Source organism: Pedobacter chinensis, from assembly GCF_003339865.1.
Lineage (GTDB): Bacteria > Bacteroidota > Bacteroidia > Sphingobacteriales > Sphingobacteriaceae > Pedobacter > Pedobacter chinensis.
The window spans coordinates 1-115,343 of sequence record NZ_QPKV01000007.1 but is presented as its reverse complement, the minus strand read 5'-3'; the positions used below and the strand labels follow the sequence as shown (position 1 = coordinate 115,343).

122 protein-coding genes (1 of these 122 running past the window's edge) are annotated in these 115,343 nt (G+C 39.6%); 63 read left to right on the top strand and 59 right to left on the bottom strand.

Annotated features, from left to right (window positions below; genetic code table 11):
* From DU508_RS17180 to DU508_RS17150, 6 genes are all read right to left on the bottom strand, one after another.
* Window positions 1-583, bottom strand: the 5' portion of a protein-coding gene (locus tag DU508_RS17180; protein WP_115404001.1) for an ORF6N domain-containing protein. It extends 299 nt beyond the left edge of the window; 583 of the gene's 882 nt are visible here — the first part of the coding sequence; the start codon lies at window positions 581-583; the stop codon falls past the left edge of the window.
* Window positions 573-2,666 carry a type IA DNA topoisomerase gene (locus tag DU508_RS17175; protein ID WP_115404000.1) on the bottom strand — a complete coding sequence of 698 codons (2,094 nt, stop codon included), beginning with the start codon at window positions 2,664-2,666 and terminating at the stop codon, window positions 573-575. Before DU508_RS17175 ends, DU508_RS17180 begins: the two co-directional genes overlap by 11 nt.
* A 6-nt stretch (window positions 2,667-2,672) precedes the next feature.
* The gene (locus DU508_RS17170) at window positions 2,673-4,133 is read right to left on the bottom strand and encodes a DUF3945 domain-containing protein (RefSeq protein WP_115403999.1); all 1,461 of its coding nucleotides are present in this window, start codon (window positions 4,131-4,133) and stop codon (window positions 2,673-2,675) included.
* 85 nt (window positions 4,134-4,218) lie between these two features.
* Window positions 4,219-4,527: a helix-turn-helix domain-containing protein gene (locus DU508_RS17165; RefSeq protein ID WP_002978404.1), complete on the bottom strand. Its 309-nt coding sequence runs from the start codon at window positions 4,525-4,527 to the stop codon at window positions 4,219-4,221.
* A gap of 11 nt (window positions 4,528-4,538) precedes the next feature.
* The gene (locus DU508_RS17160) at window positions 4,539-4,892 is read right to left on the bottom strand and encodes a helix-turn-helix domain-containing protein (protein ID WP_024566644.1); all 354 of its coding nucleotides are present in this window, start codon (window positions 4,890-4,892) and stop codon (window positions 4,539-4,541) included.
* Window positions 4,893-5,142: 250 nt separating this feature from the next.
* The gene (locus tag DU508_RS17150) at window positions 5,143-5,988 is read right to left on the bottom strand and encodes an RteC domain-containing protein (protein WP_115403997.1); all 846 of its coding nucleotides are present in this window, start codon (window positions 5,986-5,988) and stop codon (window positions 5,143-5,145) included.
* Window positions 5,989-6,210: 222 nt separating this feature from the next.
* On the opposite strand from DU508_RS17150, the gene DU508_RS24210 reads away from it, so the two are divergent.
* Both DU508_RS24210 and DU508_RS17140 read left to right on the top strand, forming a co-directional pair.
* The gene (locus DU508_RS24210; protein WP_262511029.1) at window positions 6,211-6,336 is read left to right on the top strand and encodes a hypothetical protein; all 126 of its coding nucleotides are present in this window, start codon (window positions 6,211-6,213) and stop codon (window positions 6,334-6,336) included.
* An 876-nt stretch (window positions 6,337-7,212) separates the two neighbouring features.
* Entirely contained in the window at window positions 7,213-9,300 is a 2,088-nt protein-coding gene (locus DU508_RS17140; protein WP_115403995.1) for a tetratricopeptide repeat-containing sensor histidine kinase, read from the top strand.
* Between the two features lies 1 nt (window position 9,301).
* Here the strand turns inward: DU508_RS17140 and DU508_RS17135 are convergent, their stop codons facing one another.
* The 5 genes from DU508_RS17135 to DU508_RS17115 all read right to left on the bottom strand — a co-directional run bounded on the left by DU508_RS17135 (window position 9,302) and on the right by DU508_RS17115 (window position 15,581).
* Window positions 9,302-10,771 (bottom strand): hypothetical protein, encoded by a 1,470-nt coding sequence (locus DU508_RS17135; protein ID WP_147273655.1) that lies wholly within the window; start codon window positions 10,769-10,771, stop codon window positions 9,302-9,304.
* Window positions 10,772-10,896: 125 nt separating this feature from the next.
* Window positions 10,897-12,336 (bottom strand): hypothetical protein, encoded by a 1,440-nt coding sequence (locus tag DU508_RS17130; RefSeq protein WP_115403993.1) that lies wholly within the window; start codon window positions 12,334-12,336, stop codon window positions 10,897-10,899.
* A gap of 29 nt (window positions 12,337-12,365) precedes the next feature.
* A complete protein-coding gene (locus DU508_RS17125; RefSeq protein ID WP_147273654.1) occupies window positions 12,366-13,604 on the bottom strand; it encodes a hypothetical protein in 1,239 nt (412 codons plus the stop codon).
* Window positions 13,605-13,642: 38 nt separating this feature from the next.
* The gene (locus tag DU508_RS17120; protein WP_147273653.1) at window positions 13,643-14,842 is read right to left on the bottom strand and encodes a hypothetical protein; all 1,200 of its coding nucleotides are present in this window, start codon (window positions 14,840-14,842) and stop codon (window positions 13,643-13,645) included.
* Window positions 14,843-14,852: 10 nt separating this feature from the next.
* Window positions 14,853-15,581 (bottom strand): hypothetical protein, encoded by a 729-nt coding sequence (locus DU508_RS17115; RefSeq protein ID WP_115403990.1) that lies wholly within the window; start codon window positions 15,579-15,581, stop codon window positions 14,853-14,855.
* Window positions 15,582-15,726: 145 nt separating this feature from the next.
* Between DU508_RS17115 and DU508_RS17110 the strand changes: the two genes are divergently transcribed.
* Window positions 15,727-17,664, top strand: a complete 1,938-nt coding sequence (locus tag DU508_RS17110; RefSeq protein ID WP_115403989.1) for a tetratricopeptide repeat-containing sensor histidine kinase — start codon at window positions 15,727-15,729, stop codon at window positions 17,662-17,664.
* Window positions 17,657-18,280 carry a response regulator gene (locus tag DU508_RS17105; protein ID WP_115403988.1) on the top strand — a complete coding sequence of 208 codons (624 nt, stop codon included), beginning with the start codon at window positions 17,657-17,659 and terminating at the stop codon, window positions 18,278-18,280. Before DU508_RS17110 ends, DU508_RS17105 begins: the two co-directional genes overlap by 8 nt.
* A gap of 157 nt (window positions 18,281-18,437) precedes the next feature.
* Here DU508_RS17105 and DU508_RS17100 read toward each other — a convergent pair whose 3' ends face one another.
* Window positions 18,438-18,824, bottom strand: a complete 387-nt coding sequence (locus tag DU508_RS17100; protein ID WP_115404123.1) for a DoxX family protein — start codon at window positions 18,822-18,824, stop codon at window positions 18,438-18,440.
* A gap of 23 nt (window positions 18,825-18,847) precedes the next feature.
* Complete coding sequence (locus DU508_RS17095) at window positions 18,848-19,591, bottom strand: SDR family oxidoreductase (RefSeq protein WP_115403987.1); 744 nt, start codon at window positions 19,589-19,591, stop codon at window positions 18,848-18,850.
* A 95-nt stretch (window positions 19,592-19,686) separates the two neighbouring features.
* Between DU508_RS17095 and DU508_RS17090 the strand changes: the two genes are divergently transcribed.
* The gene (locus tag DU508_RS17090) at window positions 19,687-20,034 is read left to right on the top strand and encodes a winged helix-turn-helix transcriptional regulator (RefSeq protein ID WP_115403986.1); all 348 of its coding nucleotides are present in this window, start codon (window positions 19,687-19,689) and stop codon (window positions 20,032-20,034) included.
* A 250-nt stretch (window positions 20,035-20,284) separates the two neighbouring features.
* Here the strand turns inward: DU508_RS17090 and DU508_RS17085 are convergent, their stop codons facing one another.
* The 3 genes from DU508_RS17085 to DU508_RS17075 form a co-directional block, all read right to left on the bottom strand.
* Window positions 20,285-21,280 carry an SDR family NAD(P)-dependent oxidoreductase gene (locus tag DU508_RS17085; RefSeq protein WP_115403985.1) on the bottom strand — a complete coding sequence of 332 codons (996 nt, stop codon included), beginning with the start codon at window positions 21,278-21,280 and terminating at the stop codon, window positions 20,285-20,287.
* Between the two features lie 144 nt (window positions 21,281-21,424).
* Window positions 21,425-22,195, bottom strand: coding sequence for a glucose 1-dehydrogenase (locus DU508_RS17080; protein ID WP_115404122.1), 771 nt, complete (start codon window positions 22,193-22,195; stop codon window positions 21,425-21,427).
* 19 nt (window positions 22,196-22,214) lie between these two features.
* Entirely contained in the window at window positions 22,215-22,970 is a 756-nt protein-coding gene (locus DU508_RS17075; RefSeq protein WP_115403984.1) for an SDR family NAD(P)-dependent oxidoreductase, read from the bottom strand.
* 106 nt (window positions 22,971-23,076) lie between these two features.
* Between DU508_RS17075 and DU508_RS17070 the strand changes: the two genes are divergently transcribed.
* The 7 genes from DU508_RS17070 to DU508_RS17040 all read left to right on the top strand — a co-directional run bounded on the left by DU508_RS17070 (window position 23,077) and on the right by DU508_RS17040 (window position 29,992).
* The gene (locus DU508_RS17070; protein ID WP_115403983.1) at window positions 23,077-23,433 is read left to right on the top strand and encodes a winged helix-turn-helix transcriptional regulator; all 357 of its coding nucleotides are present in this window, start codon (window positions 23,077-23,079) and stop codon (window positions 23,431-23,433) included.
* A gap of 189 nt (window positions 23,434-23,622) precedes the next feature.
* A complete protein-coding gene (locus tag DU508_RS17065; protein ID WP_115403982.1) occupies window positions 23,623-26,064 on the top strand; it encodes a hypothetical protein in 2,442 nt (813 codons plus the stop codon).
* A 277-nt stretch (window positions 26,065-26,341) separates the two neighbouring features.
* Window positions 26,342-26,761, top strand: a complete 420-nt coding sequence (locus DU508_RS17060) for a hypothetical protein (protein WP_147273652.1) — start codon at window positions 26,342-26,344, stop codon at window positions 26,759-26,761.
* A gap of 146 nt (window positions 26,762-26,907) precedes the next feature.
* A complete protein-coding gene (locus tag DU508_RS23890; RefSeq protein ID WP_158542197.1) occupies window positions 26,908-27,048 on the top strand; it encodes a hypothetical protein in 141 nt (46 codons plus the stop codon).
* Window positions 27,049-27,069: 21 nt separating this feature from the next.
* Complete coding sequence (locus tag DU508_RS17055; RefSeq protein ID WP_147273651.1) at window positions 27,070-27,504, top strand: hypothetical protein; 435 nt, start codon at window positions 27,070-27,072, stop codon at window positions 27,502-27,504.
* A gap of 547 nt (window positions 27,505-28,051) precedes the next feature.
* Window positions 28,052-29,056, top strand: a complete 1,005-nt coding sequence (locus DU508_RS17045) for an aldo/keto reductase (RefSeq protein ID WP_115403978.1) — start codon at window positions 28,052-28,054, stop codon at window positions 29,054-29,056.
* Between the two features lie 39 nt (window positions 29,057-29,095).
* Window positions 29,096-29,992: a helix-turn-helix domain-containing protein gene (locus DU508_RS17040; RefSeq protein WP_115403977.1), complete on the top strand. Its 897-nt coding sequence runs from the start codon at window positions 29,096-29,098 to the stop codon at window positions 29,990-29,992.
* A 226-nt stretch (window positions 29,993-30,218) separates the two neighbouring features.
* Here the strand turns inward: DU508_RS17040 and DU508_RS17035 are convergent, their stop codons facing one another.
* The 4 genes from DU508_RS17035 to DU508_RS17020 all read right to left on the bottom strand — a co-directional run bounded on the left by DU508_RS17035 (window position 30,219) and on the right by DU508_RS17020 (window position 33,922).
* A complete protein-coding gene (locus DU508_RS17035; protein ID WP_115403976.1) occupies window positions 30,219-31,202 on the bottom strand; it encodes an alpha/beta hydrolase in 984 nt (327 codons plus the stop codon).
* 126 nt (window positions 31,203-31,328) lie between these two features.
* On the bottom strand, window positions 31,329-32,264 hold the full coding sequence (locus DU508_RS17030) for a helix-turn-helix domain-containing protein (RefSeq protein WP_115403975.1): 936 nt from the start codon (window positions 32,262-32,264) through the stop codon (window positions 31,329-31,331).
* A 15-nt stretch (window positions 32,265-32,279) separates the two neighbouring features.
* Window positions 32,280-33,221 carry an NAD-dependent epimerase/dehydratase family protein gene (locus tag DU508_RS17025; RefSeq protein WP_233509661.1) on the bottom strand — a complete coding sequence of 314 codons (942 nt, stop codon included), beginning with the start codon at window positions 33,219-33,221 and terminating at the stop codon, window positions 32,280-32,282.
* Window positions 33,221-33,922 (bottom strand): type 1 glutamine amidotransferase domain-containing protein, encoded by a 702-nt coding sequence (locus DU508_RS17020; RefSeq protein WP_233509660.1) that lies wholly within the window; start codon window positions 33,920-33,922, stop codon window positions 33,221-33,223. The genes DU508_RS17025 and DU508_RS17020 overlap by 1 nt, the downstream gene beginning before the upstream one ends.
* A 137-nt stretch (window positions 33,923-34,059) precedes the next feature.
* Between DU508_RS17020 and DU508_RS24135 the strand changes: the two genes are divergently transcribed.
* From DU508_RS24135 to DU508_RS17000, 4 genes are all read left to right on the top strand, one after another.
* Window positions 34,060-34,200 carry an alcohol dehydrogenase catalytic domain-containing protein gene (locus DU508_RS24135; protein ID WP_317047853.1) on the top strand — a complete coding sequence of 47 codons (141 nt, stop codon included), beginning with the start codon at window positions 34,060-34,062 and terminating at the stop codon, window positions 34,198-34,200.
* Window positions 34,201-34,292: 92 nt separating this feature from the next.
* The gene (locus tag DU508_RS17010; protein WP_115403972.1) at window positions 34,293-34,868 is read left to right on the top strand and encodes a TetR/AcrR family transcriptional regulator; all 576 of its coding nucleotides are present in this window, start codon (window positions 34,293-34,295) and stop codon (window positions 34,866-34,868) included.
* A 49-nt stretch (window positions 34,869-34,917) separates the two neighbouring features.
* Window positions 34,918-35,715 (top strand): putative quinol monooxygenase, encoded by a 798-nt coding sequence (locus DU508_RS17005; protein ID WP_115403971.1) that lies wholly within the window; start codon window positions 34,918-34,920, stop codon window positions 35,713-35,715.
* A 94-nt stretch (window positions 35,716-35,809) separates the two neighbouring features.
* The gene (locus tag DU508_RS17000; protein ID WP_115403970.1) at window positions 35,810-36,679 is read left to right on the top strand and encodes an aldo/keto reductase; all 870 of its coding nucleotides are present in this window, start codon (window positions 35,810-35,812) and stop codon (window positions 36,677-36,679) included.
* Window positions 36,680-36,833: 154 nt separating this feature from the next.
* Here the strand turns inward: DU508_RS17000 and DU508_RS24350 are convergent, their stop codons facing one another.
* On the bottom strand, window positions 36,834-36,947 hold the full coding sequence (locus DU508_RS24350; protein WP_115403969.1) for an IS3 family transposase: 114 nt from the start codon (window positions 36,945-36,947) through the stop codon (window positions 36,834-36,836).
* A 116-nt stretch (window positions 36,948-37,063) separates the two neighbouring features.
* Here DU508_RS24350 and DU508_RS16990 point away from each other — a divergent pair, with 116 nt between their 5' ends.
* Complete coding sequence (locus tag DU508_RS16990) at window positions 37,064-37,951, top strand: universal stress protein (RefSeq protein WP_115403968.1); 888 nt, start codon at window positions 37,064-37,066, stop codon at window positions 37,949-37,951.
* 71 nt (window positions 37,952-38,022) lie between these two features.
* Window positions 38,023-38,895 carry a universal stress protein gene (locus DU508_RS16985; protein WP_115403967.1) on the top strand — a complete coding sequence of 291 codons (873 nt, stop codon included), beginning with the start codon at window positions 38,023-38,025 and terminating at the stop codon, window positions 38,893-38,895.
* A 109-nt stretch (window positions 38,896-39,004) separates the two neighbouring features.
* On the opposite strand, the gene DU508_RS16980 is transcribed toward DU508_RS16985, so the two are convergent.
* Entirely contained in the window at window positions 39,005-39,409 is a 405-nt protein-coding gene (locus DU508_RS16980; RefSeq protein WP_115403966.1) for an Arm DNA-binding domain-containing protein, read from the bottom strand.
* A 737-nt stretch (window positions 39,410-40,146) separates the two neighbouring features.
* On the opposite strand from DU508_RS16980, the gene DU508_RS16965 reads away from it, so the two are divergent.
* The 18 genes from DU508_RS16965 (at window position 40,147) to DU508_RS16875 (ending at window position 62,219) form a co-directional block, all read left to right on the top strand.
* Window positions 40,147-40,701, top strand: a complete 555-nt coding sequence (locus DU508_RS16965) for an RNA polymerase sigma factor (RefSeq protein ID WP_115403963.1) — start codon at window positions 40,147-40,149, stop codon at window positions 40,699-40,701.
* A 126-nt stretch (window positions 40,702-40,827) separates the two neighbouring features.
* The gene (locus tag DU508_RS16960) at window positions 40,828-41,940 is read left to right on the top strand and encodes a FecR family protein (RefSeq protein WP_115403962.1); all 1,113 of its coding nucleotides are present in this window, start codon (window positions 40,828-40,830) and stop codon (window positions 41,938-41,940) included.
* A 194-nt stretch (window positions 41,941-42,134) separates the two neighbouring features.
* A complete protein-coding gene (locus tag DU508_RS16955) occupies window positions 42,135-45,530 on the top strand; it encodes a SusC/RagA family TonB-linked outer membrane protein (RefSeq protein WP_115403961.1) in 3,396 nt (1,131 codons plus the stop codon).
* Between the two features lie 19 nt (window positions 45,531-45,549).
* Complete coding sequence (locus DU508_RS16950; RefSeq protein WP_115403960.1) at window positions 45,550-47,022, top strand: RagB/SusD family nutrient uptake outer membrane protein; 1,473 nt, start codon at window positions 45,550-45,552, stop codon at window positions 47,020-47,022.
* 75 nt (window positions 47,023-47,097) lie between these two features.
* Complete coding sequence (locus tag DU508_RS16945) at window positions 47,098-48,285, top strand: TlpA disulfide reductase family protein (protein WP_115403959.1); 1,188 nt, start codon at window positions 47,098-47,100, stop codon at window positions 48,283-48,285.
* A 284-nt stretch (window positions 48,286-48,569) separates the two neighbouring features.
* A complete protein-coding gene (locus DU508_RS24265) occupies window positions 48,570-48,833 on the top strand; it encodes a hypothetical protein (protein WP_317047852.1) in 264 nt (87 codons plus the stop codon).
* A gap of 91 nt (window positions 48,834-48,924) precedes the next feature.
* Entirely contained in the window at window positions 48,925-49,416 is a 492-nt protein-coding gene (locus tag DU508_RS16935; RefSeq protein WP_199562734.1) for a cupin domain-containing protein, read from the top strand.
* A gap of 288 nt (window positions 49,417-49,704) precedes the next feature.
* A complete protein-coding gene (locus tag DU508_RS16930) occupies window positions 49,705-50,298 on the top strand; it encodes an RNA polymerase sigma factor (protein ID WP_115403957.1) in 594 nt (197 codons plus the stop codon).
* 109 nt (window positions 50,299-50,407) lie between these two features.
* Window positions 50,408-51,427: a FecR family protein gene (locus DU508_RS16925; protein WP_115403956.1), complete on the top strand. Its 1,020-nt coding sequence runs from the start codon at window positions 50,408-50,410 to the stop codon at window positions 51,425-51,427.
* Window positions 51,428-51,465: 38 nt separating this feature from the next.
* Window positions 51,466-55,053, top strand: coding sequence for a SusC/RagA family TonB-linked outer membrane protein (locus tag DU508_RS16920; protein WP_115403955.1), 3,588 nt, complete (start codon window positions 51,466-51,468; stop codon window positions 55,051-55,053).
* A 10-nt stretch (window positions 55,054-55,063) separates the two neighbouring features.
* Complete coding sequence (locus DU508_RS16915; protein WP_115404120.1) at window positions 55,064-56,461, top strand: RagB/SusD family nutrient uptake outer membrane protein; 1,398 nt, start codon at window positions 55,064-55,066, stop codon at window positions 56,459-56,461.
* Between the two features lie 65 nt (window positions 56,462-56,526).
* Window positions 56,527-58,527 (top strand): TlpA family protein disulfide reductase, encoded by a 2,001-nt coding sequence (locus tag DU508_RS16910; protein ID WP_158542196.1) that lies wholly within the window; start codon window positions 56,527-56,529, stop codon window positions 58,525-58,527.
* Window positions 58,527-59,630 (top strand): alpha/beta hydrolase family protein, encoded by a 1,104-nt coding sequence (locus tag DU508_RS16905; RefSeq protein ID WP_115403953.1) that lies wholly within the window; start codon window positions 58,527-58,529, stop codon window positions 59,628-59,630. Before DU508_RS16910 ends, DU508_RS16905 begins: the two co-directional genes overlap by 1 nt.
* Before the next feature lie 114 nt (window positions 59,631-59,744).
* On the top strand, window positions 59,745-59,900 hold the full coding sequence (locus tag DU508_RS23885; RefSeq protein WP_158542195.1) for a hypothetical protein: 156 nt from the start codon (window positions 59,745-59,747) through the stop codon (window positions 59,898-59,900).
* 412 nt (window positions 59,901-60,312) lie between these two features.
* Window positions 60,313-60,780: a VOC family protein gene (locus DU508_RS16895; protein WP_115403951.1), complete on the top strand. Its 468-nt coding sequence runs from the start codon at window positions 60,313-60,315 to the stop codon at window positions 60,778-60,780.
* Window positions 60,781-60,792: 12 nt separating this feature from the next.
* Window positions 60,793-61,245 carry a VOC family protein gene (locus DU508_RS16890; protein ID WP_115403950.1) on the top strand — a complete coding sequence of 151 codons (453 nt, stop codon included), beginning with the start codon at window positions 60,793-60,795 and terminating at the stop codon, window positions 61,243-61,245.
* Between the two features lie 47 nt (window positions 61,246-61,292).
* Window positions 61,293-61,847, top strand: coding sequence for a dihydrofolate reductase family protein (locus tag DU508_RS16885; protein ID WP_115403949.1), 555 nt, complete (start codon window positions 61,293-61,295; stop codon window positions 61,845-61,847).
* Window positions 61,848-61,877: 30 nt separating this feature from the next.
* Window positions 61,878-62,219, top strand: coding sequence for a sigma-70 family RNA polymerase sigma factor (locus DU508_RS16875; protein ID WP_147273650.1), 342 nt, complete (start codon window positions 61,878-61,880; stop codon window positions 62,217-62,219).
* Window positions 62,220-62,276: 57 nt separating this feature from the next.
* Here the strand turns inward: DU508_RS16875 and DU508_RS16870 are convergent, their stop codons facing one another.
* The 5 genes from DU508_RS16870 to DU508_RS16850 form a co-directional block, all read right to left on the bottom strand.
* Window positions 62,277-63,473, bottom strand: coding sequence for a dioxygenase family protein (locus DU508_RS16870; protein ID WP_115403947.1), 1,197 nt, complete (start codon window positions 63,471-63,473; stop codon window positions 62,277-62,279).
* 71 nt (window positions 63,474-63,544) lie between these two features.
* A complete protein-coding gene (locus tag DU508_RS16865) occupies window positions 63,545-64,396 on the bottom strand; it encodes a LytR/AlgR family response regulator transcription factor (RefSeq protein ID WP_115403946.1) in 852 nt (283 codons plus the stop codon).
* Between the two features lie 384 nt (window positions 64,397-64,780).
* Window positions 64,781-65,194, bottom strand: a complete 414-nt coding sequence (locus DU508_RS16860; protein ID WP_115403945.1) for a hypothetical protein — start codon at window positions 65,192-65,194, stop codon at window positions 64,781-64,783.
* Between the two features lie 22 nt (window positions 65,195-65,216).
* On the bottom strand, window positions 65,217-65,474 hold the full coding sequence (locus DU508_RS16855; RefSeq protein WP_147273649.1) for a hypothetical protein: 258 nt from the start codon (window positions 65,472-65,474) through the stop codon (window positions 65,217-65,219).
* Window positions 65,475-65,588: 114 nt separating this feature from the next.
* A complete protein-coding gene (locus tag DU508_RS16850; RefSeq protein WP_115403943.1) occupies window positions 65,589-67,127 on the bottom strand; it encodes an IPT/TIG domain-containing protein in 1,539 nt (512 codons plus the stop codon).
* Window positions 67,128-67,244: 117 nt separating this feature from the next.
* On the opposite strand from DU508_RS16850, the gene DU508_RS16845 reads away from it, so the two are divergent.
* Window positions 67,245-68,498, top strand: coding sequence for a sensor histidine kinase (locus tag DU508_RS16845; protein ID WP_115403942.1), 1,254 nt, complete (start codon window positions 67,245-67,247; stop codon window positions 68,496-68,498).
* On the top strand, window positions 68,499-69,122 hold the full coding sequence (locus tag DU508_RS16840; RefSeq protein WP_115403941.1) for a response regulator transcription factor: 624 nt from the start codon (window positions 68,499-68,501) through the stop codon (window positions 69,120-69,122).
* Window positions 69,123-69,740: 618 nt separating this feature from the next.
* Here the strand turns inward: DU508_RS16840 and DU508_RS16835 are convergent.
* The 5 genes from DU508_RS16835 to DU508_RS16815 all read right to left on the bottom strand — a co-directional run bounded on the left by DU508_RS16835 (window position 69,741) and on the right by DU508_RS16815 (window position 73,276).
* Window positions 69,741-69,926, bottom strand: coding sequence for a hypothetical protein (locus DU508_RS16835; RefSeq protein ID WP_158542194.1), 186 nt, complete (start codon window positions 69,924-69,926; stop codon window positions 69,741-69,743).
* 135 nt (window positions 69,927-70,061) lie between these two features.
* Window positions 70,062-70,823, bottom strand: coding sequence for an SDR family oxidoreductase (locus DU508_RS16830; protein ID WP_115403939.1), 762 nt, complete (start codon window positions 70,821-70,823; stop codon window positions 70,062-70,064).
* A gap of 75 nt (window positions 70,824-70,898) precedes the next feature.
* Entirely contained in the window at window positions 70,899-71,459 is a 561-nt protein-coding gene (locus DU508_RS16825; RefSeq protein WP_115403938.1) for a Crp/Fnr family transcriptional regulator, read from the bottom strand.
* 56 nt (window positions 71,460-71,515) lie between these two features.
* A complete protein-coding gene (locus DU508_RS24260) occupies window positions 71,516-71,623 on the bottom strand; it encodes a hypothetical protein (RefSeq protein ID WP_317047851.1) in 108 nt (35 codons plus the stop codon).
* Window positions 71,624-72,181: 558 nt separating this feature from the next.
* Window positions 72,182-73,276, bottom strand: a complete 1,095-nt coding sequence (locus DU508_RS16815) for a helix-turn-helix domain-containing protein (protein WP_115403937.1) — start codon at window positions 73,274-73,276, stop codon at window positions 72,182-72,184.
* Window positions 73,277-73,636: 360 nt separating this feature from the next.
* Here DU508_RS16815 and DU508_RS16810 point away from each other — a divergent pair, with 360 nt between their 5' ends.
* The 19 genes from DU508_RS16810 to arsB all read left to right on the top strand — a co-directional run bounded on the left by DU508_RS16810 (window position 73,637) and on the right by arsB (window position 88,542).
* Complete coding sequence (locus tag DU508_RS16810) at window positions 73,637-74,881, top strand: site-specific integrase (RefSeq protein ID WP_055133657.1); 1,245 nt, start codon at window positions 73,637-73,639, stop codon at window positions 74,879-74,881.
* 100 nt (window positions 74,882-74,981) lie between these two features.
* Window positions 74,982-75,302 (top strand): hypothetical protein, encoded by a 321-nt coding sequence (locus tag DU508_RS16805; RefSeq protein WP_055133656.1) that lies wholly within the window; start codon window positions 74,982-74,984, stop codon window positions 75,300-75,302.
* 663 nt (window positions 75,303-75,965) lie between these two features.
* On the top strand, window positions 75,966-76,343 hold the full coding sequence (locus DU508_RS16800; protein WP_055133655.1) for a single-stranded DNA-binding protein: 378 nt from the start codon (window positions 75,966-75,968) through the stop codon (window positions 76,341-76,343).
* 43 nt (window positions 76,344-76,386) lie between these two features.
* Window positions 76,387-77,460 (top strand): DUF932 domain-containing protein, encoded by a 1,074-nt coding sequence (locus DU508_RS16795; protein ID WP_055133654.1) that lies wholly within the window; start codon window positions 76,387-76,389, stop codon window positions 77,458-77,460.
* Window positions 77,461-77,512: 52 nt separating this feature from the next.
* Window positions 77,513-77,989: a DUF1281 family ferredoxin-like fold protein gene (locus DU508_RS16790; RefSeq protein WP_055133653.1), complete on the top strand. Its 477-nt coding sequence runs from the start codon at window positions 77,513-77,515 to the stop codon at window positions 77,987-77,989.
* Window positions 77,986-78,180, top strand: a complete 195-nt coding sequence (locus DU508_RS16785; RefSeq protein WP_055133652.1) for a hypothetical protein — start codon at window positions 77,986-77,988, stop codon at window positions 78,178-78,180. The genes DU508_RS16790 and DU508_RS16785 overlap by 4 nt, the downstream gene beginning before the upstream one ends.
* A 12-nt stretch (window positions 78,181-78,192) precedes the next feature.
* Window positions 78,193-78,792 (top strand): PRTRC system protein E, encoded by a 600-nt coding sequence (locus DU508_RS16780; RefSeq protein ID WP_055133651.1) that lies wholly within the window; start codon window positions 78,193-78,195, stop codon window positions 78,790-78,792.
* A 27-nt stretch (window positions 78,793-78,819) separates the two neighbouring features.
* On the top strand, window positions 78,820-79,038 hold the full coding sequence (locus DU508_RS16775) for a PRTRC system protein C (RefSeq protein ID WP_037438461.1): 219 nt from the start codon (window positions 78,820-78,822) through the stop codon (window positions 79,036-79,038).
* 17 nt (window positions 79,039-79,055) lie between these two features.
* Window positions 79,056-80,219, top strand: coding sequence for a hypothetical protein (locus DU508_RS16770; protein ID WP_055133650.1), 1,164 nt, complete (start codon window positions 79,056-79,058; stop codon window positions 80,217-80,219).
* Window positions 80,216-80,935 carry a PRTRC system protein B gene (locus DU508_RS16765; protein ID WP_055133649.1) on the top strand — a complete coding sequence of 240 codons (720 nt, stop codon included), beginning with the start codon at window positions 80,216-80,218 and terminating at the stop codon, window positions 80,933-80,935. The genes DU508_RS16770 and DU508_RS16765 overlap by 4 nt, the downstream gene beginning before the upstream one ends.
* Window positions 80,935-81,741, top strand: a complete 807-nt coding sequence (locus DU508_RS16760; protein ID WP_115403936.1) for a PRTRC system ThiF family protein — start codon at window positions 80,935-80,937, stop codon at window positions 81,739-81,741. The genes DU508_RS16765 and DU508_RS16760 overlap by 1 nt, the downstream gene beginning before the upstream one ends.
* A gap of 470 nt (window positions 81,742-82,211) precedes the next feature.
* Window positions 82,212-83,747: a SulP family inorganic anion transporter gene (locus DU508_RS16755; protein WP_034727262.1), complete on the top strand. Its 1,536-nt coding sequence runs from the start codon at window positions 82,212-82,214 to the stop codon at window positions 83,745-83,747.
* A 111-nt stretch (window positions 83,748-83,858) separates the two neighbouring features.
* Entirely contained in the window at window positions 83,859-84,188 is a 330-nt protein-coding gene (locus tag DU508_RS16750) for an ArsR/SmtB family transcription factor (protein WP_002978307.1), read from the top strand.
* Window positions 84,189-84,253: 65 nt separating this feature from the next.
* Entirely contained in the window at window positions 84,254-84,727 is a 474-nt protein-coding gene (locus DU508_RS16745) for a DUF6428 family protein (protein WP_034727258.1), read from the top strand.
* A 12-nt stretch (window positions 84,728-84,739) separates the two neighbouring features.
* Window positions 84,740-85,171, top strand: coding sequence for a DoxX family protein (locus DU508_RS16740; RefSeq protein ID WP_034727255.1), 432 nt, complete (start codon window positions 84,740-84,742; stop codon window positions 85,169-85,171).
* Window positions 85,161-86,288: a chromate efflux transporter gene (gene chrA / locus DU508_RS16735; protein WP_034727253.1), complete on the top strand. Its 1,128-nt coding sequence runs from the start codon at window positions 85,161-85,163 to the stop codon at window positions 86,286-86,288. The genes DU508_RS16740 and chrA overlap by 11 nt, the downstream gene beginning before the upstream one ends.
* A gap of 43 nt (window positions 86,289-86,331) precedes the next feature.
* On the top strand, window positions 86,332-87,105 hold the full coding sequence (locus DU508_RS16730) for a metallophosphoesterase family protein (RefSeq protein ID WP_034727251.1): 774 nt from the start codon (window positions 86,332-86,334) through the stop codon (window positions 87,103-87,105).
* A gap of 16 nt (window positions 87,106-87,121) precedes the next feature.
* Complete coding sequence (gcvH, locus tag DU508_RS16725; protein WP_034727246.1) at window positions 87,122-87,499, top strand: glycine cleavage system protein GcvH; 378 nt, start codon at window positions 87,122-87,124, stop codon at window positions 87,497-87,499.
* Window positions 87,500-87,501: 2 nt separating this feature from the next.
* Window positions 87,502-88,542 carry an ACR3 family arsenite efflux transporter gene (gene arsB / locus DU508_RS16720; protein ID WP_034727244.1) on the top strand — a complete coding sequence of 347 codons (1,041 nt, stop codon included), beginning with the start codon at window positions 87,502-87,504 and terminating at the stop codon, window positions 88,540-88,542.
* Window positions 88,543-88,544: 2 nt separating this feature from the next.
* On the opposite strand, the gene nhaA is transcribed toward arsB, so the two are convergent.
* The gene (nhaA, locus tag DU508_RS16715) at window positions 88,545-89,732 is read right to left on the bottom strand and encodes a Na+/H+ antiporter NhaA (RefSeq protein ID WP_034727241.1); all 1,188 of its coding nucleotides are present in this window, start codon (window positions 89,730-89,732) and stop codon (window positions 88,545-88,547) included.
* Between the two features lie 158 nt (window positions 89,733-89,890).
* Complete coding sequence (locus tag DU508_RS16710) at window positions 89,891-90,352, bottom strand: response regulator (RefSeq protein ID WP_115403935.1); 462 nt, start codon at window positions 90,350-90,352, stop codon at window positions 89,891-89,893.
* Between the two features lie 308 nt (window positions 90,353-90,660).
* Here DU508_RS16710 and DU508_RS16705 point away from each other — a divergent pair, with 308 nt between their 5' ends.
* Window positions 90,661-91,398: a YoaK family protein gene (locus DU508_RS16705; protein ID WP_034727234.1), complete on the top strand. Its 738-nt coding sequence runs from the start codon at window positions 90,661-90,663 to the stop codon at window positions 91,396-91,398.
* Here the strand turns inward: DU508_RS16705 and DU508_RS16700 are convergent.
* The gene (locus tag DU508_RS16700; protein WP_034727231.1) at window positions 91,382-91,687 is read right to left on the bottom strand and encodes a helix-turn-helix domain-containing protein; all 306 of its coding nucleotides are present in this window, start codon (window positions 91,685-91,687) and stop codon (window positions 91,382-91,384) included. The genes DU508_RS16705 and DU508_RS16700 overlap by 17 nt on opposite strands.
* Window positions 91,668-91,979 carry a helix-turn-helix domain-containing protein gene (locus DU508_RS16695; protein ID WP_034727230.1) on the bottom strand — a complete coding sequence of 104 codons (312 nt, stop codon included), beginning with the start codon at window positions 91,977-91,979 and terminating at the stop codon, window positions 91,668-91,670. Before DU508_RS16695 ends, DU508_RS16700 begins: the two co-directional genes overlap by 20 nt.
* A gap of 160 nt (window positions 91,980-92,139) precedes the next feature.
* On the opposite strand from DU508_RS16695, the gene DU508_RS16690 reads away from it, so the two are divergent.
* The 4 genes from DU508_RS16690 to DU508_RS16675 all read left to right on the top strand — a co-directional run bounded on the left by DU508_RS16690 (window position 92,140) and on the right by DU508_RS16675 (window position 94,329).
* The gene (locus tag DU508_RS16690) at window positions 92,140-92,583 is read left to right on the top strand and encodes a GNAT family N-acetyltransferase (RefSeq protein ID WP_055133647.1); all 444 of its coding nucleotides are present in this window, start codon (window positions 92,140-92,142) and stop codon (window positions 92,581-92,583) included.
* 18 nt (window positions 92,584-92,601) lie between these two features.
* A complete protein-coding gene (locus DU508_RS16685) occupies window positions 92,602-93,429 on the top strand; it encodes a helix-turn-helix transcriptional regulator (protein ID WP_233509659.1) in 828 nt (275 codons plus the stop codon).
* A 64-nt stretch (window positions 93,430-93,493) separates the two neighbouring features.
* Complete coding sequence (locus tag DU508_RS16680) at window positions 93,494-93,952, top strand: GyrI-like domain-containing protein (RefSeq protein ID WP_055133646.1); 459 nt, start codon at window positions 93,494-93,496, stop codon at window positions 93,950-93,952.
* Window positions 93,953-93,957: 5 nt separating this feature from the next.
* Window positions 93,958-94,329, top strand: a complete 372-nt coding sequence (locus tag DU508_RS16675; protein WP_055133645.1) for a DUF1801 domain-containing protein — start codon at window positions 93,958-93,960, stop codon at window positions 94,327-94,329.
* A 105-nt stretch (window positions 94,330-94,434) separates the two neighbouring features.
* On the opposite strand, the gene DU508_RS16670 is transcribed toward DU508_RS16675, so the two are convergent.
* Genes DU508_RS16670 through DU508_RS16615 form a run of 12 tightly spaced genes read right to left on the bottom strand, consistent with a single transcriptional unit; the run spans window position 94,435 to window position 103,922 of the window.
* Window positions 94,435-94,884, bottom strand: coding sequence for a DUF3872 domain-containing protein (locus DU508_RS16670; RefSeq protein ID WP_076553435.1), 450 nt, complete (start codon window positions 94,882-94,884; stop codon window positions 94,435-94,437).
* A gap of 12 nt (window positions 94,885-94,896) precedes the next feature.
* Window positions 94,897-95,457 carry a conjugal transfer protein TraO gene (locus DU508_RS16665; protein WP_076553436.1) on the bottom strand — a complete coding sequence of 187 codons (561 nt, stop codon included), beginning with the start codon at window positions 95,455-95,457 and terminating at the stop codon, window positions 94,897-94,899.
* Between the two features lie 20 nt (window positions 95,458-95,477).
* Window positions 95,478-96,371, bottom strand: coding sequence for a conjugative transposon protein TraN (gene traN / locus DU508_RS16660; protein WP_076553437.1), 894 nt, complete (start codon window positions 96,369-96,371; stop codon window positions 95,478-95,480).
* A 24-nt stretch (window positions 96,372-96,395) separates the two neighbouring features.
* Complete coding sequence (traM, locus tag DU508_RS16655) at window positions 96,396-97,742, bottom strand: conjugative transposon protein TraM (RefSeq protein ID WP_076553438.1); 1,347 nt, start codon at window positions 97,740-97,742, stop codon at window positions 96,396-96,398.
* Window positions 97,729-98,016 (bottom strand): nitrogen regulatory IIA protein, encoded by a 288-nt coding sequence (locus DU508_RS16650; protein ID WP_076553495.1) that lies wholly within the window; start codon window positions 98,014-98,016, stop codon window positions 97,729-97,731. Before DU508_RS16650 ends, traM begins: the two co-directional genes overlap by 14 nt.
* Before the next feature lie 13 nt (window positions 98,017-98,029).
* Window positions 98,030-98,458, bottom strand: a complete 429-nt coding sequence (locus DU508_RS16645) for a hypothetical protein (protein WP_076553439.1) — start codon at window positions 98,456-98,458, stop codon at window positions 98,030-98,032.
* 11 nt (window positions 98,459-98,469) lie between these two features.
* Entirely contained in the window at window positions 98,470-99,093 is a 624-nt protein-coding gene (gene traK, locus DU508_RS16640; protein ID WP_076553440.1) for a conjugative transposon protein TraK, read from the bottom strand.
* A 20-nt stretch (window positions 99,094-99,113) separates the two neighbouring features.
* Window positions 99,114-100,109: a conjugative transposon protein TraJ gene (gene traJ, locus DU508_RS16635; protein ID WP_076553441.1), complete on the bottom strand. Its 996-nt coding sequence runs from the start codon at window positions 100,107-100,109 to the stop codon at window positions 99,114-99,116.
* Window positions 100,110-100,111: 2 nt separating this feature from the next.
* Entirely contained in the window at window positions 100,112-100,744 is a 633-nt protein-coding gene (locus DU508_RS16630) for a DUF4141 domain-containing protein (protein WP_076553442.1), read from the bottom strand.
* A 27-nt stretch (window positions 100,745-100,771) separates the two neighbouring features.
* Window positions 100,772-103,276, bottom strand: a complete 2,505-nt coding sequence (locus DU508_RS16625; protein ID WP_076553443.1) for a TraG family conjugative transposon ATPase — start codon at window positions 103,274-103,276, stop codon at window positions 100,772-100,774.
* Window positions 103,273-103,605, bottom strand: a complete 333-nt coding sequence (locus DU508_RS16620) for a DUF4133 domain-containing protein (protein ID WP_055134009.1) — start codon at window positions 103,603-103,605, stop codon at window positions 103,273-103,275. The genes DU508_RS16625 and DU508_RS16620 overlap by 4 nt, the downstream gene beginning before the upstream one ends.
* A gap of 11 nt (window positions 103,606-103,616) precedes the next feature.
* The gene (locus tag DU508_RS16615) at window positions 103,617-103,922 is read right to left on the bottom strand and encodes a DUF4134 domain-containing protein (protein WP_026706465.1); all 306 of its coding nucleotides are present in this window, start codon (window positions 103,920-103,922) and stop codon (window positions 103,617-103,619) included.
* 182 nt (window positions 103,923-104,104) lie between these two features.
* On the opposite strand from DU508_RS16615, the gene DU508_RS16610 reads away from it, so the two are divergent.
* Window positions 104,105-105,241 carry a DUF3800 domain-containing protein gene (locus DU508_RS16610; protein ID WP_055134008.1) on the top strand — a complete coding sequence of 379 codons (1,137 nt, stop codon included), beginning with the start codon at window positions 104,105-104,107 and terminating at the stop codon, window positions 105,239-105,241.
* Window positions 105,242-105,327: 86 nt separating this feature from the next.
* Here DU508_RS16610 and DU508_RS16605 read toward each other — a convergent pair whose 3' ends face one another.
* The 11 genes from DU508_RS16605 to DU508_RS16555 form a co-directional block, all read right to left on the bottom strand.
* A complete protein-coding gene (locus DU508_RS16605) occupies window positions 105,328-105,744 on the bottom strand; it encodes a DUF6527 family protein (RefSeq protein ID WP_228409039.1) in 417 nt (138 codons plus the stop codon).
* On the bottom strand, window positions 105,731-106,909 hold the full coding sequence (locus DU508_RS16600; protein ID WP_055134006.1) for a ThiF family adenylyltransferase: 1,179 nt from the start codon (window positions 106,907-106,909) through the stop codon (window positions 105,731-105,733). Before DU508_RS16600 ends, DU508_RS16605 begins: the two co-directional genes overlap by 14 nt.
* Window positions 106,884-107,585: a multiubiquitin domain-containing protein gene (locus DU508_RS16595; RefSeq protein ID WP_055134005.1), complete on the bottom strand. Its 702-nt coding sequence runs from the start codon at window positions 107,583-107,585 to the stop codon at window positions 106,884-106,886. The genes DU508_RS16600 and DU508_RS16595 overlap by 26 nt, the downstream gene beginning before the upstream one ends.
* Before the next feature lie 315 nt (window positions 107,586-107,900).
* Window positions 107,901-108,146 carry a DUF2188 domain-containing protein gene (locus DU508_RS16590; RefSeq protein ID WP_076553445.1) on the bottom strand — a complete coding sequence of 82 codons (246 nt, stop codon included), beginning with the start codon at window positions 108,144-108,146 and terminating at the stop codon, window positions 107,901-107,903.
* A gap of 27 nt (window positions 108,147-108,173) precedes the next feature.
* Window positions 108,174-110,654 carry a S8 family peptidase gene (locus DU508_RS16585; protein WP_076553446.1) on the bottom strand — a complete coding sequence of 827 codons (2,481 nt, stop codon included), beginning with the start codon at window positions 110,652-110,654 and terminating at the stop codon, window positions 108,174-108,176.
* 3 nt (window positions 110,655-110,657) lie between these two features.
* The gene (locus tag DU508_RS16580; RefSeq protein ID WP_228409040.1) at window positions 110,658-111,800 is read right to left on the bottom strand and encodes an AAA family ATPase; all 1,143 of its coding nucleotides are present in this window, start codon (window positions 111,798-111,800) and stop codon (window positions 110,658-110,660) included.
* A 370-nt stretch (window positions 111,801-112,170) separates the two neighbouring features.
* The gene (locus tag DU508_RS16575) at window positions 112,171-113,523 is read right to left on the bottom strand and encodes a hypothetical protein (protein WP_115403934.1); all 1,353 of its coding nucleotides are present in this window, start codon (window positions 113,521-113,523) and stop codon (window positions 112,171-112,173) included.
* A gap of 30 nt (window positions 113,524-113,553) precedes the next feature.
* Window positions 113,554-114,189 carry a hypothetical protein gene (locus DU508_RS16570; RefSeq protein WP_055134000.1) on the bottom strand — a complete coding sequence of 212 codons (636 nt, stop codon included), beginning with the start codon at window positions 114,187-114,189 and terminating at the stop codon, window positions 113,554-113,556.
* A 12-nt stretch (window positions 114,190-114,201) separates the two neighbouring features.
* The gene (locus DU508_RS16565; protein ID WP_055133999.1) at window positions 114,202-114,507 is read right to left on the bottom strand and encodes a DUF3408 domain-containing protein; all 306 of its coding nucleotides are present in this window, start codon (window positions 114,505-114,507) and stop codon (window positions 114,202-114,204) included.
* Window positions 114,507-114,911, bottom strand: coding sequence for a DUF3408 domain-containing protein (locus DU508_RS16560; RefSeq protein WP_055133998.1), 405 nt, complete (start codon window positions 114,909-114,911; stop codon window positions 114,507-114,509). The genes DU508_RS16565 and DU508_RS16560 overlap by 1 nt, the downstream gene beginning before the upstream one ends.
* Before the next feature lie 13 nt (window positions 114,912-114,924).
* A complete protein-coding gene (locus DU508_RS16555; protein WP_233509658.1) occupies window positions 114,925-115,245 on the bottom strand; it encodes a hypothetical protein in 321 nt (106 codons plus the stop codon).
* Window positions 115,246-115,343: the final 98 nt, after the last annotated feature.

Sequence of the window (115,343 nt, the reverse complement as noted above, 5' to 3'; positions counted from 1 at the left end):
TATCGAGCAGGATAATGGAGCTTTTGGCATTTCGGATAATATCGGAAACAAAGGTATAGGCATCAAAGATTTGTCCGTTGTAAAAGATACCTTTGTCGCTGTGGAGCTTGTCACTTTCCAAAGCCTTAAAAATCTCTTCAAATTTTTGGTCGGCTTCCAATTGCTTTAACTCAATATTATCCAAGCGATGAAATAAAGAAGCATTGCTGATAAGCAAACGCCGCATCTCTACAAACGCATCCATTATTTCTATACTGACTTTTACAGCCACATCGGAGCGAAGCACTGCCGATAGCATCGCTACACCTTGTTCGGCAAAAACATAGGGCAGGTAACGTCGTCCGCCTCGCCCTACGTTTGAGGTTCCAATTTGGAACCTCAAAAATTCAGTTTCATCCTCGGTCAGTTGAAAGCAGAAATTTTCAGGGAAACGGTCTAAATTCCGTTTTACCGCTTTGTTCAGTATTTTGGTTTCTACCTGATATAAGGCAGCGAGGTCGCTATCCAACATCACTTGTTTACCCCTGATGGAATAAATCAGGTTTCTGATTTCTTTGGGTACGATTGACGGTTTATTTTCCATTGCGTTTACTGCTTTTGTTTTTCTCAAACTCAAAAGAACTTTCCGCATTCTCTTTCAGTACGATGTAAGCATCGAATTTTTTTCCGGCTTTGCTTGTCATTCCTTTGATTAAAGCCGTTTTGCCTTTATTGACAAGGCTTGTTATATTTTCGATACTGATTTGTACACCGCAGACGTTACGGAACTGTACCCAGTTACAAGCCTCATCAGGGCATTTCACAATCTTATCACGTATAATGAGCTGCTGACTTTTGCACTTTGGACAGGTCAGTTTCGGCTGATTGGTGCTTGCAATAGAAGTTTGCAGCAATTCATCTGTAATGGATTTGGCATAGGTTTCCATTTCATTTTGGAATGCTCCGGCATCCGCTTCGTTATTTTCGATTTTCTGCAATGCCAATTCCCATTCGGCGGTCATTGCCACATCCGCAATTTTACGGTCTTTGACAAGCCCGTACACCTGCAATCCTTTTTCGGTAGGGATTAAAGAACGTTTATCCCGTTGGATATAATTACGGGTAAACAGGGTTTCGATAATGGCGGCTCTTGTTGCAGGCGTACCGATACCGATATTTTTGAGGGCTTTGCGCTCTTCCTCGTTCTCGATTTCTTTCCCTGCGGTTTCCATAGCGGACAAAAGCCCGGCTTCGGTGTAAAGCACTGGCGGTTTGGTCTGCTTTTCCAAAACGGCGGCTTCCTTTATGGCAAGTTCGTCGCCTTTACGCAGTTCGGGTAATTCCTGCACTGGTTCTTCGCCATCGTCTGTAAAACTGCCTTTAATGGAACGCCAACCAGCTTCCTGAATTTTACAGCCTTTAGCAGTAAAATCGTAATGCAATACCTGTAATGAAACATCGGTTATTTCTTTGACACAAGCTTGTGATATGGCTTCGAGCAAACGAAGCGCAATCATATTGTAAATCTTGTTTTCGTCTGCGTTGAGGACCGACGGCACTTTATCGGTAATCAACAACCCGTGATGGTCCGTTACTCGTAGGTCATTCACGATACGTTTGTTGAACCGTCCCCACTTGATTTTAGCAAGGGCTTGCTTGCAATCTTCCCGGTTCTGCAAAGCCCGCACAAGGTTGGGAATTTCTGCCCACATATCTTCAGGAATGTATTTGCTTCCGGTACGTGGGTACGTGATAAACTTCTTTTCATACAGGCTTTGTGCGATATTAAGGGTTGCTTCAGCAGATAATTTCAGCCTCTTGTTGGCTTCCTTTTGTAAGCCTGTCAGGTCGAAAAGCAGGGGCGGTTGTTCTGTAACGTTTTTGGTTTCTACCGATGTAACGGTTGCCGTTGCGCCACTTTGAATGGCTTTAAGCGTATCATCAGCAAGTTGCTTCTGTTCCCATTTGGTAGCGGAAATACTTTTGAAATCAACCTGCGCTTTATTGTGCATTAATTGTATCTGCCAGTATTTCTTTACTGCAAAATTCTTATTATCGAGGAAGCGTTTGCATATCAAAGCCAGGGTAGGCGTTTGTACTCTTCCGAGCGAATAAATGCCGTTGCCTGCGGCAATGCTCAATGCCTGCGTAGCATTGATGCCCACAAGCCAGTCGGCACGACTTCTGCCTTGCGCTGCCCTATACAGCCCGTCAAATGCTGCTCCGTCTTTCAGGTTGTCAAAGCCTTGCTTTATTGCCTTTTCGGTAAGCGAACTTATCCAAAGGCGTTCAAAAGGTTTGTTGCATTTCAGGTATTCATAAATGTACCTGAAAATGAGTTCGCCCTCACGTCCTGCGTCGGTAGCAACGATGATACTGTTGCTTTGCTTGAAAAGTTGCTCAATGATTTTCAGTTGCTTTAATGCACCAGTATCGGCGGTGTACCCTTTGTCTTTTTTGACCTTGCGAACGGTCAATAAAAACGGGTTGGGCAATATCGGCAGGGATGCTTTGTCAAATCCCGAAATGCCATAATCTTCGGGCATTCCCAGTCCTATTAAATGACCGAATGCCCACGTAACAAAATAGCCGTTACCTGTCAGGTAGCCGTCCTTTTTATCGGATGCTCCCAACAAGCCGGCTATCTCTCTTGCTACGCTTGGTTTTTCTGCAATGATTGTTTTCATACTGTATTACATTTTTCTGCCTTTGGATTTTGCAGGCTTATTGTCCTGTTGTTCCTGCTGCTTTTCGTTTTTAGGTCTTTGCTGCCCGGACTTCAAAGGCTCTTGGACATTCTTGGTAGCTTCGTTGGTTTTCCCTTCCGAATTGACGGCAGTCTGTGTTTTATGGCTTTCGGCAGGTTCTACTCGTGCTTTATATTGACCCGGAAACTCGAATTTGGTCTTTCCGGTATCTTTGTCAAAAGTGATATACCCCTTATACGGTTGGTCTTTTTTGTCTTTCAGTTCAACGTATATGGTTTGTCCGGCTTTGAACTTGTTGTACTGCTCATCATCGAGTTCTTTGCCCCTGAAAGTTCTTGGAGCATCCTGCGTTTGGCTTTGCTGGTTGCTTTGCCCAGTGTTTTGTTGGTTCTTTTGCGCTTGCTGATTATTGTTGCTCCTGTCAAACAGGAACTCAACGTATCGTTTGTCCGCATTGAATTGTACCGTTGCCGAAAACTCATTTCCTTTCGTGGAAATCATACCCTCTAAATAAAGCGGCTTGCCCTCCATTAAAGTTTGCTTTTGTTCCTCATTCAGCTTTACACCTTTAATTTCATCGGGAATTTTGATAAATTCCGTTCGTAATGCAATCACATCATTGGTCAGCCTGTCAATGCTGATAATGGATGGCATCAGTTCGCCTGTTTTGGAATGTACCAAATTGACCACACGCCCCATATTGCCCGTTTCGAGCAGGTTTTTCTTGTCTTCATCCGTAAACTTGTGACCGAAAAACTCAAAGTGCAGGTTAGGTTCTTTTTTGATACCGTGTATTGCCACGATAACATTGCCGTCTTCCGCCTGCTGTAAAGACAGGCGGGCATCCGTACGGAGGATAGAACCACCGAGGTTAATGCCTATCGGTAAAAGTTCATTGGTTTTGTAACCTCGCAGCAAAGGGTCGAGCAGGTTTCTTTTTTCAAGATATTCCTTGCTTAATCCGAGGTTTTTCATTGTGTCCCAATCAATCTGCTCCGGCTTGTAGCGGTATTCGCTGGTGTCCGTTGTTGTTTGTGCTGTTGCCATATTTTTTTGATTTTCTTGTTTTTTATCAGGTTGGGGTTCTGCTTTCACTTCGTGTTCTTTCAGCACTTTTTCGCCCTCCGGTGTGGGCTTATCTAAGTGCTTTTGCAGTTCCTGCGCTTTTTCAGCAGCAACCGGGGCAGGCACTTTGAAGAAAGTAAAGTTTGTAGGGTTCTTTAACTGGCTGAAAAAGTTGGAAAAGAAGTTGGAAAAGAAATCACCGCTTTTATCCACACGCATAAACTGGTTTTGATTTTTCTTCGTGGGGTCAACGGTTTCCATTTTCCCGTTTTCGTCAATACTCTTTACCGCCTGGATTTTCATTTTCTCTTTATCCAGTACGAGTAATATGTCCGAAAGCTGTTCGGGCATTTCCTGTTTATTTGTTGTTTCTTCGCTCATATTCTGAAAATTTTAAAATTTTACGGTCGAATGTAAAGGAAGCCTTCACTGATTTGCACTATGTGGCACTCAAAGGCAGTGTTTGTCACTTATTGGCATCCAGTTTAGGTAAAGGCGGGTTAAAACTTTCCCTGATGAACTGATGCACATCGGACAGCTTGTAATATAATTTTCCGCTGATGGTATAATAAGGGAGCTTGCCTATGGAGCGATACCGTTGCAGGGAACGGTTGCTTATTTTCAGCATTTGCAATAAATCCTGATTGTCCAGCAATTCTTCGCCGTCTATACTGTTGCGTTTCTTTTGTAAATCGTCTATGTGGTTACCGAGAATGTCAAGCCTATCCATTATGCGTTCCATCCACGCCACAAATTCCATTTTGTCAATATTCATAGGGGTACGCTTTAATTATTACCTGATTTCAGCTTCCTGCCTTTTTCGATATAGCTTTTGCCTTTCGCCATAAGCTGCTCTACATATTCATCGGTCGTCTGCACAGCGTTAGCGTTGAGCATTTCCTTAATCGCACCAATCGTATAGTAATACTGTCCGTACATTTTTGAAAAAGCTATTTGCCCGTTGGTGCGCATACGCCATAGTGTCTTTTCGCTGATGTGGAGATACTGACAGACTTCGTGATTGTTGAGCCACAAGCTATCGTAGCTTGTATCTTCCAGTTTGAGGATGTATTCGCTAATGGCTTTCAGCCGTTCATTGAGGTGCTTCCACACTTCTTCATCAACCGTTATAATATTCATAGCACTGTTGTTTAATGTTCACAGGGCAAAATTCAGAAGTATGGCAGTGTTTGTCTGCCAATGCTTGCCCATTGGTTTGGCACTTTTTTGAAAATTTTTGCAATAATGAAAACCCCTGTTTAATAAGGTTTTTAGCATGTTTAGGTTATTCGGGAATAGCCTTTGCCAACATTTGCCAATTGGCAGATATGGGCAAAGAAAAAGCAGTACATTTCGTGTACTGCTTTGCTTTTACTTTCTAATCTTTTAGCTAAAGGTCTTTGTCCATATATTCTTCGAGGGAATTTTTAAGCTGGTCTAAAAATGCCGTTCGGGAACCGCTTCGGGTTTTCATGCGATGGAAAGAGTGATGTATGTCATTTAAGGGAGTTCGGAATAGCACCTGAAAAATCAATGCTAATTTTCGGATGCCTATTTTCCCGTATGCAATAGAATTTGAAGCATATAAAGCGTATATAAGTTCTATGAGCGCATTTTGAGAATTTGTCCATGATATATCTTTGTTCGCATCGCCATTCAGTAGAATAGTATCGGGATTTTTTTCGGGATTAATTTTGGTAAGCATATAAGTATAGAGTAATTCATTGGCTATGATATGGGCTATCTTGTTGTCATAATACGTTGAAAAACTAAGGTCAATTTCAAAAACACCGCTTTTTAATCCGTCGTGGTAATTGATTTGTCCGAGCCTAAAATAGCTACGGTCACGGTCTGTTCTGTCCGCACGGTAATATCGGTAAAAATCCTCATTGCAAATACTTTCTTTGTATTCTGATTTGAGAGTTTTCAATAAGTTCTCATAATAACTTTGATGTATTTGACCATTGGTCACAGGGCAGGTTGTTTCAATGCGGAATACCTTGTTGTAATAAATGAGTTTCCCTAAGATTTGAGGTTTGATACTCTTAAAAAAATCTATTTCTTGTTCTTCATTTGCAAATCCAGTCTGTAAGACTTTAGCTTTTATAGAACACAACATTTCATTAAGGAATAAGGTCATTTTGAAAGCCTCTTCCGAAGTTCGCATCATTTGAGAAGACAATTTACCTTCCTGATGCCGAATTTGCGATAGTATTTTACTCAACACGATTTCCATAGTATAGTTCTTTAGAAGTTAGCACTACTTATTTCGGAGTTGCAACTATTGTTGATATACCAAAATTTGGAAATAATATTGAACCCAATCCCACAGATTAACCCATATTGGGAAAGATTTATTTTTTAACTACGGTATTTTGAAAGCAGAAAAAGGGTTAAGTATGCTCCGACTTAACCCTTTTTTTATTAGATTTGCAGTAATGATTTACAAGGTAATCAAATGAAAGCGAGTGCAGTAAGCACCATTACTAAATCGTTACCGATAGCACTTCCGGTTCTTGTAAACTACTCTTTATTAGCCACTTTGGGCTATATTAATCTTTTTAGTAAAAAAACTGAATTTTAAAATCTAATTGGGCATCTTAACACGTCTTTCCCGTAAAGGCGGGATCCAATGTCATTAAGTTAGTGAAAAACAAAAAATAATTGTCATTCTAAACACAATGATGAATCTCTGACCTAAGGGCATTGTATCTGGTTTACTGCTGAATTGTTTTTGTAAGGGAGTTGTGCTGTTTATTAATTTTTGTGTTCCATTGCTTGGAAATTCTTCATTAATAACGTTATTTTCAATTGTACTCATGCTCGCTTCGCAGGTCTCCATTGCGTTCAGAATAACGGCGATTGTCTTAGGAATAAGAGACTTCATAAAAACAGCATAAATGACGTGGAGATTCCTCAGGTAATTTCCCGCAGATGCCGTTGATTAAGCAGATAAAAAATAAAGTCTGCGTAATTTTCTTAAATCTGTGAGATATTATTTCTTTAAGAATTAAGTTAAAATTTTGATTAACAGTAAAATATAAAAACACGTCAATGGTAGCCTAAAGAACTTTCTATAATCGAAAAAACAATTTGTCCTTCGATTACGCCAAGGATGACATTATTTTTTGTTTTCTCCTTAAGTTAACCTGAGTTCGGGATAAGTTCAACATCAGGATAATGTTACCCTTTAGCGTTCGTAATTTATTTATCAATTTTGTAGCATAATCCCACCACATCATGGTTGTTTTAACTCCGAAGACTGATATGATGATTGGCATTTATGCGTATAATGGGTCGCAAAAATTTGGGCGCTAGCATATTTATTCTTTTTGTTCATTAATAGAATAAAAGCTGGTTTATGCTGAAACTTAACAAGATTTTAAAAGATTTTTATTTATTCTTTACTATATTATACTAATTTTTATATGCTAGCTAAGAGTATGTAAATTGAAAGCTTATGATTCCCGCCAATAATATTTATTTTCTAAAATCAATTGATCAGTTAAAACAACCCATTAAACCGATTATTTTTATTTTTATTGGTATGGTTATAATGTCCTGTAAGGGAAATGTTACAGATAATGCAGATCATAAAAAATATACTGACTCGATATTGGATAGTACCAATACCTTATTGCGCGCTAATAAATATAAGCAGGCTGAGGCTTTTATAGATAATGCTTACCTGAAAATTTCGAAACCTGGCCCTTCTGATCTTTGGCAAAAATATGACTACAAAGTTAACCAATATCTTAATTTTGAACACAATACTGCAAAGGCCAGAATATTCGCAGACAGTATGCTTTTTGTTTTAAAGGACAAATCTCAAATTTATAAAAAAGAGTATGCTCATGCCCTTTTCTCGCAAGGAGAAGTACTTATGGCCGAAAAAAGGTTCTATGAAGCGTTTAAGCGTTATTATGACGGCCGGGCATTTGCATATCAGTATCTTGAACCTTGTGATTATTATCACTTTAGTAACAAACTGGGTTACGTAAAGTATTTGCAACAAGAATACATTAATGCGATTAAATATTATAAGCAAGGATTAACTGAAAACTTTCATTGTGGACCAAACAGAGATTTTAATGATTCTTTTCTATATCCACAAAGTAACCTTAACAGTATAGCCTTATGCTATGAACATTTAAAAATGCCTGATAGTGCAGTTTATTATTATCAGCAGGCTTTAAAAATTATTAAGGAACGTGCAAAAGTTTTCCCTGATAGAGAACATTTCACTACTTTGGCTAGAGGTGTTGTTTTAGGGAATCTTGGCGGTGTTAATTTGCAATTAAATAATTATATAGAAGCAGAAAAAAATTTAAAAGAAAGTATAAAAATTAACGACCATGTTAGATATGAACAGCAAGATGCGCAAACAGCAAAACTTAAGCTTGCTAACCTTTATATCAAGCTTTCGCGTTTTGGAGAAGCAGATCAATTATTAAATGAAGTTCAACAGTTTTTAAGCATAAGAGGAGTTAACAACTTCGGATTGGAATCGATTAGATTAAAATGGCTTGAATTAAAATCACTTAACTTCCAGAGTTTAAAAAAATATGATCGGGCTTTTGAATACCAGCGGAGGTATTATCAAACTAAGGATTCAACGAGTTCTGCAAATCTAGGTTTGAAGAACACCGATATGGAGGAGGTTTTTAAGAATACAGAAAGACAGCATAAACTTGTTTTACTCAATAAGGATAATGAGTTGAAAACCATTTTCCTTGTTGCGTTAGGTATTATCCTGTTCCTGGCGATATGTCTGTTGTTGCTCGTGATGTATTACCTGAAAAATTCAAAAAAGAGGAATTTATTGCTTGCTGAAAGAAATATACAAACCCAAAGAAGTCTTAAATCATTGGAAGAAAGCCAGGAGCAGAATTCCAATTTACTTAAAGTGGTTGCTCATGATCTACGAAATCCAATCGGAGGGATTACGGTTGGCGCAGCTATGATCCTGGAAGATCCAGGATTATCTTCCGAAAGCAGGGCACTTATGCAATTAATGCTGGCATCAGGGCAAAAGTCTATTGAACTTGTTAATGATCTTCTTAAAGTAAATACAATTGTAAGGGAGCTTGAAAAAGAACCAGTTGATTTGTATGCAATGTTGGGCTATTGTATTGAGCTTTTAAGGTTCAAGGCTGAACAAAAGAAACAAGTACTCAAACTTCAGGCTGTCCAGGCTACACTTGCCTTAAACCGGGAAAAAATATGGCGTGTTATCAGTAATCTGATCTCGAATGCAATTAAGTTTAGTCCTGAAAAATCGATAATAAATGTAAGCATGGAAAATTCTAATGATGGTATCGTTATTAAAGTTCAGGATTATGGAATAGGAATACCGGATCATTTGAAAGAGGGCCTTTTTGATATGTTTACCGAGTCTAAAAGAACAGGCACCAGTGGAGAGGAAACTTTTGGATTAGGACTTGCAATCAGTAAACAAATTGTAGGGGCACATGGTGGAAAGATATGGTTCAAAAGCAAACCAAACGAGGGCACAACATTTTATGTTAAACTTCCAATCGCCAATTAAATCACTTTATTAGTCTTAACCATGCATTCCCATCAAATTTATCGGTAAAGTTATTGATTAACCGAAGGTGGGCAGGCTTTGATACATAACGGAATGCGATGCTCATAAACTTCGGAGTGGCTGTATTTTGTATATCTGAAAAATAGGCTGGGTTGTATTTGTACAAAGAACGGGCATCTTTTTCATTATCATAAAACTTATGGAAAGTAAGATCTGAGCTATACTCCGGTAGGTTTTGTTTTTGATTTAGGTAAGTGTCTTCCTGCACGTTTACCACCGCCTGCTTAGTGAGCCATTCAGTTGAATTTTCTTTCAAAACCTTGTTTACGATTGCTTTTTTGTTGGCCAAAATAGCTGGTAAATCGCCAAAATACCTGAGCCGCTGCGCTGCCGACTGTAGTGTATAATTAGTGCTTTTGGGCAGATAAAGCGCTTCTCTGTCATAATATTCCAACAGGCTTTCCAGATATTCTTTACGGCTTACGGGTAGTAAAAGCGGCACGTCGGCTTTTTTAACAAACCAATAGCGGTAAACATGTTCGTAGGTGTTTTTCCTGATTTCGTTCTCTGGCACATCCTGCCAGAAGCCCTTATCAGAATTAATGATCTCTATCAGCTCCTGATTTTTTGCAGATAAATAATTCAATAATTCAATTTTTGGTGATGCTATACCAGCTTTGAAGTTTTTCCAATCCTTATAAGCATAATTACCCAAGTTATCGCTAAATGCGTTAGACAGGTATCTATCCAAAGTATTTAGCGGCAGGCTGTTTACGTAAACTCTTAGCACCGTGTTATATTCACTATTACGTTCCACTTTATTTCTGATGCAGAGATATTCGTGAAAGGCTGTTTGGAAGCGATAATCTGCCAATCTTACATTGCCTGCGTATTGGTAGCCTTCTGTAGAGTAATAGGTTTCCCAATTGCCACCGGCAAGTGTGAAGTTAGTACGGCTTTGCTGTTCGAGATTTTCGATCTGGTTAAGCACTTGCTTGCCCGTTGCCTTTTCGGATGTTGTGGATAGCTTTTTAAAATATTCGGCCCTTGCTAATGGCCATGGATATTGATCGGAAGTAAAGTATTTACCAGGTTTGGCCTGCAATTCTTCTTTTGCTGCGCACGGATCTCCGATCTGGGGAGCAATGCCGCTAATCAAAAAATGTTCGGTTCTGTAATCTTCAAAGGCTTCATTATCTACAATTGGTTTTGTAGCGGTATTTTGGGTCGGGCTGTTTTTTGCATCTGGGTTTGGCGCTTTACTGGTGGTGACTTTGTCCACTGTTTTGTTAACAGCTTTTTCTACACCATCTGCAGTTTTATTTACAGCTTTTTCCACGGTTTTATCCATCGTTTGGTTTACTTTTTTTTCTACGGCCTGTTCGGCTTTTTCTTTCAGTTTTTTTAAAACTTGTGCCTGGCTGTTGCTACCTATCACTAACAGTAGTAACGTAAAAAGTAATTTTATCATTTTCATTTCTATTTTAATTAAAGGATTAAAACATTATTTATTTTTTATCATGGGTAGTGGCCTATGTTTATGCTGCTGCTTTTAAAAAATGGATGAATTTGTTTAAGTCTTTACCATATTGATTTTCATTGTTTGTTCACGGGCATAACAAACTCTCCTGATATATTTACCGATTTGTTTTTGCAGGCCATTACATCGCCCATATTCCAAATAGTACCGCTGAAACTTCCGGATACGATGGCTCCGTTTTCGTTTTTATATTCCGTTAATGTGAGCGATCCAGTGGAGGATCTCCCGTTTTTGCAGCCATTGCCATCTTTTACCAGCTCATCTGTAGCATTGCTGTAACCATCAGTGCTTTCTGTTTTAAGATAAATTATACTAACGGTACCTGCGGGATTGCTGCTCGTTGCAAAAGCCATATTGCCGGTTTTCGGATGCTCGGATGCTATCGATACCGTTTTTTGATCGACTGCATGCGTAAACGTCACACCGAATTCGCCGCTATTGCTCACATACAATGCTGCCATGTTTCCGGTTGGCTGATAAGCTCCTCCAGTGTAAATATCCCTATCCGTAAATACGGATTCCACGCCGTTGATGGTAAATTTGGCATAATACTTATCTATAATTGTGATCTGGCTTAGCAGGATAAGTTTTATGGTTTTGTTTTCACGGGTAGCCTCTATGTCTACAGATACGTTTACCGTATTGGGGTTGGGGGCTTTGTCTGGTGCAGTATAAGTGGCTTTAGAACCATGAGCCTTCAGTTTCCCAGTGGTAGGTGAGAGTCGCCATTCTTTAAAATCCAGTCTGTAACCCTTCAGCTGCTCCATCCTCGTGCTCAGGTCGGTTAGCTTTGGCAGGGGCGCCAGGTCTTCATCATCTACTTCTTTTGGATACATGGGGATAAGCGGTGCCAGTTCGTCCAGCTCTTCCTGTGGTGTGCCTTTGGTTTTAGAAAAGCCGTTTACATACAGCTGTACTTGTCCTTTTACTTTTACAGTAGCTTTTTGGGGCGAAAGCCGGAAATCTATTAACTTGCCCGTAACCCAGTCGCTGAAATGGGTGGTTTGCACAGACAATGTTTTGGCAGTTTCATCTGTTATTGTATTGCGGTAGCCCAGCCAGGTGCCGTCACTTTTTTGTGTTGCGATCCAGCAAAGTCCAGGCTGCAGGTCGGCCCCGTATTTCATGGTAATGGTAATGGGCTTAGCAAAATTTACGTCTTCGGGGCTAAGCCTGAATCCGTTGCCAGCACCAAGCGGCGCTTCATTGGTAATGGCCTGTATGCCGATAGTCGTGTTGACACTGAGTGCACCTGCAGGAATATCCAAGGTGAGTTGTCCGTCGGGCGACTGCACGCGACCACCATCAGTTCCTATCTGTTGTGTATAAATAGTACCCATGGTTGTTCCTTTTGGGGTAACAGCAGGTTTGAGTGTTGAGAAATCAATTTCTTTTTCTTTTCCGCCAGCATCCGGATTGTTTTTACACGACAGCAGCAGGCAGGCAAGGATTACAACCAATGGTGTACAGGGTAAAAGTAATTTTATCGTTTTCATTTCTATTTTAACTAAGGGGAAAACATCATTTATTTTTTATAAGCATTGAAATTTATTGGCTGATAAGACTGCGTAGGCCTGTTTCCAAAGAAATAATTATAGACGTAGTCATAATTAAACTGGTTGAGGATAGTTTCCATATAGTGCCGGTCGCCATCGAGTGTTCGTGTCAGCGGCGGCATCCACCGGATAACAAGCCATAGCGGTTCGCTGGTTGCACTCGCTTCTTTCACACCTTTTTTTAGTTTCAGCAACGGAAAAAAGGTCGAACAGCCATCACAGTTTTGATAGGTGCCAGATGCCGTCTTAAAATTTGAAAACGTTGAGTTTTCGTCTGCATTGGCGAAATCAAAAAGATTGAGTTGTGTGCTTTCTGGCAGATACACTTTTTCGTTCGCCTTTGCGCTGAATTTATTTTTAAAGATCTGAAATCCTCTGTTTGCCCGTGCTTTCAGGTCAATATCTTTGCTGCCCCCATTAATGGCTATCTGGTACATCATTGGAAGCTGCTTTTCCACTTGCCTGATAAATTCGCCTACGGTAACCTGCTCAAAGGGCAGTGGCTGGCTGTTTTTCGTCATAATGACCGTATAAAAATCATCTTTCCCAGCGGTAACCTGACCATTGGGGATGTAATAGTGGTCGTAATTTTTCAGATTTGGATGATTGTTGAAATTCTGGAATTTCGCCGCCTCTGCATACCAGGTTTTGTCGAGCGAACCTTTTAATCCGATATCATAACGCGGCATCAAAAAATAATATTCCTCGGGTGTAGACAGCGAAACTATTTGCTGCGAAATGGTTTCCAAGCCGTTGGCCTCTATCAGCCACCTGATATGATGGTCGGTTTCTGGTACAAATTTTCCGTTGGCATCTTTTTTCAGGAAGAGCGATAACTTGGCGTAAGCTCCGTAATTATAGGGCAAGGCACGGCGGTTGTTTTTTTCGGCTTCGTTATAGTCATAGTATTTGCTCGTTACCGGTTCGGATTTGGGAGGTACAAAGACGAACAATCTTGCATCGCCGAGCATTCCTTTCGGCGCATAGGTCTGCTGTATCCAGGTAAGCATGTGCTGGGCGTACCCGATCTGTTTTGCCGTATAGCTGCGGTCTTGATTGGTTAGCGGTTGCGGCGGCGTTTTAAATTCGATCTTCTTCATCCAGCCGATGTCAAGAGTGGCGTAAGCCTCCCGCTTCGATTGTGCCTGGCTGCTGTTGCCGCACATCACGAACAGCAGTACCGCAAAAAGCGATTGTATCTTTTTCATTTTTGTATTTTTATGTATCGAATAATGGAATGATTTTTCTAACGTCCGCCGTAAGGCAGGTTATTATTTTTTTTATAATAAGCGGTATGTCCTATATAATATGCTTCATTATAGGTAGCCGGGTTTCTGGTGGGCGGCGCCGTAAATAGCCTGTAAACAACCCTACCGTCATTGTACCTGAATGTGATCGTAAAATCCTCAATGCTGTATGTTCCCTTTCCACCGATACAATTGTTTTTATTGGTTGAAAAAATTCCCTTGTCATCAAATGTTCCATCCTTTTTAAAATGGATTACAAACTGGCATCCTGGATCGCTGAGGTAATTGAGCTTAGGGTCTTTGCCCCAATCGGACGACACATGGGTGTATGCTCCTTCAATCCGCAGACCATCCACAGGCAGGAACTTGTAAAAGCCATAACTATACCCATCCTTTTCCATTTGGATATCCGATTTTTTTGTAACCGCTATCTCGTCATATTTATTTTTAAATTTTCCTTTGTTGCCCTGCATGGTAAATTTGCCCCATGATTCTGGTTGAAACGATCTGTTAACGTTTATCAATCCCTCATAAGGCACATTCGGAAAATAATCGCCGTTAGGATAGATAAGATATAAGTCATCCAGCGTTTTTGGGTTCGCATAAATTGAAGTAGCGATCCGTCTGTTCATCCATAACTCAGGTTTACCTGTTGATTTGTCAGCAGCGGCTGTGTTTTTTCGCTGTATATTGTCTGGGCCTAAATCGTTTGCTTTCGTAGCTTCGCCTTTTAAAACGAGGCTACCGAAAAAGGTTTCCATTTCTTTCTGAAAGGCATCGGTATTGGTCATACTGGAAATATTGATCAGCTTACCGTTTTTACTGCTGCTTATTAAAATTGCAGCCCCTTTTATACCGTTTTTTTCAAATGGGGCAGAGCCTATCCTGCTTTCCCAGCCATTATCTGTGCTGCCTGGCTGCATGGTGGCTTTGCCTGTGCCCAGCGTTTCCTGCATCAGCGATTGCCAGCTGATATCAAAATTGGTTTGCGCATCAATACCAGCTTCTACGCCTTTGTAAAGCGTAATGATACAAAAGCCTTTTGGCGTTTCTTTGGTAAAGCTGAGGGTTCCTGGCTTTACAGATTTTTGCCATCCTTTGGGAGCGGTATATGCTACCATATCAAATAGCTCCTTTTGCTGGCACGATGCCTGTATACCTGCCAACAGCATAATTGGGATAAAAAACCATTGTTTCATTGCTTGTTCATTATTGATTATAAAATGGGTTTCCGCCAACAAAAACGAGCTCGCTGGTAGCAGTAATCTTATTGTTAAATACACCGCTAAATGACTTGGTGATTTTCCTGCCGTCAGCATAATTGAGGATTAGTGTGAAGCTTTTTATTTCATAGGTGCCATTTCCGGGCGCTCTTTCCGGATATTGATTTGGCATTGAAAAGTTGGAAACGAATGCGCCCAGATCCTTGAAAGTACCAGCAGCCGTAAATTCAATCATAGGCTGCGGTTCGGTGGCGTTGTAAGGATAGTTTGGAATGGTTGACCAATTGGGTATAGTATTGTATTTTCCAGAAAGTTTTACACCATCCACAGAGGCCAGCTTATACACATGGTTGGTATAGCCAACCTTTTCCAGTTCCGTATCACTTATCTTTTTTACCTGAATGGTTTCATACTGATTGGTAAAGGTTCCTGTACTGCCATTCATTGCAAAAGTTCCCCAGGTACCTCCAGTCTGGTTTCTGGAAAAATTTAAAAAACCGTCTATTGGTAGCTGGTTAAAATAATCTCCATTGGACAGTACGATCTTCCAATCTAAATTAGCCCAGTTACCGGTTGAACCAGTTTTCAGTCCCATCCATATTTCGAAAGGTGGTTTACTGTCATTATTATTTTCATCTGGTTTATTTTTGTCTTTTGAGCAAGATAGCATTACTAAAAATGATACAATTGTTAAGTATAAAATGCACTTTTTCATAGGAATAAAAATTTAAATTGTTTGCAGTGTAAAATTGGTGTACTTTACTGTTTGGTACAATCCCGAAAAAAGTGGAATTTTAAGAAAGAAAAAATCCCCTGAAAAAGGGATTGATGATATGGGCTAACCAATCGTAATTTGCATCATGAGAAAGTGGCTCCTGATTTTTGTTTGTTGTTTATATACGGTCTCTGCTCAAAGCCAACGTGCACAAGACAGTTTGCTGAATGTTTTAAAGTCAGCAAAGGAAGACGAAAACAAAGTGTTATTGCTGATCAAAATCGGACAGGAATTTGAAAACTCGGATTTGGAAAAAGCGAAGTCCTATTATATACAAGCACGAACTTTAGGAAACAAAATCAACTACCCTTTAACAGAAGTGAAGTTCATTAGCAATTACACTTACGCACTTAATATGCAGGGAAAAATTGACTCTTCCTTGTTTTGGAATATCAAAGGCATTGAAGAAGCCAAAAAACTAAACGACGATGAACATTTAGCTAAGGCCTATTTCAACACGGGGACTTCGTATCAACATTTGTCCGATTATCAATCGGCAGTTGAAAATTATCAAAAGGGCTTAAAATTGTTTGACAAGATTGACAATAAAGCCTATATGGCTCAAGCCAATGATATTTTGCAGGTGCTGTACACCTCGATGAGACAATACGATATGGCAAAAAAACACGGAAAAAAGGCGGTTGCAGAATTCCGGCACCTCGGCCAGCCCAAAATGTTGACGTATTCACTTAACAATTTAGGAGTGGTTTACGGAAGCATCAACCAAAAAGATTCGGCGTATATCTATTTCAATGAAGCAGCGCAAATCGCAAGTAAAATCAATGATGAGGTTTTATTGGCTGCCATCGAACTAAATCTTGCCGATGTATATCTTTGGAAAAAGCAATTGGATGAAAGCAAAAAACACTATGAATTAGCGCTGAAAAACGCCCAAAAACATGATTTACGCGATAGTGAAAGTACAGCATTACGTGGGTTTTCATATTATTATATGTACACCAGAGATTATGAAAAATCCCTGCAGTTCGCCGAAAATGCTTTAACTATTTCCCAAAAACATCAACTGCTAGATGAAAAGATTCTGATTTTAGCACAACTGGCTTCTTTGGCATACATCTCAAAAGACATTTGGAAGGCAAAAGCGTATGAAAACGAATCGAAACAACTGCAAGATAGTTTATTGAATGAGCAAATACTGAATAATACCATCAATATCGAAAAGAAATTCGAATTGGATAAAAAGAATACACAACTCACTCTTCAAGATGAAAAAATTAATCGCCAGAACTTGGTAAATTGGTTTTTAATCGCTGGTTTAATCTCTCTTATTGTAATTTCTACTTTAGGTTACCGAAATTATAACCATCGCAAAAAAATACAGGAACAACGTATCAGGGAGCTTGAAACAGAAAAGCAGTTATTGGCCACTCAATCATTATTGAAAGGACAACAGGATGAGCGTAGCCGCTTGGCCAAAGACCTGCATGACGGGCTGGGCGGAATGCTGAGCGGTGTAAAACTACAATTAGGAGCTATGAAAGGAAATCTTATCTTAACAGAAGAAAATGGAATGTTGTTCAATAGTGCGCTGAACAAACTGGATGCATCTATCTCTGAAATGCGCCGTGTGGCACATAATATGATGCCCGAAGCCCTGATCCGATTTGGTTTGGAACAAGCACTGCATGACTATTGCAACAGCATCAGCACTTCGGGTATATTTGTTATCGATACTGAATTTTATGGTCTTGAAAAAAGACTGGATGCTGCCACTGAAGTAACCATTTACCGTATCGTTCAGGAACTGGTCAATAATGCGATAAAACACTCTGGCGCTCAACATGTACTTGTTCAAGTGGTTAGACGTGAGCAGTTGCTTACCATTACAGTTGAAGATAACGGCAAAGGTTTCGATACAACTGGATGGGAACAAAAAAACACTGCAGGCCTGCAGAACATACGTTCAAGGGTCGATTATTTGCGAGGCCGCATGGATGTTAAATCACAGCAGGGCAAAGGCACTTCGGTATATATCGAATGTACAATAGAAGACAATGGATAAAATAAAAGTGTTGGTGGTAGATGACCACCCGATGGTATTGGAAGGTATGCAAGCCATGCTTTCGCAGATTGATTTTGTATTTATTGCTGGTCTTGCACGTAATGCATATCAGGCGATGGAACTGATCAAGGCAGATATGCCAGATATTTTGATTACCGACATCAGCATGCCCGAAATTGGTGGGGTAGAGCTTGCTGCAAAACTCAGAAAAGAATATCCAGTTATTAAAATCATTGCCATGAGCACTTTTAACGAACGAAGCCTGATCTCGCAGATGGTGCAGCAAGGTGCATCGGGCTATCTGCTTAAAAGTGCTTCAAGAGAACAAATTGAAGAAGCCATTATTACTGTAAACGGAAACAAGCTATACATGAGTTTAGAACTCGAACTGAGTAAAAAGGAACAAGATGAAATGGGCAAGGTACCAATGCTCACCAGCCGGGAGAAGGAAGTGCTGTCTCTTATAGCCGAAGGTTTTACAAATTCGCAAATTGCAGAAAAATTATTTGTAAGCCCATATACTGTTGACAGCCATCGTAAAAACCTACTTACAAAATTTGATGTAAATAATACCGCTGGTTTGATAAAACTGGCAGCAAAACACGGGTTGGTATAAAAACTTGTAGATAACAATTTGATGAATGACGGTTTTCAATATTGGTTCAGGTAGGAGGGTAAAAGAATTCCTTTAGCCTAGCCCTTTAAAGGGCTTAGGCATAAGTGATCAAAAATGGGTTACTGCGAAGTGGTTATGGCATTTTCTTTATGTTTTGTTATACCTGACCTATAGATTTGTCGTTCCATATTCTCAACCTTAATTCAGGGAAACGGATTACGGCAGCAATCCATGCAACGGCTTCAAAAGCCATCGGAAATAAAATGCTTTGATGATGCTGCAAATGGGTAGCAATTGCACCACCTAAATAGGACGATAATAATAGTGTTCCGAGGATTCCTGTTCTGGGATAAAGGAATAAAATAACTGAAAAAATCTCAATCATCCCTAAAACAGAATATGTGCCTGCCGATAGGCCAAACGATGCTCCCGTTTGTAAAGCATGCTCACTTCCTATAATTTTGTCAATTGCCGATGCGCCAAGCATCAGGCCAATCAACCCGCTTAATACCCAACCCGTAATATTTTTTGTTTTTGCTTTCATCTTTTTAAAATTTATCATTCATACTATAAGGCCATACCGCCATCAATGAAAAACTCCCCACCAGTAATAAAAGAAGATACCGTATGATCAGAAAGATAGGCAACCATTTTAGCCACATCTTCGGGTTTTCCCATTTTTGCAAGCGGTACCTGGCTGATGATCATATCTTTCATGCCCTGTAATGTTTCCTCATCCATACCAAATTTATTCTGCATATCTGTTTCAGTTGGTCCGGGATTCACTGTGTTTACCCTTATTTTTCTTGGTGCAAGTTCCTTCGCTGCAATTTTTGCCAAATGACCAACCGCAGACTTGCTCGCTGAATAGACAGCACTATTTTCCATGACCAGAGCGGTATTGCCTGAAGCTAAAAAGATAACAGAAGCTCCATCATTAAGAATGGGAACGAATTTCTGAAGTGTAAAAAAGCTGCCTTTGAAGTTAACATCAACCATGGTGTCAAATTGTTCTTCTGAAGTATATTCAATTGGCGCAAAGAAGGCTACGCCTGCATTGATAAACAAAACATCCACTTTGCCTAAAGAATTCTTTACTTCAGCCACCAGATCATCAATATGCTGCAAATTTGCCTGATCAGTAAGTTTTGCTTTTACACCGAGTTCTTTAGAAGCCTTATCTAATGCAGTTTCCCTTTTTCCTGTTATTATTACGGTTGCACCCTGTGATTTGAATTCTTTTGCGGTAGCATAACCAATACCACTATTTCCGCCTGTAATTACAACTACTTTGTTTTTAAATTTTTCCATTTTAAAATTATTTTAATTGAAGCACAAAGTTGAAAGATTAATACGGTATGTTTGTAACCAATTACTAAAAGGTAAGTAGTTACAAACAAGATAGTATGAAAAATAAATCATCTGATATTGCCTGCGATAACGTACATTCTGCCATTCAGGATACGCTTTATGTGGTTAATGGAAAATGGAAACTCGTTATTCTTTCCATATTGGTAAACAATGGAACCAAGCGCTTTGGGGAACTGTCAAGAGCATCAGGAATCTCCCCACGGATATTATCTAAGGAATTGCATGAACTTGAAATAAATCAGCTCGTTAGCAGAAAAGTTTGTGATACAAAGCCCATTACTGTTGAATATTCATCAACGGAGTACGCCGAAACGCTTAAAGAAGTAATAGATGCCATGATTCGCTGGGGTCAAAACCACAGAAGAAAGATTATTGGGCAATAGTTGGATTTTGGAGGTTTTATATCGGCCTCCAGCATAAAAAAAGTAACCGAAGTTATCTTATTGATTTTAGAAGAAGAAACTCAAAACGAAAACGATTTAACTATATAATTTATGCCCATAATAGTGAACTTGGAATTCAACGGTTGTACCACGATTAAACCTTAGTCTAAATTTGAGCTGACGGTTTTAAATGCTGGCACAAACCGTTGAATTGAAATGCGATATTGCTCGCATGATGCAATATGAAAAATTAACCGATGTTAAATATAACACCTGTCAATTCCTCGGTCAGTTTCCACAATTGTTTGGCGCCGGCTTCGTCTAAAGAATACGGTTTTACACCATTGGGTATTGATGAATCAACAGCTAATTCAGCAATGTCAACATCTTCGAGGTATACACCACCCGTTTCATTTAGTAGTGGGCTCGTAGCGGCCCAAACCGTTGTAGCCGCACCTTGCGGAATGATTTTTAGCGATGCAATCACTTCCTGCACCGGATTTCCTTTGTCATCGTAAAAGCCAAATTGCTGCAACAGTTCCAATGGTGCTTCTCTGGTTAACTCCGTTCCCCAAACATTACCGGGGTGCACTGAATATGCGCTTACCCCGAATGATTGAGCACGATTGTTCAGTTCAAGTGAAAACAGGTTGATAGCGGTTTTTGACTGTCCATAAGCTTGCAATGTTTCATATTCACGATGTTCAAAATTCGGATCTTCAAAATTAAAAGATGCAAAATGGTGTCCCAGGGAGGAAACATTGATCACTCTTGCGCCATTTGCTTTTTTTAATGCTTTCCACAATCTGGCAGTAAGCTGAAACACTGCCAGATAATTGGTTGCCAATTGCGATTCGATGCCTCTTGAATCGCGACGCAAGGGCACAAACATAATTCCTGCATTGTTAATGAGCAAGTGCGCTGGTCTGCCAGAAGCCAAAAACTTTCCGGCAAAGCGGTCGATTGAACCGGGATTGATCAAATCCATTTCCTCTATTTCAACATTGGCAATTCCTAGCAGGTTTTCCCTTGCTTTTTCGACATTTCTTGCAGGAACAATAACTGTTGCCCCTGCTTTGGAAAGGGTTTTTACCGTTTCTAAACCAATGCCTGTGTTACCGCCTGTAACGATGGCAATTTTACCTTTAAGGTCTATTCCTTTAATTACATCATTTGTAGTTGATGTTGCGTTAAATCCTGAACCAATGGGTTTCTGTAACGCTCCTTTATAATTGTTCTGTACCATTTTATCATTATTTTGTTAATAGCAAAGGTTGATTATACAAACCCCTGGCTATCTTGTTCAAAAGTTCATTGCCAGGGAGATAAATATCAAACAAACAGTAGTGTTCGTGGAACCAGAATGCCTTTAAGCTATCGTTTAACATAATTATTGCATCAGACTGATATTTGTCATGCCTCCATCTGAAAGGATTTCAGTTCCGACAATAAAGGAAGAATCATCAGCGGCAAGGAAAACCGCTGCTTTTCCAATATCAGAAGGTAATCCCATTCTGCCTACTGGAATCAGGTCTTTCCAAACCTGTTTAACCTGTTCTACTTTTTCCTGCGGTACTATTTTACCAAATACCGGTGTATCAATAGAACCGGGCGACAATGTGTTTACTCTGATTTTTCTTTCTAACAAATCAAGTGATAAACCTTTAGCCAGCGATATAACCGCTGCTTTAGCCGCTCCATATATCGTCATTCCCGGTGCTGCACGGTGTGCTGCGCTGGAACCAATGAGAATGATAGATGCTCCATCATTTAAGTACGGAAGTGCTTTTTGTACAGTAAAGTAAGCACTCTTCAAATTTAAATTCATATACTGGTCATAGTTGTCTTCCGTAACATCAGTAATGGCCGCCATCGGACTGCCATCTACTATACCACCGGCATTAACCACCACCGTATCAATCTTGCCGAACCTGTTAAAGGTATCTTTGAAAATCTGTTCCAGCTCTTCCATCTTTGTCACATCGCCTTTGATGCCTATAAAATCTGTTCCAAGTTCCTTAACAGATTGGTCAAGTGTATCCTGATTTCTTCCTGTGATCGTGCCGATTGCACCTTCATTTTTGAACGCTTCTGCGATGCCGAACCCGATGCCACTATTGCCTCCTGTTATTACTGCTACTTTGTTTTTTAATTTGCTCATTTTGTCTTTTTTAAAATCATTAAATTCCATAAATACCACCCGAAACGGATATTTTTTCGCCCGTAATCCATGCTGCATCATCTGAAGCAAGAAATACGGCTACTCTTGCAATATCTTCTGGCTGACCGGTACGGCCAAGTGGTGTATTGGCAATTAGTTTGGCTTCAAAATCGCTGCCGATAAAGCCTGCACTATGCGAACCTTCAGTTTCCACAACGCCTGGTAAAATAGAATTGATACGGATATTTTTTCCACTAAACTCCTTCGACAAAGCAATTGTAATGGCATCTAACGCAGCCTTCGTAGCAGAATATACCGACCCGGTTGGTAATGGTGTATTGCTTGCACCTGAACTGATGTTGATGATATTGCCACCTTTATCACCAAAAAGTTTTATAGCTGCCTGGATAGCAAGTATGGATCCCAAAACATTGATATTGAATTGTTGATGAAAAGTTTCTGATGATATCTGTTCAATCGGCTCGTATAGATATATACCTGCATTGTTTACCAAAATATCCAGCGTGCCGAAAGCATTTTTTGTTTCTTCAAACAATCTGACCACATCAGTTTCTTTTGATACATCACCCTGCACGGAAACTGCTGTGCCTCCGTTATTGGTTATGGTTTTTACTACTTTCTCTGCACCTTCTTTGCTCGAAACATAATTCACAACAACCTTTGCACCCTCTGCCGCAAAATATTTAGCAATAGATGCGCCTATTCCTTTTGATGCTCCCGTAACTACGGCTACTTTGTTCTTTAATTTATTCATTTCCTATATTTATTGAATTCTTAAGCTGCAAAGTTAGATCAGAGAAATATATTTTAGTAACTTTGTAACGAAAAGTAACAGTAACCTTCAAGTAACAAAGCAACTTATGGAGTGCAAAAAAGAATTTCAAGAGGACCGCAAAAAAGAAATGATGGCGATCCACGATGCAATGGATGTGTTGAGCGGGAAATGGAAAATCTATATCATCTCATCTATCTGCCATTACAACAAAAGAAGATTTTCTGACATTTTGAATGATGTAGTGGGTATTTCGAACAAAATGTTGAGCAAGGAATTAAAGGAACTGGAAACAAACAAATTGGTTGAACGAACCGTTTTAAGCACGCACCCTGTAACTGTTCAGTATGAACTTACCAAACACGGCAAAACGTTACAGACCATCATTAACAACCTAACGGATTGGGGAATAGAACACCGAAAGGAAATCATCGGGAAAAATTAAAATGTTTCGCTTACTTATTTTATTGCCGTTGTTGAGATTAACAAGGACATTCTCCATTCAATAATGACAGACTGGTACCCGAACTGCCTGGATTCAAGTTTCCCAACCTTCTTTTTGAAAGGTAATAGATTTCCAGATGATTATGAAATTGAAGAGTTTTAATATTTTGTCTGATAATTAAATAAAAACATGGCTTTCGGATTTCAAAAATATATGTTTCTTTCTCTGTTGTTGTTCTCACTACAATCGAGATCGCAAGAAAGTTCTCCAAAAATGGATGTTTTAGCGGATGTAAAAGAGCGCGGAACAGGAAGCTTTCAGGAAAAGGTACATATTCATTTTGATAGACAGTTCTATGCAGTGGGTGATACTGCGTGGTTCAAAGGATATATAGTTTATGGGGAAGAAAATATACCTAGCGATAAAAGCAGCGTACTGCATATTGACCTTATCGATGCGACTGCTAAAGTCAGGAAAAATATTTCAGTTCCTATACATGTTGGATTTGCAAGAGGTTATTTTTCATTTCCAGACAGCCTGGAAGGTGGCAGTTACCTCATTAGAGGGTACACAGAAAATATTATTGATTCTAAGAGATCAGGTTTTTTTAAAAAGATCCTTATGCTTATTGATAAATCCCCGGAGAAAGATCAGCTCACTATAAAAAAAATTTCGGGGGAAGAGGGGAGACAATTTTTTTTGCCAGCGAAAGACACAAAATACAATATAGAGACTTTTCCGAAAGGGCAAGGGTTGGTTGATGGTTTGGCAAACACGGTCGGAATAAAGGTAATCGATGATAAAGGTTTTGGAATAAGAGCGAAAGGACGTTTGGTCGATCAGTCAGATCGACTGATTGATACTTTCAGTATAATGCATTCCGGGATAGGATCAATTACGTTCACACCAAAATTCAGTTCTACTTATTCAGCGGAAATTACTTTTAGTGATAGCACAAAAAAAAAGATTGATTTACAAGATGTAAGAAAAAATGGTTATTCTATTTGGGTAAGGGATGGTCATGCCGATACACTTTCGATAGTACTGGAAGCAAGCAACGCATATATCAATGGCAATGAAATCATATTTCTTCCTTTGTCAGAAGAGGGGCCTTTGTTTGAATTCAAGACCAGATTCCCTGATAGGCAGATCAATTTAGATATTCCGAGATATAAGCTTCCAAACGGAATATTGAATCTTATGATCATCAATGAAAAAAAAGAATTAGAAGCAGAAAGGTTGGTATTCAACTGGGTGCCAGGTGTATCAGGCATTGAAATCTTAAACCGAAAAAAATCGTATAAAAAGAAAAGTTTGATTGAATTGGAAGTACAGGTAAGGGATAAATTCGGTAAACCGGTTCCGGGGAGTTTTTCAGTATCAGTAAACCATTCTGACAACCTTCCTTTCGATGAAGTTCAAGAAACATCGATTTTGAGTGATCTCTTGCTCACTGCAAATCTCGACTTCCCGGTTCAAAAACCAAACTATTACTTCACAGCCCCATTACTCGGAAAGGATAAAGAACTTAATGAACTGTTGTTGACTCATAGAAACGATAGATCGTTTTTTGGAAAAAAACTCGTAAATGGCCCCGAGCATCCAAAAGGCTTTGAGTTTAACGGGCGGATCGTTTCAAAAAGCAAAACCAATCTGGGAGGTATCAAGATTACTTTATTAATAGGCTCCCTTACCCATGGTTTGTTAATTGATACATTGACGGATGATAAGGGAAGATTTGTTTTTATGCTTCCGGATAGTTTAATCTATGAACCAATGAGGATAGATGTTAATGGCAGATCTAATATTGAATACCAGATAATACCTGATAATAATTTCGTGGCAACAATAGATGAGAGATATGTTAAATCTTTGCTAAGTCCTACTTCTGATCCATCAGATGTGGCGTTACTCCAAAAATATATGGCCATTTCAGCAGATAACCGTAGCAAAAAGCTCATTCAAAATCGGTCTATAGGTTTAGCCGAAGTCAAAATTTCTGGTAATCGTTCTTTGAATAAATTGCCGAAGAATTCTCATTCTGTCAATTTAAATGGCCCTGGAGGAGCCGATCAGATTTTTACAGGCGAAATACTTTCCAAGTTAACCAGCATGGGACAGATTTACTCTCTTTTAACAGGGGTTGATCCTTATGGAAACCTTTGGTCGAATGTAGGAACAAATAACCCTAAAGTTTTATTATTGGTAGATGGCACAGAAGGCTTTTCTTTAGGGGATATTAATCCGGGCGATGTAGAGAGCGTAGAGTTTATGAAATCTGCAGGATATATAGGGACTTATGGCATAAAGGGATCGGGTGGGGTTCTGCTGATCACTACAAAAAGAGGTAGTAATTCCGGCGATGCTGCTTTAAAGAATAGTGTTTCTCTGCCCCCGTTGTTTCAAAAACAAGTTGTATTCACTGCACCAAAATTTAATGATGCGCCAAGTGCACAGCAGGAACTTGGTAAAACATTATACTGGAACCCTGATTTAATTACTGATGTTAATGGAAGGGTAACATTAAAATTTTTAAATAGCACTCAGCCCGGTGCATATTCAATAATTTTTGAAGGAATAACATCAACCGGGGAAGTATTCAGAAAAACATTTACTTATCAGGTAGAATGATCGTAGTAAAATATTGTTTTGCGAGTAATAAGAAAGAGAAATGATGGCTTATGATTTAACATGGATAATCTGTGTTTCATAAAAACAACAAAGAAGATCTTAATGCAAGCGCTGAAATGTAAGTTTGTTTTTAATATTATCATTACTAACTTTATGAAAATGAATCATATACTCTCTAATCAATTATCTGCACATAACTGCCTTCAGAGGTTTATTTTAAAGCTCAACCGAAATCCATGTTCTAAACACAAAATATAATTAATAAATCTAAAGCGATATGAGAAATCAACGATCTCTAAAAAATTTAAAATGTTTGTTTTGGGTTTTTATGACCCTAAGTTTATTGAGTTGTAGAAAAGATAAAGATGATGATAAGCTGAACTTATATGAAGGTACATGGGAAATGAAATCGTCAGTAAATGGGTTGAATGGAGTTCGAACAGATTATTCTTCGGGCAATGGAAATATAATAATCTTAAGCGGTTCATCTTATGAAATATTTTCCAATCATCAACCTGTTACAAAAGGTACTTTTCAGATCGTTCAGGAAACGAGTATTTTAACGAATGCCATGAAAAACAGAATCATTTACGATAATAGCAGTGATGTACGAACTTTTATAGAAAAAAAAGATAATAACCTTACTCTTTTTATTGATGCCTATGATGGTCCAAGCACAATATATGTAAAGAAATAAACACAGAATAGCAAATATGCATTTAAATTCCTCTCTCAAAGGCTAGAAGAAATCCTTCAATTGGATTGATTACCCTTAAAAGGAGGGACAAAAGGAAGCAGTGATACAATAGCAGGAATTAGAAGAAGTAGTAATTACTCCTGACGATGATGAAGACAATAGGTGTCACTTTTGATGGAAAGCTTTCATACTATAATCTCCAACCAGATTCTTATGTGGTAACTGATCACTTTAGTAAGTTTATGGGTGCAAAGGTGATCGACATGAAACAAGAAATCAAATTTTAAGTACTCCCAATAATGAAATAAGTGAAATTTGTAAAAAAGAATATCTTTACGGTTGTCGGTATTGTCGTACTTCTTTTCTTGGTTTCGCCATTGAAAGCGCAAATGGTTGATTATCAGCGGCAGTTAGATAGTGTCTTTTCCGTGGTGGGCAAACAATATGATTCCATATCAAAAAAAGTTATCATTTGGAACAAATCGTGGGAAGATCCAAATAATAACAGGTTAAAGTTGCTGCCAGTTTTAAAATGGAAATACACTGAAAAGGCAGAGCCATCGTTAGTCATCTCCGATGCAATCTCACAAATTGTGGCAATTGATAGTATAGAAAGCTCTGTGTATGTATATGATATTAAAAGTTCAGATTTATCGTTAAAAGCTCGCTCCACACCTTTCATTTTAGAATTGTCTAAAAAAAACGAGAAATTCAGACAGATCATTTTTCATGTATTTTTTTGATAAAGACAAGGTTTTTTTATTTAATTATAAGCACGATTACGAAATACTGCAAAAACAAAAAACACCTTTAAATTAAATAAAGATGGTTTTTGAATTTTCGTAATCTCTATGGTACGTTTGTCGAACCAATTTCTGGAAGATTCGGAGAAGTTAGCTAATATTTACAAAAGATATAATACTCAACTAACTGCCGGGTTCGACGTTAACCATAACAAAGTTAAAGCAAACGCTACCATGAAAATGCCAGAACAATTCATTTCTGTTGATAGGAGAGAGGGTTTGCTTCGAAAAACACCTTAATTATTTCTTCCACAGCAAACCAAAAAGCACTGAAATAAAACCCAATGCTGATTGACTTTATTCCTGGAAACCGACTAATAGCATTGCTAATGATTATCATCAGCGCTTATCGCAGGCAGGAGTATTCAGGACCCGATAGCGAAACCCGATCCCCATTGTCGTCCTTGTTTTGCTTACAACATTCAGGGGTTTGCAAACTTACGTGCCGTTCTTCCTGCAGACCTTTGTAAAAACAAAGATCGACACTATGAGCATAAAACAAATCGCATTGGGCGGCCAGGGGCTGACCGTCCCTGTTATCGGGTTAGGCTGTATGGGCATGACCGGGTTCGAAGAGGGCCATATGTACGGGCCGGCCGATGAGCAGGAAGCTATCGCAACCATCCACCGTTCATTAGCATTAGGCGGCAACTTTTTAGACACGGCTGATCTGTACGGCCCGCTAAAGAACGAGCAGCTTATTGCAAAAGCTATTGCAGGTAACCGCGACAAATATATTATCGCCACCAAGTTTGGATGGGAGATAGATGACAGCAACAAAGTGACCTGGGCCATCAACGGCAAAAAAGCCTATGTTAAAAAGGCACTGGAACGTTCGCTTAAAAATCTTAACACCGATTACATCGACCTGTATTATCTGCATCGCCTTGATAAAAATACGCCGATCGAAGAAACGGTCGAAGCCATGAGCGAACTGGTTAAGGAAGGAAAGATCGGTTATATAGGTTTGTCAGAGGTATCTTCAGAAACGGTAAAACGAGCCCATGCAGTTCATCCGATCACGGCAGTACAAAGCGAATATTCTTTATTTGAGCGCACGGTGGAGGAACGCGGCGTACTGAACACGCTTATTGAATTGGGTATAGGCTTCGTGGCCTACTCGCCGCTGGGTCGCGGATTCTTATCGGGCCAGATCCGTAGCATAGATGATCTGCCCGAAAAAGATTTCCGCCGGGCTATTCCCCGTTTCCAGGAGGCGCACTTTTATAAGAATATCGAACTGGTGAGGGCAATAGAAGAACTGGCAAGGCAAAAGGATGTTACCTCATCGCAATTGGCGCTGGCCTGGATCATGACCAAAGGGATATTGCCCATACCGGGCACAAAGCGCAGCAAATATGTGGAACAGAATATCGCGGCCACCAACATCCGGCTAAGTGATGAAGACCTCGTCACATTGGAAAATATTGTTCCGCTTGGCACCGATACCGGTAAACCATACGATGAATTTAGCATGGGACTTATTGATTGATCATTAACGGTTATAATATAATAATCATAAATTAGTGTTATGAACGCCATCAAGTCCATTTCAGAATTTCATCGCTTGTTGTCTTTACCTGAGCCACGCCATCCATTGGTCAGCGTCATCAACCTAAAAGAGAGTGTTTTTCTGGAAGACGATATCTGGAAAGGTTTTGTCAACCGGTTCTATTGTGTTGCCCTGAAGCGAGAGGCCACGGGCAAGATCAGGTATGGGCAGCAGCATTATGATTATGATAAAGGGGTGCTGAGTTTTACTGCGCCTAACCAGGTACAGTATCTCGATCTCCAAAACACGCGATGCGGATCGGGCTACCTGCTGATCTTTCACCCGGATTTTCTGCTGCATCACCCATTGGCGAAGAATATCGGCACTTACGGCTTTTTCTCTTACGCGGTGAACGAGGCACTTCATCTCTCTGCCGAAGAGGAGGACGACCTTATCACGATCCTGACCAAGATCAACAAAGAGTGCCAGCATATAGACAGGCACACGCAGGAGATCATCTTATCCCAGATAGAATTGCTCTTGAGTTACTCCAAGCGCTTTTACGAGCGGCAATTCATTACCCGTAAAAACAATAACCATCAACTGCTCAGCAGGTTTGAAGAGCTTGTTGATGACTATTTTAATACAGGTGCCGCCGTCCGGCACGGGCTGTTGACCGTGCAATATCTGGCAGGGCTGATGAATTTATCGCCCAACTATTTAAGTGATCTTCTGCGCGTGCATACCGGACAAAACACCCAGCAGCATATCCACGAAAAACTCATTGAGAAAGCGAAAGAGAAGCTGACCACGACAGAGCTCTCTGTCAGTGAGATCGCATATGCCTTGGGTTTCGAACACGCCCAATCGTTTAGCACGCTGTTTAAAAAGAAAACGAAGACATCACCCTTGGAATTCCGGACTTCATTTAATTGAGGCATCGCTTTTTTAAGAGCAAGTTTCGCTTTCTCAGCGACCTTGCAGGTAGTCTGCGTTTTAATTTGCCTCAACCGTGACCTGGCATTTACGATCATTGACGGGGCAGAAAGAGATCGGAAAAAAAGCCTCGATAAGATAATTCCCTGTGGAATTAGACGGCGAAGAGTCGAACTTGTGGACCGCTCACAGAATATCATGCTTGTGGAAAAACACCCGTAACAAATTACTCAGGGAACAAGGCGTTGCGAAGTCCCAGCGCTGCCTGCTTTGTGGAGAATTTGACCGCCTCGATATGATCCAAAGGATTCAACAGGCCGTAATCATGTATAAAACCATTGAAGGTTTGAATCGTGGTCGGCACTTCGGCTTCATCCAGCTTGCGGGCGTAAGCCAACCCTTCGTCAAAAAGTATATCATTTTCGGCCAACTGAACCAAAGCAGGAGGCAATCCTTTCAGTTTTTCCAGTGATGCCTGAAACGGAGAGGCATAATATTCCTTTCTCTTTTCAATGTCCGGCAGGTAATGATTCCACATCCACTTCATCATATTGGCAGTTAAAAACCGGTCTTTTGTATGTTTTTGCCAGGACTCACGGGCAAAATCAGCATCGGTCACAGGCCATAAGAGCAATTGGAACTTAATGTCCGGGCCGCCTTTGTCTTTTGCCATCAGGCAGGTCACGGCGGTCATATTGCCACCCACGCTGTTTCCTGCAATGGCCAGGTTAGTGCCGTCAACACCAATCTCGGCCCCATTTTCTGAGACCCATCTTGTGACTGCGTAAATTTCATTGATCGCGACTGGATACTGGGCCTCGGGAGATCGCGTATAATCCACAAAAACCGCAGCGGCACCGCTGTTCGCCACTAAATCCCTTACCAATCTCTTATGCGTTGGATAGTCCCCTAAAACCCATCCGCCGCCGTGAATGAAAACAAACACCGGTAGCACCCTGTCCATTGCGTCGTCAGGTTTTACGATCACGGTTTTCACTGTGATGCCGTCCTGAGTGATGAGCTTTTCGGTTTCTATCACACCGGAAGTGTCGACTTTCACGGATCTTTGAGCATCTTCCAGCACCTTTCTTGCCTCATCCGGTTCCATCTCCTCCATTGGCTTTCCGCCACTGCTGTTCAATTCTTTCAAAAATCCTCTGATTCCAGTCAATATTTGCGGATCTTTTTCCGCAGGGATAATCTGTGCCATGATGTTTACGATTATGAATCAATGTTTTCTTTTCCATAAATTTCTATTTATTGATTGAAAGTGAAGTAACCGAATCACGGCAGATTGTAACGATATCTCTGATGGCATTGGAACGGAAATCACTCATCAATTGAACGAGGCCCGAAATTCCAGAGGAGAAACGGATGTACGGTTCCTGAACAGACGATGAAAGGATTGCGGATGGTCAAATCCCAATTGATAAGCGATCTGTGAAACCGACATTGAAGTGGTGGACAACAATTCCTTTGCTTTTTCCATCAGCCGGTTCTGGATATGCTGCTGTGTGGTCTGTCCTGTTTGCACCCGCAACATATCGCTCAGGTAATTTGGAGTCAAATGAAGCGCATTGGCCACAAGCTGAACAGAGGGAATGCCATTCACGACCAACTGATCATTTTTGAAATGTTCATCAAGTAAAGCTTCCAGTTTGGCAAGCAGATCGTTGTTGGCTTTTTTCCTGGTCAGGAACTGGCGGTTATAGAAGCGGTCGCAGTATTTCAACAACAGATCAAGATTGGACACCAGCAGCTCCTGCGTGAAAGCATCCATGTTGTTCTCTATTTCCCGGCCGACATTCTCAATGATGTCCATGATGGATTTTTCTTCCTTTTCGGAAAGATGAAGCGCTTCATTGCTTGCATACGAGAAATACCCATAGTCTTTGATCTGCGATGCCAAAGGATGGCCGTGAAAAAAATCGGGATGAACCACCAGCACGAACCCCTTCACGCCGTTCAGGAGCACATCGTCAAACTGCAGCACCTGATGCGGAGCGATGAAGTACATAATGCCTTCGTCATAATCATAATACTGCTGACCATACCTGCATTTGCCGCCTGCGCAATCTTTCTTCAGTGCAACAACATAAAAATCCGTTGTCACAGCACTTAAAATGGTTTCCGGCTCCAGTTTCACATCATCGAAATCGAACACGCTGATCAGGGGATTGGACGGTTTCGCCAATCCTAAAAACTGATGCAATGCACTTATCGATGAAACTTTTGCCGGGGCTTTCATTTGTTGATTTTCAGATTTATACATCGCTAAATTATCAATTTATTTTTGTAATGAAAGCTGTTCGTTCTTAATCTGTTCCATACCTTCCCTGTAAGTGGTTACCGCAAAATCAGGAAAACGATTTCTGAATTTTGTGCCCTCAAACACATTGTCGTGTTCGTATCTTGGCAACAACTCCAGCAGTTCCTTTACCCTTTTATTGAAAAGCGAGCCTATCTTAAAAAGCAACTTCGGCATAACAGCGTGTTTCAATTCTTTCTTGTACACATCCGCAGCCAATTCAATAAATTCTTTGTAGGTAGGATGGCTTTCATCCACAGGCAGATGCCACGTTTGTCCGAAAGCATCGGGCGTATTGCCTATTAAGGCGGTTGCCCTGCTCGCATCGGGTGTCCAAATCAAACTTCTTTTTTTGGTATCGCTTAGCGGTACTTTTAATTTTTTGCCCTCTTTGATGTTATTGAAAAGTAAGGTATTGGTAATGCTCTGCGTTTTGCCGGGGCCGTAAAACTCCGGTGCACGGCAAATCACGGCTTCCAGCCCGCCTGTCTGCATTTCCCTTAAAACCATTTCCGCCATTGCCTTTCTTACTTTACCTTTCCTGCCCACAGGAGCGAAAGGCGTTTGTTCCGTAAGTACACGGTCATCTTGCGGGTACATATAGGTATTGTCAAAGAATACCAGTTTTGCACCATTGATTTTACAGGCATCAATCACGTTTTGGGTAATCAACGGAAATTGTTGCTCCCATAAATCTGAACTTATCGGAAGCCCTAATGTGAAATATGCGATTTCACTGCCTTTTACAGCTTCTATTGCCTGCTCCCTGATGGATAAATCCGCAGAAAAAACGGTATCGGTATCGTTCACTTTCCTGGCGTTCCTGCTTACAATCCTGATGTCAGAGGTAAAGTTCTTTTTGAGTTCCCTTGCCAGTTCTTCGCCAATCTGCCCGTTGGCTCCTAATATCGTTTGCATCATTATTTATTTTGCGTTTGTTTTTCCAATTCTTTCATTACTACTTTTGCCGTTTCCTTTGAACTGAACGGATTTTGCCCGGTTATCAGATTTCCGTCCACCACTACTTTTGAGGTCATTGGAATGAATGCTTTCCTGTAATCAGAGCCTCTTTCTTTCAGTCCCGCTTCAAGATTAAAGGGGACTTCTTTTTTTCTTCGGGCAAGACTTTCTTCAAACCAATTAAAACCTGTTATCTTCCTGCCTTTAATCAGGTATTCTCCATTGGATAATTTTACATTCAGCAGCCCACCAACACCATGGCAAATCGCAACCACCATTTTACCGCTTTCATACTGCTTTCTGATGATGGTCTGCATTGTCGTATCATTCGGGAAATCGTACATCGTACCGTGTCCACCTGCCAGATATACCATTTCAAATTTCTGGTCGGCTACATTGGCTAAACTTTTACTATTTTTTAGCAATTCACGAAAACCGGGTTCATTCCAATATGATTTAGAAATTTTGTCAAGCGTTAGCGGCTTCAGGCTTTCCGGGTCAATTGGCACATTGCCACCTTTTGGGCTGGCAATAGTAATTTCATATCCCTTTTCCTTTGCTGCGTGGTAGATATGCGTTAATTCGCTTAACCACAAACCTGTTTCAAGGTTGCCGCTTGCATAAGCATTGATGTTGGTCACAACGATTAAAATTTTCAACATACTCATATTGCGATTTTTTAGTGATACAAAGTTCCAAAAGAAAATTAAAATTGATGTAACCGTATGAAGGGAGATTGTAACAAAATCTCTGTGTTGCTAGTAAATCCAGGATGAGTCATATGGTAAACAATAGTTCCGTGCATGAGATCTTAGGACGCGTGGTAAAAGTGGGCGACCTTGTTAAGAACTTTAAAGTTGGCGATCTTGCAGGAGTTGGAACATTTGTAAATTCCTGCGGACATTGCCCACATTGCGAAGACGGTTTGGAAGTGTATTGAACACGAAAAAACTCGGGCATAAACATATTGTTCGGTCAGAAAAATAATTTTATTTTAAACCATTCAGTTTAATTAATTATCTTTACCCTGTTATGCCAAGACAAAAAGAATTTAATTACGAAGAAAAGCTGACCGTAGCCCGAGATATTTTCTGGAAAAAAGGATACAGTGCCACGTCAATGAATGACCTGGAAAACGCCATGAAAATCAATAGGAGCAGTATATATCTCACTTATGGCAACAAACACGAATTATTTATAAAATCATTAAATCAATATATTCAAAATAAGAGCAAACAATACAGTGAAGCTGTAGAAAAAGGTAGTAATCCTTTGGAGTCGGTAAAAAATATTATCAATTCTGTTTTTGAATCTGCCATTATCGAAACCAGCTGTCTTTTTACCAATTCCATTTATGAACTTGCCCTTGCAGATAAAGAAGTGAATAAAATTCTAAAAAAGCAAACATTATCCGCAGTAGAACAAATAGAAACTTTATTGGATAAAGCGAAAGAAAATGGAAGTCTAAAAACCGAGAAATCGACTCGGGCATTGGCACATTTTATTGTTTCAGGATTGGCATCTATTTATTACAATCAAATATTATTTTCTGACAAGAAATTAACCAAGCAATCAGCTGAAATATTATTTCGATCTATCATCAAATAATTTTTTTGTCCAATATTGAAACGAACGGTTTAAAATAATAATAGATAATATGAAAACAAAAGAGAGAAGAAAACAAATTAGGAATGGGTGGATTCCTAATCTCACATTTGGAATAATCAGTTTATTGATGATTACTGGTTGCAATCAGGCAGAATCAAATAAAAATAAAATTGATACAACCGATGATGGAACCGAACAAGAAATTTCTGAAACCTTTCAGGAATTGGGTTTCTTCGGTGAAATTAAGAAAGAGAAATGGAACGATTTTGTCCAGGCAGTTCAAAATAATGTAAGCCATTCAAGGCAAGAATCAGGAAATCTGGCTTTCAGCCTGTACCAGCCAGCAGACGGCAAATATGAGGCATTTTGGTTTGAACGTTTTGAAAACAAACAAGCCCATAATTTTCATAAAGAACAGGATTATTTCAAAAATGCAATCAGTGTAATTCAACAGTCTTTGGCAAGAGAAGCTAAATCTATTGAATTGAAAGAAGTGAATGAAATCCCTGCACGAGAAGCAGTAATTTCTCAAAATCCTGAATTAACACGCAATGTAATCGTCCTGTTTGATGTAAAACCCGACAAGCGACAAAGTTTTATCAATACGATGCGGGAAGTTACACTTCCATCAAGAAACGCGATAGGTAACTTAGAATTTAATCTGTATCAATATGTCAATGAATCCAATAAATTTGTTCTAATTGAAAGTTGGAAAAATGCCGATGATCACAAGGCTCATCTGGAGCAGGAATATTCAAAAAAGATGAACAAATTACTGGAAGATATATTTGCATCAAATCCGATGCACACTCGCTGGCTTGTGAAAGATATTTCGGTTAACAAATAAAGTAGATAAAAATAAAATCTGACTTATATATTTTTAAGTCATTTTAAAACGATCAGTTTAATTATTGTTTAATGGTTCAATAAAAATTAGAAAAATGAAAAAAATCAAATTGAATAATGGTGTTGAAATGCCTCTGCTAGGCTTAGGTGTATTTCAGGTAAACGACCTTGAAGTATGTGAAAGAACGGTTATAGAAGGCATTGAATCAGGTTATCGTCTTATAGACACGGCAGCTTTCTATCTAAACGAATCAGCAGTGGGTAATGCCATTAAAAAAAGCGGTGTGCCAAGAGAAGAGCTGTTTATTACCACCAAACTTTGGGTGTCTGATGCAGGTTACGAAAAAACAAAGAAAGCCTTTGAAGATTCACTTCAGAAACTTCAATTGGAATATTTGGATTTATATCTGATCCATCAGGCATTTGGCGATTATTATGGTTCGTGGCGTGCTATGGAAGACTTATACAAAGAAGGCAAAATAAGGGCCATCGGTGTCAGTAACTTTTTCCCTGATAGGATCATTGATTTGATTGCACATAACGAAATCGTTCCGGCAGTAAATCAAATCGAGGTAAATCCATTTTATCAAAGAGAAGCCGAACATCAACTGCTCAGAAAAAAAAATGTATTTACACAATCCTGGGCTTCTTTTGCCGAAGGTAAAAATGATATTTTCAGTAATGAATTGCTTTCGTCCATAGGAAAAAAATACGATAAGTCTGTCGCACAAGTTGTTTTAAGATGGCTTATTCAGCGAGAAATAGCTGTAATCCCAAAATCGGTGCGAAAAGAAAGATTGATCGAGAATAACAACGTTTGGGACTTTGAGTTGGATGCGAATGATATGACAGCAATCAGTAGCCTAGATACAAATAAAAGTGTCTTTTTTGACCATAGAGACCCTGAAATGGCAGAATGGTTAACCAATATGACTTTTGAAAATCTCACAACAAGTGCTTCATAACAAAAGGCTGTCTTGAAAAATCTATTTTAAGACAGCCTTATTTATAACAATAATGGAATTGCAATAGTATATTAGAGATTTCTTTTGGATGCAAATTATGCTGCTCTTTTTCTATTCATTATCGTTTTTGCAACCTCTAAAGGAGTCAAATAACCTAACGGGGAATGGCTCTTTTCCGTTGTAACCAAACCGCTATATATTCAAAGACTGCCATGTATGCTGCTTTTTTGGTTTTGAAAGTTCTTTGATAAACCATCTCAGTTTTCATTACGAAACTAAATCGGAAGTGTGACCTTTCTCATAGGGGATCCTGACCAGAATCATTTTTCTTACCGTCAAAAAACGGAGTTTTGAGTGAAATTTCTCTTAAAGATATTTGGTGTTATGAAGAATATTCTCCTATTAACAGATCTCTCTCGGGCAGAGGGCCTTCAAGAAAATGCAATTGACCTCTGCAGCCGTTTGAGATGCAACCTGCTCCTCCTGAACGTTTACAATGGTGTGCCATACGTTCCGGCTCTTGATGCCAGCTCATATCGGGCAAAATGGTATAGCGATCTCTATGACGAGCAGCGAGAACGCTTTCAGCTTCAAATAACCGAACTGAAGAAACTTTCAGATGCATTGGCCGGAGATGTGTATCGTCCCATGGTGAATTCGATAATGACTGAGGGTAATATTGCTGGCATTGTCCAACATTCGATGGAAAAAAACAGTGTCGAACTCGTCATCATGGGAAAAAGTAAATCAGGTGCTTTTGCACATCTGCTGTTCGGGGATGCCATCAGCGCAGTGGTTGCCGTTTCTAATTGCCCGATACTCATCATCCCGCCAGAAACCAAACCACTTCAGAACACTGCCAAGGTAGTATTTGCGACCGACTTCAACAAAAACGATCTCGCTGCCTGTTCCTATCTCTCATTGATGGGGAGCATGATGGGTTTTACCACAGAAGTGGTTCATGTTAAAAAGGAGAGGGGAATAAATCCCCGAGAGATAGAGCGGGAAAATCGTTTTGTCTCTCACTTGCAATCACTGGAAAGCCATACGCTGACCTATCGGCACCTTCTTGGCCGTCCGGTACTGAGTTTGTTGGGGCAATGGAGTGAGTTTTTGGGGGCAGACTGGCTGGCATTATCTGAACATCACCGACCCTTTCTCTCGTCGCTGTTTAAAAAAAACACACTCAGTGGTGCACTTTCCGCTCAACAGAAACCACTTCTTGTTTTTCCTGAGCATTTTGTACATCGGGAATATTTCAGCCCGAAATGAATTAGGATTGTTCAGGGTTTTTTCTTTCTCATTTATTTATATCAACAAGATTTCAACATTAATAAATTGCTATGAAAACAATACTCGTACCTACCGATTTTTCAAAAGCCGCAGATAATGCTGTCGAATACGCCATAAATTTGGCTAAAATCTTTAAATCCAAACTTCTTCTGGCCAATGCTGTATCAGTTCCTATACCAGTCGTCACTCCGGCCGGGATAGACATCCCCTTTGAAGGATCCGAAGAGATAAGGATGGCGACCATTAATGAACTCCACGAATTGAAAGATAAATCGCACCATCAGGATCTGAATGGGACAGACCCTTCTTCAACCTTTCCCGAGATCGAAGTGGCAGCAGGTTTTGGGCCGCCTTACGTCTATCTGTCGAAACTCGTTAGAAAGACGAGGGCAGGATTGGTGATCGCGGGACTTTCTGGTGCGGGGGGAATGCGACGTTTTTTTATGGGGAGCACCAGTAGAGATTTAATCAATGTTGCTGGTTTTCCGGTGCTTCTCATTCCTCAGGATGTGACTTTCAAAGGGGGCAAGCAAATTGTTTTCGCAAGCGACTTGAGTATGAGTGATGTGAAAATTATAAAATACCTTGCTGGTATGGCCAAACAGTTGGGCGCTGAGATCAAGATTGCACACATTGTTGCGGATACTAGCACCTTGGTAAGTGATAAAGTCGGAGCCTTCATGCAACAGTTAAAGACGATTGTTTATGAGATCCCGCTCTCTTGTCAAAGCGTTTATAATCGAGGAGAAGAGGAGGGATTTGAATGGCTTATGAATCACATGAAAATAGACTGGTTTGTGATGGTTCATAGAAACCATGGCTTTTGGAGTAATATTTTAAAAGAGTCTTATTGCCAGAAAATGGCAAGACAAACCCTGGTTCCAATTTTAGTTGTGCCGGAAAATTATCATCCAAATGATTGATATCTCTATAGTCATATGTCTTCAAAACAGTGAAGCCGTCGTGATTTATCAGTATGAGTAACTTTACGTTAGGCCGAGAGTACAATCTCCGAAAGTTCGCAATCAATTGTTATCGTCGAAATGTTAGGGGCTGGTCGGTCAGCTCCAAAAGGGTGGGCATTTTTTTAACATCTGATCTCTTGCTCCCTTTTTTATGGTCAACGGGAAGATTATTGTACGCATTTTTCAGCATTAGGGGACTGATGGTCTCATGCTGTGTTTTAAGAACCGTAAACTGTGTTTCAAGGTTGCTTTGTATCCCATTGATGGTGGAATTGATGACCTTTGCGTTTTTGGCTGTTTTAACCCTTTTGGTGTCAATGTCACAATGGTCAACGTGGACTTTATGGGCTATTGAAAACTCCTCGTTTGATCCGTCAATTGAGATTCGACAGATGATCGGGGCAAAACCATTAGAATCCGCTTTTGATTTGAGGTACCAGAACAGAATCGTCAAGGTTTGGTCGCTTTTCATTTCTTTATTTTTTTCGTAAAATATTGGACTGTTTCGGATTGCTCCGAACAACGTTTTATTGCCTTTAAGATTAGTTGAGCCAGTATTTTTTGGTTGACTGGTCCAAATTTACCGATTAAAATTGGGCACCAGTTGTAATGGTTTTTGATAGTTTGGAATGACCTATTATTTTTTGGGAATCGCCCTTTACGGTATGTTTTAAACAGAAAAGGCGCACCTTGGTGCGCCTTTCGTGATCCCGCTGGGATTCGAACCTTTGGAGGAAATGCGCGTTTGTGCTATTATATCGTAGATTTTCAAAAATGGGTAACTGATATGGTAACCATTTTTTTTGTGTTGATTTGACTTATTTTAAAGAACAACTGCATCGTAAACTTACGGTTAAAGTGTTGTTGAAGCAAATAAACTTTTCTTCTAGTGCGATATAGGCTTAATTTATATCAAACAGGCAACGACCAACTTGAGATATACTCAGGTTCATTAGGAGCGAGCAGAAAAGCGTCGACCCTTTATGATGATTGGAAAGCTATTATGGATGCGATAATTTTTTTTGAAATCAAAGACAAGAAAAGTTTGAATCCTACGGCAAATGAGGATTGATTTTATGGACACCTCGTTGCACAACATTTGCATTTTCCGGTTGCATAAAACGGCGTCATTCAGTAAACCGATCATAAGGTTTCCGAAATAATTATTATAATTGCTTAGGGAACGAATTCTTACTGGGGATAACGATTATGGCTCGATACCGTACACATACCGACCAAGAACTGGCCGCTTTGCTGAAAACAGGGGATCATGAGGCATATGCAGAAATTTACAACCGGTACATAAAGCTCCTTTATGCATTTGCGCTGAAAAGATTAGATGATGAACAGGAAGTTGAAGATTTATTGCACGAACTTTTCATGTCTTTTTGGAGCAAACGTGAACAGTTTAATGAGGATACTCTTCTTGCACCCTACCTGTATAGTGCCGTAAGGTACCGGATCATTAATATATTTTCAAGACGTAAAGTATCCGCACAATATCTCGATTCTTTTAATACATATCTTGATAACGACCTCAGTACTGATGAAACAGATCATTTGATCCGACATAATGAGCTATCCGCCCAGATTGACAAGGAAATCGAAGCACTGCCCAAAAAAATGCGAGAGGTGTTTCAACTGAGCCGAAAGAACGGATATACCCGCAAACAAATTGCCGATGAGCTCGGACTTTCAGAAGAAACTGTAAAAAGTCATATGTTTCATGCGCTGAGGATTCTGAAAGTCAAATTAAAACCTTAATAAGACTTACTCATTTCAAAATCATTTACCTTAAATGCCAGTATTGCTGTTTTAAAAAAAAATCTTTTTTTTAACCCTTACTCATCCGTTTATTGACTATGAGATGTATGTATACTCATAATCAAAATGAACGAAGATCAATTTAAAGACCTGCTGATCAAATACCAGAACGGAAAATGCACCGATAGAGAAAAGACTTTAATTGAAAATTGGCTGACGTTTGGCCATTTTGAGGGAAAAGTATTATCCGACAAGCAAATGGATGTAAAAGTGGAAAGGCTGACCGAACGCTTGGGACTCGCACCAAAACGGGTAAAGCTATTGCCCCGGATCGCGGCAGCTGCTTCCATTGTGATCGCCATTGGTGCCGGCATTTTCTTTTATACAACTCAAAATGGCAACAATAGTATTAAGACTGCCGTATATACGGGAGATGTAGGTCCCGGTAAACAAGGAGCAACACTTACCTTAGCTAACGGGAAAAAAATTAGATTATCTGATGCCCATAATGGAGAACTGGCTAAAGAAGCCGGTGTAACAATCACAAAAGCAGAAAATGGGGAGCTGGTTTACCAGGTTAAAGATGATGCAGGCAATGCGGAAAGATTTAATACCCTAACCACAGCTCAGGGCGAGACTTACAGTGTGCGTTTACCTGATGGTTCCATCGTCTGGCTGAATTCTGCCTCTTCACTCACTTATGCTGCAGGCCTGATGAAAGACGGGAAGCGAAGCGTGAAATTAGAAGGTGAAGCTTTTTTTGATGTTGCAAAAGATAAATTACATCCATTTTTAGTACAGACACGCAATCAGCAAGTAGAAGTATTAGGAACGCAATTCAATATAAACAGTTATCGTGAGGAAGAGGCTGAAGCCACAACACTTCTGGAGGGTTCTGTAAAGATTTCGTCCGGCAGCAGCGAAACTCTGATCAAACCGGGCGAACAGGCGGTAAACCAAAATGGTATGGTCCGTGTAGCTGAGGTAAACGTTGAAAATTTTGTGGACTGGAAGGCTGGGGATTTCAACTTGGATGAAATGAACTTTAGGGTAGCGATGCGTAAGATCGCACGCTGGTATGATGTTGAGGTCATATTTGATAAATCCGTGCCCGAAGATATTCACTCGGGAGGTTGGATTTCAAGGAACAAAAAGTTATCGGAGGTGCTCCAGTTTATCGAATCCTCCGGTATTGCCAGGTTCCGCATTGAAGGAAAGAAGCTGTATGTATCACGATAATGGAATCAAAAGTAAAGAATTTTAAAAGAAGGGAGATATAGCTATACGGAAAATAAAGGGCTTTAAAGAACAAACCAGCAGTGTAAAGACACTACCGGTTTGCATTTGGATAATTAACAGAATCAATTTTAACTGCAGACAGCCACTAGTTTTCGACGGCGAGGGGCTGCTGTACAGAACCAAACTAAACGTAAATGTATCAATATTATACCAAAAAACCAGGTATAACTAACCTGTTATACCATAAAATATGGCTGATTATGCGACTAACCACTGTTATACTGTTAGCATGTCTCATGCAGGTGACTGCTTCGACATTTGGCCAGCAGATCACACTGAACCAGCGCAATGTCTCGATGAAATCGGTCTTAAAGGAAATCCGCAAACAGAGCGGTTATGATTTTTTTTATGAAGGGGGAATTATTCCTTCAAACAGGCAGGTGAACGTGAGCCTGCGTGAGGCTTCGATAGACGAAGCGCTAAAAGCGGTACTTTCGGGATTACCGCTTACTTATGAGATCAATGCCAGAAATGTTACGATCAAAAAGCAGGAAAAGTCTTTTTTTGATAAGCTTGAAGCTTTTTTCGCAGCTATTGACGTAGCTGGGCGTGTGGTTGATGAGGTGGGGCAGCCGCTGCCGGGAGCAACCATAAAAGTAAAGAACGGAAAAGGTACCGCAATCACGGGAAGCGACGGACGATTCTTGTTGAAAAACGCAGATTTGGGCGCAATGCTGGTGATCACGTATTTGGGTCATAAGCCAAAGGAGGTTAAGGCCGCTGCAAATCTTGGAACGGTTGCTTTAGAACTTTCGGATAACCTGTTGGATCAGGTCCAGGTTCAAGCTTACGGTGTAACCAGCAAAAGGTTAAGCACTGGAAATATATCTTCGGTAAAAGCAGAGGACATCGCAAAACAACCGGTCAGCAATTCGCTGTTAGCGCTTGCGGGCCGTGTGCCAGGCTTAGCCATTACTCAGACTACGGGTTTGCCTAATTCAGGCGTGACGGTTCGCATTCAGGGTATCAACTCTATTGGTAGAGGCCAGGACCCTTTCTTTGTAGTAGACGGTGTGCCCTTTACTTCACAGGTTATGCCCACCATCAGTACTGTTCTCGGAAGTTCAGGCAGCTTCTATACCGGAGCTGTGCAGGGGAGTGGCAATCCCTTTAGTTTCATCAATCCTGCCGATATCGAAAGTATTGAGGTGTTAAAGGATGCAGACGCCACATCAATTTACGGTGCGCGGGCGGCCAACGGGGCAATCCTCATTACTACTAAAAAGGGGAAATCAGGCAAATCCGGGGTCGATGTTTCTTTCCAGAATGGATGGGGAGCGATGCCCAGCAGAATGGAGATGATGAATACGGAGCAATATCTGACCATGCGCAGGCAGGCCTATGTTAACAATGGTGCGGTCGTGCCGCAAAGACCAGTTTCTCCAACCTCCGCAAATAGCAACACTTCAAACTATGACCTGACGGTTTATGATCAAAACCGAAATACCGACTGGCAAAAGGAACTGCTAGGCGGGACAGCTCAGTATATGGACGGACAGGTGGCAGTTTCCGGTGGCGGACTTAATACCACATTCCGAGTTAATGGCGGCTATCATCGTGAAACAACTGTGTTCCCGGGCGATTTATCAGATACTAAAGGTTCAGTGGGATTTAGCATCAACCATATTTCGCCAAACAGCAAATTCAGGTTTCAGATATCTGGTAACTACATGGACGATAAGAACAACTTAGTGACCACAGATTTTACAAACCTCGCGATTTCGCTTGCACCAAATTCTCCGGCATTGTACAAAGCGGATGGAACTTTAAATTGGGAACCGATATTTAATACAGCGGGAACAGATAGCTTGTCTACATTTCAAAATCCATTAGCCAGATTGGTAGGTAGCTACACGAATAAAACCAGGAATCTGATCGGTAATACAGTAATCAGCTATAGCCTGCTGCACAATCTGGAGATTAAAGCCACTTTTGGTTATACCAACCTGGCCTCTGATGAAATATCCAAAAGTCCGATAACGTATAATCAGCCGGAATTAAGAGCAACGTCGCAGAGAAGGTCCACATTTGGAAATGGTACTTTTCAAAGTTGGGTTGTTGAACCCCAAATTAATTACAAGATTTCTCTAGGTTCAAGTCGACTTGAAGCGCTGTTGGGTTCTACTTTCCAACAAAACACAATGAACAGTGTCCATCTTGCTGCAAGTGGTTTTAACAGCGATGAAGTGTTGGGTGACCCACTGGCGGCCACTACATTGAGAATATCCAACTCTGTGGCAAATATTTACCGGTACAGTGCGATTTTCGGTCGGCTGAACTATAACTATCAGAACAAGTACATTATCAATTTAACCGGCAGAAGGGACGCCAGCAGCCGTTTTGGTCCTGCAAACAGATCGCAGAATTTCGGGGCTGTTGGTGCAGCATGGTTATTTACGAATGAAAGCTGGGCAGAGAATTTTAGTGTGCTTAGTTTCGGCAAACTGCATGCAAGTTACGGAACAACCGGTAACGACCAGATTGGCGATTATCAATATCTCACTAAATATACACCTACCACTTATAACAACCCATATCAAGGTGCTACGGCTATCTCACCACGGGAGCACAGCAATCCCAACCTACAATGGGAATTGACAAAAAAACTGCAGGGAGGTATTAATCTTGGCTTTTTAGATGACCGTATATTGGCTGATATCGGTTATTATTACAATCGTTCGGGCAATCAGCTGTTGTCTTACGTGTTACCTAGTTTGACCGGATTTGCAACCGTGACCAGAAATTTTCCGGCAATCGTTCAAAACACAGGCTGGGAGGTTGCTATAACCAGTTCAAATATCCGTAGCGATAACTTTACCTGGACCACGTCTGTCAATTTTACTATCCCTAGAAATAAACTGGCTTCTTTTCCGGGCATCGAAAATTCCACCTATGCAAGAGGACTGGCGGTAGGAGCGCCGGCAAACGTGATTAAGATGTATAAAAGTGCGGGGGTTGATCCCAAGACGGGACTTTACCAGTTTTACTCAGCAACTGGTGCTTTGGTAACGGCTCCAAGTTCCACTACCGACCGGATTCATTATTACGATCCAAACCCAAGATTTTTTGGAGGCTTTCAGAATTCCTTAACCTATAAGCGATTCTCATTGGATTTTCTGTTTGAGTTTAAAAAGCAGACGGGGCCCAATGTTCGCACAGCATACACATTCCCGGGATCTTTTAGTTCAGTATCCCCTAGTGGTAACCTTCCTGTATATTTTCTGGATGCCTGGAGGCAGGAAGGTGATGTAACTGATATCCAAAAGGTAAGTACCGGCGGGAGGGCAATTAACGACAGCGACCTCGGCTTTGGGGATGCTTCCTATATCCGTTTGAAGAACGTATCGCTCTCCTGGACCATACCTGCAAACTGGCAGAAGGCCGCTGGTCTACAAAACTGTCGCCTTTTTGCCCAAGGGCAGAATTTGCTGACCATCACCAACTATATGGGACTGGATCCCGAAAACGCAAGCATATCCGCCTTGCCACCCTTGAGGGTTTGTACAATAGGTGCACAAATAGGTTTTTAATCTGATAAAAAACGGAAAAATGAAAAAAAGAAATATACTATCACGAAATCCAATGCTTGCCTGCCTTTTGTTTGTCTGCATTGTTGCCATCACGGCATGTGAAAAATTCGTTGACGTACCACCACCCGTAACTTCCACAAATGCAGAGAACGTGTATGTATCAGACGGTACCGCCATAGCAGTATTAACGAGCATCTATTCGTTGATGAGCGCAGATAACAGCGCCATTGGGAGTACTACCGGCAGCGGTTTAAGCGGAATGACTTTATATCCGGGTTTGTCTGGAGATGAGTTCACATTGTCTGAAGGTGCGGTTACCAATACGCACAATGCTTATCTTTATTATAAAAATAAATTGGCAAGCGACCTAACCGGCACCAAAGATTTCTGGGTAAATGCATATGCGATAATCTATTATACCAATGCTGCCATTGAAGGCTTAACTGATGCCACCAAATTGACGCCTGCCGTCCGCAGGCAGTTACTGGGGGAAGCACATTTTCTACGTGCCTTTAGCTACTTCTACCTTGTGAATCTTTATGGAGACGTACCTAAAGTGCTATCAACCAATTACAGTACTTCATTTAATCTCCCTAAGTCGCCAAAAGAAGAGATTTATCAGTTGATAATTGAAGATGCTAAAGAAGCGCAAACCTTATTGGCCGACAATTATCTTGACGCAACCTTGCTAAAGACCACTATCGAACGTGTGAGGCCAAATAAATTTGCAGCATCTGCCTTATTGGCACGGGTATATCTTTATCACAATGAATGGAAGAATGCAGAAGACCAGGCAACGATGGTTATTCAAAACAGTGCTGTTTATGATACTGTTGGGATTAACAATGTATTTCTGAAAAACAGTAAGGAGACCATTTGGTCTTTACAGCCTGTTACGGCCGGTACACTAGCAAATACCGGAGATGGAAGATTGTTTATTCCAACATCGACAGTTTTTCCTACTTCCACAAACTTCGTTTCATTAAGCCCTTCATTGCTTGCCGCATTTGATCTTACTGACAGCCGTTATAAAAATTGGGTTAAAAGCATTACCAGTGCAGGTATAACCTATTACTACCCTTTTAAATATAAAATCGGTAGTGTCAATGTCACTGCACCCTCAGAGTACCTGATGGTGCTAAGACTTGCCGAGCAGTACCTGATCCGTGCCGAAGCCAGAGCCAAACAAAGCAATTTCAACGGAGCGTTGACCGATCTCAACGTTATCCGCAAGCGGGCGAGCTTAGCGGAAAGTACCGCAACAGGCGAGCCAGCTATTCTGACAGCAATTTACCAAGAAAGACAAATAGAGTTTTTCGCGGAGTGGGGGCATCGCTGGCTGGATTTAAAACGCATAGGTTTGATCGACATGGTAATGCCATCAGTTGCGCTTCAAAAAGGCACTACCTGGGATCCCAGATGGGCCTTATACCCAATTCCGTCAACCGACGTGCTACGGGACCCGAACCTTATTCAAAATCCCGGATACTAAGTAAGTGTCCATTATTAATAATACACAATTATAAATATCTGGGTCGTAACAGACCCAGGCTTATCAAAAAAAATTATGTTAAAGAAAATAAAGAACTGGCAACTGTTGTTGCTCATTGCGACTGCATATATTCCTGTAAACAGTAGTGCACAGATCAAAGAAAAGAAATTTACGATCAAAGGGGATATGACGGCCATGCCGGCTGATTCAATTCCGAAAAAGATTTTTCTTATTTACGATTCCTACCTGAATAAGGGGATAGACAGCACTATAGTAACCAACGGACATTATACTTTCAATGGTACGTTAAAAATACCGATTAGCGTAAGCATTCGACGTAACAAGGATCACCATGCGATAGCGGGTTTTATAGCAAGCGCAGGTGTACAAGAGGTTGTAACTCTACCCTCCATTAAAACAAGGGATGCTGAAACTGCCAGGATCCGCAATGTGCCAATGGTAAGTATATCTGACAGTTCTGTGGTTAGGGGATCTGTGGCCGATTCCTTGTACAAAATCAACGTAATGGAACTGGCTAAAGTAATTTACATGTCACTGCCTAACCGTGAGAGCTTGGGGTTTGCAGGTATTTTAGCCAAATACACGCAGACCCAGAATGAACAGATCGTCCGTGAAATAAAAATGAGACCCAATTCGCTTATCGCACCAATGCTGGTTATTAAGACTGCAAACAGGATAGATCGCAAAACCTCGGATACCTTATTGAAGCTGTTGCCAAAACAAACCCAAGATTTGGTAGCCACTGAACTTAAAAAAATGTTTGCTGCTTCAGATGCGGAGACTCAAAAGGATAGAGTAGAGAGACAAAAGATTGGTCCGGCCATCGGCACAAAAGCACCGGAGTTTACCATGAACGACACTCTGGGTAAACCAGTTAGTCTGAGCCAGTTTCGCGGTAAGTATGTCCTTGTGGATTTCTGGGCAAGCTGGTGCGCCCCCTGTCGTGTAGAAAATCCTAATCTGGTAAGGGCCTACCAAAAATACAAGGGAAAAGGCTTAGAAATAATAGGGGTTTCCCTTGATGCCGCAAACCAGAAGAATGCATGGATAGCGGCAATAAATAGCGATGAGATTTACTGGACGCAACTGTCAGATTTGCTGGGTTGGAAGAATGCAGTTGCGCAACTATATGAGGTAAAGACAATTCCTCAAAATTTCCTTATCGATCCTGACGGTAAAATTGTTGATAAAGGTCTTCGTGGCAACGAACTTACCACCGTTCTCGAAGGTATTTTCAAATAGGGCTTTTTAAGATTGATTAAAAAAGAAAGAGGGTGTCTAAAGGGCATCCTCTTTTTTATGTACCAGAATTGACGTTTCCGGTTCTGATGAATGATCTGACTGTGTAACACATTAAGTTTGAAATTCTTATTAAGCTGACCAGATTTTCTTGCGGATTTTTACCTGCATGGTGCTAAAAATCAAATACATAATACGGATGTGATGCAATTCCAGTTTGCAGACCCGCACTTTGTTTTATGTAATAAAGCAAACAAAGTTGGCATAGACCAAGGGGAAAGGTAAAAATGGGAGAAGGACAGGAAATTATTAGGCACGAAAGTTTATTTAGCAGAATCGGAGGTTTTGACCTGGCTACAGAATGGTGTGGCTTGGACAATGCCTTTCACTGTGAGATCTGTGAATGCATTGGTGGACTTCCTGAAACACAAAAAATGCTTGATTTCTGTGCAGAGTACAACATTACAGCAGGTATTGAACTCATTGACATCAAAGACATTCATATAGCGTTTGACAAAATGGAAAAAGAGATTTTCGTTGCCGTTTCGTAATTGATATGGCAACGCTGTAATAAAAAGAGGATAAAAATGGCAAAAAAAGTATGGTATTTGACAATACCGCAAAATGGAAACCAAATGTAACATGGATAAAAAAGTGCAGATTACGGATTCTGACGCTGGTAAACGGTTTGGCGTAGCGGGTGGGAATTACAGGATTGTGATTTCTGGAGAACAAACGGGCGGAAATTATGCTGTTATCGAAATGATTGTTCCTCCCGGCGGTGGACCGCCACCACATTCGCATCCCGATACGCAGGAAATGTTTTATGTTCTGGAGGGAGAAGTAGAATTCAAAACCGAAACAGGAAAACAAAAGGTCGGAAAGGATGGATTTGTAAATATCCCCTTTGGAGGTGCGGTACATTGTTTTAAAAACAATTCTAAAGAATTTGTCCGGTTACTTTGTACCGTTGTTCCTTCATGCCTTGAAAAACTTTTTGAAGAGATTGGCCTACCAGTAGCTGCTGGTCAAATGCTGCCCGTTCCGCAATTAACAGAGAAAAGAAAAAAGTTTCTGAAAGAGATGGATATCAAATACAATCAGAAAACCTATCCGCCCGACTTTCTTGGCTAAGACACATTAAGAGGAGTCTTTCAGTGTTTGGTCTAACTTTACAATTATGCTTTTCCCGCGTACAACTGAGAGAATGAATGGTCTGATTTCCCAGTAATCAATTAAAAATAAGTGTGCACAAAAACTCGCCCCCTAAGCTGGCTAGGGAACATTCGATTTGGGCCCGTTTGCATTCATCGTTTCTCCAATGTTGGAGACTTTCAATAGAAAGAAGGTAAAATGATATAAATACATAATAAACATTCTGTTTTGATTTATTTTTTTTGGTTATTTGGAAAATCATTCTGAATGGCAACTGAAATAAGTGATATCGATCTTTGGCACAATTTGATAAAGGGAAATAGAATTGCCTTGAATAACATTTATTCAAGGTTTTTCTCTACTCTTTATCAATATGGAATGCGCATGCTTCAGGATGAAGATGCAGTGCGGGATTGTATCCAGAATCTTTTTGTGCGTTTATGGATAAATCATAATAAACTTACACCAGTAAATAACCTAAGGGGATACCTGATATCTTCTTTAAGAAATAACATCATTAATTTTCGAGCTGTTGAAGACCGGTTTCAAAAGGTAGATCTTGAATCCAACGAGGTTTTTGATTTAAAATTCACTGTGGAATCAGTATTTATCCAAAAAGAAGAGCAGACCGAGCAGGTAAAGCAACTTTCCCAGGCGATGAACAAACTTACGGCAAGGCAAAAGGAGATCATTTATCTCCGTTATTTTGAGGAGTTAGATTACGCCGAAATCTCAGAGATTATGGATTTGAGTGTGAAAGGCACATACAAACTCAGTGCACGGGCTTTAGAGGCACTTCGAGAGGTTTTAAATATCGATAAATTCGTGCTTTTAGCGATTTTACTGAACTTGAAAAGATAAAAATCATATTTTTTTTGATAATTCTTAAAAATAGTTCAAATCACGTGGGGTAATTTTACTTCTTTTATTGTCTATGTATTGAAAGACCTAAAAAAAGGGTGTGATCAATATGACTAATAAACCATACAATTCATTTCAAACAGAGGATTTTTTAGCTGATGAGGATTTTTTAAGATTCGTAAAATACAGCTATTCCAATGATGTTATGTTTTGGGACAGCTGGGTACTCGAATCACCTGAAAATATCAAATCCTATCACGAAGCACTTATTCAACTCAAGCTTATTTTAAGCGATAGGGAAATTGAGGTGTCCCCGTCTTTCCGTGAAAATCTGTTGATGGATATCAATGATTCAATCAATCGGTTTGAGCGGAAAAGAAAAAACAAATTACGAACAAGAATCTGGCTTTCCGGTGCAGCAAGCATAATACTGGTTGCAACATATGTTTCGTGGTATTTCATGTCTACCGTTGTTATTCGTGCAGGCTATGCCGAAAACCGTTTGGTGCATTTGCCTGATGGTTCTGAGGTCAGGTTGAATGGAAACTCTGTGCTGAGCTATCCCCGTGCTTTTAACTGGAAACCAAGACGGGAAGTTAGTCTTGACGGCGAAGCCTATTTTAAAGTGAAACATCTCAATTTAACGCCTGATCAGATTAAAAGGGGAGAGCTCTTTGTTGCAGTTACCAATGGCGTTTCGGTTCAAGTCCTGGGTACAGAATTTAACCTGAAAGAGCGCCACAACAAAACCAATGTCACGCTCATTAACGGGAAAATACAGGTGCAATCTAAAAAAACAGGCAAACAGTATACTCTTGCCCCTGGTAATTTAATTGATTTTGACGAAAAGGGAGATAAGGTACAACGGAAGGAAACGGCAGAAACGCAAACCGCTTGGTTAAGTGGTAAAATGATTGTCAATCAAACAAAAGTGAGTGATATCCTCCGGGAATTTGAAGACTTATATGGTTACAAGGTAATTCTTGACAGTCCTGCTCTCGGCCAGAAGAAAATAGACGGAGCCATATCCATAAGGAGCGAGGAGAGTTTGCTCTTTACGCTAAAGAATATCTTGAATGTGGATATCAAAAAAGAAGGAAATACGATCTATCTGAAAAACAGGAATTAACTGTTTTATTAATATATCAACAAACCAACCAAACAACAATGAAAAAAAGATTTACCCGATTACTCGTCTGTATTTATCTGTTATTTATTTCTGTGTTTTTTATTGCGCCGGCAATGGCGCAATCAGGAAAAACAATTTCAGTAGAATCAGCGCTAAATTCCATCTCCAAAAAATACAATATCAAGTTCGCCTACGAGCACGAAATTGTTCAGGGCAAAACAACTGATGCTGAAAGTTTAAAGGCGAAGAATGTTGATGAGGCATTAAAACGTGTATTGTATCCCAATAACCTTTTGTTTTTATATGTGAGTGAAGGCAATTACACCATCGTTACTCGTGATAAAAGCCTTTTTGCACCGATAGTGAGTAATAATCCAACTGCTACGGCATCGCCTGAGGGATTTTTCTTATCTGGAAGAGTGGTTGATGAAAATGGTAACCCACTACCAGGTGCTACATTAAAAAGCAACGCCTCGAATAGTGTGGCCATGACAGATGCAAACGGCCGTTTCAGTATATCAGTTCCGCAAAATGCCAGAATTATTGGTGTTTCTTATGTAGGTTACGAAAGTTATTCATATCCTGTTATCGCTTCGCAAAGTAATGTGGTTATCGCGATGAAACTTTCAGCCGCCAATCGGCTTAGTGATGTAAATGTAATTTCTACGGGTTTACAAAAACTCTCAAAAGAAAGAAGTACAGGCTCGGCAGAACTGGTTACCAAAGAGCAGATTGAAAAGGTACCGGTTCCAAACTTGCTTTACAGATTAGAATCGCAAGTTCCAGGTGTAAAAATCAACATTAATTCGGGCGACAACAGTTTTGTTTACGGCAATACACGCAATTCGGTAAGCAGCGGAACACGAACAAAAGGCTCGAGTGATTATAACTTTTTTGTTAGAGGAAGAAGTACGCTTCAGGGAGAATCTTTCCCGCTAATCGTTGTTGATGGGGCCATCACAGAATATGATATTTCGACCATCAATCCGAATGATGTGGAGAATGTTACCTTCTTGAAAGATGCTGCCGCGGCTTCCATTTGGGGTACAAGAGCCGCTAACGGTGTTATGGTTATTACAACCAAAGCAGGTAAAGCTGGACAGACACCTACCATTAATTTCTCTGTAAATGCATCAGTTTCTAACCACCCGAATCTTGATTATTTACGAACAATGACTACCGCCCAAACAATTGCTTACGAGGAAGAATTGGTTGCTAAAAATGTAATAACAGCACCGAATAATACAACAGCTTTCAGTACAAACGTAGCCACCGTAACCGATTTAGCTTTTAAACTAAAGGCTGGTTCAATTACGAAAGCTGCCTATGATAGTCAGATTGCACAGCTTTCGGCAAGAGATGGCAAAGGGCAAATTGAGGATTACCTCTTAAGACCAGCTACTTCTCAAACCTATAATTTCTCTGTTGGTGGAGGAAACAACCATTCCACCTATTTCTACTCGGCATCGTATGCTAAAGAAGACCCTTATGCGGTTGGTAATAGTGGAAGTCGTTTAACATTAACCTTAAACAATACGTTCAAACTTTTCAGAATCGCTACGTTATCAACTAATTTAAAAGGTTCGTTTTTCAAATATAAAACCAACGGTATTGGGTTGAATAGCCTTTATAACCCAACTCTATCTACTTTTATGCCTTACAATCAAATTGTTGATGATAATGGTAACAGGGTTTCTTATTCAAAAAGATTTTATAGTGGTTGGTTGAACAATGCGGTTTATCCAACTGGTTTTCTTAACTGGGGATACAATGCCCTTGATGAAATTGAGAATGCTGACAATATCCAAAAGGATAATAATTACAGTGCAAACATTAACTTAAATGTTCCAATTGTTAAAGGGTTATCAGCCAATGCTTTTTTCAATACCGAAATAGCAAATTCAACAAGCCGTAATTTCTACAGCGATAATACTTATTACTATCGCGACCTTGTAAATACTTTTACAACAATTCCTACATCTGGGAAAGCCGTAAATAGCCTTGGTTTGTCAGCTGGAAGTGGCATTTTGAGTGTTGGTAATTATACCACAAATAATTACACGCTAAGAGGGCAATTAAATTATGATACAACTCTTGGAAGAGACCATCAAATTAACGCCATTGCTGGTGCTGAAATCAGACAAACACAAGAGGGGGAAGGTTTGAGCACAATGTATGGCTACAACATGGGAACAGGTATTTCGCGTCCTGTAAACTTTTCTACACCTTACACAACAATATATGGTTACACGCAAGGATTGGGTGGCTCGCCAAGTCAGTTAGATAAAACAAGAAGATACCTTTCATATTACAGCAATGCTGCCTACACTTATAAATCGAAGTATACGGTTTCTGCAAGTGTACGTTATGATGATTATAATAACTTCGGTGTCGACCGTTCTTTCCGTGCTACGCCGCTTTATTCATTTGGCGGTAAATGGGACGTTTATAAAGAGTCATTCCTGGATAATGTTTCATGGATTTCTAACTTAGCCTTAAGAGCAACCTATGGAGTTAATGGTAACATTTCAAAATCATTATACCCGTTTACTTACATTGCACTCGGAAGCGTAGATGCACAAACCGGCTTACCAACGGCAAGCATTATTGCTCCAGCAAATCCTGAATTACGTTGGGAGAAAACTTATGTAAGTAATCTTGGATTGGATTTCGGATTCTTGAAAAACAGAATTACTGGCTCGGTAGAGGTTTATCGCAAACATGGTACCGACCTTTTTTATAACTTTCCAATAAATGGAACTTATGGTGTTACAAATTTAACCCGTAACACTAGTGAACTGAATGGAAAAGGGATAGACCTTTCATTAGCCGGGATATTTTACACCAACAAAGATTGGGATATAAGCAGTAGGTTAACTTATGCTTATAATGTAAATAATGTAGAAGATACACGTTTTGTGCCATCCTCTTCTTTTTACGCAAACCCTGCTTATAGCGGTTACATTTCAGGTTATGCAACAGATAAGTTATTGGTTTACAAAAACGCAGGACTTGATGCAACAGGCATGACCTTGGTTTACGACCAAAACGGAAACAAGATTGCCCCAAGTGTGAATTTGAATTCTATTGATGCATTAACAAACGCAGGAAGAACTACTGCGCCACATTTTGGTAGCTATACACAAAGCGTAAGATTTAAGGATTTTATCCTAATGGCCATTGCAACCTATCAGTTTGGAAGTGTATTCTTGAAACCGACCATAACCTCTTACCCATCTTCTAGAACTGGGGTTACTTATGATTTAAGTGAAGATGTAGCGAACCGTTGGCAAAAAGCTGGTGATGAGCAATTCACCAATGTTCCAGGTGTAGCCGGAACTTATGCGACAGTAAGTTTAACCCGTTATCAGCAGTCTGATATCAATGTATTAAAAGGTGATTATATCAGGTTGAGAGAACTTTCTTTAACTTATAAAATCCCAACTCAGCGTTTCACTCAAGCAATTAAAGCTGCAAATTTTGGTTTTTCTGTTCGAAACCTAGGATTATTGTGGAGCGCAAATAAAGAGGGTATCGACCCTGATTTTACTGCTGGTCTCAACTCGACAACGCTAGGTCTTCCTGCAACCACTTCTTACAATTTTTCACTTAATGTTAATTTCTAATCTTTTTGATATGAAACAATCATATAAATTATTTTTTCTAGGTGTTACGGCGCTATTCGTAATGGGTTGCGAAAAATATGTCGATATTAAAACACAGGGTAATTTAGTGCCTAAACAGGCGATTAATTACAGATATTTGCTTAATACACCAGCCAATTTCGAGCAAAATACCAACTTGGGCGATTTTGCATCTGACGAATTGAGCATTGTTGATGCTGCCCAAATCAATGGCTTAACAGGAAGTTTGTTTTATGCCTATTACATCAATAGTTATACCTGGAAACCTGTTATTTATACGCTGGGCACCACTTACGAACAAGATGATAACTGGAATAGATTGTATAATAATATTCTGTACTGCAATACCATTATCGATGAACTTCCTGCAGCAAGCGGAACTGATGCCGAGAAAGCAGAAATGACGGCAGAGGCAAAAGTCCATCGGGCAGATTCATACATGGCACTGGTAAATACTTATGCAAAACCATATCAGGCAAGTTCGGCAGCTACAGACCTTGGGGTGCCGCTTATTTTAAAACAAACGGTAAGTCAAAGTTTAAGCCGTGCATCGGTACAGGCTGTTTACAACCAAATTATTGAAGATTTAACTAGTGCAATCCCTGCTTTACCAAACTCGCAGGCTTACAATACGTTGCCATCAAAAGTAAGTGCTTATGGCGAGCTTGCACGCTGTTATCTTTATATGAATGATTATGCAAATGCGAATAAATGTGCGGATATGGCACTCGCGGTACGAAGCACACTTAACGATTTGGGTGTGCTAACCAGTGTCAGCAGCGCAAACTACCCTCGTCGTATTACCGACCCGGAGATCCTTTTATCGAAAGTTGCAGCAGGAAATTCGCTTAGTTTCTCACCAACAGCTTATCGTTTGAGTGATGAAATTCTTGCTCTTCTTGGCACCACAGATCAACGTTATCAGTTGTTAACTGTTCCAGCCTCAACCATATCCTCAACTTTTACTGGTCGTTATAGCTACCGCGAGGCAAGGATTGGCGAAACCCGTAATGTTGGGCCAAACGTGCCTGAAATGATGTTGATTAAAGCTGAATATTTTGCTAGAAACAATGACGCTACCAATGCAATGCTTTGGGTGAATAACCTAAGGATCAAACGTTTCAAACCGACAGATTATGTACCCTTAACTGCCTCATCGCCTGCTGATGCATTGGTCAAAGTAATTCAAGAGAGAAGAAGAGAGTTTATCGGTCGTATGCTTCGCTGGTGGGATATGCGTAGGTTGAAAAGCGAAACAGCGTTTCAATTTACTTATACACGTGTAGTGAACGGTACCACTTTTACGCTTGCGCCAAACAGTGACCGTTATGTATTTCCGATTGCAGAATTCCTGACCAATTTGAATCCTGAACTGGAAAAAAATCCATAGGTAAAACAACAACAACACACAGATAAATGCTGCCGGACGTTTGTTCGGCAGCTAAACCAACCCCAATGAAAAAAATAGTCCAACAACCAATTTTATTCTTTATTGCGCTCTCCCTGTCAATAGGTACAGCTTTTGCCCAACTTCCAACAAACTTTCGTATCATTCCGGAAAGAGCAAATCCAGGACAGAATATTGAAATTGTTTATGACGCGACCGGAACTGTGCTTAATAACAAGAAAAATGTTACCGCAGTGGTTTATGCCTATCGCAATTATAAATGGTATGCATCAGATTTGAGCTTAAAGGGCACGAGTAATGTTTGGAAAGCACTATATGAAGTGCCAACAGACTGCGGAATAATTGCAGTTAAGTTTAAGGCTGATACCCTAATCGATAATAACAAAGACCAGGGTTATTTCACCATGTTCCTGGATAAAGACCGCGCAGGCGTTATGGCAAAAGGCGCTTATGCAGGATGGGGCTTAGCACGTTCTCCAAAGTATGGAATGGATATTCCTGGCTACATTAAATTTGAGGGTGTTAACGATTCAGCCACTTATCATTGGTTAAATCAAGAGATTAGTTTCAATCAATCTGCAAAATCAATATTGGTTTACCCTTATGCGCTTGCAACCAAGGCAACTTTTAAAAATGATGCTGGTCCTCGTCTGCAACGGGTGCTTAATTACCTTAAAAGACCTGATGCAAGTGAAGAAGATTTGCTTAATGCCAGAAGAATATTGTTGAGAATTTTGCAAGATAAGACCACCGCCGATTCAGTTGATAAGGTGATGTTGCAACGTTTCCCAAAGGGCGGCTTGGCACGTTTGAATGCTTTTAAAGCCATGCCCATAGGTTCGGATATGGACTTGCTTTTGCAGACCAATAGAAAATTCATAACCGATTTCCCTGAGCAAAGCGCAAATGAGGAATTTGCACGGGAAAACAGAATAAGTTATCCAACGATTTATCAGAATATTATTGTTTTGGGTGCTTATGCGGATAAAGACTATGCTGATTTAGATAAATACATTGATAAAATTCCTTTCAGCTCGTTACCAACGCTTTATTATAAAATTGTCGAAATCCCTTTTAGCAGGAAAGAAGTTTCAGAAAAAAAATTGCTTCCGGTTTCAGAAAAATTAATTAAAAGAATCGAATTGCTTAGGACTACCCGTCCGGATGAGTACGCTTACCTTTCTCCGTCAGAATGGGTAAAATATGTAAATGAATCTATCGCAAAACGCATTTTACCTGTTCATGCTCACTTATTAAATACAGCGGGCAGATACAAAGAGGCCTTGATTTATGCCAACCAATCTAAATCATTGCTCGGTTATACAAGCGCAACGCTCAATGCAGAATTGGCCAATGCATTAAGTCATTTGGGTGATAAGACATCGCTTAAAATCCTGTTGGAAAAAAGCGTGTTTGAAAACCAAAGTAGCCCCGAAATGCTGGCGATGCTTAAGGATACTTACATCAAAAAGACTGGTAATGAAAAAGGGTACGACCAATATCTAAACAGCTTGAAGAATAATGCTGGCGGATTGAAAATGACGGAGGAAATCAAAAAAGAGATGTTCAGCAAGCCGATGGTTGATTTTGCTATGGAAGATTTGAATGGTAAAACTGTTAAGCTACAGGATTTAAAAGGAAAAACCGTGGTTTTCGATTTCTGGGCAACCTGGTGTGTGCCTTGTAAGGCATCTTTTCCGGGGATGAAATTAGCTGTTGATAAATATGCAAAAGACCCAAATGTTGTTTTCTACTTTGTGGATACCGAAGAGCGTTCAGCAGATTATAAAGCAGAGGTTACGAAGTACATCAAAGATAATAAGTACAATTTCAACGTATTGTTTGATAATAAAGCTAAAGATGCCAAAGCTACCGGCGAAGTATTCGAACGTATTTGCAGGGCATTCAACATCTCAGGCATCCCACAAAAAATAATTGTAGATACCAATGGAAATGCCCGTTTTATTACTGTCGGTTTTAAAGGGAGTGCTACCGAATTAGCAGATGAGATTTCTACGATGGTTGATGTTGTAAAAACAAGTAAGTAATGAAATGCTTCGTATTTATTTTTCTATTCTTTTCGGCAATTTCTTCAAATGCGCAAGAGGATAAAATTTTTAAGGTAGCATCAGATAGCGTCAGTTTTAAAAGCGCTGATGATAAAATAGTATTTGGCGGCACTTTAAGCAAACCTGTTGGTAAGAAGTCGTTTCCAACTTTGGTTATGGTATCAGGTACGGGCAAGCAAGACAGGAATGGTACGATGGCCGGACACAAAATTTTCGAGCAGATTGCCACTTATCTTGCTGAACACGGCATTGCAATGTTGCGAACTGATGATCGAGGAGTAGGCAAAACATCCGGAATTTATGAAACGGCAACCACTGGCGATTTCGCAAAAGACGCACTTGCGGCAGTAGCGTACTTAAAATCGAGAAAAGATATTGAATCTGGTAAAATTGGTTTGATGGGGCACAGTGAGGGTGGGGCAGCCATTTCCATTGCCGCGGCTGAAAGTGAAGATGTTAAATTTTTGGTGAGCATTGCTGGTTTAGCCATGAGTGGATTGGATGCCCAGCTTAAACAAAACGCAGATATTGTTGCTGCATCATCATTGCCGGATTATGACAAGAAGCGGTCGAATGAAATTAATGCCATTATGTTTAAAACAGCTTTTCGCTATGCCAGTTCTGATAGCTTGGAAATGAAACTAAACCATGCTTACCAACAATGGAAAGTTAAAGATGATGCTTACTTTAAGACATTAAATATTCAGTTTGACCATTTCCGCTTCCCAATTTACAATTATGTGCAAAATTCGAAAGGACCATGGTACCGATATTTCATACAGTACGATGCCTCAAAAACCATTGCTAAAATTAAGGTTCCTATTCTCGCAATTAATGGTGATAACGACTTAATGGTCGCTGCCGAAGATAATTTAGCCAATTGGAAAAATTATGCGTTGGTGGGAGGAAATAAGAATGTTACAACGGCAAAAATCCCAGGACTTAACCACTTGATGTTGCCTTGTAAAACTTGCGATAACGCGGAAATTTCGAAAATTCAGTCTGGCTTTTCAAAAGAGGCACTTACTTTAATCAAAGATTGGATTTACAAAATGATCAGTGATAAAAGAAAACATCAATAGAAGTTTGATTTAGTTAATGATGACACGGCCGGGATGGATGTCCCGGCTTTGCAATGGAGTGATCTAAATCATAAGGGGAAAATATTTCTGTTGCAATCATTAAATCCCATCTATTTGCCTTATAAAGTAAATGCAGAAGAAGTGTTGGAGGTATGGCAGTTTCATAGCCTGCATACCACCAATTTGCCGGAGGGTGCCACAGACATGGACAGATTGATGAAGATGATGCAGGAGATGAAAGCTGAGATCAAGTCCATCAGGAATGGTTAGAAATGTTTCGGCCGTATCGCCTGACATTGGCTTTCCCTTTATATATTCTTCTGGCAAATCATACGCAATCTACTATTGTTCAATTATTTAGCTTCTTTGAAAAAATAATAGTAATTTGTAGCTATCACAATTAAGTTGGCAGAAATTATAAACGACAAACCATGGCATACTACCATTATCTCAGAAATGACTTCCCTAAATTGACTGAAAGGGAGTATATAGTTGAAAAATTGATTCAATTGAAAAAGCAAATAAGGGATTCTGTTCCACCCAAAGAATGGAAAACTTATCAAATGTCTGACGGGTAACTAAATAGTAAAAGCGAAGAGACTTACAAAATCTAATAATTAAAGAATAATTTCTGCCGTCAGCTTGTTCCCATCAGTGTGGGCAATTAATAAAAAATAAGGAAATGAAAAAGAATAAAATAATTCCGAACTTATGGTTTGATGGCAACGCAAAGGAAGCCGCAGAATACTATGAGTCTATTTTCCCTGAAGGAAAAATCTTAAATACTACCTTTTACCCCAAGACAGAAGACGAAGGTTTGGCTGATTTTCAAAAGGACTTCGCAGGTAAGGTTTTGACAGTTGAATTTGAAATATTGGAAATGCGATTTATTGGTATTAACGCTGGACCGTTGTTCAAGTTCAATGAATCGATTTCGTTTATGATACCTTGCAAAGACCAAACAGAGATAGACTACTATTGGAATACGTTAACGGCAAATGGCGGCGAAGAAAGTGTTTGCGGTTGGCTCAAAGACAAATATGGGTTGAGTTGGCAGGTGTGTCCTGAAAATTGGGAAGAACTTAGCAGGAAGCCGGGAGCCTTTCAAAAAATGATGGGTATGAAGAAACTTATTATTGCAGACTTTTAAAGGCAAGTTTATATGACAAAAAGCAATCTGTTAAGCATGCACAATGTTGGCATCGTTGTAGAAAATCTCGATAACGCTATATCTTTTTTCACAGACCTCGGCTTAACGCTTGAAGGACGGGCAATGGTTGAAGGCGAATGGGCCGGACGAGTGACGGGACTTGGAAATCAATCCGTAGAAATTGCCATGATGGTTACGCCAGATGGGCACAGCCGATTGGAGCTTTCAAGATTTATTACTCCAACAACTATTGCCGACCACAGGACCGCTCCTGTTAACTCACTCGGTTATCTTCGTGTTATGTTCGCGGTCGACAACATTGACGAATTGGTTGCACGATTAAGCGAGCATGGCGCTGAAGTCGTTGGAGAAGTTATTAATTATGAGAACATTTACAGGCTGTGTTACATTCGCGGTGTTGAAGGACTTTTAATTGGAATTGCGGAAGATATATCAAAAAAGTGATTGCAGAAATTTCCAATGACGATTAGTCCCATGGTTAAGTTACGGATATGAGTAAAATAATAGCGGCAATTAATATGACCCTCGACGGGTTTTGCGACTATACGGCAGGCATCTCCGATGAAGAACTACATCAACATTACGCCGAACTTTTGGATAACGCGGATGCGATTTTATATGGCAGGATCACATTCCAGTTGATGAAATTCTGGCAAACGCTGATAGAAAATCCATCGAGCGAGAAATCGATGGACGACTTTGCCATAACCATTGACAAGGTTCCAAAAATTGTGTTCTCGCACACGCTGAAAGATTTGGAATGGGAAAGCGCAGAACTGTCAAAGCACTCTCTTGCAGGAACGGTGCTCGAATTGAAACAACAATTAAATAATGACGTTCTGATTGGTAGCCGAAGTTTGATTTTGCAATTGATGAACCTTAACCTGATTGATGAATACCAGATCTGTGTGCACCCTGTGGTTATAGGAAAAGGCTTGCCACTATTTGACAAAATAAATGAGAGAACTGTCCTCAAACTTTTAAAGACAAAAAACTTTGGTTCCGGGGCGATAATGCTTTACTACAAATGCGCTGACAGTCGCTAACGAAATCCTTTCGTTCATACCTGTTCCAGATTGCAAAACATCTGGTCTACGATTATTTCCGAAGGCGGGCTGGACCAAAAGCTCATGGCCTACATGAGCGCCAACAACAGCGAGCTTTACACGCACATTGAAGAAGATCTGTTCGCAAAAGAGAACAAGGAACTGTTGCAAAAGGTCATAGACAAGTTGCCTCCCCAAAGAAAAAAAGTGTTCACACTATTCAGGCTGGAGGGCAAGAGCTACGAGGAGATCAGCAATCTATTGGGCATCTCGCCCTCAATCGTGAGCGACCACTTGCTAAAGGCGAACCGCTTCATTAAGGCAGAAATACTCTCCGCGCTTATCCTGTCGGCATTTTTTGCTAATACGTGATTTATTAGTTGTCTGGTTTTATATCGTTGAATTCATCGGGATCAATTAAATACCTGTTTACTCGTACTTTGGCTCAGGCAAACCAAAGTAGGCTCCTTGTGTTTGGTTTAAAGATTTAGCAATTGCTTTGAAGTTTTCAGCAGTCGGTTTCAGGTCAACAAATTTGTCAACGATGCTTCTGTGTTTAAAAATGATAAATGTGTTCTCCACTGCAGGGTTAATTTTATTTAAGCGGGCCTCAGTTTCTTTGTCTGAAAATGAGGGAACAAAGGTCAGTGCGGTATTCCGAATTTTAAGGTCATTTCCCAATTTTTCCAACTGGATTTCTCTTTCTTTTTTGTTGTAGTTTTCTTCGTTTCCATACACAAAGTAGATTTTCAAATATTTTTCCCGTTTCATGCTTTCCTGTTCCAAAAACACCAACCAACTTTTGATCTCATTCCAATTGGGGTTATTTCCAATAAAATAAATGATGCCATGATAACGTCCGTATTTACAAACAGGACAGGTTCGGGTTCCTTTGTCCGGCCCGAAAGCATGAAAGGGCATAAACGAAGGCTGGTCTTCTCCAATGTTTAAACCAGACCGTTTATCTGTATTTGATCTCTTCGGATATTCCGGAATATTTAAACCGAGAATGATATCGTGTTCTGCGATTTGCAGGCTGTCTTTCAATAATATTCTTACCACACCACTTCCACCACGATTTTCCTGCGGATATTTTTTGAAATGAGGAATGAGCAGCTTATCATCATCAAAATTGATCTCATCGGTATAATATTCATTTGCCATGTCGGGTTCTTTTATGGAAAGATGAACATGTGCCGGAATATTGTCATTTGGATAAGGCGCAGGCCGGATGGTCTTGATGGTGTACTTCCCTTTGTTGTCAGTTTTTACCCAGCCACGGATGTGCCCGTGCCTTTTTGCTCTTTCATCCATATCGGGTTTGGGCGAATAATAACCGTTGTGATCCGTTTGCCAGTAATAAATGATGACGTCCGGAGCAGGTGTTTTTCCATCTATCTGAAAAACGGTTCCGGTTATGATCAGTTTTTGTCCTTTTTCGTTCCATCCTGGACTTGTATCAACAGAGCGGATGTATTTCGGCATACCGATGTACATCAATTCGCAACCATCGCAACCACCACCCACAATTTTCTCTTTGCTTTTCAAAGAATTTTCATTGGTCTGTCCGTTACAACTTACCAAAAGCGAGCATAAAATTATAAACGCAAAAGCCGATTTTTTCATTTAACAAGTCTTTTTTTGCAAAGATGATTTGCCAAATGATTGATTTGCAAATGAAATATGGTAACCGGAGTTTATTTTGTTGTGAGCGGATGGATTTCCATAAACTTTGATTTGAAACCTTTTGCGTAGTTGCGACTTACTCTCAGTACAGTGTTATCTGAAAGCATCAGATCATAATCCCCGTTTTGTCTGGACTGATAGGAAGTGACCTTAAAGAGATTAACAATAAGAGATTTATGGATGCGTATGAATTGATTGTTGTCCAATTGTGCTTCCAAAGATTTAAGTGTTTCGGTGTGCAGGTATTTTTTGGATTGATGATGAACAACGATGTAGGGAGAACTGGCTGAAAAACATGAAATATCGTTTGTGTCTATGACCGCTTTTTTGTTGTTGCCATCTGAAACAATGATGGATGTAATGAAGCTTGGTTTCTGAACTTTCTTCTCTTCAATGATCGTTGATCGATTTGGGAGTTTATTTTTGAAACCAGCTAACATGAAAAACGAAAAGCCATAAATAATTATAAGCTTTATGAAATATGCTGTTAATCCATATTCAAATGTTTGCCAGTAAGAAAAAGTGTGATAATAAAAACTTTTTGACAAAACCCAAACCAGTGCAGGATAGGCGAGCAGATGTATAACGGTGGCAACGCCTGCGATCATTAAGTTATATGACAGTTTTTTGCTTCTTTTTGTCAGCATTGATTGAATATGCAGCAATGGAATGAACAGCGTCCAGAAAGAACTAAAAAGCAATGATTCCGAAATATAGAAAGAGCTGTTCTGAAATTGGGAATAAAGAAAATCTAAAGTGATTGTGGCAACAATCAATGAGAAACAGGTCAGCACAACGGCATTCCGTTTTTGCTTGTTTTGAAAAATTGAATATATATGTTGTGTTGTCAAATTGTTTTTCATTGATAAGGTTCGTTCAATGTGTTTCACATTCCTAATTATATATCAGACAAAATACGCAAAAATCCAAACAACATACTTAATTTTCTTCTTCTGTTAACTGCATTGATTTGTAGTTACTTACCGGTAAAAGTGAATAACCTCTACCACCGAAAGAAACTTGCAGAATAATTATTATCACTCTTAAAATACCGGATTGTACATTCTGTTATCGCGGCGTAAGAATAAACGCTAGAGCGCATCATGAAAAGCAGTTAAATTTTTAAACAGATAGACATGGCAAATTGGACAACAGGCAAACCGTCACACGTGGATAATAAGTTTTTTGAATCTCCCAAGGGGATAGTATAGATGCAACGGTGTCCTGTAATCTTTGAGTAAAGCCTCTCAACGATGAGTTTCTAACCAATTGCTAATCTGGTTGCCAATTGCCTGGAGTTCTGTCGGCTCATGCCGTCTCCGCAGTAACTGGTTGACCTCTCGGAGTGCTTCCGCATATTTTTTTCGGGCCGAGTCAAGCGAAATGTTGTTGAGCAATGCTTTTCTGCGGTAGTATTCATCCGCAAGCTCCGGCGGGAAGATCCCGGGGATGCCGGTCGCCATTTCCATATCAGCTACGTTTTTGTAATAGATCATCCCGTCGAAGATGTCACTATAATTAGCCTGTACGTAACCAGGGCCGAACTGGTAAAGGTCGAAAGCCACTTTGCCCAAGGGCGTGCCTTTCAGGTCGAAGCCGATATTATCCGTTTGGGTAGCGACAAAAGCCGCGTCCAGCAGACCATTATGGCTAAGGGGCACGCTATCGCATGATTTGTAACAATTAATATAGATACCGGTAGCGGTTTGCGGATAAGGATTTGCGAATCATTTCAGCGGCGCTGTAAACCAGATCGCGGGCGGGTAAGGGCTGAAAGGCAGGTATATGAGTATAGCCGTGATAGGTGTTGAGGATTACCAGCGCTTTCTTTCCATTCGCATATTGTTTTTTCGCAGCCTCGTATTGCATCAAAAAGATCTTGCCCATGCTGTAATTACGGTCGATAAAGGCGGTGGAGGAATAATCGAACAGCGGTTTCAATTCACCGGCAGTATGCACTGATTCATCACCAAGGGATCACATGATCAAACCGGGAATCATCCATATCCGACATGAAGTCATCGACTCAAACCTGCTTATATGTGCGGTAACTCCCTATTTACAAAGCGTTACTTCATCTACAGCATTTTGTGTAGTTGCATAACGGCCATTCTTTGTCAAGGTTAAAGCAGCGATTGACGTTGTCCGGTACTGATCGAGCTGGTTTCTGTAAATAAAGGAATAAGCTGATAATTTGCTCAATGCGATGATAGATGCCTTGAACGGGCAAAGATCATTGAGCGCTCCGTTATCGCTGATGTAAGCGATTGGAATGTTGGTAACGTTTTGAAGCCCGTTCAAAGAAGTCAGTTTTGCGTTGTTGCTAATGTAAATACCGTTTACACGGCTTATCGGGCTAGAACCAGCAAGTGTTCCTGTGACAATAGCTGCGGAAATTAAACTGGTCAAATGCTCCAGTCCGTGCAGGTCAGTTAATGCCAGATTACCTTCGATCAGTATAGAGCCAAGACTTCGTAGTGAGCCGAAACCGCTCATATCAGTAATGTTAATGCCTCTTAACGTTAATTTTCCACCCATGGTGGTCAGCGCGTTAAAATTCAGACTAGCTAACAGTGGACTGGCAGTCACGGTTAGGCTGCCAGCTGGGGCAGAACTGCCTATCGTTGTCAGTGATCTAAAGCTGACCGAGGTTAAATTTTTTCCTGAAAGAGACAAAGCGGAGCCTACTGTGGTTAATTTGTCCATAATGATGGAAGTTGCTCCTATACCGGATAGCGATACCTGGTTGGCAAAAGAAACACTGTTTAAGAACGACATGTCGGCAAGTAACGGACATGAGGATATACTGATGTTGCCTACATTTGGAGATATTTTAATGTCAATGCGGTTCAACTGGCTTAAGCCATTTAAAGTTAAAGATCCTGAGAATGCACGGAGCTGGTTAAAGCTGAGCGACGTGAAACCACTGGAATAGATATTGATACTCCCAGCTGATGTTACGGAGTTTAAAAACGGGGCTTGGGGAAGATTAATCTTATAGAGGAATATCTGACCGGAAACCGAGGTGATAAGCTCCAGGCCTGCTATTGAAGTGATATCGTTGGTTTGAGTACTTACAAGATTGGCAGCACCGACATACAAGTTCCCGGTGATTTGCAGTTGTTTGCCCTTATTAAGATCAACGAAAAGATCAACTTCCGCCTGATTGTGCAGCGTTACATCCCCGCTGACGTAAGCCGCATTGAGTTCCGGGAATATGTAATTGAATACAGGGCCTGTAACAGATTGATTGTTCTTTACCACCGATATGTATCCGCTAGTCGTTACCGGTACCAGAACCTTAATTTCTGTCGACGTTACGGTTTCTATTATTGCTTTTACACCATTGAAGAACACCAGCAGATCGTTCGCCGATGTTCCAAAATTGGAACCGGTTATCGTAATTACTGTATTTGGCAGACCGGAAGCTGGAGCTATACCTGTTATCGTTACTCTGCCACTGGTTTCAGGTGGGGTAGTATTGCCGTTGCCTATACCGGCAGGCGGAGTAGGTTCAGGTAATGCTGATTTATTCTTTTTGCAGGCAGCAAAAGCAAGCAATAACAAAAATAAAGGAGGTAGCAGTGTTTTCATATTTAAAAATAAGCAGTGCTAAGTTAACCTGACCATTGGTACATATCAATCCCCCAGATTGCGGTATTTTTGGCCGTTCATTACAGTTAGCCAACATTATCACGTATCTTGGTCATTATGATATTTGAGCAGGCCGTCAATTACTTCATGCCGAAAGAGATGCGAAAAGATAATATGCATCCTAAGTACCATGAATTCAGGGTAATCGTAAGTTCAGCGCTGATCGGCATTCCGCTGATGTTTTTGTTCCCGGTTTTTATGTATTGGATGCATCGTTCTTTCATTGGCTACCTGATCAATGATGCATTGATCATCATATTGCTGTTTTCTATTAAGTACTTAAGCCATTATCGTGTCCCAATGACGATTACTGCCCTGGTAACTTATTTCATCATTTATGACTGGATAAGGGATTCCGGGTTGATCTATTCCTCCAATATCAGTATTCTGCATATGTACTTGCTGGCCGCTATTTGGGCAGATAAAAAGTTTGGCTGGTGGGCAATGTTCAGCAATTTAGGTGTTTTCGCATTTATCTATTATCAAACACTTCATGCTGGTATAGCTCCTCCCGTTCACTCGATATTGGGCGGACCGCTCTATGCATTAGGCATGAATTGCCTGATCACAATTTTTTTTGGCGGCTTTCTGGCCTGGCAGCAATATGACCAAGAACGTGATCGGACTCAGATCAGAAACCTGCAAGATCAAAAGATTACCATGCTGGATGAAGCGGTCAAACTCCGTACTGAACAGTTAAATAACATGCGTGAGACCATTGCGACAGATTTTCACGATGAAACAGGCAATATGCTCTCAGCGATTACACGGCAGGCGTCTTTGTTAAAGCATAAACTGGAGCCGGGCGATGATTTACAACCCATTGTTGAAAGTATTATTCAAAACAGCAATGCCTTATATGCCAGCAGCAAGGATTTTCTGTGGCATTTGAATCATAACAGTGATGAACCGAAAGAACTTTTTGACTATCTCACTGGTTATGGACAGCGCTATTATAACCAGTTCGATATTGCCTTTTCATCCACCGCAACTGAATGCCGGTTGCTGCAATTCGGTCCGCTCGCCGCACTCAATATCCTATTTATCTTTAAAGAAGCAATGACCAATATCGTCAAACATTCGGGTGCGACAGAAGTTAAGCTGGCCATGAGCTGTCCGGTTGGCTGTATTCATTATGCACTCCATGATAACGGTGCTTGGAAGGATCCAGACTCGGATCGCGAGCACTATGGGCTTGCGAATATGGAACGGCGTTGTAAGAAAAATAATTTAGTATTAACTATTGAAAAAAAAGACAGCGGAACGTGTATCGGAATCACCGTACCGGCCATTCCGCTGAACGAGGATTGAATGGAAAGATCTATTACCATCGTTGAAGATAACGACAAGATAAGGGAGGGCTTTGCCACACTCATCGCACTTACGCCTGGCTATCGTGTAGCCGGACAGTATGCAAATTGTGAACAGGCACTGAAAAACCTTGAAAAGGACGCGCCTGACCTGATATTAATGGATATTGACCTGCCTGGTATTGACGGTATTGAAGGAACACTTCGGGTCAAAAAGCAGCGGCCAGAATGTATTGTGCTGATCATAACAGTACTGGAGGATAGTGACAAGGTCTTTCGTTCTCTATGTGCTGGCGCTGGGGGCTATATCGTTAAGAATTCAGATGCTGATCAGATCATCCAGAACATGGCGGACGCTTTTGCTGGGGGTGCTCCTATGAGCCTGCAGATAGCCAAAATGGTCGTCAACTCCTTTGTACGTCCACAGGATTCGCCCTTGTCGGATCGCGAGACAGCTGTACTTAGAGGCATTGCAGAAGGTAAAAGTTATACCAAGATCGCTCTTGACTTATTTATCAGCAAAGAAACGGTTCGAAGCCACATCAAAAACATCTATCAGAAAATGGCAGTCAACAGCAAAGCTGAAGCGCTGAAAGTGGCTGGTAACAAGCGGTGGATCAATTAAATATCTTCAGAATTGCGGTATTGTGCAGCACAAACTGTAAAAGTATATTTCCCATTAAACGGATGAATGAAATCTGTTCATACAGTCATGATCTCAAAAAAATATTGGAAATATTAACATACAGCGATTTTGGCTGACATTTCTACATCAGAAATTCTTGACGGTTAGACTCCACTGCAGGATCAAGGATGGCATGTAACGGATGATGAACAAAGTTCTAAAATTCGCCAAAGCATGCAAATGAAGCCGGATGTTTACTTAGGTGCTTTGATATGGTACATTTTTTGTTTGATGAATCGCATGTCAACGTGAAATTTTTCCAAGGAAATCCCTTTAGACTTTGCACTGAAACTTAAAAAACAGCAAAATCCACGTTAGAAACAGCTAATAAAGTTCATAAGCAATTTTAAACTCAGGTCATGATTAAGCCAAAGTATTTTTTCAATGGGCAGTATTGCCAGTTCCGATGCCAGATTAAGTTCAATCCTCTCAGATAAGGTCTCCATTATCCTATAGCGCTCTAATATCCACAGTTAGTTTAATCACGAAAATATCCTGCATCAATATGTGTTCAAACCTGGTTCCTGAAAGTTTTATACTCTCTCGGAGGAAAATTCATTATTTCAACTTAACACTGTTTCGCCTGCGTTGCTCATCTGCCTCAAATGGATCTTCTAATGGGAGTTCATAAACTGGCTTCATTAGGATTTCCAATAGCTCTACACTGGAATCTTTCACCACGGTTATCATATCTGCGACACTGGCAAAAAGTCCATTTGAAATTTCTTTTATTAAATTATCCATGCCAACACCCTTTGGATTTCCAATTGAAAGTTCCGAGATCATCTGCTTCTGGACTTTCTGCGCAGGAGTTCAGCGCTCCATAATATTTGAATAAGTGAACTTATCCTTGAGCCCCTTTCAAAGTTTGTCTGCCGATTACCACGGAATTTCCCCGCCGTCAGGATTGGTCTCTTCGCAGAAAAATTTGCCTGTTGGTCCGTTGTTGTCAATCAAAGCATATTTTACGATGCGTTTTGCGGCATCTTCGACGGAGCCGGTGCCATTATTAAAGTTTAAATCCGTTTTGGTAAAACCGGGACTTACAGCGTTGATTTTGAAATCAGTGTCCCGTAATTCGTAAGCCAGGTTCACCGTGTACATGTTCAACGCTGATTTTGAAGACAGATAAACCACCCCTTTATGTTTGTAATATTTATATGTCGGGTCGCTGTGCAGTGTGATCGAACCCTGGCTCGAACTTACCATCACAATCCTCGGCGCTGCCACTTCCTTCATCAAATCCAAAAATGCCTGTGTGACTCTTACCACGCCGTAAACATTGGTTTCGTACACGTTTTTGAAAATGCTCACATCTGTTGCTGCTGCGGTTTGTGGAACCATGTTTCCGGCTTCATCCAGTTGTGCCCCTGTGATGCCGGCGTTGTTGATGAGGACATCCAGCGTATTGGTTTTTTTTCCAATCTCTTCGCGGGCTGCCTGAACGGAGCGATCATCGGTCACATCGATCTGGATGGCTTCGATATTAGTTAAACCTTCCGATTTCAGTTTTTCCACGGCCTCAATTCCATTTTCCAAATTGCGGCTTCCGAGATAAACATGGAAGCCTTTTTCTGCTAATTGTTTTGCCACTTCAAAGCCAATTCCCTTGTTGGCTCCTGTAATTAATGCTATGTTCATTTTTTCATTTTTAAAATAACAATGCAAAATTGCTTCTTTGAAAGATGAAATCGTTTACCAAATGGTAAAAAGCAATCAATGGATGTCTTTTCTTATCCTGCTGAGCGATTGCTGTGTGATGCCAAGGTAAGAAGCGATGTAGGAGAGTGGAATGCGGTTGACCAAATTTGGGAATTTTTTCAAAAAAGCGAGATAGCGGGTAGTGGCGTCTTCCGAAACCAACGAACTTCTCCTGTCCAATTTTTCGACAATGGCTTTTTGAAATATCTTGTTTGTAATGCTGTCCCAGCTGATGATGGTTTCTGAAAGTTCTTCCCAATCTGGTTGGGAAAACACAATATATTTACAATCTGTGGCTGCCTGTATGTATTCTGTCATCGGTTCGCCCTTGTAAGGATTTGCAAGCAGGCGATTTTCATCGATGAAATACTTGGTTATCTCCGCACCTTTGTTATTATAATAGCAAATCCGCAAAACTCCTTCCAATACAAAAATAACCTGATTGAACATTTTTCCAGCTTCCACGACATATTCATCTTTTTTAAGTTCGATTTGGTTTGCTTTCCCTGAAATCAATTCGATTTGCTGCTTGTTCAGATTGCCAAATTGTAAAATATATTCTATCAACTCCTTCATGACTGCAAAGTTAGCAATAGTTATTCTGAGCGATTTACCATTTGGTAAAAATCGCTTCAATTAAAACCTGTCTGAACTCCAAAGGCAAAAGCTGTTTTGGCTCTAAAAAGTTTACTGAAAGATTGCGGATGCTCAAAGCCCAGTTGATAAGCAATCTCGCTCACGGTCAAATCCGTTATGGAAAGTTTTTCCCTGGCTTTTCCATCAATTTTTGTGGACGTGTTGCTGTGCGGTTTGTCCGGTTAATACTTTCAACATGTATTGAGGCATTTGGTAGACATGTTTCCGAAAGACACTGTGCAGTGGGCAAACCTGTTGCACAGAGTGCGTCATCCACTTGGAGGTAATTTATGGCGTATTTACAAAAGCTTCAAGGACGAGGATGACTCCACGGGATGGATAAAGATCAAATAACTTGAAAACATCTTCACGGTTGTCGGCGATCAACCTGGGTCCTGTTGCTAAGGTAATTACAGTGGGGCCTTAGTAAAAGACAAGATATAACATGATCTTTGTCTGGTTCCTTCTCAACCACGACATTGGAACCCGCCACCGCGGATGGGATTCACTGTTGATCCATCCGTTATTTGTTACAATCTTTTTTAAAGGGTTTATGTTATATGATAAAGGATATACTATATGTGGATTTTATGGGCTGTTTTGGCCGCTGTCTCAGCGGCATTGGTGATCGTGTTGACCAAGGCTGAAGTTAATTTTAAAGGCTAAACCTTGTCAGTGTTTTCATTTAATATACTTAATGGAGATACGCCTTTTATTTTCTTTATAGCCGAATAGAATGTTGTACGAGAATTAAACCCTGATCTTATTGCCACTTCACGCATATCGCCGCGAGTATATTCGCTTGATTTCAATAGTTTTAGGGCTTCTTCGGCACGCAAGCCATTGATGTAATTATAAAAGTTTTTGCCAAAACCCTGGTTTAGTACCAAAGAAAGTTCATGGGTATTTATTCCCACTTTATCGGCCATCATTTTCAAATTCAGGCTAGGGTCTAGGTGCAGTTTGTCTTTTTCCATACTTATCGTCACCTTGTCTTTTAATAGCTCAACTTGCTCATGGGTAAGTCTTTGCTTATCATTGCGATTTTGTTTCTGTATTTCTTCATCATTGCTAGGTGTGTCAACTCCAATAGGATACACCGCTCGCTGCTGCAAAGCCGCTGTAATAAAATACAAGCAAAAGCCTAAATAGATCAATTGCGAAGTGATTTGACCCAATTCCCAATACCTGACCAAGAGCCAAATTAACGCAATATAAAACGGTGCCAACACAATCTGACGAAGCCAGTTCAGGTCTGAATCGTGATCTGCTAACAACTGCCTTACCCTAGCTTTGTGCGATTTAAGTATTTTTAAGTTCAACGTGGCATAAAACAATCCTTGGAAAAAAAAGAAATATTTTACTAGCCATTTTAAGATCGCTGGCGTACTAAATGAGGGTAGAAATCCGGCATCATTTAAAATAAACAACAAAATGAACAATATGGCTGGCAATAGGTGCAGATACCAAAACTTCGTCATTTTATCCGAACGCACAAAAGCATAGACGGCAAAATGAACAAAGGGAAAGATTAGCCATCGGGGCCATTCAGTAAGCCTGATCAATACAGAGTTGGGCATATCGGCCAATTCCAAAAGAAATTGTGCAAAAACAAGGCTTAGCAACAAGAAAAATGCACCCAGCCATCTGTTAGCTAGTTTATTTTGTGTTAGTAAGCCTGTGCTTAACAAGAATGCGGCTAAGAAAAGGCTACCTGCACTAAGTGCGGTTAAAAGTAAAGGCAGTGAAGATTCCATGTCGTCAAAATACGGTTCAAATATAACATCTAAATCTAAACGGAATGTTTGTTTGTATCCAGTCGAACAGGTTTGCCAAGTCGTTTGTCTTATTTTACAATAAAAAGATTAGTAAAAAGCAAAAATAAGCAAAACGGTTAAAACCGTTTATATACAATGCTTTATAAAACAGTAGTCTTAGTTTGGAACTCGGTGTCTGATAGGTTTTGGTCTTAAAAATACAAAGATAGGTTACTAATTCATTACCGATTTATAAAGTAACCTTTCAGCATAACTGATTATATTTCAGTGTTTTGCGCTATTTTTCATATTCCCTTGTAAATCAATGTAATTTAATTTTAAACATTAAACATTTGAGTTATGGAACAGACAAAAAAATCCACGTTCAAGCTACTTTTCTACTTAAAAAAGAACGAGCCGAAAAAGAATGGTAATGCTCCTATTATGGCACGCATTACCATTGATGGGACACCTAAGACTTTGGGAACTAAGTTAGAAATCAACCTCAATAATTGGGATTTAAAGTACGGAAGAGTTGAAGGCAAGAGTGCAAAAGCACTAGGTATTAATCAAAAATTGGATAATATACGGGCACGTATCGATACCCTTTATGAAGATATGATGAAACACGAGGGTTTTGTAACGGCACAAAAGCTGAAACTTGCATTTCTAGGTGTTGGTGTAATGGAAGATTCCTTGCTGAAAGTATTTAAAAAGAATAATGATGATTTTGGAAAAATGGTAGTACAAGGAGAACGCTCCGAAAGTACCTACTATAAGTACAAAATTGTCTATAACCATGTTGCTGAATTTATTAAAAGCAGGTATCATCGTGATGACATGGCGTTCAGGGAATTGACGTGTGATTTTATCAGAGAGTTTGATTTCTTCCTTAGAATAGACAAAAAGTGCACACACAATACTGTTTGGGTATATACGATGCCACTCTATCGTGTTGCGGAAATAGCTGTCAAAAACGGTCTTATCAGGAAAAATCCTTTTGAAGATTATGAAATATCGATGAAGGAAAATGACCGTAGCTATTTACTTAAGGAAAACGTTGAATCCCTGTTATTACACAATCCTTCAAAACAAAATTATGAAATTGTAAAGGATCTTTTTGTATTCAGCTGTTTTACAGGACTATCTTATATAGATATTAAACAACTTAAAAGTACTAACATACAATCCTTTTTTGATGGTCACGATTGGATTATAAGCCGAAGACAAAAATCTGATGTTGCCTCTAATGTTAGGCTTATGGAAATACCCAAACGTATTATTGAAAAATATAAAGGTACTACCCGAAATGATTTTATTTTTCCTGTTCCAACTAATAAAATTTGTAATAGCTATATAGACAAACTTGTTCAGGAATTAGAGATTGTTACTGAACAAAAAGTTACTTTCCATACAGCAAGGCACACATTTGGAACAATGTTTTTAACAGAGGGCGTGCCTCTAGAAAGTCTTAGCAAAATGATGGGACATAAAAACATTTCAACTACACAGATTTACGCTAAAATCACAAGTCAGAAAATTAGTCAAGATATGGATTCGGTCTCACATAGGTTCAAAGCGATGGAAGATGCGTTTATACCATGACAGGTTGTCGTTATATTCTAAAAAAGCAAGACTTTTTGTTGTTTTTTAAATGGTGGTATTCTATTTGTCAGGTAATTAACTACTTAAATCAATTTATAGTATGCAAATAATTATACACACAAAAGATAATGATGCTTTATTCAAAGCTATCAATGCAAAAATTAGAAAAGGTGAGTTAAAAACCTGGGAGATTAAATTAAATAAGGATAAAGAGGTTCTTTATAATCACACTCCAGACCAATGGTCTGAGAAAGTTTTGCTACAACCTAAAGATCATACTAACGGACTTAAGATAGTTACCACCTATTGGTCTAAAAATCCAGCACCTGATGAAGCAACTAAAGGCTATATTATCGGAAGGTTTGTAGAAATCTTAATGGTTCATTTTAGAGAACATTTTTCAAAATTAGAAGTAATTTAGAAATTAACACATTTTCAAAAGCAGGATTTAAAAATCCTGCTTTTTTTATGCCCATACTTAATCCTCAAAAGCACATTTATTCCTCCAGCATCCATCCCATGCAATAAAAGAGCTTTGGTAGGATGACTTAATAAACCATACTGAAAACTATCCAATCTTATCCCTCAACAAGTATTTTCAGTACCGTTTACGTGGCTTCCAAAGCCACAATACTTTGAGATACTAAAATAAATTCTGCTAAATGTAATTGCAGGTTTTGTAATCATAAGGCCATTTCCTCAATGCCTTTTTCAAGTGCTTCCACATGATTTTTTATTCAAGAACCGATATGCTTTTTTGTTCCATTTCAAGAGCAAAGGTATTTCCGTGTTCTTAACGCAGGAACAAGGTCGTGCCTTCCTGGTTTGCAAAAAAATCTCCACCCATTCGGGTCGTATTTTCTTGACAAAACCTTGTTCCTGCTAAACACTAACCTTTTTATGCTCGTGAAACGAAACAAAGCATACTCCGGCTCTTTAGACGAATAAAAAAAATGTCAGAAATGAAAAAATACAGCATTGGAAATGGCAAAAGAGTGAAACGAAACTTCAGCACCTCCTCTCATTGCCGAATAAATCAAGGGAAAAATCAGAACAAAATTAATAACGCAAAAAAGTAGAAATCATGACCATTACAGGAAGACTGACAAGAGATGCGGAAGTACGCACAACGTCACAGGACAAACAAGTAGTAAATTTTTCAGTAGCGACCAACGACAGCTACCGTAACAAACAGGGCGAACGCATAGAGCAAACAACCTATTTCGACTGCTCCTATTGGATAACCCCGAATGTAGCCAAGCTACTCACAAAAGGCACTTTGGTAGAACTATCAGGACGAGTAAGCACAAGAGCGTGGACAGGTAATGATGGAGAACCAAGAGCAGGACTGAATTTCCATACCTCACAAATCAAATTGCACGGCGGTGGCAAAAAATCGGAAACGGCACAAGCTACCACAAACACAAACAACAATAAAGCAGAGGACGACCTCCCATTTTAACAACAAGTATTCAATCATTTTTTAACATCAAATTTTTAACATTATGGCACATAATATCAATTTCAACGAGAGAACAGGACGTTATTCATTTTTCAGCGTTCAGCAAAAAGCGTGGCACAACTTGGGGCAAATCGTAGAACAGTACCCGACAAGCGAGGAAGCTATCAAACACGCAGGATTAGATTACGAAGTCGTAAAATCCCCACTATTTACCAAAGGTTCGGGCATTATCGAAACAGCTAACGGCATAGAGATAGGCAGTAGTGAATTAGAAGTTCCTAACTATTTTGCCAACATACGCACCGATAACAATGCAGTGTTGGGAGTAGTCGGTAAGGATTACCACATTGTACAAAACCGTGAAGCCTTTAATTTCTTTGATGCTATTGTAGGTGGTGGCGATGGTATTCTGTACGAAACCGCAGGAGCATTAGGCAACGGAGAACGCATATTTATCACAGCCAAATTGCCCGATTATATCCGTGTAGGCAATGGCGACGATGTAACGGAAAAGTACATTTTCCTAACCACTTCGCACGATGGTAGCGGAAGTATCACAGCCGCATTCACGCCTATCAGAATTGTTTGTCAAAATACCTTAAACGCTTCATTACGCAGTATGACTAATGTTGTCCGCATCAAACACACTTCGGGAGCAAAACAACGTGTTGAGAATGCCCATAAGATTATGGGACTTGCCAATACATTTAGCAACCAATTAGAGGGCATTTTTAATGAGTGGGCAAAAGTAAAGGTAACAGACCAAGAGGTTAAAAAGCTAATCCAATTGGCACTTTGCCCGAATAAGGAAACCTTTGATTTGCTGAAAAAAGGTGCTATGGATGAAATTTCCACCGTATTCAAAAATACCGTTGAGGACGCATTTGCATACGCAATGATAAGCGATACACAGCAAATGGACACGACAAAAGGCACTTTGTTCGGAGCATACAACGCTGTTACAGGCTACTATCAGAACGTGAGAAATTACAAGAATGACGAAGCCAAATTACAAAGCATTGTATTGGGTGGTACTGCCCAACTCAAATCACAGAAAGCATTTGACTTGTGTAACGAATTTGCTTTAGACGGTGCGGAAATCCTAAATCTTAATTAACTAACTACAGGCTACCGCTTTAATCGGTGGTAGCCTACTAAAAACAAAAGTTATGGCAAATTGGTGCAGTAATACGGTTGTATTCGAGGGGAAACCCGAAGCAATCACAGCAATACAAGAACTTTTCCAATCAATGAAGGAAAAGGAAGAAAAAACCGAAGAAGGGCAGCTACCCGAATTTATGGAAGATACCAACGGTGGGTATTTCTTCAATATCTATTGGAACGAGGGCGATGAAGGGCAATTTCAATATGAAACAAAATGGTCGCCCAATATTGAAATTATTCAAAAGATATCAGAATACTACCAAGTGGATTTTGTACAGGACTATGAAGAAATGGGAAACCTTGTTTACGGGAGAGCAACTTATCGGGATGGCATACTCAGCGATATATTTTTGGGCGGTGATGATTTTGAAACCTACGAGCAGGACGAAGAAACAGACCTCTATCACTTTGAGGGCGAAGAATACGAAAGCGATTACGAGATATTGGAAACTCTTTTGGAACGTAAAATTACAACACTATGAAAATAATTGATTTAAACGGTTTCCAAATCGAAGTAACAGACCTTGACGAAGCTATCCGAATAACAGCAGATTACAAAGAATACCACCATGAAGACAAACGTTTTTCGGAGTTCGACAAAAGGCAAAAAGCCTATTGGAGGGATATGTATGAGAAACTGACAGCAATCAAAGAACAAGTAACAACACTTTAAAATTTTAGAACGATGAACACAAATTTTTTCAATCAGATACAGCAGTTAGACTTTACAGGAGTATTGCAACTGAACATTTCAAAAGGAATAGAAAGCAACCTAATTGTAACAGTATTGCTTAACAACGAACAATGCGGAGATAGTGCCAAAAACGGTATTCCCCCATTGACATTCAACGCCACACCCCAAGAGTTTGACGAGGGATTTTTTGAGCAGATAACAACACCGATACAAAAGGTATCGGGCTTAATGGTGGATATGGAAAAATTTCAAAAGCAACTTGATGAAGCCAAAGCACAATCGGCAATCGAGAAAGCAAAAACCGAAAAAGAGAAAAAAGAAAAAGAAGCCAAAGACAAGAAGTTTAAAGATGCAATGGCAAAGGCGGACGAGTTGGAAAAAGAGGGCAAATTCCGTGAAGCGTGGATAAAAGTTCCCGATATAACGGAGTTTCCCGAAAAAGCGGACGAGATACGCAAACGCAAAATATCATTGTCCGACAAGTTTGCAACACCGAGCCTTTTCGGAGCAACGGAAGAAGCACCACATGAATCGCCAGAGGAAGCAGTTACTGCCGATTATCCTATTGATGAAGCGGACGAAGAAGAATAAAAGTGTTAACCCCAGAATCAGAAAGTTATGTTATTAGCAACGCAATTAGAGCGAGTTTTCATACTCAAAGATAAAGGACAGGACATCAGACTGACCGACCCCGAACCACGTTGGAGCGTGGAAGCCGTAATGAATTTTTACGCCAATATGTACCCGATTTTGACAACCGCAAAAGTATCAGCACCACAAATAAAAGACGATGCAGTCGAGTACAAATTTGAGAGCGTAATGGGTACGAAAGGTTAAACCAAAATTTTAAAACGATGAATTATGCAGCGCAACATCATATCGGGAGTTATCAGCATACCCGAACAGAAACGACAACAGCAGTTACACCGACAGTTGGGCGAGTTCGCCAATTGGATGCAAAGACCAAAGGACGCCAACCAAGTGCAGAAAGACAAACAGAAATCCGTACCGATAGCAATGTTGCCAATGCTATTCTAAAATGTACATTTCTGCCTAAACTGAAAACAGCACAATCCGTACAGGCTTGTCAGAAAACGGAGAGGGATTTTTACAAGTCCCTTTCCCGACTTGCCGAGCATTACAGCATTGAGCCAATGCAAACCCAAGATTTTGAGTTTCCCTACAATATAACATTGTCTATGTGGGATATGGAAACTAAATTGAAGCGTACCAATATCAATTGGGATGGTTTCAAATTGATACAGAATAGCGGTAAAACCTATTTTGTGAGTGAGGAACGATACAATACAGGTACAACTTTGTACTATATTCCCATTAAGCCACTGTTTAAAATGCTCAAAGACCCGAAGCGTAAAAAGACCGCACAACTTTTACTGTCGGTATGCAGTTATCTGTACCACATCGTCCTAATTCCCTATTACAGGCAGGAAGAAAGTTATTTGTATTGGCTTTACGAAACGATGAATGATTGGGTGGAACAGGACGAGGAAACGGCAGAAACCGAAACCAACAAACGTGAGTTGAGAAATGCCGAATACATTGGCGATAAAATAGAACAAAAGCTATTCAACCACATCAATCTAAAGGTATTTGAAAAGCGTTTGAACCGATTTAAAAGTGTTGATACGTTCGATAGCGAATGTTGGAAAATTGCTCGCAATGCGTTTGCCCTTTATACTGAATATCCAAGCGAAAATATTTTCAGAAACGCAACATTGCCCGAAAAAGACCCTTATGATAATGACGAGAATGAAATAATCGGAATGGAAAAGTACATTTCATTTATTGCAGATATCAAAGGTTGGTTATACGGAAGCCTTTCCGATACCATCAACAATGAATTTAGCGAGTACGGAGCAATGGAAGAACCAACCATTTCCAAGCGATTTGACGTAAGTGAAATACCAACAACAAATCTCGATTTTGAGAACCGCCTGTTTGCCTTATTGGATGACCTCTGCACAATATTAGACGACTATAAAACAACAGAAAAATGAACATCGTAAACGACATCACCGAAAATTTTGGCACATTGTACCATCCGAAATCTGCTTTGGTTTTTTACGAAACCATAGGCACAAATACCGATGTGTATGTGGAGTATTTTGATATGGATAGCAACGGAACGCCTATCAATGCTCACCCATTGACAGTAAAAGAAGCCAATGTATTGGCAAAGGCTCTAAAGACCGATGAAGAAAATAGCAAAGCCTTTTTAAAGCCAAAGGGAATTTTGCCGACCAACATTCTGCATATTAATCCGAGCGAAAAAGGTACAGTGCTATGGTACACCAAAACACAGCAAAGGCAGATATATTTTGTAGATAGTTTAGGTATTTCCAACGGCAAGGCACAAGTACCGCCAATGCTATGGTTTGCCAATAAAAGCAGTCTTACGGTATTTGCTTTAGCAAACGACAGAAGACCCACCGAGAAAACGCCATTGTATTATGCACCTTTCTTCAATATCTACGAAAAGGGCAATGTATGTATGGGTACTGTGAGTATTGACATTAAAAATTCGGCTTCGGTTGAGGAATTTATACAGGCGTGGGAACATTATTTTTTCAATTCTTATTTCAGTCATTCATTATGCGAAAACTTAACGAAAAAAAACATTGTAACCCTTTGGAAAGACCTTATCAGCACAGATAAACCCTTTCCGAAAGAAGTATTAAAAAAGAATAACAAAACCCTTAAAAATCTATTGTGATGAATACGACAAAAACAGCAGTTCATTTTACGGACAACTATTTACTCAATCCTACCAATCCGATTTCGGTAAACCTTATCGGAGGAGGTGGTACAGGCTCAAAAGTATTGACCGCCTTAATGGAAATAAACGAAAGTTTGATAGCATTAGGACACGCAGGGTTGCAAGTCCGCCTTTGGGATGATGATGTTATCATGAGTGCCAATTTGGGCAGACAGCGTTTTGCAGAAAGTGAAACAGGATTATACAAATCCGTTGCTTTAATCAATCGTTGCAACCGTTGGGCAGGTACAAATTGGAAAGCTAAAACAGTAAAATTTGAAAAGGATAAGTTCGGCAGATTGCCCGAAGACGCAAGGGCAATCATTACTATTACGTGCGTGGATAATGTACAGGCGAGGTTTGGCGTTGCTGAAATTCTTAAAGAAATAAGCTATCGCAGATACTATCAAGATGTGCCAAAATATTGGTTGGATTTTGGCAATAGCCAAGATACAGGACAAGTAATACTATCTACTATCGGAGAGATAAAGCAACCCAATTCAGAGAAATACCAAACAGTGGCAAGCCTGCCATTTGTTACTGATGAGTTTGGCGAATTGCTGAAGCAATCCGAACAAGAGGATAACACGCCAAGTTGCTCACTTGCCGAAGCATTGGAACACCAAGATTTGTTTATCAATTCATCATTGACCCAAATGGGTTGTTCTTTGCTATGGAACTTGTTTCGCAGGGGAATGACCGAATACAAAGGATTTTTTCACAATCTGAAAGATTTCCGCACCCACCCGATAAAAGTTGCCTAAAAGCCTAAATCGGCGGGCAAAAATGCAATTCCTCGCTTCGGTCGGAAACGCATTTTTGCGGTTTAAAGCGGATGCAACCCCTTTGTTAAAATGTACCATTTCACAATTACCTTTCCTTACATTTTACCAAACAGGTTGCGAGTTTTTGCGTGGGATATTCATTATCCCATTTGTTGTATTTAGTAACGATTTCTTTTCACATAGCCATCAAAGAAAAGATTCTGTGTTGTAAAACAATTTTTTTTAGTTTTTTTGGTGTTAAATTGTGTACAATAACTATAAATTGTACTTTTGCACCACTCAATGAAAAGAACAGTACAAATATCATCCCAAGTTACTCCGCCTTGATCTTAGGCTAACTGTTATATTTCCCAATTTTAATTTATTGGCTTCTCTGTCGTACCCGAAGGTTTTGCTTTCGTGTACAAACTTTTCTATTTACATTTTTACCACTTTAAACATAAATTTTTATGCAGAAAATTATCAATTTGTTTGATTTCAAACAGAAAATTAATTACAAAAACGAAATTCTTGCGGGTCTTGCGGTGGCTATGACCATGATACCTGAGTCTTTATCCTTTGCTATTCTGGCAGGGCTTTCGCCTTTGACAGGGCTTTATGCAGCTTTTTTAATGGGTATTGTTACTGCAATTTTGGGAGGCAGACCCGGAATGGTTTCTGGGGGAGCCGGAGCAACGGTAGTAGTACTTATCGCATTGGCAGCATCACACGGTGTGGAATATCTATTTGCTGCGGTTATATTAGCAGGTGTACTGCAATTTTCAGTAGGAATTTTTAAACTGGGTAAATTTGTCCGCCTGATCCCACAACCAGTAATGTATGGTTTTTTAAACGGTCTTGCAGTAATCATTTTCATGGCACAGGTAGCTCAATTTAAAGTTGTAGAAAACGGGATAGAAGGTTGGATGCAGGGGCCGGCGCTTTATCTAATGGCTGGACTGACATTACTAACTATAGCCATCGTATTTATATTGCCAAAATTTACAAAGGCAGTTCCTGCATCTTTAGTAGCAATAATAGTTGTCTTTGGTATTGTATATTTTTTCGGCATCGATACTAAAAAAGTAATTGATATCGCCTCTGTAGGAGGTTCTTTACCTTCATTTCATATCCCTGCTATTCCTTTTAGTCTGGAAACATTGGAAATTATTTTCCCTTATGCCTTGGTAATGGCAGGGGTTGGATTGATTGAAAGTCTGTTAACGCTTAATATGGTTGATGAAATAACCAGCACAAAAGGACAATCTAACCGTGAGACTGCGGCGCAAGGTATAGCCAATATCACCAACGGTTTCTTCGGCGGAATGGGTGGATGTGCAATGGTTGCCCAAACTTTAGTGAATATCGGAGCTGGAGGAAGAGCCAGACTTTCTGCAATAGTTGCAGCTATAGCAATTTTATTAATCATTCTGGTTGCAGGTCCTGTAATCGAGCAAATTCCAATGGCGGCATTAGTCGGGGTGATGATGATGGTAGCTATAGGCACATTTGAGTGGGTCAGCTTTCGAATTATTAATAAAATGCCTCGTCACGATATTTTTATTGGTATGTTGGTAGCAGTTATAACCATAGTATTGCACAACTTAGCTTTAGCGGTTTTGATTGGTGTAGTCATTTCGGCTCTAGTATTTGCCTGGGAGAGTGCTAAAAGAATACGTGCAAGAAAATATGTAGATGAAGATGGTGTAAAGCATTACGAAATTTTTGGGCCGCTCTTCTTTGGTTCTACTGCCGCATTTATTGAAAAATTTGACTTACTAAATGACCCGAATGAAGTTGTAATTGATTTTAAGGAAAGTAAAGTAGTTGATATGTCTGCTATTGAAGCTTTAAATAAAATTACGGAGAAGTATCACAAGGAAGGTAAAAAACTACATTTACGTCATTTAAGCCAAGATTGCAGGCAATTACTTAAAAATGCAGAAACAGTTATTGATGTGAATATTATTGAAGATCCTACCTACAAAGTAATGACTAATAAATAGCATCGGAATACCCAAGTTTAATATTACAACTACAGCAATAATTTTTTTTAAAATTATTGCTGTTTAAATTTATTATCGTAATATTGCGATATATTTATTTTTATAAAACTGATGGGTGTCACAAAAACCGAAATTTTTACAGAACAGCAGAACCATTTAGCTAGTATTTTAAAGGCACTGGCTCATCCTGCCCGTATAGCTATACTGCAACATATCATTAAACAAAATGCCTGCATCTGTAATGATCTTGTAGAAGAATTGGGATTGGCACAAGCGACAATTTCACAACACTTGAAAGAGCTGAAAAATATTGGTATCATTAAAGGAAATATAGAAGGAACTAGTGTATGTTACTGTATTAATGAAACAGTCTGGAATGAGATTAAGAAGGAACTCAATAGCTTTTTTGTCGAGAATGTAAATAGTAAAGAATGCTGTTAAGCTTTTTTTAACACCAAATCATCGTAACATTGCAATATAACATTTATTGAGTTAATATCAGAAATATGAAGCTATCAAAAATTAAAGAAATCCTGCCAACATTAGTAAATGTTGGATTTCAATTAGAAAACGGAACCTTAGTTCCAGAACATTTCCACGTTACCGAAGTGGGACAAATTACTAAAAACTTTATAGACTGTGGTGGCGTAATCCGTTCGGAAAAAGTTGTAAACTTCCAATTATGGAATGCAGACGATTTCGAGCACAAATTAAAGCCAGCTAAGCTATTAAACATCATCAAGCTATCCGAAGAAAAATTGGGCATAGAAGATGCGGAAATTGAAGTGGAATACCAAAGCGAAACGATTGGTAAGTATGATTTGGATTTCAACGGAGAGACATTTGTACTGAAAAATAAAACAACAGCTTGTTTGGCTCAAGATGCCTGCGGTATTCCTTCCGAAAAAGTAAAGAAAAATTTGGCGGAACTGCCTGTAAATAATGCTAATGCTTGTACTCCAGGTGGCGGATGTTGTTAAAATTGAATTTTTATGTTTTCAAAAATCATTCATACAGATAATTCAAAGACAACAATCATAATCCGACTGATTGTTGGAGGTGTTTTTTTATCGGAGGGCATTCAAAAATTGCTGTTTCCTGCTTTTCGGGGAGCCGGGCGGTTTGAAAAAATTGGCTTGCCATCTCCTGAATTTCTTGGAAGTTTTGTAGGCATATTTGAAATCCTTTGCGGAGCACTTATTTTGCTCGGGTTGCTTACAAGGTTAGCAAGTATTCCGCTCATCATCATTATGCTTGTTGCCATTGCCACGACCAAAACATCTATTTTGGCTAATGAGGGTATTTGGGAATTGCTGCACGGCAGCCGTACGGATTGGGCGATGCTTTTGGGAAGTATGTTTTTGTTAATCAAAGGTGGAGGTAATTGGTCTATTGATAAAATCGTAATGAGAAATGGAGCGTGATATTCAAATAAAGGAAATTGCCAAGCTCTTTCTCAAGCTCGGTTTTATTGGTTTTGGAGGTCCCGCGGTTCATATTGCTATGATGCAGCAGGAAGTTGTTGTCAAAAAGAAATGGATGAGCGAACAGCATTTTTTGGATTTGTTGGGAGCTACTAATCTCATTCCTGGCCCCAACAGTACAGAAATGGCGATACACATCGGCTATGACAAAGGCGGTTGGAAAGGATTAATCTTTGCAGGGTTATGCTTTATTTTACCTGCGGTTTTCATTACCGGGATATTTGCATGGTTGTATCAGCAATACGGACAATTGCCCGAAGTACAGCCCTTTATTTACGGTATCAAACCTGCAATCATCGCTATTATCATAGGAGCTGTTTTTCCATTAGCAAAGAAATCTGTCAAGTCCACATTCTTGGCGGTTGTAGGTATTCTTGTTTTGGTACTGTCATTATTCGGCATTAGTGAAATCTATTTGATGTTTGGAGCGGGATTGCTGGCAATGGCCTTGTATTACCTTCAGGATACAAAAAATACGCTCCAAAGTTTTATCCCGCTCGCATTCTTACAAATCGCACAAAGCCCCTTACTGTCTGAAACAAATACCAAATTATTTTGGATATTCCTGAAAATTGGTGCTATCCTCTACGGAAGCGGTTATGTTCTTTTCGCCTTTTTAGATACGGAATTAGTTGCAACGGGCTTACTCACCCGGCAGCAATTAATGGATGCTATTGCTGTTGGACAGTTTACCCCAGGTCCTGTTTTTTCTTCAGTTACGTTTATTGGCTATCAAATCAACGGACTATCCGGAGCAGTTATTTCTACGATTGCTATTTTTCTGCCGTCGTTTATTTTAGTAGCATTGCTAAATCCCTTGATGAAAAAAATGCGCCAATCTAAAGGACTGTCCATTTTTCTCGATGCGGTCAATGTGGCATCTGTTGCAATCATAGCCGCTATTTGTCTTACAATTGGCAAAGAAACTATTACTGATTGGCGGACGATATTAATTGCAATGATAAGTGCGATCGTAGTTTTCAAATTCAAAAAAATAAATAGTGCCTTTGTGGTTATTGGAGGAGCATTATTAGGGTATTTATTTAATCTTATCTAAAGTTATCTTAAACAAAATATTTAAACAATAAAAATTAGACAAAATGAAAATAGCATTATTCAGTGATATTCACGCCAATTTACCTGCATTAGAAGCATTTTTTGAAGATGTTGAAAAAAGAAAACCAGACAGTATTTATTGTTTGGGCGATTTGGTGGGCTATAATATTTGGCCAAACGAAGTGGTAAACGAAATCCGTAAAAGGAGAATACCAACCATTGCCGGAAATTACGATTTTGGCATTGGCAGAATGAGCAACGAATGCGGTTGTGCCTACAAAACAGACAGTGAAAAAGATAACGGAAATATTTCTATTTCATTCACAAATTCTTTGATGAAAGATGAAGAAAGAGCGTATTTGCGTACACTTCCAGCCCATATCAAAGTAGAATTTCAACTGAATGAAGATAAATTGAATTTGCTGTTGGTACACGGAAGTCCGAGAAAAATAAACGAATATCTTTTTGAAGACCGTGAGGAAAAAAGTATGCTTCGCATTATGGAGCAAGCCGATGCAGACATTATGTGCTTCGGACACACACACAAACCTTATCACAGAGTTTTAAATTCGGGTATTGACGGTCAAAATCATTTCCGACACGCCATTAATATCGGTTCGGTTGGTAAACCGAAGGACAGCGATGTAAGAGGCGGTTATGTAATGCTTACGATTAATGAAAACAGTTCTGTGTTGGATAAAGATAGTATCAGTGTAGAATTTATACGCTTTGATTATGATATTGAAAGGGCTGCAAAAGCAGTTGAAGAAAGCATTTTACCAAACGAATACGCAGAAAATTTAAGAAGAGGTTACTAATCTAAAATTTATAAAAATGGAATTTCCAACCGATAGAAAGTATTCAAAAGAACATACCTGGATAAGCATACAGGACAACACAGGTACAATAGGCATTACAGAATTTGCGCAAAGTGAATTGGGCGAAATCGTATATGCGGATTTACCAAACGTTGGATATAGTTTTCAGCAGGACGAAGTATTCGGCTCTGTTGAAGCAGTTAAAACGGTCAGTGATTTATTTATGCCTGTTTCGGGTAAAATCACTGAAACGAACGAACTACTTTTGAAAGCACCCACACTCATAAACGACAATCCTTATAAAGACGGTTGGCTGATTAAAATTGAAATAAAAGACATTACAGAATTAGAAGATTTATTGACATCAAACCAATATAAAGAACTTACAAATTAGCCATGCAACCAAAATTAAAATTCTTAGACAGATACCTTACTTTATGGATATTCCTTGCAATGGCAATTGGCGTGGGTTTGGGGCATTTCTTTCCCAATATCTCCAATGTAACCAACAGCTTATCTGTTGGTACTACCAATATTCCATTGGCAATAGGATTGATATTGATGATGTATCCCCCCTTGGCAAAGGTTGATTATTCCTTATTGCCCAAGGCATTTAGAGATAAAAAAGTAATTGGCATATCCTTATTGCTCAATTGGGTAATCGGCACGGTATTGATGTTTGGATTAGCGGTTTTGTTTTTACGTCACGAACCCGATTATATGACAGGCTTAATTCTTATAGGTTTGGCAAGATGTATTGCCATGGTCATCGTCTGGAGTGACTTAGCTAAAGCAAACAGAGAATATACAGCTATGTTAGTTGCATTAAATAGCATCTTCCAGATATTTACTTACAGCTTTTTAGTTTGGTTATTCATCAACGTATTACCTGCAAAATTAGGATTAGCCAATTTCAATGTAAGCGTATCCATGAAAGATGTTACCGAAAGCGTATTGATATATTTAGGTATTCCATTCCTGGCAGGTTTTTTAAGCCGTTACTTCCTTGTAAAATCAAAAGGTATAGAATGGTATAACCGAAAATTCGTCCCCGCAATATCGCCAATTACCTTATACGCTTTATTGTTTACGATAGTATTAATGTTCAGCTTGAAAGGCGATAAAATACTGGAATTACCAATGGATGTAGTAAAAGTAGCCATACCGCTAATCATCTATTTTGTGTTGATGTTTTTCGTGAGCTTCTTTATCAATAAATCTCTTAAAGTTCCTTACGACAAAAACGCATCCATCGCATTTACAGCCACAGGAAACAATTTTGAATTGGCAATAGCCGTAGCAATATCGATTTTCGGCATTCATTCGCCACAGGCATTTGTGGGTGTTATCGGCCCACTGGTAGAAGTTCCTGTACTCATATTATTGGTAAGGGCAAGTTTATGGTTAAAGGAGAAATATTATAGTAAAAAAGACTGAATTTAAATTTCAGTCTTTTTACCCTTTCTTCTACTTGATAAATTCAAAATTACATATCCTAAGATACCCGCAATGAGTGATGTTATTAAAACAGATAGCTTGGCCTCTTCAATGAAAACCTGATTGTCAAATGAAAGCATAGATATAAATATGGACATTGTAAAACCTATTCCAGCTAATAATCCTAAGCCAATAATGTGAATAAGGTTACTGTTTGCAGGAAGTTGACCTATCCCTAACTTAGAACATATCAAAGAGGTTGCAACAATGCCAATGGGCTTACCAAAAATTAATCCCAGTGAAATACCTAAACCTAACGGGGAAGTCAGTCCTTCTATCATTTCCTGATGAATTGTAATATTTGTATTGGCGAATGCAAAAATGGGAATAATTAGAAAATTTACCGGTTTTACAAGTGCATGTTCTAGTTTCTCTAACGGAGATTCAACTTCTGTATCATTGGTTGGCAAGGTCATAGCTACCAGTACACCTGCTATAGTGGCATGAATGCCAGAATGATGCACAAAATACCATATAAAGACTCCTGGTATTAGATATAGATAGGGATTTTTAACATTAAAACGGTTCATCAAAATCAGTACTAGCATTCCAATTCCGGCATAGCCTAGATAGCCTAACTCAATTCCGGATGAATAGAAAATTGCAATGACTAAAATTGCAATCAAGTCATCCACAATCGCTAAAGCCGCTAAAAATATTTTTAAACTGGTTGGTACTCTTTTGTCTAACAGCGAAATTACGGCCAATGCAAAAGCAATATCCGTAGCCATAGGAATACCCCAGCCGGAAGCTGTTTCACTACCGGAATTAAAACTTACATAAATCAATGCGGGTATTACTGCTCCACCGATAGCAGCAAGGATAGGCAAAATAGCTTTCTTGGGAGAAGAAAGTTCTCCTTCAACAATTTCTCTTTTAATTTCCAGACCTACCAACAGAAAAAAGATTGCCATCAATCCGTCATTGATCCACATACTTACGGAATAATTGAGGTGTATGGCTTCATTTTCATAACCCAGTTTTGTATCCAATAAATTTTGTAATGGGAGAGCAAGTGATGTATTTGCTACTATCAATGAAATCACTACGCATAAAAAAAGGAGAAAACCTCCAAAATTGCTTGATTGTACAAAGTCTTTAAAAACCTTTAGATTGATTTTTTTCGGCATATTTATCTGTAAAAATTAAATATCGCAATATACCAATAATGTTGCGAATGAGCTAGCAAAAGGGATAATTACTGCTTAAATTACAGAATAAATCTTTTCCTATTATGAAGAATATGGCTGAAATAAAACTTATTAATAAGTTAGTAGAATGAATTACTTTATTCACTATGAAAATCATTATTAAAATATTCCTGTGCAATATTTGCTACTCCCACACTAAAATATCTTCCGCCATTGATAACAACTTCAATGGCTTTCTTGAAATCGTCTGCATCGCTACCAATGAGCAAATAACCTGTAAAACCAATTTCAAAAAGAGGTTTTACGACTTTTTCAGCATCAATATCACTATGAGCAATAAGCTTTATTGTTGGATATTCTGTCCTTAATTCTTGAATCTGTGCCATCACATTCCTGTCGTAAAAATCAAGGTCAATAATACTAACATTGGGAGGTTCATTTAATTCTGATAATTGCGATAGTCCATCTTCAATGCTTTCCGAACGAAATAAGACTTCAGTTCCTGAAGCGACAAGGTCTTGGCAGATACCATCTAAAATAGGGCTTTTGTCGTTGATAAATGCGAGAGTGATTTTTTGTTGTGCTGTACCAGTTTCCATAATATTGTCAGATTTTGAGTTAATGGAGTTTCCTGCACAAAAAGAAAGCGCAGGCAACTTACACTTACCGCACATTGAGGTACTGGTATACCCGACAACGAATAAGCGAGCGCCCACGCCTATGGCATGAGCGTTCTTCCTTATTGTCCCGTTGTCTAAAAATTACCAGTTTTCAATGTGGGACTTAAAGCAAAAACACTTTAAGTATTTCTATATTTAATAAAGCAAATGTACGAATGTTACAGATTATATACAATTATGAACAAGGGGCAACAGCAATTTTGTAAATTTACAACAAAAGGAAGCAAATGTTTAGACATAAAGGCAAAGGTCGTACTTATACGCACAACCTAAAATTAGCCTCAATATTATCCGGTGTAGCAGGTGTCGTAAACATTACCGGTGTTTTAGAATTACATACGCTAACTACTAATGTAACAGGTCATTTTGCTTTTTTTTCTGAGGAACTTGTTTTAAGAAATTACAGAATGGCTTTTGCATATTTATTTTACATTTTGTTTTTTCTGTTTGGAGCGTTTGTTTCAAGTCTTCTTATGGAGTGGGTTTCAAAATACAAACCACAAACACCTTATATTATACCCATATTCCTTGAAATAATCATATTATTGGCGGTGAGTTTTTCAGCATTTTTACTACCGAATGAATATGCCAGGTTTTCAATTCTATTATCGTCAGCTCTACTTTTTTCTATGGGATTACAGAATGCATTGGTAACGAGGGTATCCCAATCGGTGGTAAGAACTACCCACCTAACGGGTTTGTTCACGGATCTGGGAATAGAACTGTCACAGCTGTTCTTTTACAGAGATCGGCCAGAACGGATACAGTTGAATAAAAGTATATTCTTAAAGCTGGCAATCATCTGTTGTTTCTTTTTGGGTTGTATAATAGGTGGCTTTACTTATTCATATCTTGAATTAAGAACTCTTTTGCTTCCGGTAGGATTGTTAATTTTCGCTTTATGGTATGACCGGTTATTGTTTCGGTACTATTATCTGAAAAGAAAGTTCAGAAACCATCATTGACCGTATTCTTCCCGGTATAGTTCTCTTCCAGTATCCTTACCAGATCTGTTTCATTATAGATTATCTTACCCCCAATTTGTATAAATGGCAGGATATTATCATCACGATATTGCTGTAAAGTCCTTTTGCTGATATGGAGTAGCCTACACACATCTTCGCCCGACAAGTAGATTTCTCCATTCATTACAGGACGATAGTTTTTCAATATTTCTTCAATACGGTTTCTCAACAGCATTATCATTTGCTGTTGTTCGATTACTTCTTCAGCTTCATTCGTCAGTAAATCCATTGTATTTGATATTATACGGTTGTCCGACTCCGAGTAAAGCCTGTACATCCGAGAGTTTGTAATAATTCTTGCGGTTCAGTTTGGAATAAGGCAACAATCCTTTGTCTTTATAGGTCTGCAATGTCCGTTTGGTAATACCCATCATCAGGCACACTTCCTGGTTATCCAGCCACTTTTCTTTGTTGAAAATCGGTACATATTTCCGAGTGGCATTTTCGGTCAATTCCAAAAGTGCTTTCAGTTCCATTTTCATCCCGTCCAATACGGACTTTTGTATTGCGATAACTTCCATTATTTGCTCAATTTTGCTGTGGAAGTCGAATTTATCAAGGATTTGTAAAGGCTTGGAAAATGTGGTATTGATTGGCTTTGAAAGGCAGTATTTGGCATAAAGCTATATTTGCCGTAGGCTTTATTTCGTAAATTTGCGTGTTAGTAGTAATTAAGATAACATGAAATACAAAATAGATAATATTAAAAAAACAGAATATAAGGAAGTGGTCGATATTTGGGAAGCATCTGTTCGAGCAACACATCACTTTTTGAAAGAAGAGGATATTCAATATTTTAAACCACTTATCTTAAATATTTATCTAGATGCTGTTGAATTGAAGTGTGTAAAAAATGAGGAAGGTCGAATAACTGGTTTTCTTGGAGTAGCTGATCAAAATTTGGAAATGTTATTCATTCATCCAGACTATAGAGGTAAGCAGATTGGAAAAATATTATTGAATTATTCAATTGAAAAAATGAATGTAAAAAAAGTGGATGTGAATGAACAAAACGAACAAGCAGTAGGTTTTTATAAAAAATGTGGGTTTGAAACAAAAAGTCGTTCGGAATTGGATTCATCGGGAAAACCGTATCCCACTTTACATATGGTATTAAAAAATTAACTACTGTTAATACCCATTGTGCAAGATTATGAATTATGTGGTAAATTGACGTTTGCTTTCCACAAGAAATTTAGTAACAGAAAATACTTGTTTACGAAGCATATAACCTGCAAAAAAGAACTAACAATAGTTCCAATGAATGATAACGATACAAAACGACTTTCCAGACTGACTGCAATTCTAACCCAATTACAGACAAAGCGACTAATTACAGCTAATCAATTAGCCGAAAAATTTTCGGTTAGCACCAGAACTATCTATAGAGATATAAAAGCATTGGAACAAGCGGGAGTTCCTATTCTGACAGAGGAAGGAAAAGGCTATACCTTGATGGAAGGTTACAGAATTCCGCCCGTAATGTTTACCGAAAGCGAAGCCAATGCGTTAATAACTGCCCAAAAGCTTATAAATAAAAACAAAGATGCTTCATTTGTAAAAGATTATTCGGAAGCCATCAATAAGATCAAATCCGTTTTACGTACCAATACCAAAGACAAAGCAAACTTGCTCTCCGACCGAGTTGTATGCAGGCAAAATACAGGCGTTAACCGAACAAGCAATTTTCTATCGACCTTACAATTGGCCTTAACAAATTTCAATCTTGTAAAGATTAAATATCATTCACCGGATACAAATCAAACAACGGAAAGAACCATTGAGCCTTTTGCTATTTACAGTACACAAGACAACTGGATACTTATTGCTTTTTGCTTGTTGCGAAATGATTTCAGAGCCTTTCGACTTGATAGAATTCAACACCTTACAACACTCAACGAACAGTTTGAACCCCATAAAATGACCTTGCAGGAATATTTTGAAATCTGTAAGAAAAAATATTCTTCGTGACCCTTGACATAAGGTTGTCGCAACCCCATTTTATTTTTGTGGTTGAACTAAAATATTTCAAGAAATGGAAAAATTAACTATTGAGTCTTTTAAAGTAATCGGTATTTCGGTAAGAACCACAAATAAAAACAATCAGGTCGCAAAAGATATTGGGGATTTGTGGGGTAGATTTATAAATGATAAAGTTCTGGAAGCAATTCCGAACAAAATTGACAATACTATATATTCCATTTATACGGATTATGAAAGTGACCATACTAAGCCTTATACGACCATACTGGGTTGCAAAGTGAAAAATTTAGACACTATTCCTGTCGGAATGGTAGGTAAATCAATTAAGGGTGGAAACTATGTTAAATTCTCAACCAAAGGAGATTTAATGAAAGACTTAGTCATAAATAAATGGTTTGAAATTTGGGAAATGGATCTAAATAGACTGTTCACGGCAGACTTTGAAGTATTTGGTGAGAAAGCACAAAACCCAGCAGATGCAGAGATAGATATTTTAATTGCAATAAAATAAATAAAATGGTTGAAAAGCTTCACAGTTTTTACTTGGATAAAGAAGAACCCAACAAGAGTTGCTTACTTGCGTTAAGGGACATTATTCTTAATCAGGATACAGCTATTGATGAAACCAGGAAATGGGGAATGCCTTGCTTCTGCTATAAGAAAAAAATGTTTTGCTATTTGTGGATAGATAAAAAGACTGAAGAACCCTATATTTTGATGGTTGAAGGAAAATATCTTAGTCATCCCGAATTGGAAGAAGGTAATCGTTCCCGAATGAAAATTTTTAGAGTTAATCCTAATAAAGACTTACCCATAGGAACAATTGAGGGCATTTTACAAAAAGCATTGGACTTATATAGAACAGGCATAATAAAATTAAAAGATTGACCAATAGAAAAGCTGACCTAATTATTTAATTTGAACAGAAGAACACTTTGTCAGAAAGCAAAAAACCGACCTGTAACAGTCGGTTTTGCTTTTATATAAGTAATATTAATCGCTACTGTTAAACTCAAAGCTCAATTGCTTTTCATTTCCAAAGCTGTCCGAAATCCAAACCTCAAAAGATTGTGACACGGCAGATGTTGAAGTGTAATACAAGCGAAACTGCTCTGTGGGCAATGGGTATAAATCGTTCGGTAAATACGGTTGCTCATCGTAGTATTGCAAGGTTCCTTGTCCGTCAAACTGAAAGTAACGGAGAAAATACTGCGTGTTGCTGTAATTGCCTGTACGCTGTATAGTAATGCGTATTTCTACCGTCTGCCCATTGGCTACATCTTTTGGAACTGGCATCACGTTTACCTCAAAAGGAAAATTGTTCTGTATTTCGAGTTCATCATCTTTGCTACAAGATACCAAAGAAACCGAAGCTGTGAGGATTGCCAGCATTACATATATCGGCAGTAATCCTATTCTGAATTTATTGAAGATTGCTATCATTGTTTTTACGTTTTAAAAATTAAACCTTAATCCCACACCTGCGGATGGTCGGAACCGTTGCAAATCCGTACCCCACAAAACCTTTGTACGTCCTTGCAGGACTAACACAAATCGGTCGGACAGGTGTGTTTCAAATGTGAGGCGACCGCCTGCTCCGTAGATGAAATTATCCTCGCTCAAAATCTTTGCCCCGTCATATAACATCGTTTCGCCACGATTGATACTTTCGTAACCGACTACGCCTGTTATTCCGAAGTTCAGCGTAATGTTTTTACGGGCATCGCCCAAGAGGAAGAAACTGTAACCGCCCTCGGCAGTATAAGTTTCCTGTGGTATGCGAAGGTCTTTGTAATCGTGGTATTGGTGCGTGTATTCCAATGCCCAAAGCTGATAGTTACCATTCTTGCTGTTTACGGTCATACCGATATTGATATAATAATCATTGCCGATTTTATCATCAGATAATACACCTGCACTTACTTCCAGTCCTTTCTGTTTTGGAAGCATTCTTTGTGCCTGTGTAACCGTGATGGCCATAAAGATGAGCATCAGGGTATAGATATATTTTTTCATAAAATTGCTTTAAAGGGTTATTAAAATTTCAGGTGCATATCGTTAATCAAACGAGCCTTGATTAAATCGCAGTTTTCTATCTGAAGTGTTTGATGCCTGCCCCCGTTTTTCTCAAAAATCTCAATCAGCAGTATCTTATCATCGGCAATGGTAAATTGGTCTAACAGAAAAACGTTTTGTTCGGTTAGTTTTCCGCCAATCTCGTCCAAAGGTTTGTAAGTTCTAAGCGGTATTATCGGGCGTTCCTGAACTACGGTACGTTTTGCCACCTTTTTATCCACCACTTTGAAATTCACAAAATCAATCTGAAACGGCACATTGGTACGGTTTCTCAATTCCGTGTGGAAATAGTATTTGCCGTTGTGTATGTAGATACCTTTGAGGATAAACTGAATACCGAAACTCTTAGCCCCGATATGCTTTACAATGCGTTTGTCCTTTTTGTAAATGGTTTCCAATAACAAGCCTGCCAGCGATGGCGAATTGTTGCCCAATTCCTCAAAAAGCACATCGTTACCGTTGGCTTTATCCACTGCCTTTTGCATTGTGAGCAAGTCATAGCTCAATGCTTCGGGATAGGAACTGTAATACACATTGAAACTGTAAAAACGTCCGTCATTCGTAATGACTGAAAAATTGGTTTCAGGTTCAAAATCCCTTACCGTTGCTTTTACACGCAACACGTTTTCCGCATCTTCCGCTTTCCCTGCAATCAGGTATTCGCTACCCAAATCCACATAGCGTATAGCAGTGGGGAAAATCAGGTGTGATGTCTTATTGTAGGTCACTTCCATTTTATACGGTTCTATCTTGCCCAACGCAAGCGGAGTTCTGATGCTATCCTGTGCATAAGATTGTACGGCAAAGCCGAGTATCAGGGCAATTGCCCAAAAGGTTTTTAAATGATTTTTCATTGTTTTATTTATTTGAGTTCAACATTATTTTTTAGATACAAGGAAGACCTGATGCCCTGCTTTTAGGGCAACTTTGGGTGTGCGTACTTTTTTAGCGAAATAGCCCGAAATACCCTGCACCACGCCACGGCTTAAATCAGCAGCAACCTGTTGTCCGGCATTCTGCGTGAGCATTATGCTTGTTCCCGAAGTCTGGCTCATATTGCCCGCCATTTCAGTAAGAGCGTTCATTTCGGGCGAATACGGAACGTACAAACCTTGCTGTCCGTCCAAATCGTAAATAGTAATATCAACCGGAATGATGTTTCCCTCCAGTTCTATGGAGGTAATTTTTAGCTGTAATCGACCTCCCTGAAATTTGGCATTTGCCGTTACAATCGTTCCTTTTGGAATGGCTCGTTGTGGCGTTTGGGCAGGCTCTAACAATCGTAAACGCACACCCGTTTCGCCAACTACTGTTTGAGCATCGTGTATGCAGGCTTTTATACTATTTTTAGGCTGTATCACCTGCTCCACAGAACCGGCGGTATAAAAACCACGGTTCTTTGTTTGGCTCCAATCGGCTAAAAAAGCACTGTCCGTAGGCTCACGGTACAGGGCTGATACGGTATTCTTTCTTGCAGGCGTAAACGATACAAAATGCTCTTTTTGGTTAGTACCCGCAGCACTAACAGCACCCGGAACAGCACCATTAGCAGGTGTTGCATTTTCAGTAGTCGTATTTTTCGGTAGATACTTTGCTGCCATTTCATAGGATTTCTCCATTAGTTTAAGTTGGTCATCTACGGTGGCAACAGGTGGCACATCTTTTTCAGCCAGCTTTTCTTTCATTTCGTCCAATTGCCTACGAAGTTCCATTGTTTCCGAGTTGTTATCCTGATAAAATGAACCTAATGTGCTTTGTGCATTGCGGTAACTGCTCAATGCAGGATTGCCGTTTCTTCCCGAGCTTCTGCCACCTCCATAGCTGTTGCTTTGATCTTCTTCAGGAAGTTGTTCATCAATCGGCTCTTCTCTGTCTTCGGTATTCCAATAGTCAGAAAGCGTAGTTAAAGCATTCCGCTTTTCCTGTTCTTTGCTTTCCAGCATTTCCTGCTCATACGCCTTGCCTTTGTCGGCAGGCATTCCGGCTCCGGTAGCTTCTGGTACTGCATCGTTCAGCCCAATGTTTTCAATCGCTTTTTTATCTTCGGACGGTTTAAATATGAGGTACATACAACCCACGAAGACAATCGCCATTAAACCGAAGATTAAGGGCTTTTTGAGCTTCTCCTTATTATTCTGTGTGCCGTCTTGCAACACATCAGTGGTTGCTGTCGGGTTCCCCTCCGTTACCCGAACAACCGATTTTTTGTTCTCATTTTCTTTCATAAATCTTATTTTTTAGAATTGTTGATAATGTGTCCTGTAATCTTGCAGGGCTTTCACTTTTTTTGAGGACAGGGTTTTCGATATGCTCAATAATTATATCGTTACCGGATTTTGAGGTATCGTACATTACTTTGCCAATCACTGCCATGGTAAGCAGCAGGTAACCTACAAAGAAGTACAGCGTATATTGATGCTGTTTTCGTAGGGGTAACTCCCGCCAGCGTTCGTCCAGCTTGTCAAAATATCTGTCCATATTTGCTCTTAATTTTTTCATACCTTTTTCTGTTTTAGAGCTTGAAACGTTTAGGGCTTTTACCTGCCTTTTGTTTTTGTTCATCATTGACCAAAGCGACTACCTCAGCCGCTTTGGGTGCAGATATTACAGACAGGTTTGTCAGTTCCGATTTTTTCAGCAGTTGTCCGAATTGGTCTTTCCTTGCCACCTCCATTTTATTGAGAGAGAATTTCCCGTTCAGGTATTTTACCCACATACTGCATTCTACACGGGGCTTGTCATCGCCCGACCATTGCAGGTAGCCTGTCAGCAATAAATCCTGCTTGGACAAACTATCTTTACCTTTTTGGCAGCTTTCGAGGTAATCGCTGATACTTTCTTTCAACTTTCCGGCATACGCACCTTGCGTATGGAAATAGCCGTTATATCCTTTGTCGGTAAGGATTTTTGCAAACGTGTTTAAATCTGATAATGTTTCCATAAGATTGTTTTTTAGCGTTCGATAACTTCTATATCCCTGTTTTCAACCACCGCAAACTTTTCAATGTTGAAGCCCTGCGGATTGTTGTCGGAACGGACGGAGTTTACGAGATAGCAGGAAGTAATCAGGTTGCGCCTGGTTACATTGCTAGAACGGATAATGAACTGCTTGGCATAGGTACGCACCGCATAAGGATGGGTGTCGAAATTGCAGACCACGCTATCGACCTCGATACGTTGCTGAACATTCCCTGAAATAATTCTGTTGTAATAACCCTTTTCAGATAAGTCTTTGTAATAGTCAAAAGCACTTTTATCCGCAAGGTTAAATGCCCTGCTCATATTGCTTTCGATAGCATTTTTATCTGGAGCGAGTGTAAAGAACAGCTCGTGAAAACGTCTGACGTGTTCCCTAGCTTCCACAGGTCGGTTGATGCCCGCATCTTGTGATAAGGCAAGCATCAAAGATTTGCCGTTATCCAGTACATAGATTTTTTGGCGTTGTTCTTCTGCAAAGCGGTAGGACTGCCATACGGCATATCCTACCACGCCAATGCAGAGAACCGCAAACACAATGGCATATAATCTTATCTGCCTAAAGCTGTTTTCGATATTTCTTAGCGTTTTAAATTCCATTTTTTAGAATGATTAATTGTTTATTTATTCATCAGTTTACCGCCAATGTTTCCAACTGTGGAACCTGCTCCGGCTCCGGCGATGTTCCCTGTTTTCATTGCAGCTTGGTTCACGTTGCGGGTAAAGTTTCCTGCGCCTCCGGCTTGGATTACCCAACCTGTTACTGTCGGAATTGTGAAGTATCCGATAATGCCGATAATCATAAAAATGATATACACCGTATTGCTGGTGTCAGGTATGTAGGTCGGATCGGCAAGCATTGCTATATCCCTTTCCAGTATGAGGGATTGTATTCTTGCCAGCATCGAACTGAATAAATCCGAAACAGGAAGCCAGAGATATACGCTGACATACCTCGTGATCCACTGTGTGAGCGTGGACTGAAATCCGTCCCAAACAGAAATAGCAAAAGCTATTGGTCCGAGTATGGAAAGGACTATCAGGAAAAATGTGCGTATGGTATCAATAACCAAAGCCGCAGCCTGAAAGAGTATTTCCAGTAAATTGCGAAACCAATCCTTTATTGCTTTCTCTATCTTGTAGGCTTGCCTGTCCATATACATTCCCGCCATTGTACCAACGTCCGATGGCGACCAACCCAATTCATCCAGCTTTTTATCAAACTCTTCGTCTGATGCCATATAGGCGGTTTCGGGATTTCTGACCATTGCTTCGTATTCCAATTGGTCTTTCTGCTGTTGCAGTTTGTTGAGATCAAGCACCTGGTCTTCGAGTATGGCGTGGGTTCCTGTAACCACCGGGCTTAATACTGCATTAATGGTTCCCAACACAAAGGTTGGGAAGAACATTATGCAAAGTCCCAAAGCGAACGGACGCAACAACGGAAACACATCAATAGGTTCTGCTCGGCTTAAAGCCTGCCAAACCTTTAATGCCACATAGAACAACGCACCCAATCCAGCCAATCCCTTCGCCACTGCTGCCATATCGCCTGCAAGCGGCATCATATCGTCGTAAAGCGAACGCAGGAGTTCGTGAAGATTATCCCATTCCATTTTTACCAGTATTTTTGATTAGAGGTTCCGTATAGTTCAAGCACTCTTTTGGCATCGTTTTTCTTTTTCGCTCTTAGGTAGCTTACAGAAATATTCTTATTGGTGTAATAGCGTACAAGGCTGTGGTAATCCTTTACCTCTTTGTACACACGATCAATAATATCCATACGCTCTTTGTCGTTTAGCGAAAGGCTTGAAGAGGTTATAATCTGCTTCAATTCTTTCAGCAGTTCAGTACTTTCATTGAGTAGTGCCGAATAACCATTGCCAATAGCAACCAATTCCTGTGGTGTGAAATTTGGGTCGTTCATCATCTTACCAAAATTCTGCACGTACATTTCGGAAACATCGCCTACTAAGAGTACGGTTTGCTGCACCTTACGGGCATCTTTCACAAGGTTGTTAATAGCTTTCAGCTTGTCGTAATATTCCTTGCCCTGGTCGTACACTTTCTTCACTTCGTTGAAGTTCTTTACGACATTGCTCACGGTGGAAGAAGTCTGTATGATTTCGTTCGCACTGTTAATAATCCCTGAAGCCAGGTTTGCAGGGTCAGTTACTACAAATTGGGCTTTCGCTGATGGTGCAACGGCGAGCATTAATGCCGTACACACCAGATACAATACTTTTTTCATTGTTTCTGAATTTTAAAATGTTAATGACTATTGATTTACTTTGTCACGCCTTTGCATTGCGATATGCTTAATGGCGAGTTCTACGTTACCGTCCAATTCGGAAGCAAGCTGCATCACTTCCATTTTTTCGGTTTCTTCGGTGGTGTATGCGAGGTATTCCTCCAAACTAACTTCGGTGGCATAGACTGCCGAGTGCGTACCACCTAAGCCAATCCAAACCTCTTTGTAAAGTCGGCTTGCATCGTTGTTCATATTGATGGAAAGTACCTGTCCTTTTTCTTTGTCGGTAAGCCCCAACATTGCCTGTATATCATCGAACTTGTTCATATACTTGCGTTGGTCTAAGAGGATTTTGCAATCAGAATTATTGATGATACTTTCTTTGACGATGGGTGATTGGATAATATCATCGACCTCTTGCGTTACGACAATCGCTTCTCCGAAAAACTTACGTACGGTTTTAAACAAATACTTGATGTATTCTGCCATTCCTTCTTTGGCAATTGCCTTCCACGCTTCTTCAATCAGTATGAGCTTACGGATACCTTTCAGCCTACGCATCTTGTTGATGAAAACTTCCATAATAATGATAGTAACTATGGGAAAGAGGATTTTGTGGTCTTTAATCGCATCAATTTCAAATACGATAAAGCGTTTAGAAAGCAGATCTAACTGCTTATCGGAGTTCAGCAAATAATCGTACTCACCACCTTTGTAGTAAGGTTCGAGTACGTTGAGAAAATTGGCAATATCAAAGTCCTTTTCCCTTACCTGCTTTTCCTCCAATACCTTGCGGTAATCGCCTTTTACATACTCATAGAAGCCGTTGAATGATGGGTAAACATCGTCCGATTTTATTCTTTCGATATATCCGCTTACTGCATTTGATAAAGCCACTTCTTCTGAACGGGTTGGCGGTTCATCATCACGTTTCCAGAGTGTGAGTATCAAAGTCTTGACACTTTCTCTCTTTTCAATGTCGAAAACGCCGTCATCGGTATAGAAAGGGTTAAAGGCAATGGGATTGTCTTCTGTATAAGTGAAGTACACACCGTCTTCACCTTTCGTCTTTCCCTTAATGAGTTCACATAAACCCTGATAGGAATTTCCGGTATCTACGAGCAATACGTGAGCGCCCTGTTCGTAGTATTGCCTTACCATGTGGTTTGTGAAAAACGATTTACCACTTCCCGAGGGACCAAGTATAAACTTGTTACGGTTGGTAATAATTCCACGTTTCATCGGCAAGTCCGAAATATCCAAATGGATAGGTTTTCCAGTCAGGCGGTCAGCCATCTTGATACCAAATGGTGATGGCGAATTGTGGTAATTGGTTTCTTCCGTAAAAAAGCACAATGCAGGCTCAATAAACGTGTAAAAACTTTCCTCTGCGGGAAAATCACCTGCATTACCCGGCATTCCTGCCCAGTACAATGTTGCTACATCCGTAGTGTTGTGTCTGGGTTTACATTCCATCAATGCTAAAGCACTACCACAATCATTTTTTAGCTGTTTCAGTTCCGCAGGGTCTTCCGACCACGCCATAATGTTGAAGTGTGCTCTTACGGAAGAAAGACCGAACGAATGTGCTTCATTCAGGTATTTTTCTATCCACTCTTTGTTGATCTGGTTGGCACGGCTATACCTTGCCAGTGAGTGCATATTCCTTGCGGACTTCTCAAACTTTTGTAGGTTGGCTTCGCTGTTATCCAAAAACAAGTATTGGTTGTAGATATGGTTACAGCTAAGGAGTAATCCCACAGGAGCAGCGAATGATAAACGACAGTCGCTCCGGTCTGTAGATAGTTTTTCAAAACGGGTATCGGCAGATACTGTTCCGGGTAGATCATCCGTGTCCGAAAGCGTGTGCAGGCTTAACCTTTTGTTCCCGATACGAACTTCCTCTGTTCCGAGTGCGATGTCCTGCATCGGTGTTCCAGGTTCCCTTGATAGTGTAAGGTACTGTTCCAGCAATCCCTGTTTCCCGTCTATACCAATAATGTCTTCTTCGGTCAAACGTCGCAGACTTACAAAACCGCTATCGTTCACAATACGCTCAAACTGTGCCACGGTTTCAATAAAGCGGTGTATAGCTTCCTTATCCCTTATTTCTTTCGGGATCAGCGAACCTTTGCAAAGAGAACTGAAGTTGCTTTGCATACGCATACGCTCTTTGGTTGTCTTAGTTAAAAAGAGGTAGCAATAATGGTTTAGGAACGGTCGCTCGTTAAAATGGCGTTGATAGGATTTTGCCAAAAAACTCTGGTTGTCGGCTGCCAAATTGGGCGCATAACTTTCTTTAATGTACCAATCCTGTTTGTGGATTACTGTAAAATCCGGCAAAGTCTTGATAGCTTTGTGCCAAGCGGAATGTATGGCTTCATATTCCGCAGAAGCTACAGTAAACAGTTCCGGCAAACGCACTTCAAAACAGGCGGTAATGTCTGCATCTTTGGAAAGAATGCAGTTGTTTTCTACTGCCAGTAACGGAAACTTGCTTTCCAGTGTGGTAGTCTTTGATACATTTCTCATACGGCATTCTGTTTAGGAGTGAATTTTAAATAGCGGTGTACAGGCTTGCGACAGATGATGTAGCGGGGATGCCTTTTATTAGCCGCTATCTTCATTAATCCGTGTTCGCCATATTTTCTGTTCAGCGAAAAGGTCTGCCATACAATCAGCGAAGCACCACCAGCACCGAGAAACAGGCAGATGTAAGAGTTTACGCCTGCCATATACAGTATCATCACGAAGATGAGCGTACCGAGCAGCCCACCTGCGAAAATGAAAAGGTATTGTGCTTTCAAACCTTTAAATTCCACCGTTCTTCCGATGCCTTTGTTTATGTTGTAATTGTTCATAAAGCAAAGGATTAAAGGAAGAATGAACGCAGGATGGTAGCCGCTACGATTAAGAAGATACACGCACCGAACCAGCTTGCCGCAGTCTTTGATGTGTCGGGGTCGCCTGAGCTGAATTTATTGTACACCTTAACACCTCCGATTAACCCGACGACCGCACCGATGGCGTAGATTAATTGGGTTGCTGGGTCGAAATAAGACGTTACCATTTGGGTAGCCTCGTTGATACCTGCTGTACCGTTTCCCTGTGCGAAAGCACCAATTCCTGACAGCATAGCCACGGCTGCCAGCAAAACTTTTTTTCTTTGTTTTTCCATAATTGAAACGTATTATTTTGTTACTACTTTCCCGCACCTTGCGGACTTTCGGGACAAAGGTGTTTCAGAAATCAGGGCGTTATAACAAAGTGGCAGTCAAAGGAATTGTTTGGCGGTGGGTGGCGGTCTAAGGGGGATTTTTTTATAACTTAGTCACTTATTATTTTTAATAAGTTAATACTATGATAGATTTTGAAATAGCAGAAATAGAAGATGCTAATCAATTTGCCCGATTATTGAATCCAAGGGTAGATTTTGCGACACCGTACATATTCTATTATGATGAAACCAATAACATCAAAACATTCTATGTAAGAGAAAATGATTTCAATTATACATTTACAGCAAACTTCGTTTTGGGTGGACTTCTACATCAGGGAGAAGTACCAGACGTACAGCCATTGATAGATAGCTTTAAATTGCAAAAAACAGCTAAGGAAGTTAAATTCAAACATATAGCATTCGGGGATTTTCTTGATTGCCTCAAATCCCAGAAGTTAAACCTGTTCTTGCACTTTTTAAAGGATAGTGATCTTTATGTGCATTATTCAAGTCTTAATATTCTCTATTGGTCGGTTGTGGACATTGTAGATTCTGCTATCATGAACTCTGATGTGGCTATGAGATTAGGCCCTGGATTTGACAACCGACTAAAGAACGACCTCTATAAACTCTGCCGTCTTGAAATAGACGCCGTTATCAAACTTTTTTATGCTTTTGAATATCCTAATGTTAAACCTGAAAAAATTGGTGATTTTATAGAGGCATTGAGCAACCTTTTTGAGGCATATCTTCCGATACCAGAATTTCACTTTGGGTTGGAATCGTTACGGCAGATACTGAAAGAGTCTAAAAAGAAAGGCGAACTAGCTTTTGTTATGGATGAAAAAGATTATGTTTTGCTGGCAGATTTGACACATTTTTATCTTAGACCCATCTACACTTTCAAGAATTCAACTCATATATTCGATAATGAGGATTCCATCCGAGAGGCTTTGAACGAGTATAGAATGCTAGATAAAGGAGTAGAGTTTAAAAACTATTCTTTTGTTGATTCTCAGGATAGCCATTTGACACAACTATCTGATGTTTTCGTTGGTTTCATGGGTAAATACACCAATTACAGGAATACACACAATATGGAAGAAATTAAAGCAGATATCGACTCGTTCTCAGCTTTGCAATTAGAAAACATGAAGTTATTTATTGATATTATTAATAAATCAGACCATAAAAACCCCGCCTTTCTACACGCAACAGATAGTTACGAAGAGGTAATGAAATTTGGGGAGCTATGCGAGATTATTGCTGGAAAATAACCTAATTAGTATCAGATAACCTAAAGACAATTATATAAATAAAGCCGAAGAATTACCCTCGGCTTTATAGAGATAAAATTAAAGTTCTACAATCGGAAGAGTTTGGAGATTTTCTGCCAAATAGTAGGTTTAGGGATTTCTTGAACAACAGGTTCTTCTTTTGGAATATCTGGCATTTCAAAATATTCTTCTTTATGTTTTAGATCATTTTCTCTACCTAAGTGGATTTCTCTTTCTGTCCAACGACCAGCAAACTCAATTTTATTGTTCCTTATCCAGTAGTGGGACTGACATTCAAAATTCCAATTGCCTATAGAGGGGTGAAGCGTAACTGCTTTACCATTAAAAGTCAGTTTCCAATCTGTCGGAGATAACGGGGTCACCACTTCATTACCGCATCCGCATACACATTTGTGTATTGCAGTACAGCATTCTATTGAGACATACAAAACGCCCTCCTCAACCTTTTCAGGAATGAACTCAACAAATTTATGGTGTAACATCCTCATTGAAAATTTTAGACACACTAATGGAATATGAGCTGTGATATTCATTTTCCAGATCAACATAAATTCCAGATAACTTCTTCCATTTCAGGATAGCAAAAACAGCATTTAATGCATTCAGTTCAGCTACCTGAATGTTGGTAGCGTATTCATTATTATCAGAGTCTTCCGAAAAAATACGGAGGGGCAGATGATCATTTTTGTCACGAGAAGCAGAAGTAACCCTTACAGCACCTGTAAGTTTATCATCAACTACATTAACCCCTAGACCTACATCGGAAAAAGCGACATCTACACTTACCAAATAATCCGTTATTATCTTCCTTACGGCATTCTTGTCTACACATACAAATACATAATCCATTTGATCCAACTCTTGTAAGTTCTCTTTCTTTACATAGTAGTCATGCCCATGGATATACTTGCGCATGTTTGAATACAACTTTTGATAATAAGACACCTTTCTCGGGTTTTCGTACAGATCATTCATTGACGCTGCACCGGGAGAACGGAAAGCATTGTGCTGGTCAAAGGTGTCCCCATCGTATATATGGATTTCTTTTACCGGAGTTTTAGCTACCAAATCCAGAATATATGCTCCAGTACCGCCCAGCCCAATAATTGCTATTTTCTGCCTTTCTAACTTTGCATTAATCATTTCGATGTTTGCGCGGCTGGAATTGGTGTCAATATATTCAAATACTGTTTCATTACCACTGTCCGGTATGACCTTAAAAGTCTTTTCCGTAACTGAAGGGTCCAGATATTTCGCAGGTGCGGAAATGATGTCTGCATACCTCTTGACTTTTTCATAGTAGTTCGGATATCCGGCAGCAGGCTTATTTGAAAAAGATCTGTTTACCGTAACCTGATGGTTTAGTACAGAAGTAGTATTGCTATGCTGGATTGCTGTAATGACTGTACCATCAATTTCACAGGGGTTATCCCCAATAAAATGTATAACATGGTTATCCGGAGTTCCCGTTCGTTCATTACAACTTAGTGTAAGCGTAGTTACCAATATTCCATATTGGATTTGATTGTTTTGATCTACAAAGGGTATATGGTGGATAAGTAAATATCCACCACGTACCTCGATCTCATAACCTTCGTCTCTTAGACGTTTAAGGTCAGGACTATGATTTATCAGTTGCTGTGACATCGAAGATCATTTTATTTTTTACACGAACAATCGAACCTTTAATCATAGTGCCTTCCGGTTTTGGTTCCCAACCTCTGCTATAAGTAACCGTATAACCCTTGTTTGGGTTATTATCGTATGATCCGAAAGCCAACACAACCAACTGCTCAAAAGAGATGTGTGCTTCTTTCCAAATATGTGGACGAGCATTCACAATGATTGTAAACTCCGTTGGTCTAGGCTTAGAGAAAAACTTCTCTTTACCCGGACGAGCTAAATCAACGACTTCATCATCTAATATTTGATCGTCTTGCCAACCTTCCTTGATGTCAAGGAAGATATCATCTTCAACAGGTATATTACCCAGTTCTCTGATTTGAGCACCTCTGATGTATTGCTTATACCAGGTAAAGGGCTTGTCATTAATGAAAAACTGAAGCTTTTTCTTTACAAAGAAATACTCGGTTTCAGGTCGAGCCAAGTTAACTTGTTTCTCATTTTCAATAAGCTCATCCTGATAAGGTTTGCTAATTGACAAAAACAACTCGGTATCTAAAGGTATCCCAGCAAGCTGTTTTAATTCTGCTCCTGTTTTGTACTGGTCAAAGGCTTCATACTCTTTACCTTCTATTACAAATGTTAGAGGTACTTTTGGATTTTGGGAATGTGATTCCCCTTCATGTTTATTTGAATTCATCTTGAATTTAAATTGATATTAATTAATATTTAATTGCTTATTGCTTATCATTTCGGCAATAAATAGGGCGTACCCTGCGATAGTTTAATTCTGATGCAATTGAAATTTTATACTATTAATACCAAGCCCCACTACCTGAATTGTACCGGCAGGAGGTTTAAAATCACGAAAAGCTTGTTTATTTCAAATAAAGGAGGTAGTTTTGAAGTGCAAAAACATTACTACCAAGAGCCTTGCAAGGGCTTTTGTTTCCTTTAAGGAATCAAGCCAGGTGATTTTCGCCTGGTTTTTTATTTTCTTACCGTCTCTTTCTCATTAAAATTTTGTGTCTTTTACTGATTTTGGATCGTTTCCGGGTTTAACAGTGTCACTATCTCTAATTGGCCCACCATTTGGGCGATGTATTCTAACTTCTCCTCCGCCATTATTTGATGAAAACTGTTTTGCTAGTTGTTCAGCTTGCTTTTGAGTACTGGCAACTGCTGAAGCTTTCTTGCCGCCTTCCTTCTGGACATTCCATCCGTCTTGCCCTTTCTTTTGTGTTACATGGTAATTTGCCATAATTATATGTTTTTTTAAATTATTAAATTAAACTCTTGGTACAATTCGAGCTGCAGTTTTGATGTCAACTGCCTGGACTCCAAGAGACTGTAGCATTTGTCGCATGTCATTAAATACTGGTTTCTCACTATTAGGATCTGAAATTGTTAGTATTGCTGTAAATGGTACACCCGCAGCTGGTATAGTTACACCATCTCTTGACAAGTACTCTACATCTAGTTTCCATTCTGTCGATGGTCCAACTCCTCGGGGGAAAGTTTTTTCATAAACTTTCACTGGACTCCATTTGAAAGAATGTTCAATCTGATCTTTCTCATATAAACTTCCGTCACCATCTTCTGGCGTATAAATTGCATTCAACCTTCCTTTATAGTTACCATTATTTTGTAGCTGTCTCAGAGCTGCGTCGATATTTATTCTGACAAACTCAGATCCAAATCTGTAATCAAATCTTGGAGTGCTTACAATGGTGAGTTTTGCGTGCCCAAAGCATTTACCATCCCTTACTAAGCTTGACGGCCATGAAAATTTAAAACTCATTTTATGGCCACTTATGGCTCGGTTTGCAAATACTAATGTTATTGCAGATGAATTTCCGTTCAAAATGTCTTCAGAACCATCCGGCATACCGAATCCAACCAAGTGTTTGGAGACATTTCTCAAATTTTTGTCGTTGAGGGACTCTGGCAATACAGCATGATGGATTCCAAGAGCGATTAGTGTTTCCCTTGAAACTATACCTTCAATCGAATGATCAAGACTTGCTAAAGTCTTTGCTACATTAGGAGCTGCGTAACTAGTTCCGCAACCATCTACAATATTACTCGTTGGGTCTAAAGATAGAAGACCATGTCCTAAAGTTGGGTGACTAGTCCCAGAACCACCAATATGAGCAAAATCAGGTTTGAGTCCTACTCGTAGTCCAGGTCCACGACAACTGTAACTGCTTAGAGCATAAGGAACAACACCTTCAAGATGCGGAGGGTTTAAAGCTGAAACACTAATATTGCGACAGCTTTCAGCTGGTTTTTTAATAGCGTCATTTCTCGAAGAAGCTAATATTTTTAATGCATCGAAATGATCCACAGGCCATTCTTTTCTAATATCTCTAGGATGCGTATTACCCGCCGAAATAACAAAAACGACATCGTTTTCTTCTGCAATTTTGTCCAAAATTTGTGCAGGAACGCTATAGCCTGTAGTTGATGCATGCTCTTCTATATTCAGGCTGAAATTAAATATTCGAACTCCAGTTCTAGCTTTTAATTCCTGAACAGCAGTTTCAAGTTCATTAAAAAATTCTAGAGGTTTTGAATAGTACGAGCTATATCTATCAGCACGAGGTAATATATCAAGATCTATAATTTTACAACCATCAATTTCCCGGCAAATAGCCTTCCCATTTAATTGTTGGCCAAATATTGCTAATCCAGCTATAAAAGTACCGTGATTTTCGTCTTTGTCCATGCTGCTAATTAATCCCCAACGATCTTCTATCCAGTCGCCATAAACATCTGAAACACCTCCGTCTACAACGCATATTTTTGGATATGATCCTTTATGATCAGGAGCAAGAACAGTAAAGTTTTCACCTTTGACCTGAGACTTGACAGTTGAGCTTTGTGTAATGATGGGAGGAAGAGTAACTTTTTTTACCAATGGATGATTTCCCAAATATTCTAATAATTCGTTATGTCTCTCCAAGTTTAGGTCAATAGATTTTTTCTCTCCTGATTTGCCTGCTGTTGATGATGAGTAAAGCTGTATTACGGGAGTTGAATCGGTTTTTTCTAATTTGACACCAAACACAACAGATGAGCCTTGACCGGTAGTAATTCTTGACACAAATAAGCCTGTGCCTAAAATGGTTAGCCCTCCAAAAAAGCTATCAAACAAATCGAATTTGTATTTACTTAGTAAATCCCAATCTTGCCTCGCCGGAGGAGCTTCAAACAATTCTACCATATACGAACCGCCAGTTTGAGCATTAGATAGCCATTTTACGGCTTCTTTAACAGAAAAATTCCTTTTGTCACTTGCAGTATATGGGCTAATTCCTTCAATTGCACCGACTTCACTTCTTAATCTTGAAGGATTAGGTTCATTCTTCCCATTCTTTTCTTTATATCTTGTTTCGGGTTCAGCCTGTCCAACTTTAGTATTTATTTTATCAATACTTTCTGGCGTCAGTTCGACAAATAATTCTCCCAAATCTCCAGCTCCAATTATAGGAGCAACATCCCTTTTAAAAACTTGTGAAGTTGGACGATGACTTTTTGCTAATGCCGTTTGCTTTAATGTAACTTTCGCATAAGAAACCTTAGCAAAACTATTTACCAATTGCATGCTCTTTATCTCACTAAGCTGATTTTGAATATTATCTCGATGCTCGATGAATTCGGTATCATTTCCGGCAAAAAAGTCTTTAGAACCACCGCCTCCATTATTTTCTAATGCCTCGATAAAAGCATCGCTATTTAATACTATTTGAACAGGACTATTTGCCATAACTTATATTTTTTCAGAATCTTTAAATTTCGATAGCTGCTTACTCAAAGTTGACGGGGTCATTCCGAACAATGATGCTAGATCTTTCTGTTTAAAAGAGTAAACCTTATCGTTTAACAGCATGTTTATAAAATCTTCATCACTGTGAACCATAACATTTCTCTTTTTTGTGTCTACCCTTCCAGAGTTGAGCACAGCAAATTGCTTCATTACTTCTACGATATTGCTTTTCTTTTCTAACACAAAAGCTCTCTTTAGCCATTTCGAAAGCATTTCTGCATCAGCACCTGATGAACCATCAAGGCACCATGCTAAAAATTTAATCTCACTTTCGTTAAATTCTAAAGGCGTAATAAAATTCTTGAGTAATTGAATCATTACTTCGGGAGAAGGTTTAGGAATTTCAACCTGTATATCAAACCTTCTCCAAATAGCGGGATCAAGGAGACTTTCATGGTTGGTTACACCAATGGTAAAACCTTTTTCATGACGTGAATCTAGACTTTGCAACAACGTATTGACTACTCTTTTTACTTCACCAACCTCCTGTGGATCGTTACGGAGTTTAGCAATTGCATCAAACTCATCAAGAAGTAAGATGCATTTATACCTATTAGCAAAAGCGAACAGATTACCAATATTTCGAGATGTAGTTCCTAAATACGAAGACATAAGCCCTTCTAACCTTGCCAGTACTACAGGTAATCCAATTTGTTTTGCAATCCATTTTGCTAAATGTGTTTTACCAGTTCCTGGCGCACCATAAATTAAGCAGGAGCTAGCAGGGGTAGCATTAATTTCTAAAAGTTGATCGAATTTACTCCATTCATTTACAATTGAGTGAATAGCAAGCTGGATATTACCATCAAACATTGGGGCTTTTTCTGGTAGATCATCAGGGAAAAAAATCTCTGCCAATGGTGTTGATGTCTCCTTATCTACAGGGATCGATGTCTTAGGAGTTACTTCCTCGCCTTTTAAAACAACGAAAGATCTCTGGATTTTACTTGGAGACATGTCAAGCGATGATTCAGAAGCAGTCAACAAAGCCTCCAATGACTTTGCCTCTTTAGTAAACCCATCTTTTTCCAGACTTTCTTTTAATCTTCTAATTTGATGCGTGACAGCTTCATTCGGCGTTGCCAATGCGGACCTGCTTAGAGCTTGTACTATACTGAAATATTTGAGCATTTGCTTATTTGTTTCTTAAGTTATAAATGCAAATATAGTAATAAATTTCCAAAACAAGATTTTTATTTCCATTTTTTGATATAAATTTCCAAAAAAAAGATTTTAGTTTCTATTTTATGTTAAAGACAAGTTTAACGACATGAAAGTGAGTATGTTTCATGAATATTAATAAATGGAGAGCATTGCAAATAGAAAAGGGAGTTTGCTATCAAACAAACTCCCAATGTCAAAATTCTCCAAAATCATTTTCCACAAAACAAAAGAATAAACTTCAGTTTCAAAGAAAAGGTAACTGCCCAATAGCTAGCTTTTTAGCATGCTGAATTCACATTCTGCGACCTTTTCTTTTGCTGAATTCACTTTCCTCTGGCTTTGGACTAGTGGATTTTTTTTGTCCTACCTTTACTTCTTGTCCATTGTTTTGCTTTACGGTTTCCGCAAAACGGGTCTGATGCCACGGTATTACTTTGGCGTCAAATTTCAGTTGCACTCCATGTTTTTTTAAATAGTCTGAACTATTTAAGTCACCCGCTTTGTTTTGACCAATTGGGTCAAGGGTACGCTTGCCGGGAATTTGTACAACAATGAGGTCTTTAGGAATCTCCTTGACATTTAGGCTCACTTCCTGAAAGGTATGCGTCTTTTGATTGTAAGGAATGGTATAAATGTTGTCTTTGTGCGAGTAATAATGTTTGAGTTCGGTAAAGATGATGCCCCGTGACCAGATATCATCTTTAGGGTGCAATTTGTCATTAAATAAGTCAATATGAAAAGTGTGTCCCGCAATATCTATCGTTGGGATAATACCTTTGTAAGCAATTTTATCGAACGCATCCTGATCAACCATCAGTTTGAAATCGTCCATTCCCGCCATAATATCTTCGGAAATATTATGTTTCTTTGACATCCCAGTTGGGTCGAGTTTTACAAAGTCGGGTATCTCTGCTAATTTTGCTCCTGGTTCGGCGTATGTTGTCAAGCCCTTTGTATTTGGGCTGTACCAAAATCTGTAGCCCTGTACTGCTTTTTCTTCCATATCGGATAGAGAAATTACATTTTTCGGATTGGCTTTTTGACGGAGTTCCAACTGATTGACATCGACGATAAATTCTGTTCCGAATACTTTATATGTCGGAAGTACCCTTTGTGTGTCGGTGGGTATCTTATACAGATTGTCCTTTAGTTGGTTGACAATATATTCTTCTTTTGGTTGTAGCTGTTCGGCAACATTACGTTTTATATGTTCAATCACATTGGTGTCTACCCACGGCAGGGTACGCGCTTCAAAGTGCATTTGTTTCACATCCTGATCAGTTAGGCTATTACCATGCTTTCTATTCCATCCCACTATATCCAATTCATACTGATTGGGAAACTGCACTATGATAATATCAATAGGCAGTTCGGTCATTTTAGAAACATCGTCCTGCTGAAATTCGCGTTTTGTTGGATTATAAGGAATAACAAATGCCCGTCTGTCACGATCATAGTAGTCTTTTATTTCAGTAAAGTCTATGCCTTTGGATATAAAGTCGTCCTTTGGCCGTAGTTTGTTCATGCGTAAATCCACATAGAATGTATGACCTGCAATATCAAGTGTAGGTAGTATGCCTTTATTCAAACGCAGGTCAAGCAAACTGCCCGGTTCTATATTAGTATTTGGCAATCCATTTTCCATATTTTCTTATTTTAAAAGACAAAGGGAAGTCTATACAAACTCCCCAATGTCAAAATCATTCAAATCATTTTTCCGCAAAGTGGAAGAACCGGCTTCCGTTTCAGATGAGAGTGTGCTATCCAAAAGCTCGGCAATTTTTAGGGAGGCACCCTCGATGGAATTTTCCAGCAGGCTGAATAATTCAGTCCCCTGTAATCTTTGAACTATATCTACCGCTGTTTCCTTTTGTGATTGTTCCAAATTCTCTTTTTGGAGCAATGCACCTACGGAGCTTAGTTCTTCAAAGGTAACCCCTTGGGCAAGACTGTTATCGCCACCAAATATTCCGTACCTGTTCCATTCTTCTTCCTCTTCCTCCAAATCAGGCATATTTCTGAAAACTTCGTCCAGCTCTTCCTTGCGGATTTGAATGCCGACGTTTTCATTTTCGTCGTATTCAATGTCTAAATTAGCAGGGTTTATCTCCGGTTCCTCAATTTGGCGTTCATTGGCAGTGTTTGGCACTGAAAGGCGTTCTACGGGTTTAGGTTGTCCCATAATATCGGGCAGGTTCGGATTGACTTTCTTCTGCGAAGGTTCTTGCTTTGACCTTTTATGAATGACAATCTTATCCTGCAAAAGCAGGACAATGACTATCAGCAGGCATATCACAATTACTATTTCCATAACGTAGGGTTTTTAAAATAAGCCTTTGTATTTTTCGTTGAACTCCTTTGTAATCATATCTTCAAACACTTTAAAATGATGTTCAAGAATATTATTGAGATAGGCAAACAAGGGTATTTTATCATCGCCTATAATCTGTACAATGCGGGTTAAACGTTCGTGATGTTCAGGACTTAGGTATATACTTTTATTGCCTCTTTTCTGCATTTTATTCATTTGCATAAATGCGTTTTCATAGGTTGTTTTAGTCGTATTGCTAACTGTATCGGAGCTGTTGCCGGATACAATAGCATTCCTGTTCTTTTTATCTTTCTTCATTATAGAATGGGTTTAAAATGTTCGTTGAAATAATTGGTAATATCGTCCCCGTACTCCCTGAAATGATTTTCAAGAATGTTGTCAATGTAAGAGTAGAGCGTAGTTCTTTCTTCCCTTGTCAGTTGAACGATGCGGAGCAATCTTTCGTGGTATTCAGGGCGTATGTAAACCACCTTTCCGTTACGCCCCGATGGAAATCGATTGACCAAAAAGGTTTCCTCATAATCCGCTTTCTTTGATGAACTGTTACGGGCTTTTTCCCTGGTCTTTGTTTCCTTTGGTACATCCTGCTGTTTATTATTGCTTGGTGTAGCAACAGGCTCATCGCCACTTATAATGTTCATAAGATATTCCTCATCAACATTGGGCTTTTCAAAATCGTTATTTTTGTTGTCTGAAGCCATACTTTACTATTTTTTATAGATGAGTGATTTTTAAAAACTCCTCGACAAATAAATCCATTTTGGTTGCTTTCATTAACTGTGGTTCGGCAGGCAGCAAACTTGACCGGAATACATAACTGCCTGTGTCGTCTGTTTCCTTTCGGAAACGCTTGCTATCCATTATTCTTGTTTCCATTATGGGCAGGTTGAGTTCTTTGATGACACTTTGATACGCATCATACAAACCTGTTTTTTCCCTGCCGTCCACTTGGTTCCAAAACAGCCACATCTCTTGTTCGGGATTGCCCTCGTCCGTTTGGGGAAGTCTGGAGTTGCTATCTTTGAGTAGAGACATTTATGGAGCAGATTTGAAATGTAATTTTAAATTTGGCATATATGAAACACAGAGTATTTGACGATGAGTTCAAAAAGATGGCAGTAGAGCTGTCCAGG

What these genes read in the sequence shown, in the direction of transcription:
- DU508_RS17160 (WP_024566644.1), bottom strand. Translation starts at nt 4,892, where the DNA reads ATGAATATTATAACGGTTGATGAAGAAGTGTGGAAGCACCTCAATGAA.
- DU508_RS16600 (WP_055134006.1), bottom strand. Translation starts at nt 106,909, where the DNA reads ATGTCACAGCAACTGATAAATCATAGTCCTGACCTTAAACGTCTAAGA.
- DU508_RS16700 (WP_034727231.1), bottom strand. Translation starts at nt 91,687, where the DNA reads ATGGATTTACTGACGAATGAAGCTGAAGAAGTAATCGAACAACAGCAA.
- DU508_RS17170 (WP_115403999.1), bottom strand. Translation starts at nt 4,133, where the DNA reads ATGAGCGAAGAAACAACAAATAAACAGGAAATGCCCGAACAGCTTTCG.
- DU508_RS24350 (WP_115403969.1), bottom strand. Translation starts at nt 36,947, where the DNA reads ATGAAAACTGAGATGGTTTATCAAAGAACTTTCAAAACCAAAAAAGCA.
- DU508_RS16555 (WP_233509658.1), bottom strand. Translation starts at nt 115,245, where the DNA reads ATGTCTCTACTCAAAGATAGCAACTCCAGACTTCCCCAAACGGACGAG.
- DU508_RS17065 (WP_115403982.1), top strand. Translation starts at nt 23,623, where the DNA reads ATGGCTTTCGGATTTCAAAAATATATGTTTCTTTCTCTGTTGTTGTTC.
- DU508_RS17005 (WP_115403971.1), top strand. Translation starts at nt 34,918, where the DNA reads ATGAAAACAAAAGAGAGAAGAAAACAAATTAGGAATGGGTGGATTCCT.
- DU508_RS16615 (WP_026706465.1), bottom strand. Translation starts at nt 103,922, where the DNA reads ATGGAAAAACAAAGAAAAAAAGTTTTGCTGGCAGCCGTGGCTATGCTG.
- DU508_RS17085 (WP_115403985.1), bottom strand. Translation starts at nt 21,280, where the DNA reads ATGGTACAGAACAATTATAAAGGAGCGTTACAGAAACCCATTGGTTCA.
- DU508_RS16705 (WP_034727234.1), top strand. Translation starts at nt 90,661, where the DNA reads ATGTTTAGACATAAAGGCAAAGGTCGTACTTATACGCACAACCTAAAA.
- DU508_RS16605 (WP_228409039.1), bottom strand. Translation starts at nt 105,744, where the DNA reads ATGTTACACCATAAATTTGTTGAGTTCATTCCTGAAAAGGTTGAGGAG.
- DU508_RS16610 (WP_055134008.1), top strand. Translation starts at nt 104,105, where the DNA reads ATGATAGATTTTGAAATAGCAGAAATAGAAGATGCTAATCAATTTGCC.
- DU508_RS16690 (WP_055133647.1), top strand. Translation starts at nt 92,140, where the DNA reads ATGAAATACAAAATAGATAATATTAAAAAAACAGAATATAAGGAAGTG.
- DU508_RS16805 (WP_055133656.1), top strand. Translation starts at nt 74,982, where the DNA reads ATGCAAATAATTATACACACAAAAGATAATGATGCTTTATTCAAAGCT.
- DU508_RS16670 (WP_076553435.1), bottom strand. Translation starts at nt 94,884, where the DNA reads ATGATAGCAATCTTCAATAAATTCAGAATAGGATTACTGCCGATATAT.
- DU508_RS16780 (WP_055133651.1), top strand. Translation starts at nt 78,193, where the DNA reads ATGAACACAAATTTTTTCAATCAGATACAGCAGTTAGACTTTACAGGA.
- nhaA (WP_034727241.1), bottom strand. Translation starts at nt 89,732, where the DNA reads ATGCCGAAAAAAATCAATCTAAAGGTTTTTAAAGACTTTGTACAATCA.
- DU508_RS16980 (WP_115403966.1), bottom strand. Translation starts at nt 39,409, where the DNA reads ATGAAAAGCGACCAAACCTTGACGATTCTGTTCTGGTACCTCAAATCA.
- DU508_RS16865 (WP_115403946.1), bottom strand. Translation starts at nt 64,396, where the DNA reads ATGAAAAACAATTTGACAACACAACATATATATTCAATTTTTCAAAAC.
- DU508_RS16930 (WP_115403957.1), top strand. Translation starts at nt 49,705, where the DNA reads ATGGCAACTGAAATAAGTGATATCGATCTTTGGCACAATTTGATAAAG.
- DU508_RS16990 (WP_115403968.1), top strand. Translation starts at nt 37,064, where the DNA reads ATGAAGAATATTCTCCTATTAACAGATCTCTCTCGGGCAGAGGGCCTT.
- traJ (WP_076553441.1), bottom strand. Translation starts at nt 100,109, where the DNA reads ATGGAATGGGATAATCTTCACGAACTCCTGCGTTCGCTTTACGACGAT.
- DU508_RS16810 (WP_055133657.1), top strand. Translation starts at nt 73,637, where the DNA reads ATGGAACAGACAAAAAAATCCACGTTCAAGCTACTTTTCTACTTAAAA.
- DU508_RS16760 (WP_115403936.1), top strand. Translation starts at nt 80,935, where the DNA reads ATGAATACGACAAAAACAGCAGTTCATTTTACGGACAACTATTTACTC.
- DU508_RS16870 (WP_115403947.1), bottom strand. Translation starts at nt 63,473, where the DNA reads ATGAAAAAATCGGCTTTTGCGTTTATAATTTTATGCTCGCTTTTGGTA.
- DU508_RS16815 (WP_115403937.1), bottom strand. Translation starts at nt 73,276, where the DNA reads ATGGAATCTTCACTGCCTTTACTTTTAACCGCACTTAGTGCAGGTAGC.
- DU508_RS16755 (WP_034727262.1), top strand. Translation starts at nt 82,212, where the DNA reads ATGCAGAAAATTATCAATTTGTTTGATTTCAAACAGAAAATTAATTAC.
- DU508_RS17060 (WP_147273652.1), top strand. Translation starts at nt 26,342, where the DNA reads ATGAGAAATCAACGATCTCTAAAAAATTTAAAATGTTTGTTTTGGGTT.
- DU508_RS17095 (WP_115403987.1), bottom strand. Translation starts at nt 19,591, where the DNA reads ATGGAAAAATTTAAAAACAAAGTAGTTGTAATTACAGGCGGAAATAGT.
- DU508_RS17105 (WP_115403988.1), top strand. Translation starts at nt 17,657, where the DNA reads ATGGATAAAATAAAAGTGTTGGTGGTAGATGACCACCCGATGGTATTG.
- DU508_RS24210 (WP_262511029.1), top strand. Translation starts at nt 6,211, where the DNA reads ATGAAAGCGAGTGCAGTAAGCACCATTACTAAATCGTTACCGATAGCA.
- DU508_RS24265 (WP_317047852.1), top strand. Translation starts at nt 48,570, where the DNA reads ATGGGAGAAGGACAGGAAATTATTAGGCACGAAAGTTTATTTAGCAGA.
- DU508_RS17100 (WP_115404123.1), bottom strand. Translation starts at nt 18,824, where the DNA reads ATGAAAGCAAAAACAAAAAATATTACGGGTTGGGTATTAAGCGGGTTG.
- DU508_RS16675 (WP_055133645.1), top strand. Translation starts at nt 93,958, where the DNA reads ATGGTTGAAAAGCTTCACAGTTTTTACTTGGATAAAGAAGAACCCAAC.
- gcvH (WP_034727246.1), top strand. Translation starts at nt 87,122, where the DNA reads ATGGAATTTCCAACCGATAGAAAGTATTCAAAAGAACATACCTGGATA.
- traM (WP_076553438.1), bottom strand. Translation starts at nt 97,742, where the DNA reads ATGAAAGAAAATGAGAACAAAAAATCGGTTGTTCGGGTAACGGAGGGG.
- DU508_RS16800 (WP_055133655.1), top strand. Translation starts at nt 75,966, where the DNA reads ATGACCATTACAGGAAGACTGACAAGAGATGCGGAAGTACGCACAACG.
- DU508_RS16925 (WP_115403956.1), top strand. Translation starts at nt 50,408, where the DNA reads ATGACTAATAAACCATACAATTCATTTCAAACAGAGGATTTTTTAGCT.
- DU508_RS17075 (WP_115403984.1), bottom strand. Translation starts at nt 22,970, where the DNA reads ATGAATAAATTAAAGAACAAAGTAGCCGTAGTTACGGGAGCATCAAAA.
- DU508_RS16960 (WP_115403962.1), top strand. Translation starts at nt 40,828, where the DNA reads ATGAACGAAGATCAATTTAAAGACCTGCTGATCAAATACCAGAACGGA.
- DU508_RS16835 (WP_158542194.1), bottom strand. Translation starts at nt 69,926, where the DNA reads ATGGATAATTTAATAAAAGAAATTTCAAATGGACTTTTTGCCAGTGTC.
- DU508_RS16590 (WP_076553445.1), bottom strand. Translation starts at nt 108,146, where the DNA reads ATGGCAAATTACCATGTAACACAAAAGAAAGGGCAAGACGGATGGAAT.
- DU508_RS17045 (WP_115403978.1), top strand. Translation starts at nt 28,052, where the DNA reads ATGAGCATAAAACAAATCGCATTGGGCGGCCAGGGGCTGACCGTCCCT.
- DU508_RS16630 (WP_076553442.1), bottom strand. Translation starts at nt 100,744, where the DNA reads ATGAAAAAAGTATTGTATCTGGTGTGTACGGCATTAATGCTCGCCGTT.
- DU508_RS16955 (WP_115403961.1), top strand. Translation starts at nt 42,135, where the DNA reads ATGTATCAATATTATACCAAAAAACCAGGTATAACTAACCTGTTATAC.
- DU508_RS16825 (WP_115403938.1), bottom strand. Translation starts at nt 71,459, where the DNA reads ATGAAGGAGTTGATAGAATATATTTTACAATTTGGCAATCTGAACAAG.
- DU508_RS23890 (WP_158542197.1), top strand. Translation starts at nt 26,908, where the DNA reads ATGATGAAGACAATAGGTGTCACTTTTGATGGAAAGCTTTCATACTAT.
- DU508_RS17040 (WP_115403977.1), top strand. Translation starts at nt 29,096, where the DNA reads ATGAACGCCATCAAGTCCATTTCAGAATTTCATCGCTTGTTGTCTTTA.
- DU508_RS17150 (WP_115403997.1), bottom strand. Translation starts at nt 5,988, where the DNA reads ATGGAAATCGTGTTGAGTAAAATACTATCGCAAATTCGGCATCAGGAA.
- DU508_RS16680 (WP_055133646.1), top strand. Translation starts at nt 93,494, where the DNA reads ATGGAAAAATTAACTATTGAGTCTTTTAAAGTAATCGGTATTTCGGTA.
- chrA (WP_034727253.1), top strand. Translation starts at nt 85,161, where the DNA reads ATGGAGCGTGATATTCAAATAAAGGAAATTGCCAAGCTCTTTCTCAAG.
- DU508_RS16650 (WP_076553495.1), bottom strand. Translation starts at nt 98,016, where the DNA reads ATGAAAAAATTAAGAGCAAATATGGACAGATATTTTGACAAGCTGGAC.
- DU508_RS17125 (WP_147273654.1), bottom strand. Translation starts at nt 13,604, where the DNA reads ATGAAAAAGATACAATCGCTTTTTGCGGTACTGCTGTTCGTGATGTGC.
- DU508_RS17165 (WP_002978404.1), bottom strand. Translation starts at nt 4,527, where the DNA reads ATGAATATTGACAAAATGGAATTTGTGGCGTGGATGGAACGCATAATG.
- DU508_RS16890 (WP_115403950.1), top strand. Translation starts at nt 60,793, where the DNA reads ATGACAAAAAGCAATCTGTTAAGCATGCACAATGTTGGCATCGTTGTA.
- DU508_RS17140 (WP_115403995.1), top strand. Translation starts at nt 7,213, where the DNA reads ATGATTCCCGCCAATAATATTTATTTTCTAAAATCAATTGATCAGTTA.
- DU508_RS16765 (WP_055133649.1), top strand. Translation starts at nt 80,216, where the DNA reads ATGAACATCGTAAACGACATCACCGAAAATTTTGGCACATTGTACCAT.
- DU508_RS16830 (WP_115403939.1), bottom strand. Translation starts at nt 70,823, where the DNA reads ATGAACATAGCATTAATTACAGGAGCCAACAAGGGAATTGGCTTTGAA.
- DU508_RS17080 (WP_115404122.1), bottom strand. Translation starts at nt 22,195, where the DNA reads ATGAGCAAATTAAAAAACAAAGTAGCAGTAATAACAGGAGGCAATAGT.
- DU508_RS17025 (WP_233509661.1), bottom strand. Translation starts at nt 33,221, where the DNA reads ATGATGCAAACGATATTAGGAGCCAACGGGCAGATTGGCGAAGAACTG.
- DU508_RS16665 (WP_076553436.1), bottom strand. Translation starts at nt 95,457, where the DNA reads ATGAAAAAATATATCTATACCCTGATGCTCATCTTTATGGCCATCACG.
- DU508_RS16945 (WP_115403959.1), top strand. Translation starts at nt 47,098, where the DNA reads ATGTTAAAGAAAATAAAGAACTGGCAACTGTTGTTGCTCATTGCGACT.
- DU508_RS17090 (WP_115403986.1), top strand. Translation starts at nt 19,687, where the DNA reads ATGAAAAATAAATCATCTGATATTGCCTGCGATAACGTACATTCTGCC.
- DU508_RS16560 (WP_055133998.1), bottom strand. Translation starts at nt 114,911, where the DNA reads ATGGCTTCAGACAACAAAAATAACGATTTTGAAAAGCCCAATGTTGAT.
- DU508_RS16695 (WP_034727230.1), bottom strand. Translation starts at nt 91,979, where the DNA reads ATGGAAGTTATCGCAATACAAAAGTCCGTATTGGACGGGATGAAAATG.
- DU508_RS16895 (WP_115403951.1), top strand. Translation starts at nt 60,313, where the DNA reads ATGAAAAAGAATAAAATAATTCCGAACTTATGGTTTGATGGCAACGCA.
- traK (WP_076553440.1), bottom strand. Translation starts at nt 99,093, where the DNA reads ATGGAATTTAAAACGCTAAGAAATATCGAAAACAGCTTTAGGCAGATA.
- DU508_RS16745 (WP_034727258.1), top strand. Translation starts at nt 84,254, where the DNA reads ATGAAGCTATCAAAAATTAAAGAAATCCTGCCAACATTAGTAAATGTT.
- DU508_RS17115 (WP_115403990.1), bottom strand. Translation starts at nt 15,581, where the DNA reads ATGAAAAAGTGCATTTTATACTTAACAATTGTATCATTTTTAGTAATG.
- DU508_RS16750 (WP_002978307.1), top strand. Translation starts at nt 83,859, where the DNA reads ATGGGTGTCACAAAAACCGAAATTTTTACAGAACAGCAGAACCATTTA.
- DU508_RS16985 (WP_115403967.1), top strand. Translation starts at nt 38,023, where the DNA reads ATGAAAACAATACTCGTACCTACCGATTTTTCAAAAGCCGCAGATAAT.
- traN (WP_076553437.1), bottom strand. Translation starts at nt 96,371, where the DNA reads ATGAAAAATCATTTAAAAACCTTTTGGGCAATTGCCCTGATACTCGGC.
- DU508_RS16570 (WP_055134000.1), bottom strand. Translation starts at nt 114,189, where the DNA reads ATGGAAATAGTAATTGTGATATGCCTGCTGATAGTCATTGTCCTGCTT.
- DU508_RS16840 (WP_115403941.1), top strand. Translation starts at nt 68,499, where the DNA reads ATGGAAAGATCTATTACCATCGTTGAAGATAACGACAAGATAAGGGAG.
- DU508_RS17010 (WP_115403972.1), top strand. Translation starts at nt 34,293, where the DNA reads ATGCCAAGACAAAAAGAATTTAATTACGAAGAAAAGCTGACCGTAGCC.
- DU508_RS16790 (WP_055133653.1), top strand. Translation starts at nt 77,513, where the DNA reads ATGGCAAATTGGTGCAGTAATACGGTTGTATTCGAGGGGAAACCCGAA.
- DU508_RS16850 (WP_115403943.1), bottom strand. Translation starts at nt 67,127, where the DNA reads ATGAAAACACTGCTACCTCCTTTATTTTTGTTATTGCTTGCTTTTGCT.
- DU508_RS16710 (WP_115403935.1), bottom strand. Translation starts at nt 90,352, where the DNA reads ATGGAAACTGGTACAGCACAACAAAAAATCACTCTCGCATTTATCAAC.
- DU508_RS16785 (WP_055133652.1), top strand. Translation starts at nt 77,986, where the DNA reads ATGAAAATAATTGATTTAAACGGTTTCCAAATCGAAGTAACAGACCTT.
- DU508_RS16565 (WP_055133999.1), bottom strand. Translation starts at nt 114,507, where the DNA reads ATGAAGAAAGATAAAAAGAACAGGAATGCTATTGTATCCGGCAACAGC.
- DU508_RS17175 (WP_115404000.1), bottom strand. Translation starts at nt 2,666, where the DNA reads ATGAAAACAATCATTGCAGAAAAACCAAGCGTAGCAAGAGAGATAGCC.
- DU508_RS16575 (WP_115403934.1), bottom strand. Translation starts at nt 113,523, where the DNA reads ATGGAAAATGGATTGCCAAATACTAATATAGAACCGGGCAGTTTGCTT.
- DU508_RS17020 (WP_233509660.1), bottom strand. Translation starts at nt 33,922, where the DNA reads ATGTTGAAAATTTTAATCGTTGTGACCAACATCAATGCTTATGCAAGC.
- DU508_RS17000 (WP_115403970.1), top strand. Translation starts at nt 35,810, where the DNA reads ATGAAAAAAATCAAATTGAATAATGGTGTTGAAATGCCTCTGCTAGGC.
- DU508_RS16920 (WP_115403955.1), top strand. Translation starts at nt 51,466, where the DNA reads ATGAAAAAAAGATTTACCCGATTACTCGTCTGTATTTATCTGTTATTT.
- DU508_RS16950 (WP_115403960.1), top strand. Translation starts at nt 45,550, where the DNA reads ATGAAAAAAAGAAATATACTATCACGAAATCCAATGCTTGCCTGCCTT.
- DU508_RS16905 (WP_115403953.1), top strand. Translation starts at nt 58,527, where the DNA reads ATGAAATGCTTCGTATTTATTTTTCTATTCTTTTCGGCAATTTCTTCA.
- DU508_RS17135 (WP_147273655.1), bottom strand. Translation starts at nt 10,771, where the DNA reads ATGATAAAATTACTTTTTACGTTACTACTGTTAGTGATAGGTAGCAAC.
- DU508_RS16885 (WP_115403949.1), top strand. Translation starts at nt 61,293, where the DNA reads ATGAGTAAAATAATAGCGGCAATTAATATGACCCTCGACGGGTTTTGC.
- DU508_RS16595 (WP_055134005.1), bottom strand. Translation starts at nt 107,585, where the DNA reads ATGAATTCAAATAAACATGAAGGGGAATCACATTCCCAAAATCCAAAA.
- DU508_RS16935 (WP_199562734.1), top strand. Translation starts at nt 48,925, where the DNA reads ATGGATAAAAAAGTGCAGATTACGGATTCTGACGCTGGTAAACGGTTT.
- DU508_RS16795 (WP_055133654.1), top strand. Translation starts at nt 76,387, where the DNA reads ATGGCACATAATATCAATTTCAACGAGAGAACAGGACGTTATTCATTT.
- DU508_RS16645 (WP_076553439.1), bottom strand. Translation starts at nt 98,458, where the DNA reads ATGGAAACATTATCAGATTTAAACACGTTTGCAAAAATCCTTACCGAC.
- DU508_RS17030 (WP_115403975.1), bottom strand. Translation starts at nt 32,264, where the DNA reads ATGTATAAATCTGAAAATCAACAAATGAAAGCCCCGGCAAAAGTTTCA.
- DU508_RS16625 (WP_076553443.1), bottom strand. Translation starts at nt 103,276, where the DNA reads ATGAGAAATGTATCAAAGACTACCACACTGGAAAGCAAGTTTCCGTTA.
- DU508_RS17130 (WP_115403993.1), bottom strand. Translation starts at nt 12,336, where the DNA reads ATGAAAACGATAAAATTACTTTTACCCTGTACACCATTGGTTGTAATC.
- arsB (WP_034727244.1), top strand. Translation starts at nt 87,502, where the DNA reads ATGCAACCAAAATTAAAATTCTTAGACAGATACCTTACTTTATGGATA.
- DU508_RS16770 (WP_055133650.1), top strand. Translation starts at nt 79,056, where the DNA reads ATGAATTATGCAGCGCAACATCATATCGGGAGTTATCAGCATACCCGA.
- DU508_RS16965 (WP_115403963.1), top strand. Translation starts at nt 40,147, where the DNA reads ATGGCTCGATACCGTACACATACCGACCAAGAACTGGCCGCTTTGCTG.
- DU508_RS16845 (WP_115403942.1), top strand. Translation starts at nt 67,245, where the DNA reads ATGATATTTGAGCAGGCCGTCAATTACTTCATGCCGAAAGAGATGCGA.
- DU508_RS17070 (WP_115403983.1), top strand. Translation starts at nt 23,077, where the DNA reads ATGGAGTGCAAAAAAGAATTTCAAGAGGACCGCAAAAAAGAAATGATG.
- DU508_RS16585 (WP_076553446.1), bottom strand. Translation starts at nt 110,654, where the DNA reads ATGGCAAATAGTCCTGTTCAAATAGTATTAAATAGCGATGCTTTTATC.
- DU508_RS16740 (WP_034727255.1), top strand. Translation starts at nt 84,740, where the DNA reads ATGTTTTCAAAAATCATTCATACAGATAATTCAAAGACAACAATCATA.
- DU508_RS17120 (WP_147273653.1), bottom strand. Translation starts at nt 14,842, where the DNA reads ATGAAACAATGGTTTTTTATCCCAATTATGCTGTTGGCAGGTATACAG.
- DU508_RS16910 (WP_158542196.1), top strand. Translation starts at nt 56,527, where the DNA reads ATGAAAAAAATAGTCCAACAACCAATTTTATTCTTTATTGCGCTCTCC.
- DU508_RS16730 (WP_034727251.1), top strand. Translation starts at nt 86,332, where the DNA reads ATGAAAATAGCATTATTCAGTGATATTCACGCCAATTTACCTGCATTA.
- DU508_RS16775 (WP_037438461.1), top strand. Translation starts at nt 78,820, where the DNA reads ATGTTATTAGCAACGCAATTAGAGCGAGTTTTCATACTCAAAGATAAA.
- DU508_RS16620 (WP_055134009.1), bottom strand. Translation starts at nt 103,605, where the DNA reads ATGAACAATTACAACATAAACAAAGGCATCGGAAGAACGGTGGAATTT.
- DU508_RS17035 (WP_115403976.1), bottom strand. Translation starts at nt 31,202, where the DNA reads ATGGCACAGATTATCCCTGCGGAAAAAGATCCGCAAATATTGACTGGA.
- DU508_RS17110 (WP_115403989.1), top strand. Translation starts at nt 15,727, where the DNA reads ATGAGAAAGTGGCTCCTGATTTTTGTTTGTTGTTTATATACGGTCTCT.
- DU508_RS16915 (WP_115404120.1), top strand. Translation starts at nt 55,064, where the DNA reads ATGAAACAATCATATAAATTATTTTTTCTAGGTGTTACGGCGCTATTC.